Annotated in this window: 107 protein-coding genes, 5 tRNA genes and 1 pseudogene; 43 read left to right on the top strand and 70 right to left on the bottom strand. The window is 66.4% G+C overall.

The features are described from left to right. Positions 1 to 47: 47 nt before the first annotated feature. From E9229_RS13700 to mtrA, 4 genes are all read right to left on the bottom strand, one after another. Complete coding sequence (locus tag E9229_RS13700) at positions 48 to 896, bottom strand: ComF family protein (RefSeq protein ID WP_183512163.1); 849 nt, start codon at positions 894 to 896, stop codon at positions 48 to 50. 75 nt (positions 897 to 971) lie between these two features. Continuing rightward, complete coding sequence (locus E9229_RS13695; RefSeq protein WP_183512161.1) at positions 972 to 2,684, bottom strand: LpqB family beta-propeller domain-containing protein; 1,713 nt, start codon at positions 2,682 to 2,684, stop codon at positions 972 to 974. After that, positions 2,677 to 4,512 (bottom strand): MtrAB system histidine kinase MtrB, encoded by a 1,836-nt coding sequence (gene mtrB, locus E9229_RS13690; protein WP_407671368.1) that lies wholly within the window; start codon positions 4,510 to 4,512, stop codon positions 2,677 to 2,679. Before mtrB ends, E9229_RS13695 begins: the two co-directional genes overlap by 8 nt. 2 nt (positions 4,513 to 4,514) lie before the next feature. Next, positions 4,515 to 5,192 carry an MtrAB system response regulator MtrA gene (gene mtrA, locus E9229_RS13685; RefSeq protein ID WP_183512160.1) on the bottom strand — a complete coding sequence of 226 codons (678 nt, stop codon included), beginning with the start codon at positions 5,190 to 5,192 and terminating at the stop codon, positions 4,515 to 4,517. A gap of 190 nt (positions 5,193 to 5,382) precedes the next feature. Here mtrA and E9229_RS19710 point away from each other — a divergent pair, with 190 nt between their 5' ends. Genes E9229_RS19710 through E9229_RS13660 form a run of 5 tightly spaced genes read left to right on the top strand, consistent with a single transcriptional unit; the run spans position 5,383 to position 10,769 of the window. After that, positions 5,383 to 6,591, top strand: a complete 1,209-nt coding sequence (locus E9229_RS19710; RefSeq protein WP_183512159.1) for a glycerophosphoryl diester phosphodiesterase membrane domain-containing protein — start codon at positions 5,383 to 5,385, stop codon at positions 6,589 to 6,591. Then, positions 6,588 to 7,274 (top strand): DUF4129 domain-containing protein, encoded by a 687-nt coding sequence (locus tag E9229_RS13675; RefSeq protein ID WP_183512158.1) that lies wholly within the window; start codon positions 6,588 to 6,590, stop codon positions 7,272 to 7,274. Before E9229_RS19710 ends, E9229_RS13675 begins: the two co-directional genes overlap by 4 nt. After that, positions 7,271 to 8,437 carry a DUF4350 domain-containing protein gene (locus E9229_RS13670; protein ID WP_183512157.1) on the top strand — a complete coding sequence of 389 codons (1,167 nt, stop codon included), beginning with the start codon at positions 7,271 to 7,273 and terminating at the stop codon, positions 8,435 to 8,437. The genes E9229_RS13675 and E9229_RS13670 overlap by 4 nt, the downstream gene beginning before the upstream one ends. A gap of 26 nt (positions 8,438 to 8,463) precedes the next feature. Then, positions 8,464 to 9,459 carry an AAA family ATPase gene (locus E9229_RS13665; protein WP_221184706.1) on the top strand — a complete coding sequence of 332 codons (996 nt, stop codon included), beginning with the start codon at positions 8,464 to 8,466 and terminating at the stop codon, positions 9,457 to 9,459. A 2-nt stretch (positions 9,460 to 9,461) separates the two neighbouring features. Beyond that, positions 9,462 to 10,769 (top strand): DUF58 domain-containing protein, encoded by a 1,308-nt coding sequence (locus tag E9229_RS13660; RefSeq protein ID WP_183512154.1) that lies wholly within the window; start codon positions 9,462 to 9,464, stop codon positions 10,767 to 10,769. A 91-nt stretch (positions 10,770 to 10,860) separates the two neighbouring features. Here the strand turns inward: E9229_RS13660 and E9229_RS13655 are convergent, their stop codons facing one another. Both E9229_RS13655 and E9229_RS13650 read right to left on the bottom strand, forming a co-directional pair. Beyond that, the gene (locus E9229_RS13655; RefSeq protein ID WP_183512153.1) at positions 10,861 to 11,853 is read right to left on the bottom strand and encodes a uroporphyrinogen decarboxylase/cobalamine-independent methonine synthase family protein; all 993 of its coding nucleotides are present in this window, start codon (positions 11,851 to 11,853) and stop codon (positions 10,861 to 10,863) included. A 29-nt stretch (positions 11,854 to 11,882) separates the two neighbouring features. Beyond that, entirely contained in the window at positions 11,883 to 12,269 is a 387-nt protein-coding gene (locus E9229_RS13650) for a chorismate mutase (protein ID WP_183512151.1), read from the bottom strand. Between the two features lie 329 nt (positions 12,270 to 12,598). Here E9229_RS13650 and E9229_RS13645 point away from each other — a divergent pair, with 329 nt between their 5' ends. Next, complete coding sequence (locus tag E9229_RS13645; protein ID WP_183512150.1) at positions 12,599 to 12,961, top strand: hypothetical protein; 363 nt, start codon at positions 12,599 to 12,601, stop codon at positions 12,959 to 12,961. 220 nt (positions 12,962 to 13,181) lie between these two features. On the opposite strand, the gene E9229_RS13640 is transcribed toward E9229_RS13645, so the two are convergent. From E9229_RS13640 to E9229_RS13620, 5 genes are all read right to left on the bottom strand, one after another. Continuing rightward, a complete protein-coding gene (locus E9229_RS13640; RefSeq protein WP_183512149.1) occupies positions 13,182 to 13,562 on the bottom strand; it encodes a hypothetical protein in 381 nt (126 codons plus the stop codon). Between the two features lie 374 nt (positions 13,563 to 13,936). Then, positions 13,937 to 14,587 (bottom strand): hypothetical protein, encoded by a 651-nt coding sequence (locus tag E9229_RS13635; RefSeq protein WP_183512148.1) that lies wholly within the window; start codon positions 14,585 to 14,587, stop codon positions 13,937 to 13,939. Between the two features lie 48 nt (positions 14,588 to 14,635). Next, entirely contained in the window at positions 14,636 to 15,772 is a 1,137-nt protein-coding gene (mnmA, locus tag E9229_RS13630; RefSeq protein ID WP_183512146.1) for a tRNA 2-thiouridine(34) synthase MnmA, read from the bottom strand. Beyond that, complete coding sequence (locus E9229_RS13625; RefSeq protein ID WP_312855711.1) at positions 15,769 to 17,004, bottom strand: cysteine desulfurase family protein; 1,236 nt, start codon at positions 17,002 to 17,004, stop codon at positions 15,769 to 15,771. The genes mnmA and E9229_RS13625 overlap by 4 nt, the downstream gene beginning before the upstream one ends. 62 nt (positions 17,005 to 17,066) lie before the next feature. Further along, on the bottom strand, positions 17,067 to 17,921 hold the full coding sequence (locus E9229_RS13620) for a hypothetical protein (protein ID WP_183512145.1): 855 nt from the start codon (positions 17,919 to 17,921) through the stop codon (positions 17,067 to 17,069). An 86-nt stretch (positions 17,922 to 18,007) separates the two neighbouring features. On the opposite strand from E9229_RS13620, the gene folP reads away from it, so the two are divergent. From folP to E9229_RS13585, 7 genes are all read left to right on the top strand, one after another. Beyond that, positions 18,008 to 18,946, top strand: a complete 939-nt coding sequence (gene folP, locus E9229_RS13615; RefSeq protein WP_183513057.1) for a dihydropteroate synthase — start codon at positions 18,008 to 18,010, stop codon at positions 18,944 to 18,946. Beyond that, complete coding sequence (locus E9229_RS13610) at positions 18,940 to 19,692, top strand: pyrimidine reductase family protein (RefSeq protein ID WP_183512144.1); 753 nt, start codon at positions 18,940 to 18,942, stop codon at positions 19,690 to 19,692. The genes folP and E9229_RS13610 overlap by 7 nt, the downstream gene beginning before the upstream one ends. A 131-nt stretch (positions 19,693 to 19,823) precedes the next feature. Next, positions 19,824 to 20,744, top strand: a complete 921-nt coding sequence (locus tag E9229_RS13605) for a J domain-containing protein (RefSeq protein ID WP_312855710.1) — start codon at positions 19,824 to 19,826, stop codon at positions 20,742 to 20,744. Positions 20,745 to 20,791: 47 nt separating this feature from the next. Continuing rightward, entirely contained in the window at positions 20,792 to 21,262 is a 471-nt protein-coding gene (locus tag E9229_RS13600; protein ID WP_183512142.1) for a tRNA (cytidine(34)-2'-O)-methyltransferase, read from the top strand. 88 nt (positions 21,263 to 21,350) lie between these two features. Then, positions 21,351 to 21,902: an anti-sigma factor gene (locus E9229_RS13595; RefSeq protein WP_183512140.1), complete on the top strand. Its 552-nt coding sequence runs from the start codon at positions 21,351 to 21,353 to the stop codon at positions 21,900 to 21,902. Positions 21,903 to 21,983: 81 nt separating this feature from the next. Continuing rightward, positions 21,984 to 22,757: a MerR family transcriptional regulator gene (locus E9229_RS13590; RefSeq protein ID WP_183512139.1), complete on the top strand. Its 774-nt coding sequence runs from the start codon at positions 21,984 to 21,986 to the stop codon at positions 22,755 to 22,757. An 88-nt stretch (positions 22,758 to 22,845) separates the two neighbouring features. Further along, positions 22,846 to 23,016, top strand: coding sequence for a hypothetical protein (locus E9229_RS13585; RefSeq protein ID WP_183512138.1), 171 nt, complete (start codon positions 22,846 to 22,848; stop codon positions 23,014 to 23,016). Between the two features lie 134 nt (positions 23,017 to 23,150). Here E9229_RS13585 and map read toward each other — a convergent pair whose 3' ends face one another. Beyond that, positions 23,151 to 23,915, bottom strand: coding sequence for a type I methionyl aminopeptidase (gene map / locus E9229_RS13580; RefSeq protein ID WP_183512137.1), 765 nt, complete (start codon positions 23,913 to 23,915; stop codon positions 23,151 to 23,153). 62 nt (positions 23,916 to 23,977) lie between these two features. On the opposite strand from map, the gene E9229_RS13575 reads away from it, so the two are divergent. After that, complete coding sequence (locus E9229_RS13575) at positions 23,978 to 24,247, top strand: helix-turn-helix transcriptional regulator (RefSeq protein WP_183512136.1); 270 nt, start codon at positions 23,978 to 23,980, stop codon at positions 24,245 to 24,247. A gap of 143 nt (positions 24,248 to 24,390) precedes the next feature. Here E9229_RS13575 and E9229_RS13570 read toward each other — a convergent pair whose 3' ends face one another. The 4 genes from E9229_RS13570 to E9229_RS13555 all read right to left on the bottom strand — a co-directional run bounded on the left by E9229_RS13570 (position 24,391) and on the right by E9229_RS13555 (position 28,634). Continuing rightward, complete coding sequence (locus E9229_RS13570; RefSeq protein WP_183512134.1) at positions 24,391 to 25,146, bottom strand: PIG-L deacetylase family protein; 756 nt, start codon at positions 25,144 to 25,146, stop codon at positions 24,391 to 24,393. A 1-nt stretch (position 25,147) separates the two neighbouring features. Then, positions 25,148 to 26,092 carry an electron transfer flavoprotein subunit alpha/FixB family protein gene (locus E9229_RS13565; protein ID WP_183512133.1) on the bottom strand — a complete coding sequence of 315 codons (945 nt, stop codon included), beginning with the start codon at positions 26,090 to 26,092 and terminating at the stop codon, positions 25,148 to 25,150. 14 nt (positions 26,093 to 26,106) lie between these two features. Further along, the gene (locus tag E9229_RS13560) at positions 26,107 to 26,922 is read right to left on the bottom strand and encodes an electron transfer flavoprotein subunit beta/FixA family protein (protein ID WP_183512132.1); all 816 of its coding nucleotides are present in this window, start codon (positions 26,920 to 26,922) and stop codon (positions 26,107 to 26,109) included. Positions 26,923 to 27,056: 134 nt separating this feature from the next. After that, entirely contained in the window at positions 27,057 to 28,634 is a 1,578-nt protein-coding gene (locus E9229_RS13555; RefSeq protein ID WP_183512131.1) for a S1C family serine protease, read from the bottom strand. 248 nt (positions 28,635 to 28,882) lie between these two features. Here E9229_RS13555 and E9229_RS13550 point away from each other — a divergent pair, with 248 nt between their 5' ends. Both E9229_RS13550 and E9229_RS13545 read left to right on the top strand, forming a co-directional pair. Next, the gene (locus E9229_RS13550) at positions 28,883 to 30,871 is read left to right on the top strand and encodes a TPM domain-containing protein (RefSeq protein WP_183512129.1); all 1,989 of its coding nucleotides are present in this window, start codon (positions 28,883 to 28,885) and stop codon (positions 30,869 to 30,871) included. A gap of 97 nt (positions 30,872 to 30,968) precedes the next feature. Beyond that, the gene (locus E9229_RS13545) at positions 30,969 to 31,712 is read left to right on the top strand and encodes a PspA/IM30 family protein (protein WP_183512128.1); all 744 of its coding nucleotides are present in this window, start codon (positions 30,969 to 30,971) and stop codon (positions 31,710 to 31,712) included. 211 nt (positions 31,713 to 31,923) lie between these two features. On the opposite strand, the gene E9229_RS13540 is transcribed toward E9229_RS13545, so the two are convergent. The 5 genes from E9229_RS13540 to E9229_RS19035 form a co-directional block, all read right to left on the bottom strand. After that, positions 31,924 to 31,997, bottom strand: a tRNA-Met gene (locus E9229_RS13540). 85 nt (positions 31,998 to 32,082) lie between these two features. Then, positions 32,083 to 32,262, bottom strand: a complete 180-nt coding sequence (locus E9229_RS19050) for a hypothetical protein (RefSeq protein WP_221184659.1) — start codon at positions 32,260 to 32,262, stop codon at positions 32,083 to 32,085. Beyond that, entirely contained in the window at positions 32,259 to 32,462 is a 204-nt protein-coding gene (locus E9229_RS19045) for a hypothetical protein (RefSeq protein ID WP_221184658.1), read from the bottom strand. Before E9229_RS19045 ends, E9229_RS19050 begins: the two co-directional genes overlap by 4 nt. Before the next feature lie 226 nt (positions 32,463 to 32,688). Then, complete coding sequence (locus tag E9229_RS19040) at positions 32,689 to 33,141, bottom strand: NAD(P)/FAD-dependent oxidoreductase (RefSeq protein ID WP_221184657.1); 453 nt, start codon at positions 33,139 to 33,141, stop codon at positions 32,689 to 32,691. A gap of 102 nt (positions 33,142 to 33,243) precedes the next feature. Then, positions 33,244 to 33,603, bottom strand: coding sequence for a hypothetical protein (locus tag E9229_RS19035; protein WP_221184656.1), 360 nt, complete (start codon positions 33,601 to 33,603; stop codon positions 33,244 to 33,246). A 400-nt stretch (positions 33,604 to 34,003) separates the two neighbouring features. Here E9229_RS19035 and E9229_RS13530 point away from each other — a divergent pair, with 400 nt between their 5' ends. Beyond that, the gene (locus E9229_RS13530) at positions 34,004 to 34,555 is read left to right on the top strand and encodes a dihydrofolate reductase family protein (protein ID WP_312855709.1); all 552 of its coding nucleotides are present in this window, start codon (positions 34,004 to 34,006) and stop codon (positions 34,553 to 34,555) included. A 104-nt stretch (positions 34,556 to 34,659) separates the two neighbouring features. On the opposite strand, the gene E9229_RS13525 is transcribed toward E9229_RS13530, so the two are convergent. The 8 genes from E9229_RS13525 to E9229_RS19875 form a co-directional block, all read right to left on the bottom strand. After that, positions 34,660 to 34,736 (bottom strand) — tRNA-Pro (locus tag E9229_RS13525). A gap of 79 nt (positions 34,737 to 34,815) precedes the next feature. Next, a tRNA-Met gene (locus E9229_RS13520) sits at positions 34,816 to 34,889 on the bottom strand. Between the two features lie 215 nt (positions 34,890 to 35,104). Further along, positions 35,105 to 35,686 carry a hypothetical protein gene (locus E9229_RS13515; RefSeq protein WP_183512127.1) on the bottom strand — a complete coding sequence of 194 codons (582 nt, stop codon included), beginning with the start codon at positions 35,684 to 35,686 and terminating at the stop codon, positions 35,105 to 35,107. Positions 35,687 to 35,912: 226 nt separating this feature from the next. Continuing rightward, a complete protein-coding gene (locus E9229_RS13510; RefSeq protein WP_221184655.1) occupies positions 35,913 to 36,089 on the bottom strand; it encodes a hypothetical protein in 177 nt (58 codons plus the stop codon). A gap of 181 nt (positions 36,090 to 36,270) precedes the next feature. After that, positions 36,271 to 36,347: transfer RNA gene (locus E9229_RS13505), tRNA-Pro, on the bottom strand. Positions 36,348 to 36,427: 80 nt separating this feature from the next. Continuing rightward, positions 36,428 to 36,501, bottom strand: a tRNA-Met gene (locus E9229_RS13500). 186 nt (positions 36,502 to 36,687) lie between these two features. Next, positions 36,688 to 39,627 carry a UPF0182 family membrane protein gene (locus tag E9229_RS13495; RefSeq protein WP_183513056.1) on the bottom strand — a complete coding sequence of 980 codons (2,940 nt, stop codon included), beginning with the start codon at positions 39,625 to 39,627 and terminating at the stop codon, positions 36,688 to 36,690. A gap of 261 nt (positions 39,628 to 39,888) precedes the next feature. After that, positions 39,889 to 41,022, bottom strand: a complete 1,134-nt coding sequence (locus tag E9229_RS19875) for a YlbL family protein (protein WP_183512125.1) — start codon at positions 41,020 to 41,022, stop codon at positions 39,889 to 39,891. Between the two features lie 205 nt (positions 41,023 to 41,227). Here E9229_RS19875 and E9229_RS13485 point away from each other — a divergent pair, with 205 nt between their 5' ends. After that, entirely contained in the window at positions 41,228 to 42,658 is a 1,431-nt protein-coding gene (locus E9229_RS13485; protein ID WP_183512123.1) for a zinc-dependent metalloprotease, read from the top strand. An 88-nt stretch (positions 42,659 to 42,746) separates the two neighbouring features. Here E9229_RS13485 and E9229_RS13480 read toward each other — a convergent pair whose 3' ends face one another. Continuing rightward, on the bottom strand, positions 42,747 to 43,391 hold the full coding sequence (locus E9229_RS13480; protein ID WP_246380777.1) for a M48 metallopeptidase family protein: 645 nt from the start codon (positions 43,389 to 43,391) through the stop codon (positions 42,747 to 42,749). Positions 43,392 to 43,531: 140 nt separating this feature from the next. Here E9229_RS13480 and E9229_RS13475 point away from each other — a divergent pair, with 140 nt between their 5' ends. Continuing rightward, complete coding sequence (locus E9229_RS13475; protein WP_183512122.1) at positions 43,532 to 44,500, top strand: hypothetical protein; 969 nt, start codon at positions 43,532 to 43,534, stop codon at positions 44,498 to 44,500. A gap of 8 nt (positions 44,501 to 44,508) precedes the next feature. On the opposite strand, the gene E9229_RS13470 is transcribed toward E9229_RS13475, so the two are convergent. After that, on the bottom strand, positions 44,509 to 46,626 hold the full coding sequence (locus tag E9229_RS13470; protein WP_183512121.1) for an ATP-dependent DNA helicase UvrD2: 2,118 nt from the start codon (positions 46,624 to 46,626) through the stop codon (positions 44,509 to 44,511). A gap of 3 nt (positions 46,627 to 46,629) precedes the next feature. Further along, positions 46,630 to 47,571, bottom strand: coding sequence for an NAD(+) diphosphatase (nudC, locus tag E9229_RS13465; protein WP_183512120.1), 942 nt, complete (start codon positions 47,569 to 47,571; stop codon positions 46,630 to 46,632). A gap of 208 nt (positions 47,572 to 47,779) precedes the next feature. Between nudC and E9229_RS13460 the strand changes: the two genes are divergently transcribed. Beyond that, entirely contained in the window at positions 47,780 to 49,060 is a 1,281-nt protein-coding gene (locus E9229_RS13460; RefSeq protein WP_183512119.1) for a phosphotransferase, read from the top strand. Positions 49,061 to 49,214: 154 nt separating this feature from the next. Here E9229_RS13460 and E9229_RS13455 read toward each other — a convergent pair whose 3' ends face one another. The 3 genes from E9229_RS13455 to E9229_RS13445 are packed head-to-tail and all read right to left on the bottom strand — an operon-like array spanning position 49,215 to position 56,315. Further along, the gene (locus E9229_RS13455) at positions 49,215 to 52,637 is read right to left on the bottom strand and encodes an ATP-dependent helicase (RefSeq protein ID WP_312855708.1); all 3,423 of its coding nucleotides are present in this window, start codon (positions 52,635 to 52,637) and stop codon (positions 49,215 to 49,217) included. Further along, positions 52,634 to 55,888, bottom strand: coding sequence for an ATP-dependent helicase (locus E9229_RS13450; protein WP_246380776.1), 3,255 nt, complete (start codon positions 55,886 to 55,888; stop codon positions 52,634 to 52,636). Before E9229_RS13450 ends, E9229_RS13455 begins: the two co-directional genes overlap by 4 nt. 13 nt (positions 55,889 to 55,901) lie before the next feature. Then, positions 55,902 to 56,315 (bottom strand): MGMT family protein, encoded by a 414-nt coding sequence (locus E9229_RS13445; RefSeq protein WP_183512118.1) that lies wholly within the window; start codon positions 56,313 to 56,315, stop codon positions 55,902 to 55,904. Positions 56,316 to 56,412: 97 nt separating this feature from the next. On the opposite strand from E9229_RS13445, the gene E9229_RS13440 reads away from it, so the two are divergent. From E9229_RS13440 to E9229_RS13425, 4 genes are all read left to right on the top strand, one after another. Continuing rightward, entirely contained in the window at positions 56,413 to 57,099 is a 687-nt protein-coding gene (locus E9229_RS13440) for a 3'-5' exonuclease (protein ID WP_183512117.1), read from the top strand. Between the two features lie 265 nt (positions 57,100 to 57,364). Beyond that, positions 57,365 to 58,354 carry a methionine ABC transporter ATP-binding protein gene (locus tag E9229_RS13435; protein ID WP_183512116.1) on the top strand — a complete coding sequence of 330 codons (990 nt, stop codon included), beginning with the start codon at positions 57,365 to 57,367 and terminating at the stop codon, positions 58,352 to 58,354. Between the two features lie 4 nt (positions 58,355 to 58,358). Next, complete coding sequence (locus E9229_RS13430; protein WP_183512115.1) at positions 58,359 to 59,039, top strand: methionine ABC transporter permease; 681 nt, start codon at positions 58,359 to 58,361, stop codon at positions 59,037 to 59,039. Between the two features lie 110 nt (positions 59,040 to 59,149). Next, positions 59,150 to 59,977 (top strand): MetQ/NlpA family ABC transporter substrate-binding protein, encoded by an 828-nt coding sequence (locus tag E9229_RS13425; RefSeq protein WP_183512113.1) that lies wholly within the window; start codon positions 59,150 to 59,152, stop codon positions 59,975 to 59,977. Positions 59,978 to 60,473: 496 nt separating this feature from the next. On the opposite strand, the gene E9229_RS19465 is transcribed toward E9229_RS13425, so the two are convergent. From E9229_RS19465 to E9229_RS13410, 3 genes are all read right to left on the bottom strand, one after another. Next, on the bottom strand, positions 60,474 to 60,752 hold the full coding sequence (locus tag E9229_RS19465; protein WP_246380775.1) for a hypothetical protein: 279 nt from the start codon (positions 60,750 to 60,752) through the stop codon (positions 60,474 to 60,476). A 400-nt stretch (positions 60,753 to 61,152) separates the two neighbouring features. After that, positions 61,153 to 61,815 (bottom strand): response regulator, encoded by a 663-nt coding sequence (locus E9229_RS13415; RefSeq protein WP_183512112.1) that lies wholly within the window; start codon positions 61,813 to 61,815, stop codon positions 61,153 to 61,155. Next, a complete protein-coding gene (locus E9229_RS13410) occupies positions 61,812 to 62,960 on the bottom strand; it encodes a sensor histidine kinase (protein WP_221184653.1) in 1,149 nt (382 codons plus the stop codon). The genes E9229_RS13415 and E9229_RS13410 overlap by 4 nt, the downstream gene beginning before the upstream one ends. A gap of 198 nt (positions 62,961 to 63,158) precedes the next feature. Here E9229_RS13410 and E9229_RS13405 point away from each other — a divergent pair, with 198 nt between their 5' ends. Further along, entirely contained in the window at positions 63,159 to 63,842 is a 684-nt protein-coding gene (locus E9229_RS13405) for a hypothetical protein (protein ID WP_183512110.1), read from the top strand. Positions 63,843 to 63,919: 77 nt separating this feature from the next. Here the strand turns inward: E9229_RS13405 and E9229_RS13400 are convergent, their stop codons facing one another. The 9 genes from E9229_RS13400 to hemE all read right to left on the bottom strand — a co-directional run bounded on the left by E9229_RS13400 (position 63,920) and on the right by hemE (position 74,805). After that, entirely contained in the window at positions 63,920 to 65,437 is a 1,518-nt protein-coding gene (locus tag E9229_RS13400) for an amino acid permease (RefSeq protein WP_183512108.1), read from the bottom strand. Between the two features lie 380 nt (positions 65,438 to 65,817). Then, positions 65,818 to 67,125, bottom strand: a complete 1,308-nt coding sequence (hemL, locus tag E9229_RS13395) for a glutamate-1-semialdehyde 2,1-aminomutase (protein ID WP_183512107.1) — start codon at positions 67,123 to 67,125, stop codon at positions 65,818 to 65,820. Positions 67,126 to 67,128: 3 nt separating this feature from the next. Further along, complete coding sequence (gene hemB, locus E9229_RS13390) at positions 67,129 to 68,112, bottom strand: porphobilinogen synthase (protein WP_183512106.1); 984 nt, start codon at positions 68,110 to 68,112, stop codon at positions 67,129 to 67,131. A 63-nt stretch (positions 68,113 to 68,175) separates the two neighbouring features. Beyond that, a complete protein-coding gene (locus E9229_RS13385) occupies positions 68,176 to 69,048 on the bottom strand; it encodes a uroporphyrinogen-III synthase (protein ID WP_183512105.1) in 873 nt (290 codons plus the stop codon). Positions 69,049 to 69,052: 4 nt separating this feature from the next. Continuing rightward, positions 69,053 to 70,018, bottom strand: coding sequence for a hydroxymethylbilane synthase (gene hemC, locus E9229_RS13380; protein ID WP_183513052.1), 966 nt, complete (start codon positions 70,016 to 70,018; stop codon positions 69,053 to 69,055). A 5-nt stretch (positions 70,019 to 70,023) separates the two neighbouring features. Further along, positions 70,024 to 71,232, bottom strand: coding sequence for a ferrochelatase (locus E9229_RS13375; RefSeq protein ID WP_183512104.1), 1,209 nt, complete (start codon positions 71,230 to 71,232; stop codon positions 70,024 to 70,026). Beyond that, positions 71,229 to 71,939, bottom strand: coding sequence for a hydrogen peroxide-dependent heme synthase (gene hemQ / locus E9229_RS13370; protein ID WP_183512103.1), 711 nt, complete (start codon positions 71,937 to 71,939; stop codon positions 71,229 to 71,231). Before hemQ ends, E9229_RS13375 begins: the two co-directional genes overlap by 4 nt. Before the next feature lie 84 nt (positions 71,940 to 72,023). Further along, positions 72,024 to 73,658 carry a protoporphyrinogen/coproporphyrinogen oxidase gene (locus E9229_RS13365; protein WP_183512102.1) on the bottom strand — a complete coding sequence of 545 codons (1,635 nt, stop codon included), beginning with the start codon at positions 73,656 to 73,658 and terminating at the stop codon, positions 72,024 to 72,026. Between the two features lie 82 nt (positions 73,659 to 73,740). Further along, on the bottom strand, positions 73,741 to 74,805 hold the full coding sequence (gene hemE, locus E9229_RS13360; protein WP_183512100.1) for a uroporphyrinogen decarboxylase: 1,065 nt from the start codon (positions 74,803 to 74,805) through the stop codon (positions 73,741 to 73,743). Between the two features lie 135 nt (positions 74,806 to 74,940). On the opposite strand from hemE, the gene E9229_RS13355 reads away from it, so the two are divergent. Then, positions 74,941 to 76,269, top strand: a complete 1,329-nt coding sequence (locus E9229_RS13355) for a glutamyl-tRNA reductase (RefSeq protein WP_183512099.1) — start codon at positions 74,941 to 74,943, stop codon at positions 76,267 to 76,269. Positions 76,270 to 76,764: 495 nt separating this feature from the next. Here E9229_RS13355 and E9229_RS13350 read toward each other — a convergent pair whose 3' ends face one another. Both E9229_RS13350 and moeB read right to left on the bottom strand, forming a co-directional pair. Beyond that, entirely contained in the window at positions 76,765 to 77,808 is a 1,044-nt protein-coding gene (locus tag E9229_RS13350) for a hypothetical protein (RefSeq protein WP_183512098.1), read from the bottom strand. A 338-nt stretch (positions 77,809 to 78,146) separates the two neighbouring features. Beyond that, entirely contained in the window at positions 78,147 to 79,310 is a 1,164-nt protein-coding gene (gene moeB, locus E9229_RS13345) for a molybdopterin-synthase adenylyltransferase MoeB (protein WP_183513051.1), read from the bottom strand. Positions 79,311 to 79,515: 205 nt separating this feature from the next. Between moeB and E9229_RS13340 the strand changes: the two genes are divergently transcribed. Next, positions 79,516 to 80,115, top strand: a complete 600-nt coding sequence (locus E9229_RS13340) for a TetR/AcrR family transcriptional regulator (RefSeq protein ID WP_246380858.1) — start codon at positions 79,516 to 79,518, stop codon at positions 80,113 to 80,115. Positions 80,116 to 80,192: 77 nt separating this feature from the next. Beyond that, positions 80,193 to 80,414: a DUF3107 domain-containing protein gene (locus tag E9229_RS13335; protein ID WP_183512097.1), complete on the top strand. Its 222-nt coding sequence runs from the start codon at positions 80,193 to 80,195 to the stop codon at positions 80,412 to 80,414. A 47-nt stretch (positions 80,415 to 80,461) separates the two neighbouring features. On the opposite strand, the gene E9229_RS13330 is transcribed toward E9229_RS13335, so the two are convergent. The 3 genes from E9229_RS13330 to E9229_RS13320 all read right to left on the bottom strand — a co-directional run bounded on the left by E9229_RS13330 (position 80,462) and on the right by E9229_RS13320 (position 82,962). Next, positions 80,462 to 81,133, bottom strand: coding sequence for a 4a-hydroxytetrahydrobiopterin dehydratase (locus tag E9229_RS13330; protein ID WP_183512096.1), 672 nt, complete (start codon positions 81,131 to 81,133; stop codon positions 80,462 to 80,464). A 142-nt stretch (positions 81,134 to 81,275) separates the two neighbouring features. Continuing rightward, positions 81,276 to 82,205: an IS982 family transposase gene (locus E9229_RS13325; RefSeq protein ID WP_183509723.1), complete on the bottom strand. Its 930-nt coding sequence runs from the start codon at positions 82,203 to 82,205 to the stop codon at positions 81,276 to 81,278. 85 nt (positions 82,206 to 82,290) lie between these two features. Then, positions 82,291 to 82,962, bottom strand: coding sequence for a ferritin-like fold-containing protein (locus tag E9229_RS13320; protein WP_183512094.1), 672 nt, complete (start codon positions 82,960 to 82,962; stop codon positions 82,291 to 82,293). A gap of 60 nt (positions 82,963 to 83,022) precedes the next feature. On the opposite strand from E9229_RS13320, the gene E9229_RS13315 reads away from it, so the two are divergent. From E9229_RS13315 to E9229_RS13305, 3 genes are all read left to right on the top strand, one after another. Next, positions 83,023 to 84,489 carry an RNB domain-containing ribonuclease gene (locus E9229_RS13315; protein WP_183512093.1) on the top strand — a complete coding sequence of 489 codons (1,467 nt, stop codon included), beginning with the start codon at positions 83,023 to 83,025 and terminating at the stop codon, positions 84,487 to 84,489. A 272-nt stretch (positions 84,490 to 84,761) separates the two neighbouring features. After that, positions 84,762 to 86,402, top strand: a complete 1,641-nt coding sequence (locus tag E9229_RS13310) for a DEAD/DEAH box helicase (RefSeq protein WP_183512092.1) — start codon at positions 84,762 to 84,764, stop codon at positions 86,400 to 86,402. Between the two features lie 115 nt (positions 86,403 to 86,517). Beyond that, positions 86,518 to 87,351: a DNA-methyltransferase gene (locus E9229_RS13305; RefSeq protein ID WP_246380856.1), complete on the top strand. Its 834-nt coding sequence runs from the start codon at positions 86,518 to 86,520 to the stop codon at positions 87,349 to 87,351. A gap of 97 nt (positions 87,352 to 87,448) precedes the next feature. Here the strand turns inward: E9229_RS13305 and E9229_RS13300 are convergent, their stop codons facing one another. Further along, a complete protein-coding gene (locus E9229_RS13300) occupies positions 87,449 to 88,306 on the bottom strand; it encodes a PHP domain-containing protein (protein WP_183512089.1) in 858 nt (285 codons plus the stop codon). A 333-nt stretch (positions 88,307 to 88,639) separates the two neighbouring features. Beyond that, positions 88,640 to 89,101: a hypothetical protein gene (locus tag E9229_RS13295; RefSeq protein WP_183512088.1), complete on the bottom strand. Its 462-nt coding sequence runs from the start codon at positions 89,099 to 89,101 to the stop codon at positions 88,640 to 88,642. A 203-nt stretch (positions 89,102 to 89,304) separates the two neighbouring features. Here E9229_RS13295 and E9229_RS13290 point away from each other — a divergent pair, with 203 nt between their 5' ends. Next, entirely contained in the window at positions 89,305 to 90,864 is a 1,560-nt protein-coding gene (locus E9229_RS13290) for an aminopeptidase P family protein (protein WP_183512087.1), read from the top strand. 306 nt (positions 90,865 to 91,170) lie between these two features. Here the strand turns inward: E9229_RS13290 and E9229_RS13285 are convergent, their stop codons facing one another. Then, positions 91,171 to 91,629, bottom strand: coding sequence for a hypothetical protein (locus E9229_RS13285; RefSeq protein WP_221184648.1), 459 nt, complete (start codon positions 91,627 to 91,629; stop codon positions 91,171 to 91,173). An 801-nt stretch (positions 91,630 to 92,430) separates the two neighbouring features. Then, complete coding sequence (locus E9229_RS13280) at positions 92,431 to 93,237, bottom strand: general stress protein (protein WP_183512084.1); 807 nt, start codon at positions 93,235 to 93,237, stop codon at positions 92,431 to 92,433. Between the two features lie 154 nt (positions 93,238 to 93,391). Between E9229_RS13280 and E9229_RS13275 the strand changes: the two genes are divergently transcribed. The 3 genes from E9229_RS13275 to E9229_RS13265 are packed head-to-tail and all read left to right on the top strand — an operon-like array spanning position 93,392 to position 96,426. Further along, positions 93,392 to 94,684: a magnesium transporter MgtE N-terminal domain-containing protein gene (locus E9229_RS13275; protein ID WP_183512083.1), complete on the top strand. Its 1,293-nt coding sequence runs from the start codon at positions 93,392 to 93,394 to the stop codon at positions 94,682 to 94,684. Next, a complete protein-coding gene (locus E9229_RS13270) occupies positions 94,677 to 95,321 on the top strand; it encodes a DUF1003 domain-containing protein (protein WP_183512081.1) in 645 nt (214 codons plus the stop codon). Before E9229_RS13275 ends, E9229_RS13270 begins: the two co-directional genes overlap by 8 nt. After that, positions 95,311 to 96,426: an Mrp/NBP35 family ATP-binding protein gene (locus tag E9229_RS13265; protein WP_183512080.1), complete on the top strand. Its 1,116-nt coding sequence runs from the start codon at positions 95,311 to 95,313 to the stop codon at positions 96,424 to 96,426. The genes E9229_RS13270 and E9229_RS13265 overlap by 11 nt, the downstream gene beginning before the upstream one ends. Before the next feature lie 30 nt (positions 96,427 to 96,456). On the opposite strand, the gene E9229_RS13260 is transcribed toward E9229_RS13265, so the two are convergent. The 3 genes from E9229_RS13260 to sigE are packed head-to-tail and all read right to left on the bottom strand — an operon-like array spanning position 96,457 to position 98,427. Next, positions 96,457 to 96,828, bottom strand: coding sequence for a sec-independent translocase (locus E9229_RS13260; RefSeq protein ID WP_183512079.1), 372 nt, complete (start codon positions 96,826 to 96,828; stop codon positions 96,457 to 96,459). Between the two features lie 39 nt (positions 96,829 to 96,867). After that, positions 96,868 to 97,794: an anti-sigma factor family protein gene (locus E9229_RS13255; protein WP_183512077.1), complete on the bottom strand. Its 927-nt coding sequence runs from the start codon at positions 97,792 to 97,794 to the stop codon at positions 96,868 to 96,870. Between the two features lie 3 nt (positions 97,795 to 97,797). After that, a complete protein-coding gene (gene sigE, locus E9229_RS13250) occupies positions 97,798 to 98,427 on the bottom strand; it encodes an RNA polymerase sigma factor SigE (RefSeq protein WP_312855707.1) in 630 nt (209 codons plus the stop codon). A 172-nt stretch (positions 98,428 to 98,599) separates the two neighbouring features. Here sigE and E9229_RS13245 point away from each other — a divergent pair, with 172 nt between their 5' ends. Beyond that, positions 98,600 to 99,235 carry an O-methyltransferase gene (locus E9229_RS13245; RefSeq protein ID WP_183512076.1) on the top strand — a complete coding sequence of 212 codons (636 nt, stop codon included), beginning with the start codon at positions 98,600 to 98,602 and terminating at the stop codon, positions 99,233 to 99,235. Between the two features lie 88 nt (positions 99,236 to 99,323). Here E9229_RS13245 and E9229_RS13240 read toward each other — a convergent pair whose 3' ends face one another. The 3 genes from E9229_RS13240 to E9229_RS13230 all read right to left on the bottom strand — a co-directional run bounded on the left by E9229_RS13240 (position 99,324) and on the right by E9229_RS13230 (position 100,740). After that, positions 99,324 to 99,491, bottom strand: a complete 168-nt coding sequence (locus tag E9229_RS13240; protein ID WP_183512075.1) for a DUF3117 domain-containing protein — start codon at positions 99,489 to 99,491, stop codon at positions 99,324 to 99,326. 104 nt (positions 99,492 to 99,595) lie between these two features. Then, positions 99,596 to 99,946: a DivIVA domain-containing protein gene (locus E9229_RS13235; RefSeq protein ID WP_183512074.1), complete on the bottom strand. Its 351-nt coding sequence runs from the start codon at positions 99,944 to 99,946 to the stop codon at positions 99,596 to 99,598. A gap of 8 nt (positions 99,947 to 99,954) precedes the next feature. Then, entirely contained in the window at positions 99,955 to 100,740 is a 786-nt protein-coding gene (locus E9229_RS13230; protein ID WP_221184647.1) for an LOG family protein, read from the bottom strand. A gap of 135 nt (positions 100,741 to 100,875) precedes the next feature. Between E9229_RS13230 and E9229_RS13225 the strand changes: the two genes are divergently transcribed. The 4 genes from E9229_RS13225 (at position 100,876) to E9229_RS13210 (ending at position 104,179) form a co-directional block, all read left to right on the top strand. Next, positions 100,876 to 101,652, top strand: a complete 777-nt coding sequence (locus E9229_RS13225; protein ID WP_221184646.1) for an amino acid ABC transporter ATP-binding protein — start codon at positions 100,876 to 100,878, stop codon at positions 101,650 to 101,652. A 57-nt stretch (positions 101,653 to 101,709) separates the two neighbouring features. Next, the gene (locus E9229_RS13220) at positions 101,710 to 102,531 is read left to right on the top strand and encodes a glutamate ABC transporter substrate-binding protein (RefSeq protein WP_183512073.1); all 822 of its coding nucleotides are present in this window, start codon (positions 101,710 to 101,712) and stop codon (positions 102,529 to 102,531) included. A gap of 83 nt (positions 102,532 to 102,614) precedes the next feature. Beyond that, positions 102,615 to 103,295: an amino acid ABC transporter permease gene (locus E9229_RS13215; protein WP_183512071.1), complete on the top strand. Its 681-nt coding sequence runs from the start codon at positions 102,615 to 102,617 to the stop codon at positions 103,293 to 103,295. Continuing rightward, complete coding sequence (locus E9229_RS13210; RefSeq protein ID WP_183512070.1) at positions 103,292 to 104,179, top strand: amino acid ABC transporter permease; 888 nt, start codon at positions 103,292 to 103,294, stop codon at positions 104,177 to 104,179. The genes E9229_RS13215 and E9229_RS13210 overlap by 4 nt, the downstream gene beginning before the upstream one ends. Positions 104,180 to 104,263: 84 nt before the next feature. Here E9229_RS13210 and dapE read toward each other — a convergent pair whose 3' ends face one another. Next, complete coding sequence (gene dapE / locus E9229_RS13205; RefSeq protein WP_246380852.1) at positions 104,264 to 105,361, bottom strand: succinyl-diaminopimelate desuccinylase; 1,098 nt, start codon at positions 105,359 to 105,361, stop codon at positions 104,264 to 104,266. Positions 105,362 to 105,447: 86 nt separating this feature from the next. Between dapE and dapD the strand changes: the two genes are divergently transcribed. Beyond that, the gene (gene dapD / locus E9229_RS13200; protein WP_183512068.1) at positions 105,448 to 106,410 is read left to right on the top strand and encodes a 2,3,4,5-tetrahydropyridine-2,6-dicarboxylate N-succinyltransferase; all 963 of its coding nucleotides are present in this window, start codon (positions 105,448 to 105,450) and stop codon (positions 106,408 to 106,410) included. Between the two features lie 64 nt (positions 106,411 to 106,474). On the opposite strand, the gene E9229_RS13195 is transcribed toward dapD, so the two are convergent. The 4 genes from E9229_RS13195 to fdxA form a co-directional block, all read right to left on the bottom strand. Then, positions 106,475 to 107,077 carry a hypothetical protein gene (locus tag E9229_RS13195; RefSeq protein WP_183512067.1) on the bottom strand — a complete coding sequence of 201 codons (603 nt, stop codon included), beginning with the start codon at positions 107,075 to 107,077 and terminating at the stop codon, positions 106,475 to 106,477. Positions 107,078 to 107,278: 201 nt separating this feature from the next. Then, a complete protein-coding gene (locus tag E9229_RS13190; protein WP_183512065.1) occupies positions 107,279 to 108,562 on the bottom strand; it encodes a citrate synthase in 1,284 nt (427 codons plus the stop codon). Positions 108,563 to 108,666: 104 nt separating this feature from the next. Beyond that, positions 108,667 to 109,776: a succinyldiaminopimelate transaminase gene (gene dapC, locus E9229_RS13185; protein WP_183509153.1), complete on the bottom strand. Its 1,110-nt coding sequence runs from the start codon at positions 109,774 to 109,776 to the stop codon at positions 108,667 to 108,669. A gap of 9 nt (positions 109,777 to 109,785) precedes the next feature. Then, positions 109,786 to 110,109: a ferredoxin gene (gene fdxA / locus E9229_RS13180; RefSeq protein ID WP_183509155.1), complete on the bottom strand. Its 324-nt coding sequence runs from the start codon at positions 110,107 to 110,109 to the stop codon at positions 109,786 to 109,788. Positions 110,110 to 110,250: 141 nt separating this feature from the next. Here fdxA and E9229_RS20185 point away from each other — a divergent pair, with 141 nt between their 5' ends. Further along, positions 110,251 to 110,511 carry a putative acetyltransferase gene (locus E9229_RS20185; protein WP_425570102.1) on the top strand — a complete coding sequence of 87 codons (261 nt, stop codon included), beginning with the start codon at positions 110,251 to 110,253 and terminating at the stop codon, positions 110,509 to 110,511. Here E9229_RS20185 and E9229_RS13175 read toward each other — a convergent pair. After that, complete coding sequence (locus E9229_RS13175) at positions 110,496 to 111,833, bottom strand: MFS transporter (protein ID WP_246380271.1); 1,338 nt, start codon at positions 111,831 to 111,833, stop codon at positions 110,496 to 110,498. The two genes, E9229_RS20185 and E9229_RS13175, sit on opposite strands and share 16 nt — an antisense overlap. A 131-nt stretch (positions 111,834 to 111,964) precedes the next feature. Between E9229_RS13175 and E9229_RS13170 the strand changes: the two genes are divergently transcribed. Then, positions 111,965 to 112,459 (top strand): ArsR/SmtB family transcription factor, encoded by a 495-nt coding sequence (locus tag E9229_RS13170; protein WP_183509156.1) that lies wholly within the window; start codon positions 111,965 to 111,967, stop codon positions 112,457 to 112,459. Positions 112,460 to 112,549: 90 nt separating this feature from the next. Here E9229_RS13170 and E9229_RS13165 read toward each other — a convergent pair whose 3' ends face one another. Together E9229_RS13165 and E9229_RS13160 are read right to left on the bottom strand one after the other, a co-directional pair. Next, a complete protein-coding gene (locus E9229_RS13165) occupies positions 112,550 to 112,990 on the bottom strand; it encodes a hypothetical protein (protein ID WP_183509157.1) in 441 nt (146 codons plus the stop codon). After that, positions 112,971 to 113,207 (bottom strand): annotated as a pseudogene (locus E9229_RS13160) (translational GTPase TypA); the annotation flags it as partial. The gene E9229_RS13165 and the pseudogene E9229_RS13160, both read right to left, overlap by 20 nt.

Here is a 113,207-nt window from a genome sequence, read left to right as displayed (position 1 = left end):
CTCCATCGAGGTGCCCATACTTCACCGTAGTTCACGAATCCAGATAATCAAGCGTGTTGCGTGCTTAAGTCGATCGCGCTTGGCTTAATTTCCGCGGCGCCCTCCCGCGGGGCAGCCGTGGCCGCAACCACCACCGCCCCGCAGACCACCCATCCGCGGGCCGACAGCACACGGTGGCATTCTGCCAGGGTGGCTCCGGTGGTCAGTACGTCATCGACAAGCAGCACCCGGATCCGCGGATCCGGACGGGAACCGCGGAGCACGCGCAGCGAGCCTCGGATCGAGGCTCGTCCCCGCCGCCCCTGGCCCTTTTGTTCGTGGACCTTCTGCCCACCGGAACGGTGGACCAGCAACGGCGCTGTGGCCATCCCGGCGGGCAGCAGCCGACGCGCCTCGACCCAGGCCAACAGCATCCCCACCGGCCAGTACCCGCGCCGCAGCCTGGCCCGCAGCCGGCTGGGAACAGGGACCAGCAGAATCCGCCGATCGGAGGCGTCGGGCAGCTGCGCCGCCGCGGCCTGGATCGCACCGGCCAGCGCCGGCCCAAGCGTATGTCTGAGCCCCACCCGTTGCCGGTTCTTGAAGGCCAGCAGGGCAGCCGCGAGTCCGAGTTCGTAGCGGCCCGCGGCCAGCACCGGCAGCGGAGCCCCGCCCTCGGTCAGCGGCAGCGCCTCGGCATCCTGCTCCACGCGCAGCGGCCGAACGGTTGCCGCTCGCAGGGCGGCGCGGCAAGGTGGGCAGAGACCGGTATCAGGGCGTTGGCAGCAGGCGCAGTCGGCGGGCAGCACCAGCGCCCAGGCCCCGCTCACCGAGCGGCGCACGGCGGTCATGCCGGGGCCAGCCCAGAGTCCATCAAGCCAGGCGGCGGGGCCGGCGATCCGGCACAGGGGGTTCATGTCCGCCAGTCTGGGGTCCTCGGCCACCGGCTGGAAGGCGGCCGCGCAGCGGTGTGGAACCGCCGATGGAGCAGACTACCCGGGGTAGGACAGGTACCGGGCCTTGCCGTCTTGCTCATGCCAGGTATTGCCGGTGCGTGAGTAGATGCCATCGGGCGTCTCGGCATAGACCCAGCGCCGTTCCCCAGCGCCGGCGGAGAGTCCCGTCATGCCCAGCAGCGGCAGGAACTCCTTGGAGCCGCCGGATAAGGTGATCCGCTCCGCTGTCACCGGCGCGTCGGCATCGGCCTGCATCACGATCACCGAGGAGTCCGAGTCCCAGACGGCCCGGGACACCGGGACCGAGGGGTAGAGCCGCATGGGCTTGGCGAAACCGCGCGGGAAGCCCTCTGAATCACGCAGGATTCCGGAGATGTTCACCGAGACGGTGTCCCCGTGTTTGGCCACGATGACGGCGCGGGTCCCGTCGCGCGAGACGCGCAGCGAGGAAACGTGGGAGTCCTTGAGCCACTCGGCGGCGATCGGACGGACCCGTCCGTCCTTGGCAATGTCGGCCGGCACGGCGAGCACCTGGGTGGGGGCCCCATGGTCCACCGTCCAGGTCCAGCCGCTGGCATCCAGGCTCGGTGGGACCAGGTCGGTGCCGGTCGCCACCACTTGGGCGTTGCCCTTGTCGTTCACCGCGACCAGCTTGCTCCGGGAGGCGTTGAGGAACGCGTACCTGTTTCCCGAGGGCGACATCGCCGGGTAGATCGGCCCGTAGGCGGAGATGTCCTGCACGCCGCCGACCGGGACCACGCTATTGCCTTGGTAGTAGACCAGCATGTTGTTGGAGATGGCAATCTGGGTATCGGGGACCGAGGGGTTGATCTCAGCCGGGACGAATCCGGCCCCGGGCACGCCGAGCTTCACCTCGCGCTGGTCCTCGGTCATCACCACGTCGCGGACGGCTCCGACCTGGGTCAAGGTGAGTTCGAGCTGCTGCTGCATCAGGTGCCGGGTGGTGTCCGAGGCATCGCTGAAGCTCAGTGGCGTCAGGTCCACCACCGCCTTGTTTGATTCCACCGGGACCGAGGAGCGCACCAGCGAGCTGCCCTCGGAGAACGCGCTGACGACGGCGTTCTTCAAATAGGGAGCCGGTCCGGCCAAGATCGCCTCGACCATCGAGGCCGGCAGCCCGGCGCGCTTGGGGAACCAGCGGATATCCGGGACGGCATAGTGGAATCCCGGATCGTAGAAGTAGATCGAATGGGCGGAGAACTGCACGGAGAAGTTGCTCTGCTCCAGCAGCGTGCCGTCCGGGACCCGGGAAATCCGCCATTCGTTGTCCACCTTGAGAAGGCTCAGGGGTAGCGCCTGGCTGGTATTGGCCGGCTGGCGGGTCATCACGCCGTGCTCGTCGACGGTGGACAGCATCTCGAACTGGATGCTGTAATCCCCCGTCTTGGAGCCGGTCACGACGGAGGGCGCCGCATCGTAGACCCGGGTACTGACCGAGCCCTTCCAGGTTCCGGCCGCCTCCGGGGTCAGGAACTCGCGGGCCACCTTGAAGTCGTCCTGCGCAGCAATGCCGGCCTGGTAGAAGCCCTCGATGACTTCCTGCGGCGAGGCTCCGGCCCGGGGGCCAATGGCATCGAAGGTGTAGGTGTTGCTTTCCTCGTTCTGCCCATCGGGGGCGATGGACCCGACCGGGCCACTATGCGGGATCGACGCGCAGGATCCCAGGACCGCCACGGTGCCTAGGAAGAGGGCCAGAAGCACCAATGCCCGGCGGCGAAGATCAGTCATGGTGGGGTCCCTTCACATCGGGGGCGTCGGGTGCCGAATCGGCTCCGGGCGCCGCGTCGGACTGACCCTGTTCGGCCATCTTGTTCTTCTCGATCAGCGGCATCGCCGGTTTCCAGCCGATGGCCGGCATCTCGCCGGTCAGCGGGAAGTCCATGAGCGTGTCCCGGTCCAGCACCATGCCTGCGAGCACTATGGGTTCCAGCGGTAACGGGGAGGCCTCGATGGCCTCCCCCTGGTGGATCGGAAGCGTCAGCCGGAAGCAGGAACCGACGCCCTTTTCACCCCAGGCCTCCAGGCGCCCGCCGTGCAGGCGGGTGTCCTCCATGGCGATGGACAGGCCCAGCCCGGAGCCGCCGGTGGTTCGTGCGCGGGCGGGGTCGGCGCGCCAGAAACGGTCGAAGACCCGGGTCGCCGATTCCGGGCTCATGCCGATGCCGCGGTCGCGCACCGTCACGGCGACGGCTCCGGCATTCTCGCCGACGGTGATGTCGATCGGCTTGCCCTCGGAGTGTTCGATGGCGTTCATGACCAGGTTGCGCAGCACGCGCTCGATCCGGCGCGAGTCCATCTCGGCCACGCAACCTCCGGCCGGGGCCACCATGCGCAGGGCCGAGCCCATCGCATCGGCGTGTGGGCGGGCGAAGTCGACCACGCGCCGGGCCACCGCGACGAGGTCGGTGGGATCGGCATCCAGAACGGCGACGCCGGCGTCGAAGCGCGAGACCTCGAGCAGGTCATTGAGCAGGTTCTCAAAGCGGTCAACCTGGTTGTAGAGCAGTTCGGCCGAACGCTTGTTGATCGGGTCGAAGTCGCTCCGGGCCCCGTAGAGCACCTCGGCTGCCATCCGCACCGTGGTCAGCGGCGTGCGCAGCTCGTGGGAGACATCCGAGACGAAGCGCTGCTGCATCTGCGAGAGCGAGGCCAGCTGGGTGATCTGCTCCTGCAGCGACTGGGCCATGTGGTTGAAGGAATTGCCCAGCCGCGCTATCTCGTCCTCGCCGGAGACGCGCATCCGTTCCTGGAGCTCGCCGGCCGCCAGTTTTTCCGAGACCTCGGCCGCGTCGGCGACCGGGCGGACCACGGCGCGGGTCACGTACCAGGTGATGCCGCCCATGACCACGAGCAGGATGACCCCGCCCAGGGCCATCGTGCGGTTGATGAAGTCCAACGACTGCTGGACCGAGGAGAGGTCGTAGACCAGGTACAGCCCGTAGTCGCGGCCCGGTGGCAACGTGACCCTGGTGCCGAAGGCCAGGCCCGGGCTGCTGCGCGCGCCGCGGGTGATGTCGATGGACTGCCAGAAGATGGCGTTCGAGTCGCGGACCTTCTCCGAAAGCTGTTCGGGGATCACCCGGGAGGTTAATCCGCCGCTGGCAGTGGGGCCGACATACATGTTGTCGTCCCCGGGCAACGGCACCAGGACGAAGTCGCGCGGGACGGACGCCCCGTCGCCCTCGACGATCTTGAGCGTGTTCATCACCAGCGAGTGGGTACTGGCCCGGTCGGTGGTGGCCGCCGATTCGAAAATCGACTTCACCTCGGAGAGCCCGCGCACCGATTCGCTTTCGACCTGGCGGAAACGCTCGGCGAACAGGCCGCTGGCGATCTGGTTGGACAGGAACGCACCTGCCCCCAGCAGTGCCAGGGCAGAGAGCAGCACGGTCGATGCCACCGTGCGGAACAGCAGCGAGCGCCGCCAGCGGGTGGCCACCGAACGCATTCCGTGACGTATCTGGGAAAGCACGGCCCGCAGCCACGGCGCCCGCGGTGAATCCGAGGGGCGCCGGTCGGCCGACTCCGGAGCCGGCTGGTCCTTGGCCCCGCCCAAGCTCAGGCCTGGCCCGCTTTGTAGCCCACGCCGCGAACCGTCAGCACGACCTCGGGACTCTCCGGGTCCAGCTCGACCTTGGAGCGCAGGCGCTGGACATGCACGTTGACCAGGCGGGTATCAGCCGCATGGCGGTAGCCCCAGACCTGCTCGAGCAGCAGTTCACGGGTGAACACCTGCCACGGCTTGCGTGCCAGGGCGACGAGCAGGTCGAATTCCAGCGGGGTGAGTGAGATGGCCTTGGCGCCGCGGGTCACGCGGTGACCGGCAACATCGATGCTCAGATCGGCGATCTTCAGCGTTTCGGGGGCATGCTGCTCCCCGGTACGCAGCCGGGCGCGGACCCGTGCCACCAATTCGGCGGGCTTGAACGGCTTGGGTACATAGTCATCGGCGCCGGATTCCAGCCCGCGGACCACATCCGCAGTGTCCGACTTCGCCGTGAGCATCACTATCGGCACGTCATCCTCGGCCCGGATGAGCCGGCAGATCTCGATCCCGTCAATGCCCGGCAGCATCAGGTCCAGCAGCACGAGGTCCGGTTTCACATTGCGGAACGTGTCAAGCGCCTGAGCCCCATCGTGGCAGAACACCGGATCGAAGCCGTCGTTGCGTAACACGATGCCGATCATTTCGGCCAGCGCCTCGTCGTCGTCGACAACCAGGATGCGTGCCTTCATGTGCTCCCCAACTCCTCATACGCCCGCTTTGACGGGCATGATCACGGCCTTCTCACCAACACTACAGGAGCAATTGTGCGGTAGATGCGCGCGCTGTGCGCGGGTCGCAACTAGGCTGGTAAACAATCGTCCATTCCCGGCTGTAATACACCGGCCCGCCAGCATTGACCCAGCAGGAGGCAACAAGCCCATGACTCAGCCCCCGGATGCGCCGCCCCCCGGGCCTGCAGGACAGGCCCCGCCCCCGGCGTGGGGCGCTCCGCCCCCTCAGGGCTGGGGGCAGCCCCGGCAACCATGGGGCCCCGGACCGCTGCAGCCCAGCCCAGCCGGCTACGCGCTTCCACCCAAACCGGGCGTGGTTCCGTTGCGCCCACTGGGCCTGAGCGATGTGTTCGACGGCTCCTTCCGGACGATGCGCCGCAATCCGGCGGCCACCATCGGCCAAGCCGTGCTGCTGCAACTCATCGTGGGCGCCGTCACGCTACTGGCCATGGGCCCGGCCCGCGGCCTCATCCTCGACCCGACGCTGCTGGCCAACGAGGCGAACCTCGACATGTTTGCCGAATCGGGGATCTGGCTGGGCATTTCGGCCCTGATCGGCAGCGTACTGGCCACCTTCGCGTTCCTGCTGACCCAGCTGCTGTGCACGGCACCGACGCTGCGCGCCATCGTGAACCTGCATACCCCCCTGCCACTGGCCTGGCGGCTGTCCAAGAGCCGGATCGGCCAACTGCTACTGCTCTGCCTGCTGTTCATGGCCATGTGGGTCGCCGGGATCGGCCTGTGGGCCGGCGGGACCTATCTGCTCTTCGTGACCGTTTCCGGATTCGCCGCCACGATCTTCGCGCTGCTCGGCGGGCTGGTGTTCACCGCGGGGGCGACGTTCCTCTCGGTCAGGCTCCTCTTCGCCCCGGCGGCCATCGTGGCCGAGGCCGTTGGCGCATTCGCCTCACTGAAGCGCTCCTGGGTGCTCACCCGAGGCAGCTGGTGGCGGTTGTTCGGCATCGTGCTGCTGTGCGGCCTCGTTGTCGGCGTCGCCGTCAGCGTGCTGACCACTCCGCTCTCGCTCGCCGGCGGGCTGGCCATCCCGCTCATGTCACCGGGCAATTCAGGCGAGATGGGCCCGGCGGTGCAGGCGGTCCTGCTGCTCACCTACACCGCTTCCTATTTGAGTACCGGCCTCGGCTCCGGGTACTTGGCGGTGGTCGCCTCACTGCTCTACGCCGATCTGCGGATCCGCCGCGAGGGCCTGGACGTGGTATTGATGGCCGAATCCGATGCCGGTTTCAGCGAGGGCATCCCCGGTAACACCCCGCTGCCGGCGCAGGCTCCCTCCCCCGGCACAGGCCCACACACCCCGGGTCCGGTCCCGCCACCCTGGGACACCCGGCCCCGATGATCCCGTTCCCCTTCCTGTCCGACCCCCTGAACCCGGACGGCTTCCGCCCCAACGGGCAGGAGGCCGACCGCCTGCTGCAGGAGGAACTCATGCGCGCCGAGTACGCCAGCGGCGTGCCGCAGCTTCTGCGGGACTTCCTCGAGGCCCGTCTGCGCGAGCTGCTCGACTTCCTCCACGAGTTCGACGCCATGACATCGACCCCCGGAAAAATCATGCTGCTGGTGCTGGCAATGATCCTGGCCGTGCTTTGCGCCGTGTTCGTCAGGGTGCGTCGATCCCACCGGATCGAGGAACCCGGGTACGACCTGGGCCTGGTTCCCGAACTCACCTGCGCCGGCTACCGGGCCCGCGCCACTGCCGCTGCGGCGGCAGGCAACAACGCCCTGGCCTGTCTCGAGTCGTTCCGCGCCATGGTGCGCCTGGCCGAGGAACGCACCGTTCTGGGCACCCAGCCCGGACGCACCGCCTTCGAGGCCGCCACGGCGCTGATGCCGGCTTTCCCCGCGCAGGCGCAGCGGCTTTGCGCCGCTGCGGCGTTCTTCAACGAGTTGCGCTACGGGCAGCACGAGGCATCCACCGCCGACTACGCCCGGCTGCGCGATCTGGATGCGGCCCTCGAGTCTGCCATCCCGCACATCGCCGCACTGCCCGCGCCCGCCGCCACCCCGGCGGCACCCCGATGAGCGCTCCGCAGACCCCGGCCACGGCCCCGGCGAAGCCCGTTCCCGCCCGACAGCGGCTCCGCCGACCGGGCGGCCTGTTCTGGATCCTGCTTTTGGTGGCCATGCTGGCATCCGGGCTGCTCACCATGATCCTTTCCCCCGCATCCAGCGAGCGGAGCCTGAGCCCGGTGAACCCCGCTCCGCGCGGTGCCCAGGCGGTGGCCCGGGTACTGGCGGACAAAGGAGTCGCGGTGGTGCAACCGGACTCGCTCAACACGGCCATCGCCGCGCTGGAAGCGGCCGACGGCCGGGCCACGCTGCTGCTGCACGATCCCGATGGCCTTTTGGGCCCCGAGCAGCTCAACCAGCTTGCCGCGGCGGCACCGCGCACCGTCCTGGTTGAACCGGGGGCAGCGGCCTTGGCTGCCTTTGCCCCCGGCGTCACCCCGGCCGACGGGACCAGAGATTCCCGGATCGTGTCCGCATCCTGTGCCATGCCGCTGGCCGAGGCGGCTCCGCTGCTCCAAGCCACGGGTCGGCTCTACACCGGTCCACTGGGCTGTTACCCGGTCCCCGGCACCTCCGGCCACCCTGTCGTCTTCTCCGCAACAGCCACTGTCCTGGGTTCCACCTCCTACCTGGCCAACCGCGACATCCGCGGCCAGGGCCACTCGGCCTTGGCCCTCTGGACGCTTGGCCAGGAGCCACAGCTCATCTGGTACCAGCCCGAGTTCGCAGAACTGACGGCAGATATGCCGGCACCGAATCCGTTCCTGCTGCTCCCGGGCTGGTTCGGCCCGGTGATGGCCTGGACGCTGTTGATGGGGCTGCTGGCGATGTTCTGGCGTGGGCGCCGGTTGGGACCCCTGGTCCCCGAAAGGCTGCCCGTGGTGGTGCCCGCGGCGGAACTCATCGACGGGCGGGCCCGGCTCTACGCCCACGGCAGGGCATTGGATGCCGTGGCGGCCAACCTGCGCTCCGGCGCGCTGACCCGCATGGCGCACCACTACCGCCTCGGCACCGGGGCCGGCGTCCATCAGATCATCGCCGCCGCCGAGCATGCCGGGGTCCGCACCGGCCCGGAACTCGACCTACTGCTCAACCCGGCCATCACCAGCGAACAGCACCTGGTGGCGTGGGCCAACGACCTCGCACAACTGGAAAAGGAAATCGGATCCCCGTGAGCCAACCCCGCAATGAAGCACCACCCCTGCCAGTGCCACCCCCCTCTCCCGCGGTCGCTGGCGACGAGAGCTCCGAACGGGCCCGGGACGCCCTACTGAAGGTGCGCCGCGAGGTTGCCAAGGCCGTCGTCGGGCAGGATGCCACCGTCACGGGCTTGCTGATCGCACTACTCACCCCCGGGCACGTGCTGCTCGAGGGCGTGCCCGGTGTGGCCAAGACCCTCCTGGTGCGCAGCCTCAGCGCCGCCCTGAGCCTGGACACCAAGCGCGTGCAGTTCACCCCGGACCTGATGCCCGGTGACGTGACCGGTTCGCTGGTCTACGACGCCAGCACCTCGGCCTTCAGCTTCCGCGAGGGCCCGGTCTTCACCAACCTGATGCTCGCCGACGAGATCAACCGCACCCCGCCCAAGACCCAGGCCTCGCTGCTTGAGGCCATGGAGGAGCGCCAGGTCTCCGTCGACGGCGTCACCCGGGCGCTGCCCGAACCGTTCATCGTCGCCGCCACGCAAAACCCGGTCGAATACGAGGGCACCTACCCGCTGCCCGAGGCCCAGCTGGACCGCTTCCTGCTGAAGCTGACCATGGACCTGCCCGAACGAAAGGACGAGATTGAGATCATCCGCCGGCACGCGCTCGGCTTCGACCCGCGCAATCTCGCGGCCGCCGGGGTACGGGCCGTGGCGTCCGCCGCCGATCTGGCCGATGCCCGGGTCGCCGTATCGAAGGTGAGCATCGCCCCGGAGGTGCTGGCCTACATCGTCGACATCGTGCGGGCCACCCGTTCGGCCCCGAGCTTCCAAATGGGCGTCTCCCCGCGTGGTGCCACGGCGCTGCTGAACACCTCGCGGGCCTGGGCCTGGCTCAGCGGCCGGGACTTCGTGACGCCCGACGACGTGAAGGTGCTGGCCCCGCCGTGCCTTCGCCACCGGGTGGCGTTGCGGCCCGAGGCGCAGATGGACGGCGTGAATGCCGACGACGTGCTGGCGTCGATCCTGGCCACCGTCCCGGTTCCGCGCTGAGCATGTTCCTGACCCGTCGCGGATTCCTGCTCGCCTGCGCCTTGGTGGTGGTGCCGCTGTCCTTCCCCGGTTGGGCCTCCTTCTGGGTGGCACTGGGACTGTTGGCCACGCTGCTGCTGGCCGACCTGCTGCTGGCTCCGTCGCCGAAGTCGGTGCTGGTGGAGCGCCAACTGCCGCGGACGGCCCGGCTGGGCGAGGAAGCCACGGCGACCGTGCTGCTGCGCAACCCGACGCCCCGGGCCATGCGCGGGTTGCTGTCCGACGGCTGGCCGCCGGCGGCCGGGCTCCCCTGGACCGGGTCGGAGGCCACCGGGATGCTGGTGGAGCTTCCTGCCGGGCAGCGCCGGGCCTTCGCCTCGGTGCTGCGCCCGACCCGGCGCGGGGACATCTCCACCGCGCACCTGACCCTGCGCCTGGGTGGTCCGCTCGGGCTCGCGGCACGGCAGGCGACGCTGCCGGCACCTGGTACGCTCACGGTCCTTCCACCGTTTAATGCGCGCCGCCAGCTGGCCTCGAAACTGCAGAAGCTGCGCGAGCTCGACGGCAGGGCAGCCGTGCAGATCCGCGGCGCCGGTACCGAGTTCGATTCGCTGCGCGACTACGTGCGCGGCGATGACGTACGCTCCATCGACTGGCGCGCCACGGCACGGCAGCAGAACGTGGCGGTGCGCACCTGGCGCCCCGAACGCGACCGCAGGGTCGTGCTGGTCCTTGACACCTCCCGCACCTCGGCGGCCCGGATCGAGGACGAGCCGCGCCTGGACACCGGCATGGAGGCCTGCCTGCTGCTGGCGGTGCTGGCCGAGCGCGGCGGGGACCGGGTCGAGTTCCTGGCCTACGACCGCCGCCCGCGGGCCCGGGTCAGTTCCACCGCCAAGGGCAACTTGCTCGGGCACCTGGTGGAGGCCATGGCCACGCTGGAACCCGAACTCATCGAGGCCGACTTTTCGCGCCTTCCCGCCCAGGTCCGCCAGCTCTGCGGGCAGCATTCGCTGCTGGTACTGGTGACGGCGCTGGATCCCGGGTCCGTCGAGGAGGGACTGCTCCCGGTGCTTCCGGCGTTGGCATCCCGGCATACGGTGGTGATTGCCGCCGTGCGGGATCCGGAGCTCGAACGCTGGCGCCATCGGCGCGACGGCGCCGAGCAGGTCTATCGGGCCGGTGCGGTGGAACGCTCGCTGCAGGTGCGCGAGGCGCTGAAGAACGAACTGCGCTCCCTGGGCGCCGAAGTGGTCGATGCCACCCCGCACGAGCTGCCCGGAGCGCTGGCCGATTGCTACATCCGGCTCAAGGCCACCGGCAGGTTGTAGCGGAGCTGCTGCGGCGGCCGCGCTGCGCACCTCGACGCTGCGGGGATGCAGCCGGGCCAGCTACCGCCGTAGCCGCCAGCCGGGTCCGGGCTCAGGATTCGAGCCGGACCTGGTCCAGCGCGTCGGCGATCTGCGTGAGCCGGGACAGGACGCCACGCACGGTTTCCGGAGAGTGGTCGGCCAGGCCCTGGGTCGGCAACAGCCCGAGTGAGCCGAGCGATGCATTGCCCAGCCCGACCTGGTTCCACGGGCGCAGCACCCGGTTGACGGCCTCGGTCACCTTCGGCGGGGTCAGCCCGGGTGTCAGCAACCCCAGCCAGAGCGAGTGTCCGGCCTCCACGGCCGCCGCGCAGTGCTCCCAGCCGAGCGTGGTCAGGTCCGCGACCGGCACGCAGATGCCCTGGGCGCCGGCACCGAAGACTGCATCGAACACCTTGCCGGGCTCGTCGCCCGCCAGGGTTGGAGCATAAACGACCTCGGTGGCCCCGGCCTCCAGCAGTGCCGCCGTCATCGTGGCCCACCAGCCGGTGACCTCGGTGCGCGGGATGGAGCGGATGGTCCGGTACCCGCTGGCGGTGGGGATGGTTCCGGCCAGGACGTCGCCCAGGGCCGGCTCGTCGACCTGTACGGTGATGTCCCTCAGCCCGCTGGTGCGGAGCGCATCGCGCACATGTCCGGCGGCACCGGCCGCCAGCGAATCCGCTATGTCGCGCCGTGCACCGTAATCGGACAGGGCACGCTCCCCGGCGGGGAGGTACAGGCCCGCTGCCATCGTGGCCGGGCCCATGATGCGCAGCTTCAGCGAGTTGCCGGGCTGCTCCTCCTCACCGACGATGTCGGCTAGGACGTTGATGTCGGTGCGCAGGGCTGAGACCGCGCGGCGGTGATCGATGCCCGGGCGGTCCACCAGGCGCCAGCCGTGCGGCTGCACGTCGACGTGCAGGTCAAGTAGCATGCCGGCGGTGCGGCCCAGCTGATCCGAACCGACGCCGCGGTCGGGCAGCTCAACCAGGTGCGGGAGGTTGGGTTCGCCCAGTTCCCCGCGGATGATCCGGGCTGCTTCGATGGGGTCGTTACCCGGCATCGGGCCGTGGGCACTGGCCCGGACGTTGCCTAGGATGTTTCGCCCCCGGTGGAGTGGAATGCGGAGATCGCCTGGTGGTGCAGGATGACTTCGCTGATGATGAAGTTCAGGAACTTCTCGGCGAATTCGGGATCGAGGTGGGCCTCGTCGGCCAGGGTCCGCAGGCGCTTGATCTGCGAGGCCTCCCGGCCCGGGTCACCTGCCGGCAGGTTGTATTGGGCCTTGAGATGGCCGACGCGCTGTGTGGCCTTGAAGCGTTCGGCCAGCAGGTAAACCAACGTCGCATCGAAGTTGTCGATGCTGCTGCGGATCGCCAGGAGCTCCTCGAGGACTCCCTGGTCGACCTGGCCGGTCAGGGAGCTGGCGGCCGGGTCGTAGTCGATGCCATCGGTCCGTGGTTCCGTCTGCTCTGTCATGAGGACAATTCTAGGGCGCTGGCGGCGGTGCCCTCCAACCCGTGACTTCAGTGAGTCGCCCCACGACAGGCGGGGTAGAAACGGAGCAGCGGATCGAGGAGCGGCGTATCCACCGTCGCCGGGGTCCCGCCCTTCCCCGTGGTCCGAATGCGGGTGCCACGCTCATCTGCACGGCCACCCCGGGGTCCGGTCCGGGCGGACCGGGTAGATGAGAATGGCACAGCATGGCGGCTTTCGACGCTGGCAGGGAAGGTGCCGTGGGCGGGGAGCGGGATCTCACAAGTGCCCGGCGGGCAACGCGTGCCCGCGATGGCCTAGGCTTAACGGCAATGATGAATAGACGAGAAGCCGCCATTGCCCTGGATATTTCCATGGAGATGGCCAAAAAGCACGGCATCCCCGCGCGCCTGAGCGAAGCCGAATTCGCCGCGATCCAGGCTACCCCCCCGGGGTGGCTGGTCCAGTCCATGGCCAACCGCCAGGGCAAGCGCCCGGTCTGGGTCCACCTGACCTGTGCCGTCTGTGGATACTCCGAGGCTGCCCGCCCGAAGAAGTGGTGGCCGGAGTTCAGCTTCGTGCACTGTTACGACCACTCCCCGGAGGACCTGCCGGCATTGGAGCCGGGCATGGTCCGCGCCGAATACCAGGAAATCGGCACCCGGATGTTCGGCATCGTCGACGAACCGGCCTAACCCCCCCTGAGCATTGGAAGAGGACCTCGGAACACGATATTCCGAGGTCCTCTTCGTCTCGGCACGAGGGCGTGCGAGACGATTGGCGTCGTCAAGACCGCGCTGTCGTTCCCGGCCGTCCAGCCCACCCGGTCCACCACGCTGATGGCCGGACTCGCCTTCATCGCCCTGCTTCCGTTGACTCAGCGCGGACGATCCTGCCCCGGCTGGGGAGCGGGGATCAGTTTTCGCGCGCCAACGGCCGGCTCGACTCCGTCGGGCTCACGGCCACCGGGTTTGTTGGTCCTCCGCTGGGAGTGATGGTGGCGGCCACCGGCATCCTCGCCGCCTTGCCATGCCAGCAGCCTTGTGGTTCGTCGCCTGCTGCGTCCGGTTCCTGCTCCCGGGCCTCTTCCGGATCGAGAAGATCCTGCGCATACTCACCGTGATGACCGGGGTGTTCAACTTCGCTTCCAGCGCCGCCTTTCATGCTCATCGCACCCTTGCCGTGGTCCCGGCCGCTGCCATGGCGCTGCCCCTTGTGAGGTTCGGCCCGCTGCTGACGGACACCGCTGGGTGCCTTCGTCCACGCACCTGACCTGACCACGAGCCCGTTGATCATGGGCCCGGTCCTCGTCGTGAGCGGCAGGTGTTGAGTGCCGTGGCACGTCATCTCCGTGGCCCTGCGCCAATGCTTGTTCCCCCACTATCTGTTGGGCAGTGCCACCAGCCCCTCTCGCATGCTGGCCTGGGGCACCCACGATGCCAAGTCCGGCATCATGGGTGCGCTGACGCTTGCTCTGCTCGGCTTGATGCCCGCCCTGAGGGACAAGGCAATTGCACAGGCCGATGTCGAGGCCTGGATGACACGGCCCGTTCGGCGAGCGGATGGGCGCAGCAGGTCACCTCGAATGACTGGTTCGCTGCGACGTCCACACGGCGTCTGCGCGAAGGAAACGATTCCCCGGTGGACGGCGGGACCGACCACTACTCGGATCATCGTGAAACCTGCACGATGATGACCTGCACTTTCTTCCGACCGTCGTAGCGGAGGTCGTAGCTGACGTAGAACCCCAGTGTGTTGCCCTCGCCCACGACAAATGAGGCATCGCCGCCATGATCCCGGCTCGTCTGCTCGATCCAGGCCTCGACCGGGACCGGGTCAAACCCATAGTCCACCACAGCGTCGCGAATCAGCCGCACGTAGTCTTCATAGGATTCCGTGGTGAGGAAGTAGGTGATGATTGTCAAAACCGGGAAGTCGTCAGTCGTGACAAACCGGACATGGTCTGTTTCCGCTTCGAGCGTTCCCGCGCTGCCCTTAATGGACAGCCGGAACTTCTCACCGGTGTTTGCGACGACGTCGGGGGCATAGGCCGAGTCCGGCAAACCGACATCCGATTTGGCGATGGAACCGGCGCAGAAGTCGAACCGCAGGGAGTTGGAAGCCTTCGCCCTGGCGACTCCCAGCTCGTCGAGTGTGGAAAACTCCGCGGTGTCCTCCAGCTCCTCCGGGGAAAACGAGGGCGGACCACTACTCCTGCGAATCACGAAACCGCAGCCACCCAGCATCGAACCAAGCAGCACGGCCGCGCCGGACAAAGCCGCCCTGCGGTTGAATCGATTGATCGTGGAATCGGGCATCATGAGTCCTTTCGAAAGCGGGCCGGACAAAGCCGGCCCTCCTTGCCGGCGTTAGGAAACGGCGCTCGGATCCCAGGCGGTGCTGCGTGCGGTGTCCAGCGTCGCCTGGCCCAGCACGCGGGTGCCCTGGTAGACGACCATGGTCTGGCCCGGCGCCACGCCGCGCATCGGCTCGAGCAGGCTGGCCACCATTTCGGGCTTCCCGTCTTCGCCGATGAGAACGCGCGCCCGGGCGTCCACCGGATCGCCGTGCGCGCGGACCTGCACCATGCAGTCGAACTCCTCGCCAGTTCCGGCTTCGGCGATGGGCAGCCCGGCCCAGGAGACCTTGATTCCGCGCAACAGGTCCACCGCCAGCAGTGCCTCGGGGCCCACGATGACCTTGTTTTCCTTCGGCCGGATTTCCAATACGAAGCGCGGCTTGCCGTCCGCCGCGGGGGTGCCGAGCTTCAGGCCGCGGCGCTGGCCGACGGTGAAGGCATTGGCCCCGGGGTGGGTACCCATCTTGTTGCCCTCTGGATCGACGATGTCGCCCTCGGTCATCTCGATGCGCTCTTCGAGCCAACCGCGGGTGTCCCCGTCGGGGATGAAACAGATGTCGTGGCTGTCGGGCTTGTTCGCCACGGACAAGCCGCGGCTCTCGGCCTCGGCACGAACCTCCGCCTTGGAGGGGGTGTCGGCCAGCGGGAACATCGAGTGGCTCAGCTGTTCATGGGTAAGCACTCCCAGCACGTAGGACTGGTCCTTGGCCCAGTCCGCGGCGCGGTGCAGCTCGGGGTTGCCCTCGGCATCGGTGATGACCTTGGCGTAGTGCCCGGTGCAGACCGCGTCGAAGCCCAGCGCTATCGCCTTTTCCAGCAGCGCGGCGAACTTGATCCGCTCGTTACAGCGCATGCACGGGTTCGGTGTGCGCCCGGCGGCGTACTCGGAGACGAAGTCATCGACGACCTCTTCCTTGAACCGCTCGGAGAAGTCCCACACGTAATACGGGATCCCCAGCACGTCGCAGGCGCGCCAGGCATCGTTGGAGTCCTCGACCGTACAGCAGCCGCGCGAACCGGTGCGCAGCGTGCCGGGCATCCGGGACAGGGCCAGGTGCACGCCGACCACCTCGTGGCCGGCATCGACGGCGCGCGCCGCCGCGACGGCGGAGTCGACCCCGCCACTCATTGCTGCCAATACCTTCATCGTGAAAACCCTGTTCCTGCCGTTTGGATGCTGCTCATTTGCCCTGCCATGCCGGCCTTCCTGGCCCGCGCATATGCTTCGGGAAGTGCCGCAGCGAGTGTGTCTATGTCTTCCGCAGTGGTGCTATGCCCCAGGCTGAAGCGTTGCGAACCGCGGGCCGTCTCCTCGTCCCTGCCCATGGCCAGCAGCACGTGCGAGGGCCGCGGGACCCCGGCAGTGCAGGCCGAGCCGGTGGACGAATGGACACCGAGCATGTCAAGTACGAAGAGCAGCGAATCGCCCTCGCACCCGGGGAAGGTGAAGTGCGCGTTGCCCGGAAGGCGCAGCCCTGCATGCTCGGGATCCGGGGTGCCGTTCAGGACTGCCTCGGGGACCAGCGCGGTGACAGCGGAAATCAACGTATCGCGCAATCTGGAAAGGCGTTCGGCCTCGACGGAAAGGTGCGTGGCCGCCTCCCGGGCCGCCGTGGCGAAGCCGGTGGCCGCCGCCGCGTTCAGGGTGCCAGAGCGCAGTGCGCGCTCGTGGCCGCCCCCGTGGTTGACCGGTGTCAACACCACATTGCGGCGCACTAAAAGCGCGCCGATGCCCACCGGCCCGCCGATCTTGTGTCCGCTGACCGCCATGGTGGCCAGCCCGGAATCGGAGAAGGAGAGCGGGACGGCGGTGAAGGCCTGGACGGCGTCCGAATGCACCGGGATGCCGTGGGGTTCGGCGAGCGCGACGACCCGCTCGATCGGCTGGATGCTGCCGACCTCGTTGTTGGCCCACATGCAGGTCACCAGCGCGACGCTACCGGGGTCGGCTGCTATCTCGCGGGCCAGGACCTCCAGGTTGATGACCCCGTTCGCGTCGACCGGCAGCCAAGTGACCTCGGCTCCCTGTGCGGAGACGAGCCATTCGACGGTGTCGAGCACCGCGTGGTGTTCGATGGTGCAGCACAGGATACGGGTGCGGGCGGGGTCCTCCGTCCGGCGGTTCCAGTACAGGCCCTTGATCGCCAGGTTGTCGGACTCGGTGCCACCGGAGGTGAAGATGACCTCGGAGGGGTGGGCGCCCGCGGCCGCGGCGAGCTGTTCGCGGGCCTCTTCCATGACGCGGTGGGCGCGCCGCCCGGCACCGTGCAGCGATGACGGGTTGCCGGTGGCCGCAAGTTCCCGGGTCATCGCCGCCAGCGCCGTCGACGCCATCGGCGTGGTCGCGGCGTGGTCCAGGTAAATGGGGGTCGTTGGCACCCGTCAATTCTAGCCGTTGACAGCGGTTTCCGGGGCAGAGACGTTCCACACAGCTATGCCGGTCAGTATCCCGCCTGGTCCGGTGAGGAGTTGAGCGTGTCTCCGTGGACGTCGAGGCGCGAGTCGGCGTTCACCGCGTGGGCCTCAAGCTCCGGGCAGGCCACCAGGGCCCGGACCAGCTCGATGCTGCCGCCGACAATGGTGGAATCCTCATAGATTTCTGAGGAGAGCATCCAGGCCTTGTCCCACGGCCAGGCCAGGTTCGGGGACCGGCGTTCGTCGCCGAGGCTGCCGCTGGCCCACGCCGGCGCCGCCAGGTCAGCGGCATCGCCCTCGAAGAGGTAGAAGGCCCGGTAGGCATCGCCGAGTTCGAGCAGGGCGCCGTGGCGGATGGCGTCGGCGAAGCCGGGACGCTTGGCCTCGGCGTTCTGGCGCGCCTCCTCGGCCGCCTGCTCCTCCACACTGAGGTCCGGATCCCTGTCCACCAGGACGGTGACGGCATCCCCGCCGTGGATGAATGCGAAGCCGTTCCACAGGCCCAGATGGATCCTTTCCGGCGTGGCCGTATGCGTGGCGAGGATCCGGGCGGCCGCTGCAAGTTCCGGAGCCGGCAGGCCCTCGGACGTGGGGTTGTCCCCGTCCCAGGCGTCCTCGACCAGTGCGCTGCCGTCGTCGGAGATGCCGGAAATCGAGGCGAATTGGGCCTCGCCGTGCATCAGGGTGCCTCGCTCCCGGGCGATGGCCGCCCAGGGAACCAGGGTCCCGTCCAGATCCAGTGCCGGGTGGAAGATCCTGGCGTAGGCCTCGAAGCCGCGCGGCACCTGCCCGGCAACGAGGTCCCGTCCGGCAGGACCCTCGGCGTCAAGGGCGTCTACGATCCATTGTCCGGGTTCGGGTCCGGTGAAATACAAAGCCATGGAACCAGCGTATCGGCTGCTGCTGCGGACACCGCACGGGGCCTGCTGGTATGAATGTGTTATCGACCCAAGGAGTCAACGTGAGCATGTATCTTCCCGAGCTGCACTCCCCGGTGCATCGCTTTGCCCATCGCACCCTGGATTTCCGCCGGCAGGTCGCGTTGATGGCGATCATCAACCGCACACCGGACAGCTTCTACGACGGCGGTGCGACGTTTTCGCTGCAGGCGGCCGTGGGTGCCTCGATGCGGGCGGTCCAGGACGGTGCGGACTGGCTGGACATCGGCGGCGTGCCCTTCTCCCCCGGGCCAGCACTGTCCTGGGAGGAGGAGGCGGAGCGGGTCGTGCCGGTCATCGAGGCCGTACGCCGGCGCTCGGACGTGATCATCTCGGCCGACACGTTCCTGCCCGATGTCGCCGCCGCCGCGATTGCCGCCGGAGCCGACGTCATCAACGACACCACCGGCCTGAGCCATCCGGAGTTGGGCCGGGTCGTCGCCGATGCCGGGGTCCACCTGGTGCTCACCCATTCACTGGCGGCCCCGCGCACCACCTACCCGCGCCCTCAATACGACGACGTGGTCACCGACGTGGCGGACTACCTGCGCCGCAAGGCCGAGCTCGCCAGGGGCCTGGGCATCGGGGCGGACAAACTGATCATCGACCCGGGCCACGACCTGAATAAGAACACCCTGCACACCCTGGAGATCACCGCCCGCTTCCAGGAGATCGCCGCACTGGGCTTCCCTGCCCTAGCCGCCGTCTCCAACAAGGACTTCATCGGCGAGACGCTGAACCTGCCCAAGCACGAACGGGTTGCCGGCTCGCTCGCCGCAGCCACCATGTGCATCATGAACGGGGCCCGGATCGTGAGGATGCATAACATCCCGGAGGCCAACTCGGCGGTCCGGCTGCTGGAGGCGGCCATGGGCTGGCGCGAACCGGCCTACCTGAAGCACAACATGGGCGAGGCCAACGAGCCGGCACACCCGTTGACCGCCGGGAAGGGCACCGGCGGATGCTGAACCGGCTCTACCCGGCCACGGCCACGGCCACGGCCGTCGACGATGAGACACTTCTCCACTGGTATGCGCCGCCAGCGGGATCGGATCCGTTCGTGCGTTTCAACTTCGTTTCGTCCCTGGACGGATCCGCTACCCACGCCGGGCTCTCCGGCGCCCTGGGCGGGCCGGGTGACAAACGGGTCTTTTCCCTGCTGCGCCGCCATGCCGAGGTGATCCTGGTGGGCGCCGGGACCATCCGTGCCGAGGGCTATGCCGGGGAACTGCTCGATGCCCCCGGGCAGGCGTGGCGCGCCTCCCAGGGGATGGCGGCCCACCCGCGCCTGGCCGTGGTGTCCGGCTCGCTGGACCTGGATCCGGACGGCGAACTCTTTTCAGCTTCCCCTCACCGGGTGCTGGTGCTCGGCTCCCCCGGTGCGGCGGCTGCGCGCCGCAGGGCCCTATCGCGGGTTGCCGAAGTCATCGACTGTCCCACGGACGGGGACGAGTTGACCCCCGCGGGGATCGTTGCCGTGCTGTCCGGACTCGGGCTGCGCATGATCCACTCGGAGGGCGGACCGCGGCTCTTCGCCTCGTTCCAGGGCGCCGGCCTCGTGGACAGCCTCTGCCTGAGCCTCGCCCCGAAACTCGCCGGCGGATCCGGTCGGCGCATCGCTTCCGGCCCTTCCAGGCCGGAGCTGATCCCCCTGTCCCTGCGGCTCCTGCTTGAACAGGACGGTGAACTCCTCGCCGAGTACCGTCGTCCCTGATGGGTTTGGGATTCAGCCCTGCGCGCACCGACAGCGCAGCGCCGCGTCCTCACCGGTAGGATTTCCCCATGCGGGGTAGCCGGTTCCGAACCGGCTACCTGTTTGTACATGAAGGCGATGGAAGGCAGCGCGTGGCACGGGTTCGAACCCACTATGAGGTACTTGGCCTCACCCCCTCGGCAACCACCGCAGAGGTGAAGACCGCCTTCCGGCGCGCTGCCCGGCTCACCCATCCAGACCATGGCGGGGACCCGGAGGAGTTCCGGCAGGTCTCGCTGGCCTACGAGACACTGATCCACCCCGATGCCCGGGCTCGCTACGACAGGAGTTATGCCACGGCATCCGCCTACAACCTCCCCGGCCAGCCCTCCACGCCACGCTCCGGCGCCGGCTTCACCACCTCGGCCTCCGGCAAGCGCCCCACGGCCGCGGACCCGAGCATCTACGTACCGCCCTTCGGCTCCGCCGATTCCCCGGCGCTCGGCCCCGAGACCGCCGCCCAGACGATCCATGGCGCCCCGCGCAAACGCGGGATCTTCGGCGCCCAGGCCCGGATGGCCCGCGAGGCGAAGACCATTTCGCTGTTGTCCGGCCAGGTACTCTCCGCCCTGCCCTCGGCGCGGATGGTCAACGGGTTGCATTCACCCGACGGCCGCGGCTACATCGACCATGCCGTGCTCGCCGGGTACCGCCTGGCCCTGGTGGATTCGATGATGCTGCCCAACGGCGTGTACCGCTGGGACGGGGCGACGCTGCTCCGCGACGGCAAGCGCATCGAACCGCCCCAGATTGCCCCCGCGGTGTTCAGGATGCAATCGCTCTTTCCTGAACTGAACGTGACCGGGTGGACTGTCATCCATTCCCCGAACGGAAACCTGCACGAGCCGGTCATCGATTACGCCCGCGGTGCCGATCCTGCCAGCAGCGCCGGGATCAACGTGGTCAACCCGGCGAACCTGGTCCGTGAGCTGAAGATGTTCCTGGGCAGCGGCCCCTCGCCGAACGTCGTGGACGTGACCGTCCTGTCCCGGCTCATCTCCGGCATGCACTGATCTGCCCGGTTCCCCACACCGGTGCGCCGCGCCCTAAGATAGGGGGCGTGTTCCGCATACTTTTCCATAGCCCAGAGATTCCCGGTAATACGGGTAACGCCATCCGCCTCGCCGCAGTCACCGGCGCCGAACTTCACCTGGTCGAGCCCTTGGGCTTCGACTTCGAGGATTCCAAGTTGCGCCGGGCCGGCCTCGACTACCACGATCTCGCCGTAGTGACCGTGCACAAGAACCTCCAGGACGCCTGGGCCGCCCTGGCCCCGGAACGCGTCTTCGCCTTCACCTCCGAGGGCGAGGAACTCTACACGGACATCGAATACCGAACCGGTGACGTCTTGATGTTCGGCCCGGAATCCGTTGGCCTCTCTGCCGAGGTCAAGGCGGATTCCCGGGTGACGGCCAGGGTGCGTCTGCCCATGCTGCCCTCGCGTCGGTCACTGAACCTGGCCAATGCGGCATCCATCGTGTTGTACGAAGCCTGGCGCCAGCAGGGCTTCGCGGGTTCCACAGGCCACTGAGTGCCGGCTGAAAGCCGAGCCCGGGGCGTTCGCCTATGCTTAAAGTGAAGCCGCGAGGTTTTCCTGAGCTACCTAAGGATGGATATATATGAGCGGCACCGATCCCTTCCACGCCGGCGATGCGTATGAGCCCGACGAGGATCTGGGGATGGACCTGGTTGACCAGGTCGCCGAGCATGGGGACGGTTCCCGTCCGCGACCGTTGAAGAAGTGGATGCTCGTCGTCGCTGCGTTGGCCATCGTGCTGATCGGCGGGGCCATCCTGCTGACGAACCTCCTACCCAAGGACTTCACCTCGATGACCGAGGGCGCCAAGGACAAGGCCGAACAGTCCCAGCCCGTCGAGGGCGGCGGAACGGCGACGCTGATGACTTCCGCCGCCAAGGATACGGGCACCGTCACCCTGGCCGGATTGCCGGTGCTGCCCAATAACGAGTCCTACGTGCTGTGGCTGACCGACGCCAAGACCGACGCCCCCAGCGTGCTCACCGAGATTCCGTCCGCCGGTCAGGGTGCCACAGCAGGGTTCAAGGGCAACAGCGCCATCGGTACGGTGATCCTCACCGTCGAACCGGCCGAGGGCTCCCAGACCCCTTCCGCCGAACCGCTGGTCACCTTCGAACTGAACGACGACCAATAGGCTCGTGCACCCTTCCCCATGCCCGACTGCCCGTCCCGCGGGTCTTGACCTTGACGCAGCGTCAACTTCTACGCTGGTTTCATGAGTCAGGACAACGTGGAATACGGCATCGGCGACCTGGCGCGGCATGCCGGAATCACTTCCCGTGCGCTGCGCCATTACCATTCGCTGGGTCTGCTGCTCCCCTCCCGCACGGCACCCAACGGCTACCGCTACTACGGCGGGAACGAGCTGTTGCGGTTGCAGCGGATCCTGCTCCTGCGGGACCTCGGGCTCGGCCTTGATGCCATCGCCGGGGTCCTGGACGGACAGACGGACACCGTGCCGGCACTTCGTGTGCATCGGAAGTGGCTGGACGCCGAACGCCGCCGCCTGGCCCAGATGAGCCGGACGGTGGATGCGACAATCGCGGCATTGGAACAGGGAGAAGCCATGAGCGCCAAGGACATGTACCGGGGATTCGAACCGAACCCCTATGAAGATGAGGCCCTCACCCGCTGGGGCGATGCAGCGGTGGAGGATTCGAACCGGCAGATCAACGCCCTGGGACCGGAAGGCCGCAGCTCGATGCTCGCCGAGCACGAGTCGATCGCCGCGGAACTGGCGGCCTGCCTCGATGCCGGGCTGCCGGTGGACGGCGCCCGGACCCAGGCCGCTGTGGCCCGGCACCACGCCTGGGTCTCGTTGAGCTGGACGCCAGGGCGGGATGCATACATCGGGCTCGGTGAAATGTACGTGTCGGATGGCCGCTTCACCGCCGCGTATGACAGGCCGAAGGGCCAATCGGCCCGCGATGGCGTGGCGGCCTATCTGTGTTCGGCCATGGCCGTCCATGCCCGGACTGACCTGTCCTAGCCGAGGCGGACCGGGCCACAGGTCAAGAACCCATAACTAAACCGGGAACCCGGGCCCTTTCCTCCGGGTTTCTGCTTGAGTGGGAGGCATGACGAACCTGATGGTCCTGGCCTCCTGCGCCCAAAGCACCACCGAATGCAAAGATTACGGAAGCAATATCGGGGCACTGCTGATCATCGGGGCAGTCCTGCTGGCGTCGCTGGTGGGGTTGGGCGTCTTCCCCTACCGCATCCGCCCCGGTGCGGACAGGAAGCGCTGAATCACCGCCCCTGCGGGTCCCATGTCCCACACCGGCGGCGGAGCCGCGCCGAAACCCGCCGTGAGGCCTTCCAGCGGGCCGACGGGCTCCCAGCTGCACGTCCCTATGCATCGGCCGGCGCTCTGGAAACCGGTTCAGGCGGTCAGGATCTCCGGATCGCCGGTGGTGATGGCAATCGTGTGTTCGGTGTGGGCGGTGCGCGCACCTGTCGCACTGCGCAGCGTCCACCCGTCGTCGTCCAGGACGAGGTTTGCCGTATCCGCCATGGCCCAGGGCTCGATGGCGAGCAGAAGCCCGGGGCGCAGCTCATAGCCCCGACCGGGTCGACCGATATTGGGAACATGGGGATCCTGGTGCATGGTCGAGCCGACACCATGCCCGCCGAATTCGGTGTTTACCTCATACCCCGCAGCTGTCAGCACTGTGCCGATGGCATGTGCCACATCGCCGATGCGGGCACCCGGCCGGGCCGCGGCAATCCCGGCGGCCAAGGCGGTCCGGGTCGCATCGATCAGGCGCTGGTCCTGGGGGTCGCGGGGCGTTCCGACGATGAAGCTCACTGCGGCGTCAGCGACGATCCCCTCCAAGGTGACGGCGAAATCGAGTGTCAGCAGGTCACCGTCGAGCAGCACATAGTCGTGGGGCAGTCCGTGCAGGACGGCATCGTTGACGGAGGTGCAGATGACATGCCCGAAGGGGCCCCGGCCGAAGGATGGCGCGTAATCGAGGTAGCAGGACTCCGCCCCGGCCTCGGTGATCATTTCCGCGGCCCAGGCATTGATCTCGAGCAGGTTCGTCCCGACGACGACCCGCTCCCTGAGTGTTTTGAGCACCAGGGCAACGAACCGCCCGCTTTTCCTGGCACGCTCGATTTCAGTCGGGGTGAGGATTTCGATCATGTGCTTCCTTCACGTCATGCCAATAGCTATCCCGGTATTACTATACCGGTAGGATGGGAGGCATGGTCCGATTGCCCCTGACACCCGAAGAAGTAATGCGCGGCAAGCTCCTGGGCGAACTGCTCCGCTGCGCGCGCGGCGAGCGACCCATGCTGGGCGTCGCCTTGGCAGCCGGAGTCTCGCCGGAGACGCTGCGCAAGATCGAAAGCGGCAGGGTTCCCACACCCTCGTTTTCCACCGTCGCAATGCTCGCAACGGCACTTGGCCTGTCGCTGGACACCGTCTGGGGTGCAATCCACGAAGATGCCGCCCTCAAGCACAAGGCTTCCTAGGCACCGTCCCCCGCCTGCCCGGCGCACCCGCGGCCTCACCGGAGCCCGCGACAGGTCGGCAACCCGCTCGGATCAACGCAAAAAAGCAGCGGCCCGGCATCTCCATGGAGATGCGGGGCCGCTGCTTCACGTGCCTGGGGGCTCTAGAACCCGGCAATGGTGTCGCTGGCGTTCACCGCAACGACGTGGAAGGCCTCGGCCAGGGATCCCGCCTCAAACCCGGCTTCGGCTCCCTTTTGCTCGCACTGCTTGCGCACGAAGCGCTCCATGCCACCCACATCGGGATGTTGGCTCAGGTGCTGGCGCAGCGCCTCGAGCTTCTGTTCAAACGTCGCAGTCACGTCCACCCAGTGGTTCTCGCGCTCGGCCGGGGCACCGTAGAGCCACAGCCACGGAAGCTTGTAGGCCTTCAGGCCTGCCGCCTCGAGCTCCGGGTACGAGTAGGGGTTCTCCACCGCCGGGTAGACGGCACGGGTCACCGCTTCGCCGCAGGCCATGTGGTCCGGGTGGGACTTCTGCAGCCTGTCCCAGTTGCGTTCCGGGTGCTGGGCCAGGACCACGTCGGGGCGCAGCTCACGGATCAGCTTCACGACCTGGGCCATCACCTCGTGGGTGGGCTCCAGGAAGCCGTCTCGTTCACCGAGGAAGTGCACAGTTTCCACGCCCACTTGGCGTGCAGCGGCACGCTGCTCCTCATGGCGCATATCGGTGATCGAGCCGCGGTGATCCGGGTCGAATCCGCCGGCGTCCCCGTCGGTCATGATGCAGTACTGCACCTCGACCCCGGCAGCGGTCCACGCCGCAACAGTGCCCGAGGCGCCGAAGTCCAGGTCATCGGGGTGCGCACCGAAGCACATCACGCGTTTGACCGTCTGGGTTTCGGGATTGAACGTCGTCATGTCAGCTCTTCCGGCGATTGATTTCGGCTGCCGCCTGCGGCAGCACCTTGGCCAGGTCCCCGACGATACCGAAGTCGGCGATCTCGAAGACCAGCGCATCGGGGTCGTTGTTCACTGCGACGATGACCTTGGCCGTCTGCATGCCCGCCTTTTGCTGGATCGCCCCGGAAATGCCCGCTGAGATGTACAGCTGCGGGGAGACCGTCTTGCCGGTTTGCCCGATCTGCGCCGAATGGTCGATCCAGCCGGCGTCAGTAGCGAAACGGGAGGCGCCGATGGCAGCTCCCAGCGCGTCTGCCAGGACCTCCACGGGGGTGAAGTCCCCGTCCACTCCGCGTCCTCCGGCCACCACGATACTGGCGTCCTGCAGGTCCGGGCGCCCGGTGGCCGGGCTCTCGACGCTGCCGGTGATCTGCGCGCCGGGGCCGGTGTCACCGAGCTCCAGCTCCTCGAGGTCCACCTCGGCGGGGATCGGGGTTCCGACCTCGATGCTGTTGGGCTTCAGCGCGAGCACGGGGATGCCGCGGGTCACCCGGGCCGTGACCGTGAAGCTGCCCGCGAGCACGGGCTTGGTGGCGGTGAAGTCGGCAGCCACGTCGATCACGTCGGTGATGACACCCGAATCCAGCTTGATGGCGGCGCGGGCCGCGATTTCCCTGCCGTCCGCGGTGTTCGGCAGCAGGACCGCTGCTGCTTCCACGTGCCGTGCCGCAGCGGCGACCAACGCGGCCTGTGGCGCAATGAGCACCGAGCCCAGGGCCGGGGCCCCGGTGCCGAGAACGGCAGTTGCGCCATGGGTACCGAGCGCGGCAATTGCCGTGGCATCGGCCACTGTTCCGAGCACCGCCACGGGTTCTCCGAGCCGAGCCGCAAGGGTGAGCAGTTCACGCTGGGCGGCGGTCGGTTCTGCCGCCGGGGCGTCAATGTAAACCAGAATCTTTGCCATGTTCTTCCCTAGCCTTAGATCATTCGCTGGGCGGCCAGGAAATCGACAAGCTGAATTCCGGCGTCCCCCTGATCGGTGATGATGGTGCCTGTACCGCGGGCGGGCCGTTCGGCCGCATCAAGCACACGGGTGGCGGAGCCTGCCTCGCCGACCTGCGCGGGGTCCAGACCGAGGTCGGCCAGGTTCAGGGTCGTGATCTTCTTCTTCTTGGCGGCCATGATGCCCTTGAAGTTGGGGTAGCGCGGCTCATTGGCCTGGTCGGTGACGGAGACCAGGGCCGGCAGTTCGGCGCGCAGCGTCAGCGCCGCGTGGTCACCGTCGCGGCGGGCGGTTAGCACGGAACCCTCCAGTTTCAGGTCGGCGACCATGGTCAGCTGGGCCAGGCCCAGGCGTTCGGCCAGCTGCGCCGGCACCAGCGAGGTTTCGGCGTCGGTGGACGCCATCCCCGTGATCACCAGGTCGTAGCCGCACAGGTGCCTGATGGCTGCGGCCAGGGCCAGCGAGGTGGCGTAGGCATCCGAACCCTCAAGCGACGTATCGCACAGGTGCACGCCATCGGTGGCTCCCATCTGCAGGGATTTCTTGACGGCGTTCACTGCGGCTGCAGGCCCCATGCTCAGTGCCGTGACGGTGTTCCCGGCGCTGGCTCCCCCGCGCGCCTCGGCCAGGAGAAGCCCGGCTTCCAGCGCGTACTCGTCGAGTTCGGAGAGGATGGAGTCGCTGCGGTCGACTCGGTGGGTTGGTTCCTCGAGCCGCCTGTCGAACTGTGCGTCCGGGACGTGCTTGACCAGGACCAGGATCCTCAATGGCGTTCCTGCTGGGTCGCTCATCGCTGCCTTTCCTTATGCGGTGTGGTGGCCGGTATGGCCAGCATCCATGTTATCGGGGCTTGGCACACATGACACATTGGCGGGAACGATTTGCATCGTTCCCGCCAATGTGCGCACTTTCCCTTGCTTCGACCCTAGGAAGCCGGAGTCGAACCCACCGTGACATCGACCGACGACTGCTGGCCGTTGCGCATGTAGGTGACCGAGATGGTGGAGCCAGCCGGGGCCTGACGGACCGTGGCGGTCAGCGACTGGCTATCGCTGATGGGCGTGCCGTTGACGCCGGTGATGACGTCGCCAGCCTTGAGCCCGGCCTTGGCTGCAGGTGAACCTGCCGGAGCCGTCTGGATCTCGGCCCCGACGGTGAAGGACGAATTCACGCCTTTCACCGAGGCGGGCTTGGCCTGAACCGTGACACCGAGCAGGCCGTGCGTCGCCACGCCGTTGGAGATCAGGTCCTGGGCGATGCGTTGGGCGTAGTCGATCGGGATGGCGAAGCCGACACCGATGCTGCCGCTGGAATCGGAAGATGAGCTGCTCGAGGAGTCCGCCGAGGCGATGGCGACGTTGACGCCGATGATCCGTCCTTCGCTGTCCACCAGTGCGCCACCGGAATTGCCATGGTTGATGGCGGCATCGGTCTGCAACACATTGAGGTAGATCGACCCCTGGTTAGCGCTGCTACCCTGGCTGGGTGTGCCAGGGAACTGGAAGTTGTACTGGTCGCCACCGTTCCCATTGGACTGGCCGTCGGTGTTCCCCTTCGGCGCGGCGGAGGAAGCCACGGCGATGGTGCGGTTCAGCGTAGAGATGATGCCGTCAGTGACCGTACCGCTCAGGCCCAGCGGGGCGCCGATGGCGATCGCCGTGTCACCGACGTTCACCTTGTTCGAATCACCCAGGCTCGCCGGAACCAGTCCCGGCGCATCGATCTTGATGATGGCGAGGTCCGAGAGCGGATCGGTACCGACCAATGTCGCCTCACGGACGACGCCGTCACTTGTCTGCACTGCAATGCTCGGATCGGCAGTGGTTCCACCCAGCGTCACCACGTGGGTATTGGTCAGGATGTGCCCCTCGGTGTCCAAGATGATGCCCGAGCCGGATCCCGATGAGCTCTTGCCCGTCACATCGATGGTGACCACGCTGGGGCTGGCCTTGGCCGCGGCGGCTGTCACTGCCGTGACGCTGGAGGTGTTGTTGACGATGATCGAACTGCTTGGCGTCTGGACCGAGGAGCTCTGCAGCTGCGGATTAATGAGGTAGCTGGCACCTACTGCACTTGCCCCGCCAACCAGCGCGGCGGCAACCATCCCGATCACCATCGTTGAGGCGGTGAAGCGACGCACGGCGGAGGCCGGCTTGGCCGGGGCCGAGAACGAACTTCCCGCAACGTGCTGGCCATGCGAGTCGGCCGGAGCGCCGGAGGGGCCAGGTGCCGGGGCACCAAACGCCTCCGGGTTCTGAGCGACGTGCTGCGGAAGAACTGGCTGCGTTTGGACACCGTTGGCGTTGCGGGTTTCGGGAGCCGGAGGCGGAACCGAAGCACTTGCCGGAGGGACCGGCACGGAATCTGCGGAGCGTTCGATGGGCTGGGTTGCGTCCCAGCTCGTGAATGGAGCCGGCGGCGTGGCCTCGGCCTTCGCCGGAATGTTCGTCGTGGGTTCGCTGCCCGTAGGGGCATCGCTGGGGGCTTGCTCGTTCTCGCTCATCGCTGACCTTCTTCTAGTAGCTTCCGTTGGTCTCAACTATGCCAAGACGTGCTGTGCTGGGCAGAAGCAAAAGCTGAGCGTCAGCTGTGCAACTTCCGAATTCCTAGTGGGCCCATTCTTTCACTCATTGCTGTGGACGGCCTAGTTCACGGGCCATAGAATCGATCTGACGGTGTTGTTGAATACGCCTGATGACCACATGAAACGTGTTCAAGATTCATACCGCCCAGCAAATTGAAGGGTTTTCAATGCGATCTACGCTCAGGCGCTTGGCATATGCCGCCGCCGCAGCAACATTGTCCGTCTTCCTTCTGGCGCCCGCGGCGTCCGCCGAGCCCCCGGTGACTATTCCACCGGGCCAGTTCGTCGTGGACCAGGCCGGGGTTCTCGGCAGCGATGCCACCGAGGTGGAAAAAGCCATCAATGACATGCGGGCCAAGACGAGTCAGAACCTCTTCGTCATCTACGTCGACTCATTCACCGACCCCACAGATCCCGACGCCTGGGTCGAGGAAGTTGCCACGAAAAAGGGCATGGGCACCAACGACTCGATTCTTGCCGTTGCGGTAGACAGCCGACTGGTCCGGTTCACCCCCAATAGCGCCGGCCCCATTGCCGCAAGCCAGCAGAAGATCCTGGATTCATTGCTGCCCCAGCTTGCCAAGGAGCAGTGGGCCGATGCTGCGCTGACCGCTGTCAAGGGGATCGAAAGGGCATCCGGCGGCGGATCAGCTGCACCCTGGATCATCGGTGGCGTGGTCGTCGTCGGCGGTGGTGCCGCCGCATGGGCCCTGACCCGGCGCAAGAAACTGGGCACGGACGCCCCCCGTCCGGCAGCCGGCCCCGATGGCAAGCCCATCGACCCGCTGGATTCCATGAGCATTCCCGACCTGCGCAGCAAGGCCGGAAGCTTGCTGATTGCGGCGGACGATGCCATCCGCTCCAGCCAGCAGGAAGTCGGCTTCGCCCAGGCCCAGTACGGGGATGAGGCCGTCAAACCGTTCACTGCCGATATTGAGGCGGCAAAGACCCATATGAACGAATCCTTCAAGCTCCAGCAGCAGCTTGATGACGATATCCCCGACACCGAAGAACAGCAGCGAACCTGGCTGACGGAGATCATTCGCCGCTGCGAGGCCGTCAACGAAACCCTGGAACAGCACACCGCTGAATTCGAGTCGCTGCGAGAGCTTGAGGCCAACGCCCCTGCCGCAATCGCCGATCTCAAAGCACGCGCCCCACAACTGCGTGCGCGGCTATCGGCTGATCAGGCATCCATGGATGCACTTGCCGCCCAGTACTCCACATCGGCCCTCTCCCAAGTCCGGGAGAACATAGCAGAGGCCGGCGAACGGCTGGACTTCGTGGACAACGCGGTGACGACCTCCGAGGCGAAGCTGGCCGGGGGAATCACCAGCGAAGCCGCGGTAGCGCTTCGCGCCGGGGAAGACGCGCTGGACCAAGCCACAGTGCTGCTCGATGCAATTGGCAAGACCGGTACCGACTTGGCAACTGCCCGGCGTGACATGGAGGCCGCCATATCCGCCGGCGCACAGGACCTGGCCCAGGCCAGGGCCCTGATCAGCAACGGCAGCAATCCGGAGCTCGCCGGACCGGCCGCGGCCCTTGAACAGGCTCTGGGACAGGTCCAGCAACAGGTTCAATCCGGGCTCATCGACCCGGTTGCGCTACTCTCCACCGTAAACGAGGCACGCCGTGACCTTGATGCCCCGCTCGACTCGATCCGGGACGCCCAAGCGCAGGCTCAGCGTGCGGCGGAGCAGCTCCAAGCCATGATTCGTCAAGCCCAAGGCAAGATCCAGGGCACCGATGACTTCATCCGAGCCCGCCGCGGTGGCGTGGGTGCCACCGCCCGCACCCGCTTGGCCGAAGCCCAACGGAACCTGGATGAGGCACTGCGGTTGGGCTCCAGCGACCCGGTATCGGCCTTGGCCTATGCAAGTCGCGCCGCGTCTCTTGCCGACCAAGCGGCGCGCCAGGCGGAGAACGACGTCAACGGTTTTGGCGGCGGCATGGGCGGAGGCCGGGGAAACAACGGTCTCGGTGGGGCCATCCTCGGCGGCATCCTCATTGATTCCATCCTGCGCGGCGGCTCCGGAGGTCATTCTTCCGGTGGCGGCATCTTCGGCGGGGGCGGTTTCGGCGGCTTCGGCGGGGGCGGTGGAGGCGGCTTCGGCGGCGGAGGATTCGGTGGAGGTGCCGGCGGCAGCTTCTAGACCCCAGCACCTCCCACAAAGTGTTTAAATCCCCGACAGCACGTGTTGGGGATGTCATTACAACCAGGCAAGCAATGCATTACTGAAAGGTGTCATCGTGGCAAAGCAGTCAATTTTTGGTCGGGTAGCCCAACTGGCCAAGGCAAACATCAATTCCCTTCTGGACCAGGCCGAGGACCCGCAGAAGATGCTCGACCAGATGGTCCGTGACTACACGGATAATATCGCCGAGGCAGAGACGGCTGTGGCCCAGACCATCGGCAACCTGCGCATGGCCCAGGAAGACTACGCGGAGGATGTGAAGGCCGCAACCGATTGGGGGAACAAGGCGCTTGCCGCCTCTGCCAAAGCCGACCAGTTGCGTGCCGCGGGAAACTCTGCCGACGCCGACAAGTTCGACGCCCTCGCCAAGGTGGCCATCCAGCGCCAGATGCAGTCCGAAGGCGAGGCCAAGTCCGCCGCACCGTCGATTGCCTCCCAAGAGGACGTCGTCGAGAAACTTAAGTCCGGTCTGACCCAGATGAAGTCCAAGCGCCAGGAGCTGGTCGCCAAGCGCGACGAGCTCAATGCCCGCGCTAAGTCTGCCCAGGCCCAGACCCAGGTTCAGGATGCACTGAAGAGCATCGACATCATGGATCCGTCCAGCGAGGTCAACCGCTTCGAGGAAAAGATCCGCCGCGAAGAGGCCCGTGTGCGCGGCGCAAGCGAGCTTGCCGCATCCAGCCTCGACGCCCAGTTCGAATCCCTCGAGGATCTGGGCGAACAGACCGAGGTCGAGGCCCGACTTGCCGCGTTGAAGGCCGGTGTTGCAACACCGGCCATTGAAGGCGCCGGCCAGTAACCCCACCAGGAATCAGGAAACAGGTTCGCTCACCTCGCGGTGAGCGAACCTGTTTTGGTGCGTTTGCTCATACCGAGGAATTGAGTAGCTGGCCAGCCGGAGCTTTCGAGGTCTCCATGCCCGGACTGGGCACCGACGAATCCGGGCCCTTTGGGTTAAAGCGAAAATCCCCTGTCTTGAATTTATCCAAGTCAGAGGATTCTCTCATCTGTGGCGGGGACAGGATTTGAACCTGTGACCTCCGGGTTATGAGCCCGGCGAGCTACCGAACTGCTCCACCCCGCGTTGCGTAGATAACTCTAGCAGTCATAGTGCAGATCCACAAAACGAGGGGCCGGTGCGCTCCACCAGAGTCCCTACGGCTCCCGGCTCAGTGCCTCAGGGCCAGGCATTGGTGCATGAAAGCGATGGCTATGCCGCCCTTACCCACGCCGGCAGCCACTCGCTTGGCCGAGCCGGAGCGAACATCTCCGAGGGCGAAGACACCGTGCGTGCTCGCCTCCAGGGCGAACGGGCGGCCCAGGGGCTCCCACCGTGATGTGGAAGTCACGTCGCCCCGGTGAGGATGAAACCATGGGCGTCGCGCGCGGCCTCGGGCGGAAGCCAGACGGTCACCGCATCTGCCCCGATCATCACGAAAACGGCAGCGAAGGGATTCAGTGTGCTCTTCCCCGCTACCGTCTCGAGCACTTCGGCCGCCTCCAGCGTGGTTTGACCATGCAGTGCCGCGATCTGCGAGCTGACCCACACCCCGGTCGCGTCATTCGCTTCGGTCTGCTCGATCAGTTAGCGCGACATACGCGATTCGAGAGAGGGCACGAACCCAGGACCGTGACCGACCGGGCATGGCGGGAGAAGAAGATGGCAGCCTGACCGGCCGAGTTTCCCACCCCCCCGGTGTAGATGTCCTGCCCCTGAGCCAATCCCGCATCGCTGCGAGCAGCCCCGTAGTAGAGCCCACTACCGGGGAAGCGTTCTACCGAGGGGAGCGGCAGTGTCCGCCATTCGACCTCCGTGGCGATGATGGCAGCCGCGGCCCACACCCTGTCTCCCCGGCAAGGACGAGCGAGTGGCTTCGGGTGTCGATCATCCGCGCCGTCCGGGTGACCATGCTTTCCGCTCCGAGGTGTCTGGCCTGAGTCAGCGCCCGGCCTGCCAAGTCGTCCCCGGATATTCCATAGCGGAAGCCGGTCCAGTTCTCGATCCGGGCCGATGTTCCCGTCTGCCCGCCGGAATCCAGGCACACGATGACCACGCTGCGCAGCCCCTCTGCCGCACCATTGACCGCGGCCGGCAGCCGGGCCGGCCCACAGCCCAGGATCACGAGATCGTAGTCAAGGTCCGCGGGGTCCACCTCGAGCCCTGCGGCCCGCGCCACGTCCCGCATTACCGGTTCCGCGAAGCGGGATCCGGCGAGCAGTTCCAGCACCGGTTACTTTCCGCCCGCTATCGGCGCATCAATGGTCACCCGGTCAAACGGCACGTGTTCTAGGGTCAGGAACGTCGAGAGCTCTCGGACTTTCGCATCGAGTCACGGGCCGAACACGCGGGTCTCCACCTCCGGCCGTTCGGAGGCCAGCACCTGCATCGAAGCGAGGTTGCCATGGCCGCCAGCGTGTAATACGCAGTCACATCCAGCTTGATCACGCGAGCCTCCCCCGCCGCGCATCCGCTGGCCGGGAAGTTGAGGCTCGGCGTCATCGGCACTTCGCCGAAGAACTGCCCCGCCTTGCGGGTCCCGATCACCGGTTCCTCGCCACTGACCACCCTGGGTGACTTCCACCAAGCCCTCGATCACGACGAACAGGACGCATCCATTCCCCTCGCGCAGGAAGTACTCTCCGGGCAGCAGTCGGATGTCCTCCACGGTACCGGCCAGATAGCCCAGCACGGCCGGGACAGCGGGGCGAAGGTCTTGATCTCCCTCAGTTCTTCGATGCTGATCACGACGATGTCCCTCGTGCCCGGGCACGAAACACCGGGCCCCGCATCGGATACCGCATCGGATACCGCATCGGATACCGCATCGGATACCGCATCATGTGCAGAATCCAGGCCCGCCCGATGTCCCCGCCGATGGCGGCACCGACGATGAAGGGCCCGTAGCCGCACCCGCGCTCCTTCGTTGGAGTTGCAGCCCCAGAACTGCTTGCCACTCCCCCGAGAGCAGGTCGTCCCATGCCCATGGTCCGCGTCCACAATTGTTCCACCTCATTCGACGGGTTCGCCACCGGCGAGGGGATCGGCTTCGATGCCCCTTCGGATATGCCGGCCAGCGCCTGCACGAATGGATGTTCGCCACCCGCCGGGGGCGCTCCTTGCTCGGCCAGGACGGCGGCGGCATCGGCGTCGATAACCTGTTTTCCGACTGGTACCACGAAGGCATCGGTACAGAGATCATGGGCCGAGGCAAATTCAGCCCACATTCCGGGCCCTGGACCAAGGTGGGAACGGAGGATGAATGGCGCGGCTGGTGGGGACCCCACCCGCCCTTTCATACCCCGGTCTTCGCGCTGACCCACCATCTGCGGCCGGCCCTCTACAAGGAGGGTGGAACGGTCTTCCACTTCCTCAACGCCACACCGCAAAAGGCGCTCGAAGCGGCTCTGGAGGCGGCCTATGGCCTGGACGTCCGTATCAGCGGAGGCCCCACCGTGGTTCGTGGCTTCCTCGCAACTGGCCTGGTCGACCTGCTCCACGTGGTGCAGGTGCCGATCCTTCTGGGCCGGGCGTGCGGTTATGGGGACGGGCTGGAGGGCCACGAGGAGCAATACGAGCTCGAGGCGATCTCATCCCCCAGCGGCGTCATACACCTGACATTCACGCGAATAAAGTCCGGGTAGCACTTGCTGCCGACGAGCCCCGCAGTCAGCCGTGAGGGCATCGCGACAACAACCGTATCCGGAAGCGGCAAAGGCCCGACCGGACTCTCGTCCGGTCGGGCCTTTGGTCGGGCTAGCGGGATTCGAACCCACGACCTCCTGACCCCCAGTCAGGCGCGCTACCAAGCTGCGCCATAGCCCGTGTTACGCAACGACACTTCCCACCGTGTAAAAAGAATGGGCCCGATGTGGATTTCTCCTGATCAGGCCCATTCATACAGTGGCGGGGACAGGATTTGAACCTGTGACCTCCGGGTTATGAGCCCGGCGAGCTACCGAACTGCTCCACCCCGCGTTGCGTAGACCATCCTACGCAAGCACGGGCAGATCCACAAATCGGGGTTCCCTCCACCCTGGTCATCACCCGCCCTAAGGGCTGGATCCCGTGGTTCTCCGGGACGTACCGGCCGACGCCTTGACGCCTTCACGGTGGCTCCTGCCCCGAAAACAACGTCAGGCTGATGCCCGGGACCGTGTTCCCCCCAGTCTCACGATTGCACCCGTCGTCCTTCAGCATTGTGCGAAGCACGAAGAGGACGAATCACGACCAAAGTACGCCCTACCCATCCAGGAAGTCCCGGACATCGCGCTGTTCGGTCGGACGACGGCAGCGTTCATTCTCCTCGTGCCTACGGTGCCGATAGCCTCCCGTTGGTTAACGGAGAGGGGCGCATGCTTGCGTTTGGGATTGAGGCCAAGGCCGTTCCCTGTATTGCGGAGCGCTGCCGCGTCCTTCGGGGAGGCGGATGAAGCCCCACCTACTTCCACATTCACACCCCTCCAACTGTTTTCATTCGCGGTGAGTCCCTTGGCCACCGTCGTCATGTATCCGGGCGTGGCATACGTTGAGTTCGTGACATTCGGCTGGAAGCCGGCCTCGCTTCCATTTGCTTCGCGGCCCCTCAGCGTGCCCGGCCGTGGTGCGAGCGCTGAATTGGCGATCTTGACACCGCTGCCCGATGCATTCTCAGTGAAGCTCGGATTTTCGGCGGTGACGGGCGCGCCTGCCGCATCGTAGCTGAATCTGTCAAGGCCGGCGTTTGCCACCTGAACTCCATGGAGTACAACATCGACATGCGATTTGTTCGCCACGGCGATGCCGCCTCCGTCGGCGCACACGATCCGCAGCTTCGAGGCGTTGAGCGTCCCACCCCGCGGAATCGAGCCAGGTGAAACCGGGCCATTGCCAGCCGCCGTAGAACGTGGCGAACGGTATCCCATCGTCCTCAACCCGGCCCTCGATGCTGAGGCGTTGAGCACCACTTACCCTGAACCCAAAGCCGGTAGATAGGCACTAAACGCAATGGCTCTCAACCCGCTACTCGTAATGGCCGAGGACGTTACCGCCGGCCTCCGGTGCCGCATTCATGGCCGCGATCGCATCGGTGAGACCCGGCTCATGGGAAACACTGCGCACCCGTGGCGTACCGCCGAGGGCAACGGCGGCGAGCGGCATGGCGTCCACTCCGGCCCCGCCAAGTGCGTGGCCGGGCACCGGACACCGATGCGCTTTAAATGTCGAAATGTCATGGGTTGGCTTCTCCATTCGACGTGAGCCAAACCTCATAATTTTTCAACTAGCCGCGGGTCAGATAAGCGCGCCAGCCCCCTGCCTGCCGGGAAAACAAAAAGCCGCTCAAACGCTGGTTGATTCCCAGTGTTTGAGCGGCTTACCTTGGTCGGGCTAGCGGGATTCGAACCCACGGCCTCCTGACCCCCAGTCAGGCGCGCTACCAAGCTGCGCCATAGCCCGTCTTCCATACGCCGCCATTCCCCCTGTGTAAAAAGAATGGGCCTGATGTGGATTTCTCCTGATCAGGCCCATTCATACAGTGGCGGGGACAGGATTTGAACCTGTGACCTCCGGGTTATGAGCCCGGCGAGCTACCGAACTGCTCCACCCCGCGGCGTATGACTCAATCATGACCGAGTTCCCGGGAAACGGCAAATCGAGAAGACCCTTTCCGGCCAAAAGTGATGGAGCACACCCCGACGGGCCCCTTGGCTCGACTTTGCCTCAAAAACGAGGACCCACGCCATGCAGTGCCGGAGCAATGTGTGGCGGGGGTCCTCGTCTAACGGTCCGGCAACTGCTAACCGTTGCCGCCGACCGGTGGTGCCGGGGTCTCCGACGGAGCCGGAGTCTCCGTGGGCGCCGGGGCTGGTTCTAGCACCTTGCCCGTGATCGCGTCCTGCGCCTCGGTGGCGCGGGTCAGCGCTCCCTCGAGCTTCTTCTGCTCGGTGCCATACGTGGCGAAGTCGCCCTTGGCCAAGGCAGCCTGCCCGGCCTGGATGGCCGCGTTCGCGTCCTCCAGTGCCTGGCTGAGCTTTTGCGCCTCGGTCTGGGTGGCGCCGGGTTTCGTCGGCTTCGTGGTTTCGCCGGTGCCCGAACCACCATCACTGGTCACGGCCCCGGAATCGCCCTGGAATATCTGGTTCAGGGCCTCCGAGAGCGTATCGGCGAATCCAACCTTGTCACCGAAGGACACCAGGACCTTGCGCAGTGTCGGGTAGGCCGTCTGGCCGGTCGACTGGATGTAGACCGGCTGCACGTAGAGGATGCCGCCACCGACCGGCAATGAAAGCAGGTTGCCGTTCTTCAGCTGCGAGGCTCCCTGACGCAACAGGTTCAGCTGCGTGGACACCGTGGTGTTGGAGTCGAAGTTCTGCTGGGCCTGGCCCGGGCCTGGAATCGACGTATTGCGCGGCAAGTCAAGCAGGCGCAGCTTGCCGTAGCTATCGGCCTTCTTCCCGGCTTCTGGACCGGCGTCAGCATCCGCTGCAAGGAATCCGAAGAGCACGTTGCGCTGCTGTCCACCGGCCGAAGTCTGCGGAATGAAGGTCGAGGTCAGCGAGAACGCTTCCTTCACCTGGCCCGGCATCTTCAGCGACAGGTAGTATGGCGGCTGCTTCGGGGCATTCGCCGCCTGCTGCGTCGTCGGGTCGTTCGGAACGGCCCAGGCATCGTTCGAGTCATAGAAACTGTCCGGCGAGGTCACGTGGTACTTACCGAGCAGCTCTCGCTGGACCTTGAAGAGGTCCTCGGGATAGCGCACGTGGCTCATCAGTTCGCCCGACATCTGCGAATACGGCTTGATGGTGCTCGGGAAGATCTTCTGCCAGGCCTGCAGCTGCGGCTCATCGGGCTCCCAGGCATAGAGGTCGACTGATCCGTCGTAGGCATCCACTGTGGCCTTCACCGAGTTGCGAATGTAATTGACCTGCCCGGAGAGGGCATTGGTGCGGGTGCCGCCGGTCAGCGAGTCGGTGACAGCCGTTTCCAACTGCTGGGCAGTGGAATACGGGTAGTTGGCGCTAGTGGTGTAGGCGTCGACTATCCACTTTACTCGGCCGTCGATGATGGCCGGGTAGGCGTTCGAGTCAACCGTCAGATACGGTGCGACCTTCTGTACGCGCTCCTTCGGAGTGCGGTCGTAGAGGATCTGGGATTTGGCGTTGATGGCGTCCGAGAGCAGAAGGTCGGTGGAACCGAACTTCAGCGCGTAGACCAGCCGGTTGAAGTAGTTGCCCACGTTCGGGCCGCCATTGCCGGAGAAGGTGTTGCGGGTGTCCGCAGAGTCCGATCCGGACTGCGGACGGTCCAGCTCTCGCGGATCCCAGCCGTCGGGGCCGCCAACAACCGAGTAGTCCGGAGACAGCTCGCCGAAGTAGATGCGCGGCTCGTAGGTCTTGTCGCTGCCCAGCACACCCTCTGTGGGGATGCCCTCGAGCATGAAGTCGGGTCGGCCTCCGGAGGCAACCTTGTTCCCGTAGGCAGCCACGATGCCGTAGCCGTGGGTGTAGGTGATGTGCTGGTTGACCCAGGAATCGGTGGTGTCCACGCTCAGTTCGCGCACGGCGATCACCGTGTCCTCGACCTTGCCGTCGATGGCGTAGCGGTCGACGTTCAGCGTCGGGGCGAACTTGTAATAGGTACGGAACTGCTGCAGCTGGGCGAACGCCGAAGAGACCAGGTTCGGATCCAGCAGGCGGATGTTCGTGGTTGTCGCACTGTCCTTGGCCAATGCATCCTTGACGGCGTTCACCTTGGCCGGGTACGACGTCACCTCGATGTCGGACAGACCGTATGCTTGGCGCGTCATCGAGATGTTATCGGCGATGTACTCGCGTTCCAGGTTCTTTTCCGAGGGAACGACCTGGTACTTCTGGATGATGAACGGGTAGATCCCGCCGGCGACCACGACGGTGACCAGCAGCATCGCGGTACCGATGATCGGCAGCTTCCAGCGGCCCATGAAGGCAGCCACGATGAACAGTATGGCAACCAGCACCGCGGCGATGGCCAGGATCGCCTTGGTGGGGATTACCGCGTGGACGTCGGTGTAGAGCGCGCCGGCGACGCGGCCATCCTGCGAAAGCAGCGTCGAGAAGCGGCCGAGCCAGAAGTTGCCGGCCTGCAGCAGCAGGAAGAGCGCTGCGAAGACGCCGGTGTGGATGCGGGCGGCCTTGCCGATGACGATGCCGCCGCGTTCCTCGATGCGGATTCCGCCATAGAGGTAGTGGGTGAGCAGACCGGCGATGCCGGCGATGAGCACCACGGAGATGAGATAGCCGATGACCAGGCCGAGGAACGGCAACGTGTTGACGTAGAAACCGAGGTCCATACCGAAACGCGGGTCGACGTCACCGAAGGGGACCTGGTTGATGAACAGCAGGACCTCCTTCCACTGCGAGGTCACTGCCGCCGCGGCGAAGCCGCCGACAACCACCGGCACGCCGATCATCAGCAGGCGGCGCATCGGCTCCAGCTGGGACTGGTAGCGCTGGAGGTTGTCCTGGCGTGCGTTGTCCGGCGCGTAGACCGGGCGTGCCTTGTAGGCGATCCGCAGGGAGATCCACAGCGCACCACCCATCAGCAGGAAGGCCGCCAGGAAGATCGCGGCCTTGGTCAGGTACTCGGTCCAGAAGACCTGAGCGAAACCGAGCTGGGAGAACCACAGCACATCGGCGTAGATGCTCGCGAAGAAGACGAACGCCGCCACCAGGACACCGATGGCGATGATCGTCGGCATCAGCGCCGAGGGGCGTCGAGGCCCCTCGTGTTTCTCCCGCGGGGGCTGCTCATCGGGGCCGCCCGGTGGCCGACCGAAGGGACTATCAGCACCAAAACTCAATTTTTACCTCACCGTTCAACGGAAACCGTCATGGGTTGCGCACTAAAAATGCTCGTTGTGATCCATTCTGCCCTGACCGGCGCCCTCGTGGCGCCACCGCTACACCACTTAAGCTGACCGTGAAGTAATCGTGATCCAGGTCCCCGGAACCGATACCCCCTAACCGCAGCTGGGGAACGAGGCGGGATCCTTGCCCCCGGCGATGCCTTCAACGGTGGTGCGGGCTTCCTGCAGGGTCTCCACCTTGATGACATCGAGCCCGGAGGGGACCCGGCCGATGACATCTGAACAGTTATCGGCTGGCGCCAGGAAGTACTCGGCTCCGGCATCCCTTGCCCCCACCAGCTTCTGCGCGATCCCTCCGATCGGTCCGACGGTGCCGTCGACGGCGATGGTACCGGTGCCGGCAAAGTCCTTTCCGCCGGTCATGGCACCGGGGGTCAGCTTGTCCATGATGCCCAGTGCGAACATCATGCCAGCCGAGGGACCGCCCACGTTTTCCAAGCCGAACTTCACCGTCAACGGGAATTTGAAGGTATTGCCCAGGTAGATGCCTATCTGGCGCTGCCCCTCGGCACCGGCGGTCGTGGTCACCGTGACCGTTTGCTTCTTCCCCTTACGCTCAATCTCCAGCTCGCTGGGCTTGTCCCCGGCGGCCTTCAGCGCGGCTCTCAGATCCGGCATTCCGACGATCGGCTTGCCGTTGATGCCCAGCAGCACGTCCCCGACCTCCACCTGCTGGGAATTCTGGTCGGTGGCGAAACCAGCCACCGTGAGTGACTGCCGGAAGGGGATCTGCAGTTCGGTCAGGGCCGCGGCCGTGGACAGCTGTTGCGAGTCGTCCATGGCAACGGTGTTTTGTTCGCTGGTTTCTTCGGAGGTGGTTCCCCGCGGGATCACCAATTCCTCGGGAATCACGTCCTGGTGAGGGCTGACCCAGCCCTCCAACACGCTCAGGAACGGCAGCCGTTTCTGGCCGCCACCCTGGACGTACACCGTGGTCATGTCCAGCGTGCCGGAGGTGGGGTAGGTTTTCTCTCCGCTGATGCTCAGCAGTCTGGTCCCTTCCACCTCGCCGATGGTGTTGAACGCCGGGCCCGGCGATTCGACGACGAAGCGCGTGGGAAGCACCAGCGCACTCAAGCCCAGGACCACGGCAAGGATGCCCGAGGCGCGCAGCGTCCGGCTCCTACGCACATCGCGCGGATCCGGCTCGGGGATGCCGAAGGGCTGCTGGGCTCCTGCTGGAAGCGGAGTGGCTCCCGGATTCTGCGGCTGCTGTTCTTCGGACACCGTTCCTCTTTCATTAGTACGCCCGCCGCGCCGTGCCGGCACGGGCGGGTTCCCATCCCCCCAAGGCTACAAGGCGGACTAGGGAGCGCGTGTACTCGAGCAGGGTTTCGTTCCTCTTCTTCCACGGGTTGCCGTGCTGTGCCGACAGCGAACTGACAGGCGCGAACGTGGGTCACTCCCAGCTTGCGGGGGTACCGTTATTTGCATGGCTGAAAACCCACCAAGCAACCGTCCCGACGGCTCCGACGACCCAGACGAGACCCCGAAGGATCCCCTATCTGAGATGCTCGGATCGCTCTTCGGCGCCGCGGGCGCGGGCGGATTCGACCCCAAGAACCTTCCTGAGGGCTTCGGCGAGGCCATGGGCCTGCCGTCCGACCCGAACGCGATGGCCGAAATGATGCGCCAGGCACAGGCCATGATGAGCGCGATGTCCACCGGCGATTCCGGGCCCGTGAACTGGAAGATGGCCTCCGACGCCGCACGCCAGGCCGTGGCCGGGGAGGATCCCTCGATCTCGGCGCACCGCGCCGGCGCCATCGTCGACGCGGCCCGGCTGGCCAACCTCTGGTTGGATGCGGCCACGGCGTTCGAGGGCGACGGCTCCGATTGCCGCGCCCTCTCCCGCGCCGAATGGGTGGAAAAGACCATGCCGGTTTGGAAGAGCCTCACCGAACCGGTCGCCATCAGCGTCGGCAAGGCCATCACCTCGGCCCTGACCGAGCAGATCCCGGAGCAGATGCGCCCGATGCTCGGCGGCGCGCAGGGAATGCTGCAGAATATGGGCGGTGCGATGTTCGGCATGCAACTCGGTGCCGCCGTCGGCGGTCTGGCCAAGGACGTGCTCGGGGCCACCGACATCGGCCTGCCGCTGGCAGGAATCGTTCCGGCCCTCGTCCCGACCAACGTCGGCCACTTCGGCGAGGGACTCGATGTCCCCGAGCAGGAAGTCCTGCTCTTTGCCGCGCTGCGCGAATGCGCCCACTCCCGGCTCTTCCACCGCGTCCCGTGGCTGCGCTCCATGGTCCTGGGCTCCATCGAGGAGTATGCCCGCGGCATCCACATCGACATGTCCCGGATCGAGGAGGCGGTGCGGGACATCGACCCGTCGAATCCCGAATCGTTCCAGAGCCTGATGGGCGAAGGGCTGTTCACGCCCCAGCGCACGCCGGTCCAGGAGGCCGCTCTGGCCCGGCTTGAACTCGTGCTGGCCCTCATCGAGGGCTGGGTCGACGAGGTCGTGGCAGTCGCCGCACACAACCTGCCCATGGGTGTGCGGTTGCGCGAAACCATTCGCCGCCGCCGAGCCAGCGGCGGGCCGGCCGAACAGGCCTTCGCCTCGCTGGTCGGTTTGGAACTCCGACCACGCCGGTTGCGCGAGGCGGCCGCCCTCTGGGCGCACCTTCTCGAGGATCGTGGCATCGAGGGCCGAGACGCCGTCTGGGCCCACCCCGATCTGATGCCCACGGCAGAAGACCTGGACGATCCCACCGGATTCGGTCAGCGCCGCGAGCTGGCTGCCGCCGAGATGGACGAGATGGATCTCGCCCTGGACAAGCTGCTGTCCGGCGGTTTCGACACGGACGAGGGTCCGACGGATACCGACGAAGAACCGCAGGACCCCGAAAAGGCCTGATTCCACGCAGATCCAGCAATGCCGCCCGGACCACGTGGTCCGGGCGGCATCGTCGTTTCGACCGGTCGACCCGGGCCCGTCCGTAGGCTCAGGCCAGCGACCCCGCATCGGCCCCGGATTCATCGAAGTCCCCGCCCAAATCCGATTCCTCCAGGGCCTCGAGCCAGTCGGGGTCGGGCTCCTGTTCGGCGTGCCCGGCGAACGACACCCCCGCCAAGAATGCCGAGGCCTCGGCGCCCCGCGGATAGCAGGCCAGCCAGGCCTTGAACCGCTGACCGTGCCCGTCCAGGGGCTCGACCAGGTGTGCCAGCTCGTGCACCAGCACGTAGTCCTGTACATAGGCGGGCATCTTCATCAGCCGGTGTGAGAGCCTGATCGTCTTCTCGCGCAGGGACGCGGAGCCCCACCGCGAGTTCTGGTTCCGCACCCACCGGACCGATGTCGGGTCGGCTAGTCCACGCAAGTATCTGCGGTTCAGCTCAGTGGCGCGGGCCATGAGTTGTTCATCGGGAATCGGGCCGCTGACCGCGGTCCGCTTGCGCTGGATCTTACGAACCATGTCCTCTACATACACAGCCTCCTCGCCCGACGAGAGCCGGGCCGGGATGGAGACCACGACCATACCCCCGCGCCAGGCGGCGGAGACGGTCCGGGTCCGTCTCGGCGACCGGACCACGCGTACCCGCAATCCGTCGCGGTGCATGAATTCGCGTTCAGTGCTGGTGTTTGCCATGGCGAGTTCCTTGGGTTGAGAGCAGATTCAGGAGTGGGGGGCCACTGTCCCGCACCGTCTTGTGGAAACCGGAACCCCGCTCCCCCCTGCGTGCCACGCTGGGTGCTCCCAGTGGATACGCAGCAAGGGACGAGAAGGACATGAGAATCAATCCGGGGTTTCAGGTTCATAGCCTAGTTGACGGGAGCCTGCAGATCGGCAGCGGAAGCAACGCGCTGTGGATATCCGGCCTCAGCGCCGATGAGCACCTGTTCGTCCGTTCCCTGTGCAGGGAACAGGAGGAGGCGCCGGTCCCCGGGGGTCCACGCCGGGCCGAGATCCTGCACCTGCTGCGCAGCGTCCTGGTCGAGGATGCCGCCCTCGCGCTCCCCGGATTGGCCGGCTCACTACTCTCCGCCGATATCGCCCAATGGTCGGCCGCCTATGGGCTGGATGCCCGGACGCCGCTGGGGCGCCGCGCCGAGGCGACGGTCTGCATCCGCGGCTTGGACCGCTCAGGTCAGCTGCTCGCGTGGATCCTCGCCGCTGCCGGGATTGGCGGGCTGATTCTCGAGGATCAGACGCCACTGCGTCTGGGAGATCTGGGCAGCACGCCGATGCGGATCGGAGACGTGGGACGCCCGCGGGCCGCAGCCGTGCGCCGGGCCCTGCTGCGCGTCCACCCGCGGCTCCGGATCGCCGACCTGGCAGTCCAGGGACCGGGGCTGCAGCCGGGCATCCTCGAAGTGGTCTTCGGATCAGGCGCGCGGTCCATGCTGCCGGCCGCTCCGGCATGTCTGGGCCTGCTGCCTGTGGTCCTGCTCGAATCCGGGGCGCGCATCGGCCCGCTGCTGCTTCCCGGTCTGGGGCTGTGCCCGGAATGCTTCACAGCCCAGGCCGGAGCCGTTCACCCGCCGGGAGGACCGGTGATCCATCCCGAGCTCTCGCTGGCGGCGACCATCGCCGGGATCGCCTCCACCCAGTGCCTGATGCTCATCGACCAGGTGAATATCCCCTCCTGCGCCGACACCGTAGTGGAGATCGATCTGGCATCGGGGGCCGTGGTTCATGTCCCGGCCGAAGCCCGCGCCGGATGTTCCTGTCTCGAGGCGCTGGAAGAAGCCGCCTGAACCGCGGTTCAGGCGGGGCCGTCGCCCTGCCCCAGGATCCCCAGTACGTCTTCGCCGTATTTCTCCAGCTTGGAGCGGCCCACACCCGAGATCTGGGCCAGGGCGTTGATGTCCGCCGGATTGGCCTCGGCGATGGCCATCAGGGTGGCGTCGGTGAAGATCACGAACGCGGGGATCGAATTCTCCTGGGCGATGTTCAGCCGCCAAGACCGCAGCCCCTCGAAGACCGCCTCGTCGTATCCCGCCGGACAGTTCCTGCAACGGTTGAGCTTGCGCTCGGCAGCGGCCGACAGCGTCGTGCCGCAGACCCTGCAGGTCGCCGGGGCAGCGAGCTTCCTGCGCGCCGTCACGGGTTTGGCCTGGGTCCGGCCCGATCCCGGTGGACGCAGCCCGTCCAGGTAGCGCGAGGGGCGCCGGTGGGCCCGGCCGCCGGCGGTCCGGGCCAGCGACCAGCTCAGCGACAGGTGTTTGCGTGCCCGGGTGATGCCCACATAGAGCAGGCGCCGTTCCTCGTCGTAGCCGGCCTGGTCATCGGCGAAGGAGATCGGCATCAGGCCCTCGGAGAGCCCGACTAGGAACACTGCGTCCCATTCCAGACCCTTGGCCGAGTGCAATGAGGCCAGCGTGACGCCCTGGACCGTGGGCGCATGCTGCGAGGCGGACCGCTCCTCCAGCTCGGAGACGAAGTCACGCAGCGTAAAGGGGGTCTCACCGCCGGAGCGAGCCTCGCTCAGTTCCTCGGCCAGCGCCACCAACGCCGCCAGCGACTCCCACTTCTCGCGGACGGCTCCGCCGCCACTGGGAGCCGCCGAGGTGTAGCCCAGCGAGGCGAGGATGTCGCGGGTCAGCTGCGGGACCGATTCCTCGGCCGGGGTGCGGGAGGCAGCACGCAATTGCAGGATGCCGTCGCGGACTTCGCGACGCTGGAAGAAGCGTTCGCCGCCGCGCAACAGGTAGCCGATGCCCAGCGCCGATAGTGCCTGCTCGTAAGCCTCGGACTGGCCGTTGGTGCGATACAGCACCGCTATCTCGGCGGCCGGGACACCGGAGGCGATCAGGTCGCGGATGCGCGCCGCCACATGTGCGGCCTCGGCATCGTCGTCCTTGCATTCGGTGTATTCGGGGGCCGGACCGTTATCGCGCTGGGCGATGAGCTCCAGCGGGGTCGGCCAGGACACGTTGCGGTCCGGGACGCCCGGTTCGGGGCGTCGGGCGGCGAGCAGGCGGTTGGCCAATGAAACGACCTGCGGAGTGGAGCGGTAGTCGCGCACCAGCTTGACTACCTGCGCCTGCGGGTGTCGGGTGGTGAATTCGAGCAGGTGGCGCGGGGTAGCCCCGGTGAAGGAGTAGATGGTCTGGCTGGAGTCGCCGACCACGCAGAGCTCCTCGCGCCCGCCCAGCCACAGGTCAAGAATCCGCTGCTGGAGCGGGGAAACATCCTGGTACTCATCCACCACGAAGTGGCGGTATTGGTCGCGGACCGAAGCCGCGACGCGCGGGTCGTCGTCGAGGATGCCCACCGTCAGCAGCAGCACGTCTTCGAAGTCGATGTAGCGGCGGTCGGTCTTCACATCCTCGTAAGCCTGGAAAAGCCGGGAGATGGTGATCGGGTCCAGCCCACCGGGTTCCCCTCGGTCCGCCGCCGTGGCGGCGGCCACGTACCCTTCGGGGGTGAGCATGGAGACCTTGGCCCATTCGATCTCCGAGGCAAGGTCCCGGATGCTGGCGCGGTCGGTGTTCAGCCGGAGGCGGCGGGCCGCCTCGGTGAGCAGGGGTGCCTTGTAGTCCACGATGCCCGGCAGTTCCCCGCCGATGGCCTGGGGCCAGAAGTACTGCAGTTGGCGCAGCGCGGCGGCGTGGAAGGTGCGGGCCTGAACGCCGCCGGCACCCAAGTCGCGCAGGCGCGAACGCATTTCTCCGGCCGCGCGGGCGGTGAAGGTGACGGCCAGGACCTGACCGGGCTGGTAGACCCCGGAGTGCACGCCATAGGCGATGCGATGGGTGATGGCCCGGGTCTTGCCGGTCCCGGCGCCGGCCAGCACGCACAGCGGTCCGGTCAGCGTCGTGGCAACCTGACGCTGTTCGTCGTCCAGGCCCGCCAGGATCCGTTCCTCAATGGACTCCATGGGCTAGTTCTCCAGCGTTTCGGGTTCCGGTAGCGTCCCGCCGTACCAGTTTTCTATCAGCGCGCTGGAGATGGAGACGCCCATGGGCACCCCGATCTGCCCCGTGCGGACCTCCTCCGCGAGTTCCTCGCGGGTGAACCAGCGCAGGTCAATGATCTCCTCGCCGTCCGGGACCAGATCGGTGCTGGTGGCGCGGGCCGTGAAGCCGAGCATCAGCGAGCAGGGGAAGGGCCATGGCTGGGAACCCATGTAACGCGGGTCGGTCACGGCGACGCCGGATTCCTCGGCCACCTCGCGGATGACCGCCGCCTCCAGCGATTCACCGGGTTCAACGAAGCCAGCGAGCGTCGAATATCGCTTTCCACCCCATTGGGCGTTGGCCCCTAGCAGCAACCTGTCGGATTCATCGGTGATGGCCACGATGATCGCTGGATCGGTCCGCGGGAAGTGCAGGGATCCGTCGGCTGGGCACCTGCGGACCCAGCCGCTCTGGACCACCTCCAGTGCCGCGCCGCAGCGCGGGCAGTGCTTGTGTCCCGTGTGCCAGTTGGCGATGGCCACGGCCTCGACGAAGAGTCCCGCATCGCGCGCAGAGAGACCTGCCGCGACGTCGCGCAGGCCCAGCCATTGAACCGAAGTGGCCAGGCCCGCTGGCGCCTCGTGGAAGGCCGCCAGAACCATTTCGGTTCCGCCTGCGGAGCCCAGGTAGACATACAGCGCACCATCCGGCACGTCGGCAGCGTCCACGAAGACCAGCGTTCCGTCGTGGACGTGTGCGCGCCCCGCAACCAGGATGAGGATGCGGGTGCCGGGAGCCACCAGCAGGGAGGGCAGCCAGCCCTCGTCCGTGCGCCGTTCGCATCCGCGGTCCACCTCGGTCCGGGACAGTGGCAGGTCACCGAGTGCCGGGTAGTTGCTGTCGGGCTGGGGCTTCGCAAAGATCATGGTACTAACCGTACGCACCGGCGCACTTTCGCGCACACCGGCCACGCATCATGTGTGGAAAGGGAGCCCCCGGGCTCCCCCGGAGCGGTACAGTGCACGCCAAGGTGGGCTCTGGCTGGATGTTCCGGCTGAATCTGCTGATTCGGCGCGCCACGGGTACCCGGAAGCACTGTTGACGATTACGGTGGGGGATGTGAAACGCTCTCCCATGGAACTTGCTGCCATCGCGACCGCTGCGGTCCCCGGTTTGGCACCTACGGGCGTTGCCGGTGTCCCCGACGGCGGGGACGATTTTGATTCGGTCCTCATCGTGGACGCCCAGAAGAACCGCTGGCGCGTCCGTTCGCCACGCCACGAGGAAGCCAGCATGCGGCTAGAAGCCGAGCTGACCGCGCTGCGTACCTTCTCCCCGAACCTGCGCGCCTCCCTGCCCTTCCAGCTTCCCTCGGTCGCCGGAACTGTGCGCCAGGGTTCGCTGCGCACGTTCGTCTACCACCATTTGCCCGGCGGATACTACGATCTTGATTCGCTCGTCGGGCTGGGCTCCAAGACGGCCGCAGACATCGGCACCGTCATGGCCGCGATCCATGCACTGCCCGATACGGTGGTGGAACGCTCGGACCTTCCCACCTACACGGCCGACCTGATCCGCCAACGCAGGCTGAACGAACTCGACCAGTCGGCCACCACCGGCATGATCCCCTCACGGCTGCTTCGTCGCTGGGAACATGCGCTGGAGGACGTGGCGCTGTGGCGTTTCAACACCACAGTGGTCCATGGGGACCTGCATGAGGACCAGCTGCTGCTCGAAGACGGCAAGGTCGTTGCCGTCACCGGGTGGACCGACCTGCACGTGGGCGACCCGGCCGATGACTTCGCCTGGCTCGCCGCCGTCTCTGACCAGTCGTTCGCAGACACCGCATTGGAGGCCTACGTCCGCGTCCGCGGCGACAAGGCGGACCCGCACATCATGCGTCGCGCAGCGCTGGCGGCCGAGTTCGCGCTCGCCCAGTGGTTGGCCAAGGCCATTGGCTCCGGTGATCCGGCGCGCATTGCGGAGGCCAAGGGCATGCTGACCGACTTGGACGAGGACATTGCCGAGCACGGCGGCCAGCCGATCAGCGTCGTCGAACCCCCGCGTCCGCCGCGCACTGAGGCACCGACGATGCGCGCTGCCGAGCCTGCCGCCGCTCCTCAGCCTGCCTTGGAGCCGCAAGACGAAGACGAGCCCGAGGACGAGGCCGACGAGCCGACGCCGCAGCCGGTCCCGGTCAAGCCCGTAGCGCTGGTTGATCCGGGACCCGCCACCGATGCGATCCCGCTGATTCGGCGGGCACTACAGTCCGAATCCACAGCCGATGACCGGGACACTGCCGTTGATGCCGAGCCGTCGACCTCGGCCATTCCGTTGCTCGAGGCCAAGCGGCTGGCCGAGGAACCGCCGGAGGCGAAGGGCACCGACTCCGACGAAGGTCCGCAGCCGGCCTAGGGCCAAGGAAAAAGCCGGTCGCCCGGTGGGTGACCGACTTTTCCCTTGGCGCATGCCGCAGAAATTACGCCGCATAGGCGCGGTACCCGAGAACGATGCCGCTTCCCAGCCCCGGAATCATACGGCTTCCGGAAGCGGCTTCGTGGATCGGGATTTAAGCTCCGGCGTCAGGCATCCCGGCCAGCTGGCCCATGGATGTCCTGACCAACTCTTCGAGGTCCGCTTCGTCCGCGAGGTCATGCGGGCGGATCGTCTTGCCCTGGGCGACATAGTAGAACGCCGCCTTCACGTCCTGGACGTCGATGCCCTTCAATCTGGCCCAGCCCAGCCGGTACACCGCCAGCTGCAGCGACTTGATCCGCAGCGCTTCCCCACTGGGCACCCGTCCGGTCTTCCAGTCCACCAGCAGCCAGGACCCGTCGGGGTCCCGGAACACCGCATCGATGCGCCCGCGCACAGATACCGGGCCGATGCGGGTCTCGATGGCGACCTCCACGATCTCCGGTTGACGGTCGGCCCATTCGGAGGCGAGGAATGCCGCCTTCATGTCTTCGAGTCCCAGCGCATCCTCGATGTAGGCATCCGCGGCACCCATGAAATCTCCCAGGTCCAGCATCCCGGTGGAGTCGAAGTATTCCTCCAGCCACGCGTGGAAGGCGGTTCCGCGGCGCGCTGCCGTACCCGGTCGGCGCGGTACCGGACGGCGGATCTCATCAACCACAGACTTGGCGTCCGTCGCCAGGTCCACGAACACCGAGGCCCGCACGTGCTGCGGCATCGCCGCCTGGCGTTGGGCCTTCTGGTCGGTCTCCGCCCGGCGCACCAGTAGTTCGGCCTCATTCGCCCATTGGTTGCCCTGTTCCGTGGCGGGGACAATGCCGGCTTCCGGTTCCTCGCGCAATGCGGCGGTGGCCTCGATGACTGAGCGCGCGGCGGTTTCCAGCGCCGCGCGGCGGCCCGGGCGGCGTGGCCGGACCGTTCCCCCACCGACGATAATCGGGCCCTCGAGTGGATCATAGGGCCAGCGTGATTCAAGCGGTTCCTCCCGGAACGGGTTCTCCTCCGGCGCCTGGTCGTCCTCGACCCAGTCGGCGATGTGCGCGCTGGGGCGCTGCCCCTCGGCCAGCGGCAGCAGGTCGCTCATGAACCTCGAGGGGGCAGTCATCTTGGTCCGGGTCCCGGTCCAAGCCGTGGCCGAGCACAATAGCAGTGTCCGGGCACGGGTCAGAGCCACATACGCCAACCGGCGTTCCTCGTCCTCGCCATGGGCCAGCACTTCGGATTTGAAGACCCCCTCCGCCTTGAGGGCCTCGAAGAGGCTCGGCTGGTCGGTGTCCCATTGCGGCAGGTCGTGCCGGTCACCACGCAGCGGCCAGGGCAGTGAGGAGTCCCCGCTGGTCCAGCGCGAGTCCCGCGCCGTGGGGAAAATGCCCTCGTTCAGGCCGGTCACCGCCACCACGTCCCATTCCAGGCCCTTGGAGGCGTGGATGGTCAGCAGCTGTACGGTGTCGGGGCTGGCTTCGGGCTGAATCACTGCCAGTCCCCCCTCCTGTTCGGCAGCGGCATCCAGCCAGGTGAGGAAGCCCAACAGGTCCACGCGCAGCCCGCTGCGCGCGTAGTCGTCAGCCACGTCGGCAAACGCGTCAAGGTGCCGGCGGGCCTCGTGGATGCCCACGCCCGGCTTGGCAGCCACTTCGATGTCCAGCAGCATGGACCGTTCGGCCTCACGCAGCAGCGAATCAAGGTCGTCGTCGACGAACCCGCGCAGGTAGCGAATTTCATCGCGCAGCCGAGTCAGACGAGACAGGCCCTCGGTGCTCAGCGAGCGTCCGTCCGAGCTGACCCAGTCGGCATGCGGCAGCCAGTCCAGGGCCTCGATGAGGCTTGCAGCGTCGTTAAGTTCGGCTCTGGCCTCGGCAACGCGGGCGCCTTCGGCACTGTCGGCCGTTTCCACGTCGGTTGCCGCTCCGGACCGGATGGCATGGTCGCGGCGCCGGGCCAGGAAGCGGGACCAGTCGGCAAAAGCCATCAGGTCTGCCGGGCCCAGCCGCCACCGGGCACCGGAGATCAGACGCAGTAGCGCATCTGAGCGGCCGGGTTCGACCAGGACCCTCAGGGTGGAGACCAGGTCGGTGATTTCGGGCATTCCGAGCAACCCTCCCAGGCCCACAATCTCATACGGGATCCCGGCCTCGGCCAGTCCCTGCGCGATCGGGGCCAACTGGCCGCGGGTGCGGCAGAGTACCGACATGGTCGGGGTGCGCCCGTGTTCAGCTAGGAAGCGCTGGCGTTCGGCGATGAAGCGGGCAGCCAGCGCCGAGGCCTCGGTCCCGGTGGTGGGGTGGCGGCAAAGTTCCACCACGCCGTCCCCGGCAAAGGGGCTGGGCACCAACGGAGGAACGGTGACACGGGCGCTGCCGTGGTTCGGGTCCACCATGTTCAGCGGCGCCGAGATCGCGTTGGCGGCCTCGAGCACGTTCTTCGAGTTGCGCCAGGCCGTGGTCAGGAACGCGACGGCCGCAGGGGCCCGATTCTCACCGCGGACCGCTGGGAATTCCTCGGGGAAGCGGAAGAGCTGGCCCGCCGATGCGCCGCGGAAGCCGTAGATGGATTGGTTCGGGTCCCCTACCGCGGTCACCGCGTGGCCCTGCGCATACAGGCAGGAGAAGAGCACCATCTGTGCGTGGGAGGTGTCCTGGAATTCGTCGAGCAGGACCACCTTGAAGCGGGAACGTTCGGCATCCGCCGCGGCGGGAACGGTCCGGGCGATCCGGGCCGCCAGGGCCACCAGATCGCCGTAGTCCAACACCCCGCGCTCGGCCTTGGCAGTGGCGTAGGCGGTGGCCAATTCGGAGATGGTCACCCGAGTGCGCAGCTTGTCCAGCAACTTGCGGGCCTCCTGCGAGGGAGCTGCCTTCTTATCGGTGCGGTATGGGAGGGATTCGAGGTGCGCGACCAGGTCCCGCGTCCATTCCTTGGCGGTCAGCGGGTCGACCAGATGCTCGGCGCATTCGGAGGCGAACGTCACCACCGAGTCGATCAGCGTCGACTTGGAGGAGACCAGATGCTCATAGTCACCGGTGTAGGCGTCGACCACCTCCGCCGCCAGCTGCCAGGCCTGGGCCGAGCCGAGCAGCACCGTATCGGGTTCCACGCCGATGCGCAGCCCGTGATCTTGGACCAGGGTGTTGGCATATGAATGGTAGGTGGATACCGAGGGGTCAAGCAGCACCTCGTTGTCCTCGAGCTGCAACAGTCCCGAGCGGGCGAGCTTCTCCAGCTGTCCGCGGATGCGCTGGGCCAGCTCACCGGCCGCCTTGCGGGTGAATGTCACGCCGAGGATCTGTTCCGGTTTCACCTGTCCGTTGGCTACCAGCCACACCACCCGGTCGGCCATGGTCGCCGTCTTGCCCGATCCGGCGCCAGCGACCACCAGCAGCGGTTCCAACGGCGAGGAGATGATCGACGACTGCTCCTTGGTGGGCTGGTGCTGTCCCAGCAGCGTGGCAAGTTCCTCCGGGGTGAAACGGGGGGTGGGCTGGGTTTCGGCGTCCTGGCTCACGATGTTCTGGCTCACGGCTCGGTGACCTGCTTTCCTTCACTACACAAGGGACAGACCGAGGGCAGCCTGCAATTACTTCCGGAGCGTCCGCCCCGGGCCGGATCATGCCGGGTGAGGAAATCGGCGTCACCCATGAGCGCCGCGGCCGCCAGGACCATGGGCGTGGCCCAGTCCTCGGCTTCGATCGCCGGTTGCGCCTGTTCGCGCGGGGTCTTGGTGGTGGTTCCCAGCTGGACCAGCGAGGCGCCGATAGGCTGGTCCGAACCCAGACCCGGGACCTGGTCGTGTAGTCCGCCGGCCAAGACTGCCGCCTGGTAGGCACCGAGCTGCGGGTGACGCTCCACGTCCTTGCCCGCGGGCTGGGACTTTCCGGTCTTCAGGTCGACGATCCAGGGGTTCCCGTTGGCATCCAGCTCCACCCGGTCCATCACCCCGCGCAGACGCGCACTGCCCTGCGGCCCGGTGATCTCCACATCGAAGGCGATTTCTCGTCCGGCCAAGGACCTGCCTTCCTGGCGCATCATCACGGCGTATTGGGCCAGCTTGTTCAACATGGATTCGGCCCGGTCCCGGTCGCGGGCGCCCTCCCAGTTATTCGGCATTTCCAGTTCCGGCCAGCGCACCGCCAGCTCGGCCAGATAGTCGGTGGTGGTGGCGTCGGGCAGGTCCTCCGCAATGGAGTGGACCAGCGTGCCCAGGGATCGGGCGAAGTCGGTGGCTGCTTCTCCCCCTGCCGCCTGCACGAACCAGTTCAACGGCGATTCGAGCACCGATTCGACCTTGGAGGGCGAGACCTTGACCGGCACCCCTGCCGGGGTGGTGGGACCCGAGGTGGTGACATCGGCCAATCCCCACCAGGAGCGCGGGTCGGCTCCCCGCACCGGACGCCTGGCTCCGGCGAGCTTGGCCAGCACCGTTGCCGCATCCCGGTGGATCTGTTGGTTTTCCGCGTCCAGGGCGGTGGCCTCGGCCGCTTGGCGCAGCTCCGCAACCAGCGCGGACAGCGTGTGCGGGCGCGGCACCGGGCTCACCCGGCGCCCGTTGACGGCGCCTTCCGGATCAACCAGGTCAAGGAACGAGGAGGGCTGTTGGTCCTCGGAGGCGACGGCCAGGCAGATGAGCTTGGTCCTGGCCCGTGAGCAGGCGGTGGCGAAGGTCCGCAGTTCATCGGCACGGGTTTCCTTCAGCCGTGCCGCTACGTCGCGCTGGCCGTAGATATTCTCTCCGTGTTCGATGACGTCGTTGAGCAGGGCACCGCCCAGCAGTTCGCCACGCAGCCGGGTATTAGGCCAAATCCCTTCCTGCAGGCCCGGGATCAGCACGTAGTCCCATTCGTTTCCGGCCGCCGCGGCGGCAGTGAGCACCTGTACCGCGTGGGCGGCGCCGCCGCGGTTGGCCAGCGTATCCATGGGCAGGTCCTGGCCCAGGACGTAGTCCACGAATTGGCGCACGCTGGAACCGGGCAGCTGGTCCACGAAACGTTCGGCTGCCTGGAAGATCGCCATCACGGCATCCAGATCGCCGTCGGCACGGGCGCCGAGACTGCCGCCATCCAGTGCGGCGGCAACCCACTTGTCGTTCATTCCACCGGCTGCCCACAACGCCCACAAAGCCGTCTCGGCGTTGGCCTCTGGCTTGGCCAGTTCCTCGGCAAGCGCCTGGTACATGCGTGCCAGCCGGCGGGCACCGGCAGCCTCGCGGCCCAACGGTTCGAAGAGCTGCGTTTCAGTGAAAATCACCGTCAGCAGTTCGGCGCTTGAACGGTGTCCACCGTTGCCCAGTTCGCGTTGGCGCAGGCCCTGGCGCAACCGGCGGATGTCCAGCGCGGTGGACGTGGCATACCGGGAGCCGAGCAGCGCCTCGATGAGGGCTGGGTCCACCGGTGCCTCCGGATCCAGTCCCAATTGGAGCAGGTCAAGCAGTGGGCGGACGGCCGGCTCCTCCTTCAGCGGCGTCTCGGCCGGGGGCGTGTGAATGGGAACGCCCTGGCCGTTGAGGTAGCGGGCGATCGAGCGCACCTGACCGCCGTTGCGCACGATGACGGCCATCGATTCCAGCGGCCGGCCCCGCATCAGGTGTTCGCTCAGGATCCGCTGGGCCAGCAGGCGCAGCTCATGGACATCGGAATCAACCAGATGGACCTCGACGGCGTCCGCCGTCTTGTCGGGGGCCAGGGTCTCGTCGACGGCCGCGGCGTCGCCGATCCCGTCGAATTCCAGCCTGCGTCCGACTCCACCGGCGGCCACGGGGATCCGGCGGGCAATGAGCGACCAGGCGGCTGCTATGCCGGGGGTCATGCGCCTAGAGGCCGTCAGTTCCATGGCCCGTGCCGGGGCCCGGGCGGTTCCGTGGAACGAGTCGAAGGAGGAGAGCAGGTCCGGGCGGGCACCGCGGAAACCCTGGACGGCGTTGTCGGGGGCGGCGAAGGCCAGCAGGTCGCGTCCGCGGGCGAGGGTCGCCAGCAGGCGGTGCTGGCCGGGGTTGGCCTCCTGCAGGTCATCGACCACGAGCAGCGGCAGCAGGGCCTGTTCCTCTGCGAGGAATTCGGGGTTGGCCTCCAGGATCTCGGCCGCGGCCGTGATCAGTCCCGAGGGGTCGAAGGCCTCGGCGCTGCCGAGGTCCAGCAGGTCGCGGTATTCCTGGTAGAGCCCGGCCGCGGCCACCCACTCCTCCAGGCCCAGGCGTTCGCCCAGGTCCTGCAGGTCGCCGGCGTCCAGCCCGTGTTCGGAGATCCGGTCGAAGAGTTCACGCAGTTCCTTGCGGAAACCGCGGGTCGATACCGCCTCGCCCAGGGATTCGGGCCACTGCGGGCCGGGCGTGAAGCCAAGCCGGTGCCCCTCGAGCAGCTGTCCGATCAGGGTGTCCTGCTCGGGGCCGGAGAGCAGACGCGGTGGCTGGGTGAGTTCCGGCAGCAGTCCCTTGAGCCGGGCCCTGCGGATCAGGTCGAAGGCGTAGGAGGACCAGGTGCGCACGGCGGGTTCGGAGAACGTCTGGCTCGCCCGCTGCGAAAGCTGGTTGCGCAATGCGGCGGCACCGGCACGGGTGGGTGCGAGCACCAGCAGCTGCTGCGGATCCAGTCCACCATCCAACCGGTGCGTGATGGCCGCCAGCAAGGTGGTTGTTTTCCCGGTTCCCGGCGCCCCGAGAATCAGGACCGGGCCGTGGCCGCGTTCCAGCGCCACGACGCGGGCCTGTTCGTCATCCAATGCCGGCCCGCACTTCCAGGCGGTGGCCGGCCCCTGCCCGATGCCTTGCTGTGCTTCCATGTCATCCATCAAATCACCGGCCGCCGATGTTTTGCCCGCGCAGGGCCGCACCCAGCGCGTCGATGACATTGAACTGCGCCTCGGTGGGCTGCCACCGCGCGTCGACCATGCGCACCTTGCCGTTCCTGGTGCGCGTGCCCTCACTGCCCCACTTCGGGCGGGCAACGGCCGCCAGGTCTTCGGGAAGCGAACCGTCGGACCTGATGATCCGCCACCAGCACACGCCAGAACCGTAGTGGGACATCACCGACCCCACCTGCCGCGGGCCGCCGGCGCCCAGGAGTTCGGCCACGTCGCCGTAGCTGAGCGCGCTTCCCTCGGGCACCAGCGCCGCCACCGCCAGGACGGCCTCGGCGAACGCCGCACGCCGGGCAGCAGCTGATGCTGGGCCGTCGGGAAGCACTGGGGGAAGTATCGGTTCTGGCATGGCATCCAGCCTACGGTCCGGGCGCGTGCGGATGAGCTTTTCCACATCGGCGGGGCGCACTGCCCGCTTTGGACGCGGGGCCGGTAGCTTTAAAGCCATGAGCAATTGGCACACACTCCCCCGCGCATCCTTTGATCTGGAGACCACAGGTCCCGAACCGACCGAGGCCCGTATCGTCACCGCCTCGGTCGTGGTGGTCAACGGCCGCCAGGAAATCGTCCAGAGCCGCGAATGGCTTGTGAATCCCGGCATCGAAATCCCCGAGGGTGCCATCGAGATCCACGGTGTGACCAACGAGAAGGTCCGAGCCGAGGGCCTGGACGCCGCCACGGCCGTCGCCGACATCACCGCGTACCTCTCGGATCTGTTCCAGACCATGCCGGTGATGGCCTTCAACGCCAGCTACGACTTCACCGTGCTGGACCGCGAATGCCGCCGCTACGGCATCGCCCCGCTGACCCCGGCTCCGGTCATCGATCCCTACATCCTGGACAAGCAGGTGGACAAGTACCGCCGTGGCAAGCGCACGCTGACCGCCGTCTCGGAATTCTACGGGGTGCCGCTGGTGAATGCGCACACCTCGCTGGCCGATGCCGCGGCGACGGTCGGTGTAGCCGACATCATGGCCGAGCGTTACCCGAAGGAACTGCAGGTCGACCCGCTGCTGCTGCACGGTTCCCAGGTAGCTTGGGCCGCCGCCCAGGCAGCCAGCCTGCAGGAATTCTTCCGCCGCAAGAACCCCGAGGCGATTGTTGACGGCAGCTGGCCGGTGCGCCCGGCCTGATTTCCGCCGCCGCCAGCTGGGCCGCACCGCAGACTGTGGTGCGGCCCACAGTGGAATGAGTCCCGGACCACACCCCAAACCCGGACCCAATTCAGTCGGTTATTCGAAATAATCCCGTGATCCGGAGAAAAGTTTCACAACTTGGCCACGAACTCCGCTTCACATGCCACAAAATGGCATTCATCCTCTTGATTCGTGCGCTTTCATTCGATAATGGTTCAATGGACGGTACCCCCTTTTGCTTTCGTCCTAGAGGAACCCCCTTTTGATCACTGTCACCGACCTGCGCAAGGTCTACCGCCAAGGAGAGCGTGAAGTCATCGCACTCGATGGCGTGACCTTGTCCGTTCCCACGGGATCGATCCATGGAATCATCGGACATTCCGGCGCAGGCAAGTCGACACTGGTCCGCTGCCTGACCCTGCTGGACCGCCCGACTTCCGGCACAGTAGCCATCGGCGACAAAGAACTTTCCAGCGTCTCGGACGCCGAACTGCTCAACGCCCGCCGCAGCATCGGCATGGTCTTCCAGCACGCAAACCTCTTTGACTCACGCACGACGTTCCAGAACGTGGCCTTCCCGCTGGAACTCACCGGCACCCCCAAGGCAGCCATCGCCGTCAAGGTCAACGACCTGTTGAACCTCGTCGGCCTGGGCGCCTTCGCCGACGCATACCCGGCCCAGCTCTCTGGTGGACAAAAGCAGCGCGTGGGCATCGCGCGCGCGCTGGCCACCGATCCTGACGTGCTGCTCTGCGACGAACCGACCTCGGCGCTGGACCCGAAAACCACCGATGAGATCCTGGATCTGGTCAAGGACCTGCGTGACCGCTTGGGCATCACCGTCCTGGTGATCACCCACGAGATGGACGTCGTGAAGCGGATCTGCAATTCGGTTTCCCTGCTCGAGGCCGGGCGCATCGTCGAGCACGGCGCATTGGCAGAGGTCGTGGCCCGCCCCGGCGGACGCCTCTCCGCCGCCCTGCTCCCGCTGCCGGGCATCATGCCCGAAGAGCTTCCCGCAGGGCTGGTCCTTGACCTGCTCTACTCTGGCGACCAGGCCGCCGCGCCGGTCATCAGCGATATCACCCGCCGCTTCGACGTCGACGTGAACGTGCTTGCCGGGTCCGTCGAATCCCTGGGCGGCGCCCAGTTCGCACACCTGCGCATCCTGCTTCCGGTCGGTTCCGACGTGCCGGCCATCAAGGCGCATCTCAGCGCCAACGGCATCGCCGTGACCTCGAAGGAGGCTTAGGACCGTGGATTTCCTGAACGACGTCTTCACCAACCCCGCGCTGTCCAAGGCATTGCCAGGGGCCATCGTTGAAACGCTGATCATGACCGGATTCTCCGGGTTGCTCGTGCTGATCATCGGCCTCCCGCTGGGCGTGTTCCTGCATACCGGGCAGAAGAACGGGCTCACCCCGCTGCCGTGGCTGCACTGGTTCCTCTCCTCGATCGTCGTGAACATCACCCGTTCGATCCCCTACGCGATCCTCATGGTCTCGTTGATCCCGTTCACCCGCATCATCGTGGGCACCGGCATCGGCCCGATGGCAGCCTCGGTCTCGCTGACCATCGGCACCGTGCCGTTCTTCGCCCGCCTGGTCGAGAGCGCGCTGCGCGATGTCTCGTCCGGCAAGATCGATGCGGCACTTGTCATGGGTTCGACGAAGATGCAGGTCATCCGTAAGATGCTGCTGCCCGAAGCGCTTCCGGCACTGGTCTCGGCCTTCACCACGACGCTGGTCGTCATCGTCGGGTACTCCGCGATGGCCGGGTTGATCGGCGGTGGCGGCCTGGGCCGCCTGGCCTACAACTACGGCTACCAGCGCTTCGACACCACGGTCATGATAGTGACCATCATCGTGATGGTGATCCTGGTCCAGCTGATCCAGTTCATCGGCGATTGGCTCAGCCGCAAGGTCGACCACCGCTAAACCCACCCGTTTTCCGCCGTTTCAACGGCGGGTGGCAGCCAGTAGCCGCTAGCTGCCTACCTAGCCGGTATCCGTTGTACGGCCGGCCCAAAAGATAAGGAACGCAGATCATGCGTAAGAAACTTGTATTGGCCCTGTCCGGCGTCGCCGCCCTGTTCGCACTGACCGCCTGCGGTGGCGCCTCGGCCGCTCCCGAGGCCGGCGCCGCCCTGGATCCGGCAAACCCGGTGGAACTGAAGATCGGTGCCAGCCCGGTTCCGCAGGCCCAGATCCTCGAGTACGTCAACGAGAACCTGGCCAAGGATGCCGGCATCAAGCTGAACATCGTCGAGTTCGACGACTACATCCTGCCGAACCAGCAGCTGGCTGCCGGCGAACTGGATGCCAACTACTTCCAGCACCTGCCGTACCTCGAAGACCAGATCAAGACCCAGGGCTACGAGTTCTCGCACGGAACCGGAATCCACCTGGAGCCGTACCGCGCCTACTCGAACAAGCACAAGGACCTCGCCTCCATCCCGGACGGCGCCACCGTGGTCATCACCAGCGACGTCTCCAACCAGACCCGTGCCCTGCAGCTGCTTGCAGACAACGGCCTGCTCAAAGACGTTCCGGCGGATGCATCCGTCGTTTCGCTGACCGATGAGCAGAACCCCAAGGGCCTGAAGTTCGAGGAAACCGACCCGGCGATCGTGGTCAACCAGCTCAAGGACCCGAAGGCCGATCTTGCGATCATCAACGGCAACTTCGCCATCCAGGCCGGTCTGAAGCCGGCGGATGCGCTGTTCTCCGAGAAGATCGAGGGCAACCCGTACGCCAACCTGCTGGTCTGGAACACCAAGGACGACGGCAACAAGGCCATCGCCAAGCTCGAGGAGCTGTTGCACTCGCAGCAGGTTCAGGACTACATCAAGAAGACCTGGCCGGAACTGAGCTAGTCTCTGCCGCCTCACCGGAGCCGCCGCGGAATGGATCAATTGATCCGCACCGCGGCGGTTTCGTCCTTTAAATCGGTCCCGCTCCCGATGAATGTCCCCTCGCCAGTTGCCGGCTCCGCAGAAGGCTAATGGCTCTCTCCCGATGGCACCGATGAGCATGTTGCCCGTCTCGTGGACCAAGGCATCCGGAGATCATCGCCACGGCCAGCAAGATGGCCATCGTGCTCGTCGTGATGTCCATGCGGCTCAGCGGGCGCAGGGCCCGGCGCTGTCTGGAGGAAGGCTCAGAGCGGGCCGAGCTGGCTTGCATCCGGTACCGCAAACCGGGCCTCCGGACATCGGTTCGATGCCTTGCCGCACAACAGCAACGGCGGGTGGCTACCGAAGCCGTCCCGGGAGCCGTTGCCTCGGGTCACACCGTCGACCGGGATTCTTGCGGGCCGGACATGCCGGCGAACACGGCCGGTGATACCCCTGGGCGGCGGTCGGTCCGAACTCAGGCGCCACGCATCGAGGGACGGCGCAGACGCAGCGCTTCTGCTGCCCCGCGCATCGCGTTGACGGCTTCGGCCACCGGTAGCGCCTCGACCTCCGGGTAGTCTCTACCGCCGCAGGACCGACCACATACAGCAGGCGCTCCCGCTCCAGGTCGGCGAAAGATGACGCCCTGAGGTTTTGCCGCGGAATCGAGGTTGGCCCAGCGGCCGTCCACGCGCACCGCGCTGAGCCCGTGGATGGCGTGCCCATCCGCAGTGGCCAGCCTCTGATAACACAAGCCCGGTGGGAATGTCCCGGCTCCGCAGGAGGGCGGTCAGCAGATGCGATTTCGCATAGCAGAGGCCCACGCGTTCGTTCAGGACCTGGCTCGCAGTGAGGGTGATGCGCCCCCCCGGCATCGTAGGAATGGACGAACTCGTCACGGGTCCAGGCGAAGGCCATGGCGGATGGATTGGACGTCACCGGAGACCCACGTGCCCAGACCGGGGCGAGTTCAACAACCTCCGGCGCGGTGCTTTGGATGAACATGTCACCGTGCAGGTACGGTTCCAGATCGGTGGTTTGTGGTTGATTCCAGGTCAGGGACTCCGTTCTCCACCGTTGGGCTTCCCGCCGGCCCCTCGCTTCGAGGAGCAAGCCGCCCGGCCAACAGGTCGATGCAGTCATGAATTCCGGATTCACCTGCCTGAGGGACGGATCAGCCCCAGCTCATAGGCCGATACAACGGCCTGGACACGGTCACGCACTCCCAATTTCGCCAGGACGTGTGCCACATGGGTCTTCACCGTCGTCTCGGCAAGGAAGAGTTCCTTGCCGATTTCTGCATTGCTGGCTCCCTGGGCCAGCCGCCGGAACACGTCGAGCTCACGGTCGGTGAGGCTGCTGAACGCCTTGGGCACGCCGTCCTCATGCGGTGCCGGCGAATTCACGAAGGCCGCGATCAATCGACGGGTGATCACAGGGGAAAGCATCGCCTCTCCCGACATCACCTCGCGGACGGCCTGAATGAGCCGTTCCGGGGAGGTGTCCTTGAGCAGGAAGCCTGCGGCACCTGCCCGCAGCGACTGGTAGACATGTTCGTCGGCGTCGAAGGTCGTGAGCACGATGATGCGTGGTGGAGTCGGCGAACGCATCAAATCCCGGGTGGCTCCCAGGCCGTCGAGCACAGGCATCCGCAGGTCCATCAAGACCACATCGACTGCAGAAGCGGCAGCAAGATCCAGCGCTTCGCGCCCGTTGCCGGCCTCGCCGACCACCTCGAAATCCGGCTGTTTCTCCAGAATCGAGCGGAACCCGGCACGGACCAGCCCCTGGTCGTCGACGAGCAGGATGCGGATCATGAACGCTGCTCCGAGGGGATCGTCGCCCTGACGGCGAAACCCTTCCGCTCGGGACCGGCAACCAGCTGACCGCCGAACATTTCCACGCGTTCCCTCATACCTACCAACCCGTGGCCACCCCCGCCCGGGTAGGTGGACGCCGAACCGGCGTTGGAATCGATCACCTCGATGTGCAGCTCATCGGGGCCGGTGACACGGACCAGCACCCTTCCGGCTCCCGAATGCCGCAGCGCGTTAGTCAAGGCCTCCTGAATCACCCGGTATGCGGCCAAGTTACGACCGGGGTCCAGATCCGGGAGGTCATCCACCTCCAGGCAGACGTCTAGTCCGGCGGCCTTCATCGACTGCACGAGAGCCGGCAGCGCATCCAGATCGGGACTGGGATCAGGATCATCGGCACGTTCGTGGTTGCGCAGCAGACCCACTGTATGGCGGAGCTCGGTAAGCACATCGCGTCCAGTCTGTTCGACGATTAGCAGCGACTCGCGTGCCTTCTCGGCGTCCGATGCCAATTCAAGCCGGGCGGATCCGGCCTGTACTACCATCACGCTGATCCCGTGTGCCATCACATCGTGCATCTCGCGGGCAATGCGGGCGCGTTCATCGGCCAGTCCCTGAAATCTCCGATCCCGCTCTTGTTCGCGCAACCGGACCATTGCCGCGTCAAGTGCCAGCCGTTGCCTGGTCAGTTGTGAAATCACCGTGCCTGCCAGAGTTGCCGTCCCCAGCATGACGCACCCGAAGGCATAGCCCTCCACCTCGGCGAATGTCGTGGTGTGGATGCCGTAGGTGGCCAGCAACAAGATGGCCATTCCAAGCGCCAAAACCGGAGCACGCCTGTGATTGGACCAGCGAGCCGCCGAATAGCAGAGCACGGCCAGCGGCACCCCCATGCCCCAGAAAGTCATGGCGTGCGCTGTGAAAAGTGAGGCAACGACCTGCGGGCTCATGCCCGCCATCAGCGCCGCGAGCGGCCGCCACCGTCGGATGATCAACGAAGCTGCACAGAGGAAAGCCAAGACGGTATTGAGTGCTAGCGACCCGTCCTGGTATCCGGACTCCGGAAGAAACCGCAGCTCGAACTGGCCGATCATGACGAATACCGCGGCCAATACCGCATCGAAGCACCACTTGCGAAGGCTCAACGTCCTCATGGGGCCAATGATAGCGCCACACCCGATGCCTCAGGCTCGTCCGCTGGTAGCTGGCGCGCACTTCCCAAGGATGATGCGCAGGCTCCGGTTTGACGACGCGACGGCGGGCACCGGTTCCCTAGTCTTGCCGGAGGAGCACACCTGAGACAAGAGGAGAAGACAATGCGCGAAAAGGGAAGGTCCACATCGATGGCTGAGGTACGCGGATTCCCCGCGGACCGGTTGGCAGCAATGGGCATCGGCGGGGCCTGGATCGCCCTGGCAACGGCCGAGACGTTGCTGCTCAAAGGGCAGGACGCACTCGATGACGTGAGCATGATCGGCGATAATTACTGGCTCATCGCCGCTGCAGGGTTCTTGCATGCCTGTGCCAGTGTCCTGCTTGTCGTGGGGTTGGCGGGTGTTGCCCCACTACTCTGGGCGAGTGCTTCCGCCCGGGTCGGCTGGTTCTTCACGGCAGCGATGGCCACCGGGCTCGGTTCGTTCGCGATGGTGCACATATTGGCACTGGAGACGGCGGCAGCCGGTCTGGACGGCCCGGCGATGAACCGCTTCCTGGTCGAACGGCTCGGTGAGGGTACTGGACCGTGGACCATCCCGGTCCTGTTCGTGGCCCTGCTCGGGCCGTGGTCGGTGGTCCTCCTGCTGTTTGGACTCACCCGTGTCCGGCGCATCCACTGGATTTCACCGGCGTTGTTCGCTGGCGGAGCCGTGGCCCACATGCTGATTCCCGGAGAAATCCCCGAATCGACCAGTCTTTGGGTGATGGCTGTCGGCGGCATTCTGGCCGCCAACGGCATCCTCCGTTCCCGGACCCACCCGGTTGGCGACGTCGGCGTTGGCAAGTTCCCGCCGGTCCCGGCCGAGGGCTGAGCCTGGCCCCCAAACGCCAAATGGCGGGCACCGGTCATGATGGCCGGGGCCCGCCGTTTGGGGGTTGCCGCAGGGGATTACGAGCCGACCTTCTCGGGGGCCTTCATGGCCTCGATCTGGAGGGCGAACTTCTCGTTCAGCCGGGAGTGGCTGCGTCCGTAGGCGAAGTAGATGATCACGCCGACGACGAGCCAGAGCGCGAAGTAGATCCAGGTCTCCACCGCCAGATTCAGCATCAGGTAGGTACACAGCACGGCGGAGATGATCGGGATGACGATGCCGAAGGGAACCTGGAAAGCGGGCTTGAGGTCCGGGCGTTTGCGGCGCAGCACGATGATGCCCAGGCTCACGACGACGAAGGCGGACAACGTGCCGATATTAATCATTTCCTCCAGCACCTCCACCTTTGTGAAGCCGGCGGCAAGGGCCACCAGCGAGCCGCAGATGATCTGCAGCAGGGCAGGAGTGGAGCGCTTCTCGCTGGTCTTGGACAGGGCACGGGGAAGCAGTCCGTCGCGGCTCATGGCAAGCACCACGCGGGCCAGGCCCATCAGCAGCACCATGATTACTGTGGTCAGGCCAATCAGCGAGCCGACGGCGATGACCGAAGCGGCGCCGTCGTTGCCGACCAAAGTAAACGCGGTGGCCAGATTTGGATTATCCACCGATGCAAGGTCCTTGTAGGAGACCATGCCGGTCAGTGCCAACGAGACGCCGACGTAGAGCACCGTGGTGACTGCCAGGCCGGCGAAGATGCCGCGCGGCAGCGTCTTGTTCGGGTTCTTCACTTCCTCGGCGGAAGTGGCAACCACGTCGAAGCCGACGAAGGCGAAGAACACCAGTGCGGCACCGGCGAAGACGCCCCTGAGCCCGTACTGGGACGGGGCGGCCCCGGTCATGAACGCGAACAGGGACTGTTTGAGCACCTCGGTGCCGCCCTGGTCCGCGGCAGGAACGGAATCGGGGATGAACGGCAGGAAGTTCTCGGCCTTGAGATAGAACAGGCCGGCGATGATCACAAAGAGCACCACGGCGATCTTGATGATGGTGAAGATGTTGCCCACGGTGGCGGAGAGCTTGGTGCCCAGCACCAGCAGGATGGTGAAGAGCGCGACGATCAGCAGCGGTCCCCAGCTCATGGTGACCGGGCCCAGCTGGACCGTCGGGGAGAGCTCGACGCCGACCAGCGCAAAGACCTCGGTGAGGTAGATGCCCCAGTACTTCGCGATGACGGCGGCGGCTGTGAACAGCTCGAGGATCAGGTTCCAGCCGATGATCCAGGCAATGAACTCGCCCATGGTGGCATAGCTGAAGACGTAGGCGGATCCGGCAACGGGGATCGCCGTGGCGAACTCGGCATAGCACATGATGGCCATGGCGCAGGTGATGGCCGCGACGAGGAAGGAGACGGTGACGGCAGGCCCGGAGAACTCTGCCGCGGCGCGGGCCCCGACGGAGAAGATGCCCGCGCCGACGGAGACGGCGACGCCCATGATCATCAGGTCCCAAGCGGTCAGGGATCGTTTGAGCCGGTGTCCGGGCTCATCGGCGTCGGCTATGAAGCTCTCGACGGGCTTGGTGCGAAACAGGCTCACTGTGGTCCTCGGCAAATATTACGTGGAAACTAACCGATCAAGCGTAGCCGCGGCCACCCAAACGGATTTTTCCGGGTCGCTTTGAACCCCGGCTGCATTCGTCGGTCCATTTGGTCGAACGATAGGTCAGATACGCGGCAATCCATTCAAAAATATCGACTCTCACCTGAATTAATGTGTATTTTTCTGGTTTCTTTGAGACAGTGCACGCCGTTCCCGAAGATAACTCCTGGCCTCGGCGGGAACGGGGCCCCTGTGGCGGACGACTCCCCCACCGAGGCCGATTGCGCATCGGTCCGGACCGGAATTCCTTCCGACGGCAAAAGGACGGGGTCCCTTCCGCCATGGAAGGGACCCCGTCCGATGCGGGGGTGCCGGGCTTAGCCCTGGGCCTGCGCGGCGGCTCGTGCGGCCGCCGGAAGGGCTTCGAAGATCCGGTTCATTGCCGCATCGTCGTGTGCTGCGGAGAGGAACCATGCCTCGAAGACGCTTGGCGGCAGGTAGATGCCAGAGGAAAGCATCGAGTGGAAGAACGGCGCGTAGCGGTAAGCCTGCTGGGCTTGGGCCTGCGCGTAGTTGTGCACGCCGTGCTCCGATGTACCGAAGGAAACGGAGAAGAGGTTGCCCGCGCTCTGGATCGAGTGGTCGACACCGGCCTCGTTCAACGCGGCGGCGACGGCATCCTGCAGTTTCAGGCTGGCGGCGTCCACGTGGGCGTACACCTCGGCGGTGGCATGGGTCAACGTCGCGACACCGGCGGCCATGGCCACCGGGTTGCCCGAGAGCGTGCCGGCCTGGTAGACCGGGCCCAGCGGGGCCAGGTAGTCCATGACCTCGGCGCGGCCGCCCAACGCGGCGGTGGGCAGCCCGCCGCCGATGACCTTCCCGAAGGTGAACAGGTCCGGGGTCCAGCCTTCGTGGGCGCCGGTCAGGCCCCAGTAGCCGGCGTAGCCGGTGCGGAAGCCGGTGAGCACCTCGTCGAGGATCAGCAGCGCTCCGTGGGCGGCGGTGATGCGCGAGAGCGCCGCGTTGAAGCCCTCGCCCGGGGTAACCACGCCCATGTTGGCCGGTGCCGCCTCGGTGATGACGGCAGCGATGCGCTCCCCGTGCTCGGCGAAGGCTGCTTCGACGGCGGCGACGTCGTTGTACGGAAGGACCAGTGTCTCGGCAGCCGTGGCGGCTGTCACGCCGGCCGAACCGGGCATGGCCAGAGTGGCCAGGCCGGAGCCGGCGGCAGCGAGCAGCCCATCCAGGTGGCCGTGGTAGCAGCCGGCGAACTTCACGATCAGGTCACGTCCGGTGAAGCCGCGGGCCAGGCGCACCGCGGTCATGGTGGCCTCGGTGCCGGTGGAGACCATGCGGATGCGTTCGACGCCGGGGATCCGGTCCATGACCAGGGCGGCGAGCTTGCCCTCATCCGGGGTCGAAGCACCGAAGGACAGTCCGTTGTCCACCGCTGCGTGAACGGCGGCCAGGACGGCCGGGTGGGCGTGGCCGAGCAAGGCCGGGCCCCAGGAGCAGACCAGGTCGACGTACTGGTTGCCGTCGGCATCGATCAGGTGGGGACCGGAGGCCTTGACCATGAACGGGGGCACGCCGCCGACGGAGCCGAAGGCACGCACCGGTGAATTCACCCCGCCGGGCATGAGCTTGCGGGCGGTGGCGAAGAGTTCTGCTGAGCTGGTCATGATTTACTTTCCTTCTTTCAGCCAAAGCGCGAGTTCGCTGGCCCAATAGGTGAGGACGGTGTCGGCCCCGGCGCGGCGGATGCCCAGCACGGATTCCATGATGGCGGAGCGGCGGTCGATCCAGCCATTAGCGGCGGCGGCCTCGATCATCGCGTATTCGCCGGAGATCTGGTAGGCGGAGACCGGAACAGGGGACATCGCGGCGACATCGGCGACGATGTCCAGGTAGCTCATGGCCGGCTTGACCATGACCATGTCCGCGCCCTCGGCCAGGTCCAGTTCGACCTCGATCAGCGCTTCGCGGCGGTTGGAGGCATCCATCTGGTAGGTGCGCCGGTCCCCGGCCAGCTGCGAGTCCACGGCCTCGCGGAACGGGCCGTAGAACGCCGAGGCGTACTTCGCGGCGTAGGCCAGCACCGCGGTGTCCTGCAGCCCGGCGGCGTCCAGCGCCTGCCGGACGACGGCGACCTGGCCGTCCATCATGCCCGAGGGCCCGAGCATGTGGGCGCCGGACTGGGCCTGGATGACTGCCATCTGCGCGTAGATTTCCAGCGTGGCGTCGTTGTCCACGCGCCCCGAGGCATCGAGCACCCCGCAGTGCCCATGGTCGGTGAATTCATCCAGGCAGAGATCGGACATGATCACCAGTTCGTCTCCGACCTCGGCGCGGACGTCGCCGATGGCCTTGTTCAGCACGCCGTTCGGGTCGATGCCGGCGCTGCCGGTCGCGTCGCGCTGCTCGGGGATGCCGAAGAGCATGATGCCTCCCAGGCCCAGCTCGACGGCCTGCGCTGCGGCTGCCTTCAGCGAGTCGGTGGTGTGCTGCACGACGCCGGGCATCGAGCTGATCGGGTGCGGTTCGCTTAGTCCCTCGCGGATGAACGCGGGAAGGATCAGCTGCTGGGCGGCGAGCGTCGTCTCGGCTGTGAGGCGGCGCATGGCGGGGCTGGTGCGCAGGCGGCGCGGGCGGCGGTTCGGGAAACTCACGATGTGCTCCTGGGTGGAAGGGCTGTGAAGGGGGCTAAGGGGGGCGTGTATCAAGAGGCGGGGTCAGCCGGTGTTCCGGGCCGTGGCGTGCGCCGCTTCCCAGGCATCGGCCAGCCCCTCGGGGGTGGGGTAGGCGGCCGTCGCCGCGGCCGGCCAGCCGCGCTCCCGAAGCTCCCCGGCAGTTGACCGGCCGATGGCGATGGCCAGCAGCCCGGGCGCCGGCACGGGGACCAGCTCCAGGAACCGGCGCACGATGCTCGGGGAGGTGAACAGCACTGCATCGACACCGGCGGGGGCGCCCGCCGCAGCGATGAGTGCCGCCGCGTCGACCACCGGCGCGGACGGAGGCGCGGCAGCAGTGTTCCCGGGCATGTTCAGCACAGCGGTCAGCCGGAGTTCCGGGCGGGCCGGCGCGTCGACGGTCCGGTAGGCCACCACGACGTCGGCCTCCCAGCCACGGGAGCCGAGCCCCGCCTCCAGGGTTCCGGAGGCAAGGTCGGCCTGTGGCATGAAGGCCGTGGCAGGGCTGGCCAGATCCTGCCAGTCGGCGAGCATGCCCGCCGCCGAGTGGTCCGAATGCGGCATGAAGTCAATGGACATGCCTTCTGCCACGGCGGCGCGGGCGGTGGCGTCGCCGACTACCGCCAGCTTCGTGCCGGCGGGCAGCACCAGCTCAAGGCCGAGCGCCTCGGCGCGCTGCTTCAGCGCGCGGACCGTGGTGATCGAGGTCAGCACCAGCCATCGGTAGGAGCCACCGAGCAGCCGGAGCAGCCCGGCATCCAGGGCGGTGGTGTCGGCGGGAAGTTCGAAGTCGATCAGCGGGCAGAGCACCGTGCCGGCGCCGCGGTCCGCCAGTGCCGACACCGTGGCAGCCGAGCGGTCGGCGCTGCGCAGGAGCAGTGCCGACTTCCCGGCCACCACGGAAGGATGCGCCATCGGGTTAGAGCCCCGCCAGTTCGGCAGCGCCCTCGGAGAGCAGCTGTTCGGCCAGGGCGATGCCCAGCCGCGCGGCGCCTTGGACTGTCAGTTCCCGGGTGGCGGCGCTGCGGCGCATGGTGTCCGAGCCATCGGGGGCGCACGCCACCGAGTCCAGGGTCAGCGTGCCCTGCTGAATCCGGCCCAGCGCGCCGATGGGTGCGGCACAGCCGGCCTCGAGCCGGGCCAGCAGCGCGCGTTCTGCCGTGACGGCGAGCCGGGTGGCCGCGTCGTCGAGTTCCTCGAGCGCCGCATCGACGGCGGCGTTTCCGGCTCCCGCGCTGCGCACCTCCACGGCGAGCGAACCCTGCCCGGGGGCGGGGAGCATGATCGCCGGGTCCAGGTACTCGGTGATGTGCTCGGCCAGACCCAGGCGTTCCAGGCCCGCTGCGGCGAGTACCACTGCGTCCAGGTCGCCCTGCGCGGTGCGTCCCACTCCTCCGTCGTCGGCCTGTGCCGGGGAACCGGCGACGCGGCCAAGCCGGGTGCCCACGTTGCCGCGGATGTCCACGATGACCAGATCCGGTCGCGCTGCGCGCAGTTGCGCCGAACGCCGCGGGGATCCGGTGCCCACGCTGGCGCCGAGCGGCAGCGTGGCCAGGGTCAGCCCGTCGCGGGCGCACAGCGCGTCGCGTACGTCGGCCCGCACCGGGGTTGCTGCAATGACCAGGCCTTCGGGCTGCGTGGTGGGCAGGTCCTTGAGCGAGTGCACGGCAACATCGCAGCCGCCCTGGAGCAGGGACAGTCGCAACGCGGCGGCGAAGACGCCGGTGCCGCCGAGCTGGGACAGGGGTCCGGTGGTCACATCGCCCTCGGTCTTGACCTTGATCATCTCGTAGCCGGTATTGCTGGCGGCGGCCAGGTCCTTGGCCACTGTGGTGCTCTGGGTCAGGGCCAGGGCCGAACCGCGGGTGCCCAGGCGGAAGCCGATGGCTCTCATGGTGCGGGCACCCCGACCTCGGAGTCGACGGCGGCGATGGTCGGCTTGATGGTTCCGTCGCGCATCACCTTGGCGCAGCAATTCGGGCGGCAGACATCGAACCAGGGACCAAGATCGGCCGCCGAGGCGCGTCCCGGGATCAGGGGGGCGCCGTCGGGCCCGGCCAGTCGTTCGGAGATCAGGTCCACGATCCCGGAGACGAACTTCGCATGCGTGCCCGGGGTCGGGGCGCGGTGGAATGCCAGCCCAAGCTCGGCGCAGGTTTCCCTGGCCTCGGTGTCCAAGTCCCAGAGGACCTCCATGTGGTCCGAGACGAATCCGAGCGGCACCACCACGACGCCGGCCACGCCGGCTTCCCGGTCGATGGCCAGGGCGTCGTTGATGTCCGGCTCCAACCACGGGGTATGCGGTGAACCGGAGCGGGACTGGAAGACCAGCGACCAGTCGAGGCCAGAGGCCTCGGGGATCGCATCCAGGATGGCGCGGGCCACCGAGAGGTGCTGGGCCGAGTAGACGTCGGTTTCCAGGGTGGCAGCCAGGTCGCGGGGCCCGGCGGCCTGCGCATCTGAGGTCGGGATCGAATGGGTGGCGAAGACGATCTTGATCCGCCCCTCCGGGTTTCCTGCGGCAGCGAGCTGTTCGCGGACCCGGGCCAGGGAGTCCGAGACGCCCTGGACGAACGGCTCGACGAACCCGGGGTGGTCGAAGTACTGACGCACCTTGTCTACCTCGAGCAGACCCTCCAGGCCGGTCTCGCGCAGGGCCACGCCCAGATCCTCGCGGTACTGCCGGCAGCTGGAATAGCTGGAGTACGCGCTGGTGGAGAACATCAGCACCTTGCGGTGGCCCGCCGCATAGAGCTCCTGGAGCGTCTGCGGGATGTACGGGGCCCAGTTGCGGTTGCCCCAGAACACCGGCACGGTGATCCCGCGCTCGGCAAGGGCCGCCTCCATCGAGGCCTTCAGCGCCCGGTTCTGCGCGTTGATCGGCGAAATGCCGCCGTTGGCCCGGTAGTGCGTGGCGACCTCTTCGAGCCGCTCGTCGGGGATGCCGCGGCCAGCGGTGACATTGCGCAGGAACGGCAGGACGTCGTCCTGGCCCTCCGGCCCGCCGAAGGAGGCCAGCAGGATCGCGTCGTAGGCCTTGGGTGCCATGACCCCGCGCGCGTCGTATCCCTCGCGCGGGTCGAATGCCTGTGGGCTCATCGAAGCACCTCGGCGACCTCGGCAGCGGAGATCCGGCGTCCGGTGTAGAAGGGGGTCTCCTCGCGCACGTGGTTCCGGGCCTCGGTGTAGCGCAGGTGGCGCATCATGTCGACGAGGTCGATCATGTCCGGAGCCTCGAGGCAGATCTGCCATTCATAGTCGCTGAAGGAGAACGCGGCAACGGTGTTGGCCAGCACCGACGGGAAGTCCCGGCCCAGCACTCCGTGGTCGCGCAGCATCTTGCCGCGGTCCTTCGGGTCCAGCAGGTACCAGTCGTTGGTGCGTACGAACGGGTAGACGGTCATCCAGGTCTCCGGGGCGACACCGCGGGCGAAGGCTGGCGAGTGGTCCTTGGCAAACTCGGCTTCGCGGTGCACGCCCATGGTCGAGTAGACGATGGAGGTCTCGGCGAAGAGGAAGCTGCGGCGGATCTTGCGCACCGCGGCCTGCAGGCCTTCGGCGCTGGGGCCGTGCAGCCAGACCATGACGTCGGCTTCCTCGCGCATAGCGGAGCAGTCATAGGTGCCGCGCAGGGTGACGGAATCGGCCGCGAGCTCGGAGATCAGGGCCTCGAACGCTTCGACGCCCTCGGTGCGGTCCAGGTCGGAGTCGCGCTTGAAAACGGTCCACAGCGTGTAGTACATGGTCGCGTCGCCGGCTGCTTCGCGGTCCCGGATCACCGGGCTGTTATGCGTCAATTCGCTCATTGGGTTCCTGCTTTCATCTTTACTGCCTACTGAATAAACCATGGAAACTTGGGTGTTTGCCCGATCAATGCGGGCAGGGAGGGCTCAGGCTGCGCCGACACGCAGCCGCGAGCGGGTATCGGCGACCACTGCAGCCAGCCCGGTGCCGGAAATCCAGGCACCGACCACGTCCAGGCCGCCGAACCCCGAGGCCAGCTCGTTGAACGCGGCGACCCGGGCCTTGTGCCCGGTGGTGGCGAACGGCAGCGCGCCGATGTAGCGGACCACGTCCCAGCCGACCACGTCGTCACCGGTCAGCGGCACGGCCAACAACCGCGCCGCGTCCCTGACGGCGTTTTCGTACAGCGTCGCGTCATCGGCGTCGGCCAGTTCCGCGTCGACTTCCGAGAGCCTGCCGTAAGAGAGGCGCAGAACGTGGCTGCCGGGGCCCGAATCATCGGCCAGCCATTCCCATTTGGCCGTGGCATGGGTCAGTGCCTTTGCGCCGATGCCCTGCACGTCGGGCGCGACCAGTACGCCGGTGCCGCGCGGCGCCTCATCCAGCTCGGGGCGGTCCACGACCAGCGTGACCAGGCTGACGCCGGTGCCGCGGGCTGGTCGGTGGGCCGCGAAGCCAGCATCCAGCGAACCGAGCAGGTCCACGGCGCCGGGGCCGTCGATGGCCACCACCAGGCGCGCTCCGGTCAGGGCGCCCGCGGGTACGGCCACGGTGCGGTCGGCCTTCGCCGGCTTCTCGCGCTGGGCCTCGGGCTCGGCCGAACGGGCAGCCAGTTCGATCCGCCAGGGGGCATCGGCGGCACCATCGCGGTACAGCGCCACCACTTCGCGGTTCAGGTGCAGGCCCACATCGCGGGCCTTCAGGTCGGCGACGAGCGCCTCGGCAAGCCGGTACATGCCGCCGGTGATTCCGCCGACGGCCGAGCCGGCCGGTGCGGCGGCGCGCATCGCGGCCACGGCTTTGGCCAGCGATCCGTGTTCCAACACCTTGGCGCGCAGCCCGGGGGCCACGGCGTCAAGGTCCAGGGTGTCCGGATCAGCGGAATGCACGCCGGAGACGATCGGGGTGACCAGGTGGTCAAGCACCGCGCGGCCCATGCGGGCCCGCACCAGCGCGCCCAGGCTCAGCGGGCTCTCGAGCATCTTCTTGGACAGCGGGGTGATCAGGTCGGCCGCGGCACGCAGCGCACCGGTGCGGCCGATCGCCGCCTTCACGTCATCGGCCCAGGGGTCCCCGGGGATGCCCAGGATCCCCGTCGCCGGAAGGGGCAGCGCCACGTCGGTTCCGCCGCGCTGCAGCTGCAGCCAGGCTCCGCCGGGCCGCGGATAAGTGATGTCGCCGCCGAGCCCGAGCTCCGCCGCGAGGTCGGCGACGGCCGTAGAACGGGTGGCAAACGATTCGGCGCCGGCGTCCAGCCGCAGCCCAGCCACCTCGTGCATGCCGACCGCCCCGCCAAACACGGCGGAGGCCTCGAACAGGTTGACCTGGTGTCCGGTGATCGCCAGTTCGCGGGCAGCGATCAGCCCGGAGATGCCGCCGCCGATGACTATCGCCGCCGGACCCCGGGGTGCAGCCTCGGGCGTAGTGCGCGGAAGGTGCAGCAGGCGCAGGGCATGGGCCGCGGCCGTGGAGGTGGCCGCTCCCACGCGGGACTTCTCCACCGTTGCCGGGCGCTCCTGGCGGGCTGCCGGTTCCTGGTCACCTGCGGGCCTCTGCTGCATTGCGGTCCTTCCTTGGGATCAATCCGTGGTGGGCGGGGGCCGGTTTGATACCCGGTTCTCCCCCCGCCCGGTGCGTGCCGTCTTAGACGACGGGTACCGAATGGATGAGCTCGACCACACGGGTCAGGATCTCCGGGTCGGTGTCCGGCGGAACACCGTGGCCCAGGTTGACCACGTGGGCGGGGGCGCTGTCGCCGGCGGCGAGGACCTCGCGGACGTGGGCCTCGAGCACCTCCCACGGGGCGTTCAGCAGGGCCGGGTCGATGTTGCCCTGCAGCGGGACCTTTCCGCCCAGGCGGCGGTTCGCCTCGTCCAACGGCAGGCGGTAGTCGACGCCCATGACGTCCACTCCCACCTCCAGCATGGCCGGGAGCAGTTCGGAGGTACCGGTGCCGAAGTGCACCAGCGGGACCCCGAGGTCGCGCACGTGGTCCAGGGCGCGGGCCGAGGACGGGGCGACGTGGTTGGTGTAGTCGGCCAGCGACAGCGATCCGGCCCAGGAGTCGAAGAGCTGTCCGGCGGAGGCGCCGGCCTCGATCTGCGCACGCAGGAACGCGCCAGAGGCATCCGCAGCCCATTCGGCCAGGGTGGCCCAGGTCTCCGGGTCCGAGTGCATCATCGTGCGCGGGCCCAGGTGGTCGCGGGACGGGCGTCCCTCGACCATGTAGGCCGCCACGGTGAACGGGGCACCGGCGAAACCGATCAGCGGGGTGGCACCGAGCTCGGCGACGGTGATGGCCACCGCCTCGCGAATCGGGTCCAGTGCCTGGTCATCAAGCTTTGGCAGGGCGCGCACGTCGGCGGCCGAGCGGACCGGGTTGGCCAGCACCGGACCGACTCCGGGGACGATGTCCACGTCGACGCCCGCGAGCTTGAGCGGGATCACGATGTCGGAGAAGAAGATCCCGGCATCGACATTGTGCCGCCGGACCGGCTGCAGGGTGATTTCGGCGGCGAGGTCCGGGCGCAGGCACGAATCAAGCATCGCGATGCCCTCCCGCAGCTTGCGGTATTCGGGTAGCGAACGGCCTGCCTGGCGCATGAACCACACGGGTCGATGCGAGGGCTTCTGGCCTCGGTAGGCGGAAATAAGCGGGGAATGGGTGGTTCGACCGTCCATTAGCGGGTGGCTGGCGCTCAACGTCATACCCATGATTCTGCCAACATGTTGGCCCGAAAAGTAATCCGGGTGCCCAAGGACACTAATCTCGGGCAGGATCGGCCGGATTCGTGGCCCGCGGGTGTCCGCCGGATGGGAGTTCGGGATAGTATGGGAAGCACTGTGGTTTTCTTATCGCTTGTTGCGTCCCATTCAGATATTGACCTCGAGACCGTCGCCCAACTCAGCGCCGGAGCCTCCCAGGTCGCTTCCTCCGTACTCGAAACCAGCGCCCCGTTGAACGGGATAGTGGTGCTCTCGACCTGCAACAGGTACGAGGTGTACTGCGAGGCCTCCGGCCCCGGCGAGATCGAGGCGGCCAGGTCGGCCGTGATCAGCCAGATCAGCTCGGCCTCCGGCCTGAGCGAACACGTCGTCGGATGCGCGCTGGCCACCAAGACCGGTCAGGACACCGTCGAACACCTCTTCAACGTGGGCGCCGGACTGGACTCCGCTGTGATCGGTGAGCGCGAGATCGCCGGCCAGCTCCGCCGGGCCCTGATCGAAGCCCAGGAGAAGCGCACCGCCTCCGGCTCGCTGGTCCGCCTTTTCCAGACGGCCTCGCGCACAGCCAAGGAAGTGGGAACCCGCACCGAGCTCGGCTCGCGCGGACTCTCCATCGTCTCCGTCGCCCTGGATCTGGCTTCCGACCTGTCGGTCAGTGCCGGCTGGGCCGAAAAGAACATTGTCGTCTTCGGCACCGGCGCCTATGCCGGGGCCACCATGGCGCTGCTGCGCGAACGCGGCGCACACCGGGTGGGCGTTTATTCCTCCTCCGGCCGCGCCGAAACCTTCGTTTCCACCCGCGGCGGCTCGGCCGTGGACGAGGAACAGCTGCAGGACGCGCTGAGCCACGCCGATGTCATCATCGGCTGCAGCGGCGGCGACAGGCGCCTGATGGCCGCCGACGTCGCCTCGCTCGACCGCGCCGGTCGTCCGCTGATTGCAGTGGACCTAGCCCTGACCCACGACTTCGACCCGGCCTTCGAGGACCTGGACAACGTCGACCTGATCACCCTGGAATCCGTACGCATGGCGGCACCGGTCGAGCAGGCCATGGCCCTTCGCCAAGCCCGCCAGATCGTGCAGGACGCGGCCACGGACTTCGCCCAAGAACAGCGCCAGCGATCGGCCGACGCCGCCATCGTGGCATTGCGCAAACATACCCAGTCGGTCCTCGAGTCCGAGGTCGAGAAGGTCCGTGCCCAGCACGGCTGCACCGCCGCGGCCGACGAGGTCGAGTTCGCCATGCGTCGGATGATGCGCCAACTGCTGCACGTTCCCACCGTGCGCGGACGCGAACTGGCTGCCGAAGGCCGCACCGACGACTACGTCGCGGCGCTGGAAACCCTGTACGGCATCCAGGTCCAGGCCCCCAGGGCCGTACCCGCGCAGACGCCTCCCGCGTGCCCCGTCGGCGAGCCTGCCGCGCCGCTGCGCGAAGTCGGTTAGTCCCCCTTCCCGCAGGCGGCCGCGACCGCTGGGCACGATGCCCGGCAACACGCCTGCATTCGGTCTCGGACCGGTGAAACCTCCACCCTGCTCGAACCCGGCATCGCGTTCCTGGACGATTTCGCGGAGCACCCGCGGGCGCTGTGATGGAATCGGACGATGAGCCGGCTTTCGGAACGGCGAGCCCAAATGCTGATGTGCTCCGCCGTGGGCTCGTCCTCGGCTGGAGAAACCCCCAGGCGGAAGGGCCGGCCATCACGGCAGTTCCGTGCCTACGACTCACCGGTGCCATCTCGACCGGCGGCGGCAACCTGATCGTGGGGCTGCTCATCGCAATGGCCATGGCTGCCGGAGGGCTCTGTTCCATTGCATCACCCGTGGTCAAACGGCGCCGCTGGAGCAGCAGCCGCGAACAAGAACCGCTTCGGCAGGTCCTGGCAGCCTTTCTCCTGCACCCGGTCCCCCGGGCGATCGTGCTGCTTCGAGCCTTCGGGCTCAACCACCCACCGGCTTCTTGCCGTTGAGCAGCGCCTTGGCCGCTGCCTTCTGCGTGGAGGTGCAGGTTCCGCCATAGCCGGAACGGTACATGGATCCGTCGGCCAGGGAACCTGTGCGCTTGGCTCCCATCTGATCACTCATGCAGTCGGTCAGGTGCTCGATGCCGCGGCCGTCTCGACTCGGGTTGATGGCCTCGGCACGGTCCGTCAAATTCTTGAACCCACTGGGATAGACCTTGAACTGCTTGATGTGGGCGCATTCGTGGGGCCCGGTCGCCTTGATATCCGGGGCAAGGGGATCGTTTTTCCCCTTGCGTCCGATGGGGATGCGCAGCGGGATCGACTCGGCGTAGTACTCCCCCGCATTTTTGGTGACCCGCAGGTTCACTCCCGGACACCACTTCGCAACGTGTCCCCGCAGCACCGAGGCATAGGCACTGTCCGAGTAGGAGGAGGCACCCGGTCCGGCGGGGGTCTGCAGCGAAGCGGATTTCAGGTCCCGGGTGGCCAGCCACCCGGTGGTGTTGCGGTATTGCACCTTGACCCGGCTTCCGGAAAGGGCCTTGGTGTTGGTGGTCGTCCTGATGACGTACGCCTTCGGGACAGCGGCAAGAACCTTGCCCGAACCGGCCGAAGACCTCAGCTTGGTGACCTGCTTCGTGGCGTAGTTTGCCATGCTGATCCGCTTCAGGCCGCCGGAGGGAACCCAGCCGGCGTAGCCGAACAACTGGACTTGGACATAGCCCGACTTGGCCTTGCCGGTTCCCCACATCGTGTAGCCCTTGGGTGCGGTGGCGATGACCCGCCCGGATTTGATGCCAGCCCGCGGGGCGATGGCCTTGGTGCTGATGAAGCGCGGGGTGCCGGGCTGGGAGGGCTTCGAGGAAGGAATCCAGCCTCGTTTTCCTTCGCTCTGGACTTTGGCCCAGCCGGAGCCCTTGGTATCGGGGACCATGACCAGGGTCTTCGCGGCGAAGGTGGCCGCCTTGCCTGCGGTGGTGGACGCCGAGCGGTGGACGGAGGCCTTCTTGACCACCATCATGGTTGAATTCCTGGTGATTTTTACAATGGGCGATGTGGCCGGCCCCGGCGTCAACGGCAGGGCGGATAGGCGGCGCCGTGGAATCCGGCGAAGCGGATGAAACCGGCGGTGGGATAGTCCAGAGCGCTGGGCTCACGATGAGGGCTGCGCTAATCGCGAGTACAGCGGTTTTCATGAATGAGCGTTGACGTCAGCGCCCTCCCCACAGAGCAACACGTCAGTATTGGCACAGGCAACGCTAGATGATCCTTGGGAATTTTCGGTTACCGGACCCGGCTCCCACTGCATGTCTACCATCAACAGCCGGCATGAGGAACATCCCCTCGCTCGGGAAGCCGTCAGTAGATCGGAAATTCCGGTTCGACCTGCCGGATCCATTCGAGAATTCCGCCCCGCAAGTTTCGCACATCGGTAAATCCTTGCCCCACCAGTGCGTTCAGGACCTCGGCCGAGCGAACCCCGCTCTTGCAATGCACGATGATCGGCCGATCGCGCGGCAGCTCGATGTCCCCGGAGAGGATCTGTCCGCGCGGTGCCAGCTCGGACCCGGCAATGGAGACGATTTCCGCCTCGCCGGGCTCGCGCACGTCAACGAGCAGGAAATCATCGTGTCCGGCAGCACGGGCCACCAGCATCGAGGCCAATTCGATAGCGGTCACCTCGGGTACGCTTCCGCTGTGGTCCGGCATGCCGCAAAACGCCGCGTAGTCGTCCAGCAGGTCGGCCACGGGTTCCACTGCGGGATCCGGGCGCAGCCTGATCTCCTGCCAGCGCATGGCCAGTGAATCCAGGACCAGCACCCGGCCCAGCAGGCTCTCTCCGGCGCCGGTGATCAGCTTGATGGCCTCGGCGACCATCACGGAGCCGATCTGCGCGCAGAGCACCCCGAAAACCCCTCCCTCCGCGCAGGAGGGGACCGTCCCGGCCGGCGGCGCCACCGGATACAGGTCCCGGTAGCTGGGACCATGCTTGGCCCAGAACACGCTGACCTGACCGTCGAAGCGCAGGATCGAGCCCCAAACATACGGCTTGCCCAGGATCGCTGCCGCGTCGTTGACCAGATAGCGGGTCGCGAAGTTGTCCGTCCCGTCCAGGATCAGGTCGTAGCCGGCAAACAGCTCAAGCACGTTCTCCCGGTCCAGCCGCCGCTCATGCACTTGCACGCGTACCAGCGGGTTGACCTCGGCGATGGCATCGCGCGCCGAGTCGACCTTGGTCCGTCCCACATCGGATACGCCGTGGATCACCTGGCGCTGCAGGTTCGATTCGTCGACCACGTCATCATCGACGATGCCCAGGGTGCCCACGCCCGCGGCTGCCAGGTAGAGAAGCGCCGGGGACCCCAGGCCCCCGGCACCGATCACCAGGACCTTGGCGTTCTTCAGCCGACGCTGTCCGGCCAGGCCCACCTCCGGGATGATCAGCTGGCGCGAATAGCGCAGCAGCTCCCCTTGCGTCAGCGCTTCGCCGGGTTCCACCAGGGCCGGCAGGTGCGGTGGCATCCAGGGGCCGGGCGGGGGCGTACCTGGACGTGGTGGGACCGATGCTCCTGGGTGATCGTTCATGCCCCGATTCTAGTGCGATGGCCGATGGGCCGGGGGCATGACGCAACACGTTACCGGATAGTAGACTGGTCAAGTCGGTATCGTCCAAGTTCGGTGTCGGCCAGCTCTCGAAAGGCCCGACGTGACAAGTTCACCCGCGCGCATGCCACGCACCCGGCGGATGCCCCGCGAGGCACGGCGCAAGCAACTGCTGCTCGCCGCCCACCAGGTGTTCGTCGCCCATGGCTACCACGGTGCGGCGATGGACGAGATCGCCGAGGTCGCCGAGGTCTCCAAACCGGTGCTCTACCAGCATTTCCCGGGCAAGCGCGAACTCTACATCGCCCTGCTCGACGTGCATCTGGAGGAGTTCACCGGGTTGCTGCAGGCAGCCATCAACTCCACCTCCAAGAACAAGCAGCGCGTCACCGCCACCATCCGCGCCTATTACGAGTTCATTTCCCGCGATTCGCAGGCCTTCAGGCTCATCTTCGAATCCGACCTGATGAACGACCCGGAGATCGGCGCGCGGCTGGAGGAGTTCAACTCGACGTTCGCCTCGTCCATTGCGGGGGTCATCGCCGATGACACCGGATTGGGCCGCGCCCAGTCGCTGCTTCTGGGCCGCGCCATGGCCGGCATGGCCCAGGTTTCGGCCCGCTACTGGCTGGATCTGAGCGACGAGGTGCCGATGGAAGAGGCCAGCGAACTGGTTGCCCGTTTAGCTTGGCGCGGAATCGGTCGCTTCCCCATGGAATCCTGAGTAAATTCGAAACGGATCATTGTCGGGCCCTGCCCGTCGTTACCGGTCCCGCCAGCCACTTTTGAGGAGACACCACGATGGAAATTCGCATCGGCATCCAGAACGTTACCCGTGAGATCGTCATCGACTCCACCGAGACAGCAGAGTCCCTGACGACGAAGGTCACCGCGGCCATCGCAGACGGCGGTCAGCTGCTGCTCACCGATGCCAAGGGCCGTACCATTCTGGTTCCGGCAGCAACCATCGGCTACGTCGAAATCGGTGCCGAGGAAGTGCGCAAGGTCGGCTTCGCCCACTAACCCGGCGAACACCCCGCTCGAGGGGGCCGCGGCGCGCAGCTGGTGGATCATTCCTCCAGATCCGGGCCGTGGCCCTCTTCCGTGCACAGGCAGATGCGGTTTCCCTGCGCGTCGGTGTAGATCCTGAACCGGGGATGGCTTTGACCGTCGCCCTCCCCCGCCGCTTCGCGCAACCGCGCGCGTTCCTCCTCCAGGGAGCTCAGCGGCACATGCCGGTCAAGGTGGATCCGATTGTCGCTCGGTGTCGCGGTTTCCTGGAACCAGAGCCCCGGATTCCGGCGCCACGGATCGGCCAGGTCCCCGAACCGCGACTCCCCGTAGCCCAGCACCGCCTTCCAGAAGCCGGCGATCTCGGGCCCGTCGGCCGTATCGATGGCCAGCTCGACGCTCTGGTGCCGTTCGGGCACGGCCTCGGCACCCGCGGCATCGGCCGCCTGCGACACCAGCAGTGCCAGGTCCAGATCCCGCGAGGTCACCTCCATCCCCACATCGTGGGAGGAACTGGTAATGAAGACGGTGTCGTAGCGCCAGTCGACGTCGGGATGGTGCCGGGTCCGTTCGGCGAGCGCGCCGAGGGTGCCCAGGAAGCTGATGGCAGCGGCGGAGGAATCAAACGCATAGGCCGTCACCAGCGCACCGAGCCGATAGCGCCAATGCGGCAGCTCCGCCAGGGCCACGTCCACTTCGTTGCGGGTCAGGACGTTCTTGTTCGTACTCATGGCTTACCCCGTTTCCGTGTCGACCGGCGCCGGGCGGCGGCGGCCATGGGCGAATCCGCGTACCCCGCGGTTTCGTCCACTACCACCGTGCCCCCGCACCGGGCCTCTGGTCCAGACCGGTAACGGAAACGGAGGCCGCCGCCTAGATGATTGATTCCAAGGGTTCATGGTCATAGGCGGTCAGCGACCGCAGTGGATGGGAACCGGTGTTCAGGTTGTGCCAGATGGCCACGGTCAGCGCGAGGATGCGTTGCAGGACCCGCACGGTGACCCCGGCGATGGTCCTCCCGCCATGGGCCTCCAGGTCCAGCTGGCCCTTGAGGGTGTCGTTGATTGACTCGATGACCTGACGCAGTGGCTTGAGCAGACTCTTTCCGGGACGGGGTTTCTCACCTTGACGGGTCGGACGGACCAGGGTGATCCCGGCCTCGGAGAGGTCCTGCTCGAAGGCCTTCCCGTAGTAGTTCTTGTCCGCGATGATGATCTGTCCCGGCTCCACCGGGGTGGGCAGGTTTTCCAGGATGCCCAGCAGGGTCTCACGCTCATCGGCCTTCGCCCCGGTCAGCGCGTAGCCGACCGGCAGTCCGGTCGGGGTGCACAGCAGGTGCAGGCGCAGCCCCCAGAACCACCGTGAATGCGAGGCGCAGTACCCGTATTCGGCCCAGCCGGCCAGTTCGGAGCGGTGGGCCGTGGTGTGGGAGCGCCCGCATTCCACAGGGGTGGAATCGGCGAGCCACAGCTCATCGGACCAGAGCCCGGTGGTGTGGGCCAGGTGTTCGTTGAGAGCCTGCAGGGTCCCGCCCAGCTTCCGCAGCCGTTTGTTGTATCCGGGTTGTTGGGGCAGGTCCGGGAACCATCGGCGCAGGTCGTTATGGGATTGGCGGAGCCAGCGGCGTTCGGAGGTGAAGCCGAGCAGGGCCTGGAGGACCGCGATGGTGACCAGTTCGGCGTCGCTGATCCGGGGCCCGAAGCCGATGGCCGGACGCCACGGGAGCAGGTGCGGATTGGCCTTCAGAAAGTCGTCCGCGCAGGCGTACAGTGCTGTTGCAAGGGTGTCCAGATCGGGAGCCATCGGAACTCTCCAGGTTCGAATGTTGGGTATTACATCTCGATTCTGGACACCCTTGCCCGCGCTGTCACCCCTTGGAATCAATCATCTAGGCGGTCAGGCCCAGTGCGCTCATGCGGCGCGAGTGGTTTTCCACCAGGTGCGCGAAGAGCGCCGTCATGGGCTGCGTCGAATCGTTGTGGGCCACCGCATCCGCAGCACCCCAGTAGTCGTATTGTTCGCCGATGCTGCGGGCCTGGGTCAGCGCCTCGCCGAGCAGCCGCCGTCCCCACAGCGCCAGCCGCGAAGCCAGGCGCGGATCATCGCAGAGCGAGAGGCGCAACCGTTCACGCAGCCACCCGGTCTGCTGCTCGGAGGTCTGCACCGAGGCGACCAGGGTGCGGGCCTCATCGCCAAGCTGCTGGGAGATCGCCCGGTAGAAGTCGGCCGATACCTCGTCGATGACATAGGCCTTGATCAGCGACTCGTACCAGTCCCCCGGCTTGGTGCGCTCATGCAGCGCGTCGATGGATTCGATGAACGGCTCCATCGTCTCTTGGATGTCCAGCCCCTTGGCCGCTATGTGCTCGCGGACCAGCTCATAGTGGCCGAATTCGGCGACGGCCAGCCGGGCCAGGGATTCGCGGTCGACCAGTGTCGGAGAGAACCGGGCATCGGAGGAAAGCCGCTCAAAGGCGCTGAGTTCGCGGTAGGCAACCAACCCCAGCAGGGCCGTCTCGTAGCGGTCCTGGGGTTTTTTGGAAGCGGGGGCTTGGCGCATGCGCCCCAGCCTACTCCGGGACCACGGGACGGGGACAAACCATTTCGTTATGCTGGGCCCGTGAGCTACCAACACTGTGACCTACGCCGCGATGCACGACAGACGAGGCTGGCGACCACGTTGGCCGGACTGGAAAGCGAATTCGAACTGCCCGATGCCTTCCCGCAGGCGGTGCTGGATGAGGCGCTTGCCGCTGTGCGCGGCTTCGATCCCCCGCCGGCGGACCGCACGAGCATCGAGCTGGTGACCATCGACCCGGCATCCTCCACCGACCTGGACCAGGCTGTCCACCTGGCCCGGGACGGTCAGGGCTATCTAGTGCACTATGCCATTGCCGACGTGCCCGGCTTCGTGGCACCGGGCGGCGCGCTGGATGCCGAGACCCGGCTGCGCGGGCAGACCGTCTACCTGCCGCACCGCCGGATCTCGCTGCACCCCGAATCGATCAGCGAGGACGCCGGTTCGCTGCTGCCGGGCGTCGATCGCAGCGCCTACCTGTGGACCATTGCGCTGGACGGGAAAGGTTCCGTGGTTTCTACCACCCTGGAACGGGCACTGGTGCGTAGCCGGGAGAAGCTCAGCTATGCCGGGGCACAGGCCGCATTGGATGCCGGCACCGCATCGGAGCTGTTGTGCCTGTTGCGCGAGGTCGGGCTCAAGCGCTCCATCCTGGAGGCGGAACGCGGAGGCGCCTCGCTGCGGATTCCCGAGCAGGAGGTGGAACTGGTCGATGGCGCCTACCTGCTTTCGCTGCGCGCCCCGCTGCCGGTTGAGGAGTGGAACGCGCAGATCTCCCTGCTCACCGGCATGGAGGCGGCCCGGATCATGATCTCCGGCGGCGTGGGGATCCTGCGCACGCTGCCCGAGCCGGACACCAAATCCATCACCACCTTCCGCCGGCAGGCGGCGGCGCTGGGCCGGCCCTGGGACGAGGAGGTCCGGTACGGTGATTTCCTGCGCACGCTGGACGTCAACGAACCGGCACAGCTTGCCCTGATGCACCAGGCCGCCTCCCTGTTCCGTGGGGCCGGCTACACAGCCTTCGACGGCAGCGCCCCGGCCGATACCCGGCAGGCGGCGCTCGGCGCACCGTATTCCCACGCCACCGCACCGCTGCGCCGGCTGGTGGACCGCTTCGTGCTGGTGGTCTGCGCGCACCTGGTGGCCGGTTCGCCGGTGCCCGAACCGATCCGGGCTGCCCTGCCGGCCTTACCGGCGCTGATGCAGGCGTCTAACCAGCGAACCGGGCGGGTGGAGCGCGCCGCGATGGACGCGATCGAGGCCGCGCTGCTGCTGCACCGGGTGGGCGAACATTTCGACGCAGTGACCATTGAGGGGCCCGATGCCGCCGAGCTGGCCCGCTCCGTTGCGGCCGGCCGGGTCCCCTCCGGCATCGTGCAGCTGCGTGATCCGGGCATCACGGCGCGCTACCAGGGGGCGGCCGAGGCCGGCCGCGAGGTCACCGTCGAGCTGGTGCGGGCCGATCTGGTGGCGCGGAAGGTGCTGTTCAGGATCGTTGGGCCCTGAGCTGGCGCCCCCGCCACCCTCCGCTGCCAAGGCTTCGGCCCGGGCAGGTTAGACTGAAAGGTGTAGACAAGGATGCCCGGTCGCGTTACTTTTCCAAATTTCCCCCGCAGGTATTCCCAGCGAACCTGCACACGCACGTAGTTTCAGTGCTGTTTAGCCTGCGATCGGCTCCGCTGGAAGCGCCGCCATGTGGTGGACTCCGTTCAATCCGGTATTTTCCGCAGGACGTCGAGCACCCCAAGCCACGGCACCTAACCGAATGAGAATGAACTTTGAATACTGACCACCAGCTCATCGCGGAACACGAGTCGATCGAGGTCGAGGAGACCCTGGTTTCCGACGAGGCACCGCACGAGATCGAGCAGCAGACCTTCGCCGACTTCGGCGTCCGCCAGGACATCGTCGACTCGCTGACAGCCGCTGGCATCACCCACCCCTTCCCGATCCAGTCGATGACGTTGCCCGTTGCGCTGGCCGGCCATGACATCATCGGCCAGGCCAAGACCGGCACCGGCAAGACCTTCGGCTTCGGCATCCCTGCCCTGCACCGCGTGATCGGCCGCGAGGACGCCGGCTTCGAGAAGCTGCCGGTTCCCGGTGCCCCACAGGCACTGATCGTCGCGCCGACCCGCGAGCTCGCCGTCCAGGTCGCAGCCGACCTGAACAAGGCCTCGACCTACCGCAACGCGCGCATCGCCACCATCTACGGCGGCCGTGCCTACGAACCGCAGATCGAGCAGCTGCAGAACGGCGTCGAAATCGTCGTTGGCACCCCCGGGCGCCTGATCGACCTGTACAAGCAGAAGCACCTGAAACTGAACAACATCCGCATCGTGATCCTCGACGAGGCAGACGAAATGCTTGACCTGGGCTTCCTGCCCGACGTCGAGACGCTGCTGGCAGCCACCCCGGCGACCCGCCAGATGATGCTGTTCTCCGCGACCATGCCCGGCGCCGTCGTGGCCATGGCCCGGCGCTACATGACCAAGCCGACGCACATCCGCGCCGCTGATCCCGATGATGACTCGATCACCAAGAAGGACATCCGCCAGGTCATCTACCGTGCGCACCAGCTGGATAAGGACGAGGTCGTGGCGCGCATCCTGCAGGCCGAGGGCCGCGGACGCACCATCATCTTCACCAAGACCAAGCGCTCGGCGGCCAAGCTCTCCGACGAACTGGTCGACCGCGGCTTCGCCGCCGGTTCCATCCACGGCGATCTGGGCCAGGGCGCCCGCGAACAGGCGCTGCGCGCCTTCCGCAACGGCAAGGTCGACGTGCTGGTGGCCACCGACGTCGCAGCGCGTGGCATCGACGTGGACGATGTCACCCACGTGATCAACCTGCAGTGCCCCGAGGATGAGAAGACCTACCTCCACCGCGTGGGCCGCACCGGCCGTGCCGGCAACAAGGGCACCGCCGTCACGTTCGTCGACTGGGAAGACGTCCCGCGCTGGGGCCTGATCAACAAGGCCCTGGGCCTTGATGTCACCGTCCCGGTGGAAACCTACTCCTCCTCGCCGCACCTGTTCTCCGACCTGCACATCCCGGCTGGCACCAAGGGCCGGCTGCCGCGCCACAAGCGCACGCTCGAGGGCCTGTCCGGCGAGACGCTCGAGGACCTGGGCGAGACCGGCAAGAAGAACGCGCCGTCCCGTGGCGACCGCGATTCCAACCGCCGTAGCTCCGAGCGCGGCGGCGAGCGTGCTGCCAAGGGCGCCCGCACCGAGCGCCCGGCCCGCGACGGCGAATCGCGCCGCCGCTCGGCGGCACCGAAGCTGACCGAGTCCGCCGCACCGGTGGCCGAGACGGCTGCACCGGCAGCCGATCAGGGCGCCGAGGCTCCGCGCCGCAACCGTTCACGGACCCGTCGCCGCAATGGCGAGGTCACGCCGCGGACCGACGCCGAGTAGCAACGTGAGCCAAGGCAATGCCAACGCCGGATCCCTCGGCAGCGACCTCGCTGTCGCCGACGAGGGGTCCGGTGCGGTACCGGCCGTTGACGCCTGGAGCGCCGATGGTCCCAACCTGATAGTCCACGCCGACAACGCGGCTTTCCTGCCCACGCTGCCGGATGGTTCGTTCACCCTGATCTATGTGGATCCCCCGTTCAATACCGGGCGGACGCAGAAGCGCCAGTCCACCACCATGGTGCGCGCGGTAGAGGGCGACGGGGACCGGGTCGGCTTCAAGGGCAAGAGCTATGCGACGCTGCGTGGTGACCTGCACAGCTACGACGACGCGTTCGACGACTACTGGGGCTTCCTGGAACCTCGACTGCGCGAGGCCTGGCGCCTGTTGGCCGACGACGGCACCTTGTATGTGCATCTGGACTACCGCGAGGTGCACTACGCCAAGGTGATGCTCGATGCGATTTTCGGGCGCGAATGCTTCCTGAACGAGATCATCTGGGCCTACGACTACGGGGCACGGGCCACGTCCCGCTGGCCCGCCAAGCACGACAACATCCTGGTCTACGTCAAGGATCCGCGCGGCTACCACTTCGATAATGCCGAGGTGGACCGCGAGCCGTACATGGCTCCCGGCCTGGTCACCCCAGAGAAGCGGGAACGCGGGAAGCTGCCCACCGATGTCTGGTGGCACACCATCGTCTCGCCCACGGGCAAGGAGAAGACCGGCTACCCGACGCAGAAGCCCGAGGGCATCCTGCGCCGCATCGTGAACGCCAGTTCACGTGAGGGCGACTGGGTGCTGGACTTCTTCGCCGGTTCCGGTACCACCGGCGCCGTGGCTTCGGCCCTGGGCCGGCGCTATGTATGCGTCGACCAGAACCCGCAGTCGATCAGCGTCATGGGCGCACGCCTGCCCCAGGCTTCGCTCTTGGAGCACGGACCGGCCTGACCGGGCCGGTGCATCGCACCACGGAGGAAGGCCTGGTCCGGCATCATGATGCCGGACCAGGCCTTCCTTATGCGTTGTAGGGCCCGGCCCGGGCGGCCTAGTGCCCGGGGATGCCCACCGGCGCGCTTCCGGTCCCTGCGGCCAGGATGCGTTCGAGCATCTCGGGCGAGGTGGTGTTCTCCCCCAGCTGGTTCGGCTTGCCGGTGCCGTGGTAATCGGATGAACCGGTCACTATCAGGTCATGCCGGGTGGCGAGCTCCCGCAGAAAGGCCTTGCCCTCGTCGGTGTTGTCACGGTGGTCGATCTCGACCCCGAGCAGGCCGGCCTCGATCATCGCCTCAAAGGTTTCGACGCCGACCACACGTCCACGGGCCGCTGCCATCGGGTGCGCGAAGACCGGCACGCCCCCGGCCCCCCGGACCAAGCGCACGGCACTAACCGGGTCCACTGCATAATGGCCGACATAGTATTTTGAGCGGGCAGTCAGGACCTGGGCGAAGGCCTCGGTACGGGTGCGCACCACACCGGCGGTGACCAGCGCGTCTGCAATATGGGGCCGCCCGATGGTGCCGCCGGGAATCGAATGGCGGTTCACCATTTCCCAGTCCACGGGGAAATCCTCGGAGAGCAGGTCGACCATGCGCCTGGCCCGGGTGATCCGGGCGTCGCGGGCCTTGCCGATTTCCTCCAACAGCTCCGGATGCTCGGGATCGTGCAGGTAGCTGAGCAGGTGGACGCTGACGCCATGATCGGTCTTGCAGGATATTTCCATGCCGGGGACCAGTCCCACGCCCCAGTGAAGCGCAGCCAGTGAGGCCTCTTCCCATCCAGCAGTCTGATCGTGGTCGGTGAGGGCCACGACGTCAAGGCCCGCCGCCGCCGCGGCGGCCATCAGGACGGCTGGCTCTTCGGTGCCGTCGGAAACATGTGAGTGCGCGTGGAGGTCTATCCGCATAAGATTCAGCCTAGTCCTTTTGGCTGTGGGCATCGTGGCGGCACGGCGCCCGGAACACCGTTGTCGCCCTCTGCTTTCAGGTTCCGGCTGAACCGGTGCTCTCCACGCGTTCCGATAGCGCCTTGAACACCCGCACTGCCGGCTCCCCTGCCACCCGTCCGGCAGCGAAAAACCTCACCCGGGGCGAGCCCAGGGTTCCCATCGCCGGGTCCCGGCCGCTGACCCTGAATGAACAGTCGGCCTTCTACACCTCACCGAGCACCGTCAACCGCGTGCACAGCTGGAGCCCCTTGTCGAGCTACAGCACTGTAACGCTCGGGTACCCGCCTTCGGTCAGGCCTTGATGAGCCCGTTCTCAGCCGACCATGCCCGAACTCCCAGAACCGCCATCCCGATTCCAAGAGCACCATCGCCAGATGACCAGGCCAAGGAACGGCAATGCGGAATTCCATCCGGGCAGGACGCTGCCCGGGCCAACGGGGAGGCCGCCAGCATCACGGCGCCCAGGCGCCACATCAGGTTCTCGTGTCCACGCCAGCCCAGGATCACCAGCCCAAGCCCCAACACGAAGGCGGGGCCAGCCAGGACACCGTATCCCTCGCGTCCAACACCGACGCCGCTGACAGCTGCCCGAATCCTGATGACAAGCCATAGCATCAGGAGCGTCAGCGCGGGGAGGAAGCTCGACAGCGTTGAGAGCGGATCTGGTGCACCAAAGAGGAGGGTCAAGGCGCCCGTGCCGAGGCCAAGCACCAGGAACCGGATGGACCGTCGCCGGTGCATCGCTTCAGCCATGAGCCCGGACCGCATTCCCACGTGTCACGACGGAATCCCGTGAGGCGCGTTCAGTGCAGTCAAACACGGACCCCAGGTAACACTGTGGGTTCCCTCAAGAGTCGCGGCACGGGGCCCGGGTGTCCGATGCCACCTTGCGCCGAGCGTGAACCACTCGCCTTTACCTTGGCGGAAAGCCCGCCCTTTGAGACGATGGAACGGTGATGACTGACTCTTCCCAGACCCCCGGCAGCGACCAGCCCCTGGAGGACCGCGTGAACAACCGTTCACAGCGTCCGACCTCGGCGGCCTTCAAATCCTTCATGGCCTCCCAGTGGGCCCCCGACCTGTCCGAGCTTCCCGAAGCCGATGCGGTGGCGCCGTTCGCCGCCAAGCGTCGGCTCGCGCTCTCGCAGAAGTTCGCCGGCGAGCGCCTGGTGATCCCCGCCGGACCGCTCAAGGTTCGCTCGAATGACACCGATTACCGCTTCCGCCCGCACTCGGGCTTCGCACACCTGACCGGTCTGGGACTGGACCACGAGCCCGAGGCCGTGTTGGTGCTCGAACCGACTGATGCCGGCGACGGCGACGATGGCGGAAACCACGTCGCCACCCTGTACTTCAGCCCGATGGCCGGCCGCGACTCGGAGGAGTTCTACTCCAATGCACGCACCGGTGAATTCTGGATCGGCTCGCGACCGACCCTGGGCCAGCTTTCGGCCCGACTCGGCCTGCCCACCGCCGACCTTTTGCAGCTCGAGATGGCCATTACCAAGGACGCCGGCGTCGTCGAGTTCGGTGGCATGCGCATCCGCCTGCTGCGCGAGGTCGACATGAACTGCGATGCGCTGGTCGACACCTCCCGCATCAACACCGGTGTTGACCTGGAACGCTCGGATGAGCTGGACGGCGACCTCAGCGAAGCGCTCTCGGAGTTGCGTCTGGTCAAGGACGCCTGGGAAATCAACGAAATGCGTTCCTCAGTGGCCGCGACGATCAACGGCTTCCACGACGTGGTCCGTGCACTGCCCCGAGCCCTCGCCCACACCCGCGGTGAGCGCGTCATCGAAGGCGCGTTCTTCGCCCGGGCCCGCGAGGAGGGCAACGACCTCGGATACGACACCATTGCCGCCGCCGGCAACAACGCCACGGTGCTGCACTGGATCCGCAACAACGGCACGGTCAACGAGGGTGATCTGGTCCTGGTCGATGCCGGCGTCGAAGCCGAATCGCTCTACACCGCCGACATCACCCGCACCCTGCCGGCGAACGGGCACTTCAACGACATCCAGCGCAAGCTCTATCATGCCGTGTTGGACGCCGCCGATGCGGCCTTCGCCGTGGCCAAGCCGGGCACCCGCTTCCGCGACCTGCACACCGCAGCCATCCAGGTCCTGGCCGAACGCCTGGATTTCTGGGGCCTGCTCCCGGTCTCGCTCGAAGTGGCGCTGTCCACCGAGGGCCAGCAGCACCGCCGCTGGATGCCCCACGGCACCAGCCACCACCTGGGCCTGGACGTGCACGACTGCGCGCAGGCCAAGGCCGACCTCTACCTGGACGGCATCCTGGAGGAGGGCATGGTCTTCACCATCGAACCCGGCCTCTATTTCAAGGCTGAGGACCTCGCCGTACCCCAGGAGTTCCGCGGCATCGGCATCCGCATCGAGGACGACGTCCTGGTGACCGCCGACGGCTGCGAGAACCTCAGCGCGGCACTTCCGCGCACCGCCCAGGACGTCGAGGCATGGATGGCTTCGGTGCAGGCCGGAACGGACAACGCCTAACCCGGGGTTTCCACCCCGAGGGTGCGCCGCTTCCCGCCATATGGCGGGAAGCGGCGCACCTTTTTTGAGTGCCCGCCGATGGCCCTACAGGCGCTCCCCGGTGGCGGAGATCTTCATCGTGTTGCCGCAAACCAGCTCATGAGACCCTTTCCTTCCAACCAGCGCAGGGGCCCGAAAACCCCCGGCCGAAATCCGTTGCCCCGGCGGTCCTGCTATCGGCGGGCCGTGGAGGCCGACGGTTTTGAGCAGTCGTGAGGAGGGATGCGAAAATGGGCAATGGCTTATCGAGGCATCATCGATTCACCGTCAGTTGTAGGGATATGTCGTGTCCAGGGATTCGAACTTTGCTCGTGGGAACACAGCGGCGTAGACGCAGGCCGCCGTGGTGAACAAGAGCAAGAAGCCAAACAGCCCGATGCCTACCGAATTTCCCGGTACCGGCTCCGGGTCAACGCCGACGGTAGTGATGATGGTTGCCAGGGCCACACCGATCGCACCGTATCCCAGTGCCATGATTCCGACGGCGATGGATTTCTGGATCTGGAACCAATGGCCGGCCTTGGAGAATTCCCTGGTGGTGGCCGCTCCGATCACGAAGGCGGCTGCGGCAATGACGCACGCACCGGCGATCATCAGTAATGACGAGCCGTAGCCCACACCATCCGGGTCCACATGGATCGCTATGCGGCTCGGTATCAAGGGGCTGAGCCACAGGTAGATGACCGCGACCAGCAGGATCGAACAAGCGGGGGCGATCATCAGCAAGGGAAGTGCCCTGGTGTTGGTCTCGGTTCTGGCCGGTTCTGGCATCTTGGAAATGTTGGGCAAGCTGTCCCCGTCGATTCGCTGCAAACCGTGACAACAGGGCGGCCGGGACTCCTTGTCCACCCCGGCGATTGCCCCCAGGCCCTGATTCAATGACGGGACCTGGCACCGGCCCCGTCTCATCCGTTATGCCCAGTTGCCCGGATTCTCGTCAGCTGCCCTCAAACGACCGGCCGGGCTGCACGTTCATTGACGAGTTTTTCGTTGACGTGATGCGGCTTCGCGCTCTTGGTGACGGTCTTGGCCGAGCTGGCGCCAAGAGAACGAAGACGCCGAACATCTGCGAAGGCGTGAATGCATCCCCGGGGCATCCAACTCAGCCACCGGCAGCGCCATTTTCCGGATGGCCGAGGTCTGGCGTGAATCCGTCACCGACGGAAAGCGAATCCGAGAAGTGAGATCAAAACCCGTGATGGGCCGGATCCACCACCGTGTGCTTACCGTCACCGGCACGATCGCATTCCACCGCCGTGGCGGCTCGCAGCCGGGCACTGGCTGCATCACTGAGCCTGCCGGAGGTGCCGTGCGTCGAGGGGATCCCGATCTCGGGGTTGGGCAGCGGCCAGAACCGGACGGACCGGCATATCACCCTCGGGTACTCAGGGAATCGCACTCAGTGAGCATCGAAGGTTCATCAGCTGGATCAAACCACGCTTTCACGGTGTCGGTAGGACCCGGGTTCCTTAAAACACAATGCGTGACAGCGGTCCGAGCCGTTGCCACGCATTCCGATTCGAGGCGCTACTTTGCCTCGGTTTCCTGCTGGGATTCCCGGTGCTGTTCATCGTGGGTGTCGGGGTCGGCAGGTGCCGGTTCATCCTGCTGCGCCGGAGCGGGATATGCCACCGGAGCGTCCGGAGCAACCTGCGGGGCCGGGTGCTCGGCATCGACGCGGACCCCGAACTGCGGACGCCCATCGGGCAGGTCGGCCCAGCCGGACGGCGGAGCCTCAGCCTGCGCAGCCGGTGCAGCGGCATTGCCGCTGCCTTGCACGGGGCCAAGGCCCTGCACCGGGCCCGCTGCCACATGCGGGGTGATTCCCGCGTCCGCCGCATGCTGGTTCATCGGCAACTTGCCGGCCAGCGCGCGGGCGGCATTGATGTGGGCGAAGTCCACCACCACGTCGTAGCAGGTGGCCATGACGTGGCTGGAGGAGGCGAAGTCGCGCTTGCCGCGTTTGAACGAGTAGCCGACCACTCCCACGATCATCCACATCGCCATGCCCAGGCCCATGGCCGAAAGGATCTGCACCATCCAGTTGTCGCCGCCATTGAAGAAGGCCAGCAGCAGGCCGATGAAGATGCCGAAACTGGCACCCTGCATGGCGCCGGCGGCCGCCACCCGCGGGTAGCTGAGCTTGGAGGTCACCCGCTCGACGCTCTTGAGGTCGTTGCCGATGATGCTCACGTTCACGACCGGGAAGTCGTTGTCGGCCAGAAAATCCACGACCTTCTGGGCATCGAGGTAGGACTCGTAGCGACCGAGGACCTCACCACGGGGCAGACCGGTTGCCGGGTTCTGCGGGGCTGTGCCGAAAGGAGTAGACATATATCCATTCTGCCTGTTCGCGCCCCGAAAGACGCCTGATGATCGCTGCTGGTGAAAAACCGCGCCCATCTGTGCCGACGGGCGGGCGTCCGCACCCCTCCCGGTGCCGTCACCCTGGCGGCATCGGGGACCCCCAGGCAGTAGCCTAGAGAGCGTGAGCAGCAATTCTACGAAGGTCTTCATTGCCCGCCTGCTCGGCCTGGACGTTTTTGACCCGCTGGGTGACCGCCTGGGCCGGCTGCGGGACGTCGTGGTGCTCAGCCGCGACCCGTCCAAACCCGCCCAGTGCGTCGGCATCGTCATCGAGGTCCCCGGCAAGCGCCGCGTGTTCGTCCCGATGACCCGGATCCAGGCCATGGAATCGCGTCAGATCATCTGCACCGGATTGGTGAACCTGCGCCGCTTCCAGCAACGTGGGGCCGAAACCCTGGCCGCCGGCGAGCTCTTCGACCGCAAGGTGACCTTCCGCGACGGCAGCGGGAACGGTGTGGTGGAGGACATCGGCCTGGAACGCCAACGAAGCGGCGACTGGGTCATCGCCGAATACTTCGTGCGCCGCGGCGAAAACGCCACCGGGCTGCGCGCGCTGCGCCGCGGACGTGGCGAACGCCTGCTGGTGGCGTGGGACGCGCTGGTCCATTCCCCGCTGCACGAACCGCAGGCAGCCAGCTCCTTCGTCGCGGCGAACGACGAGCTCAAGCCCGCCGACTTCGCCGAGGCCCTGCACGAGATGAGCGACAAGCGCCGGCTCGAGGTGGCCACCGAATTGCAGGACGACAGGCTCGCCGACGTGCTCCAGGAGATGCCCGACGACGAGCAGGTGAAGATCCTCTCGTCACTGGACATGGAACGCGCCGCCGATGTGCTCGAGGAAATGGACCCGGACGACGCGGCCGACCTGTTGGCCGAGCTCAGCCTCGAGCAGCAGCATGCGCTGCTCGAACTGATGGAGCCCGACGGTGCCGACGACGTGCGCCGCCTGCTCGAATACGCTGAAAACACCGCAGGGTCGATGATGACTCCGGTGCCGATCATCCTGCCCCCCGAGGCGACCGTCGCCGAGGCGCTGGCCTCGGTGCGCCGCGAGGAGCTGAGCCCGGCACTGGCCTCCACCGTCTTCGTCTGCCGCCCCCCGCTCGAAACCCCCACCGGCCGCTACCTGGGCGCCGTGCACATCCAGGCGTTGCTGCGCTGTCCTCCCCCGGAGGCGCTGGGCAACATTCTGGACACCGACCTCGAACCGGTCTTGGACCTGGCCGATGTCAGCGAGGTGGCCCGCACCCTGGCGACCTACAACCTCACCTCGATGGCCGTGGTGAACTCCGACGGACGGCTCGTCGGCGCGGTCACCGTCGATGACGTGCTGGACCATATCCTGCCCGAGGACTGGCGCACGCACGACGACGGTCCCACCCACACGCTGAAGGAAGGGATCCTCGATGGCTGAGAACCGCACCGGCTCTTCCGGGCTCGATACGCCGCTGGGCGCCCGCAAGCGCTTCTGGCCCAAGTTCTCCCCCGACCCGGACGCGTTCGGCAGCTCGACGGAGAAGTTCGCCCGTTTCATGGGCACCCCGGCCTTCCTGCTCTACATGACGGTCTTCTGCGTATTGTGGCTCTCCTGGAACACCTGGGGACCCGAGAGCCTGCGCTTCGACTCGATCTCGCTGGGCTTCACGCTGCTCACGCTGATGCTCTCGCTGCAGGCCTCCTACGCCGCCCCGCTGCTGCTGCTGGCGCAGAACCGCCAGGATGACCGAGACCGCGTCTCGCTCTCCGAGGACCGCGGCCAGGCAGAACGCAACCTGCACGACACCGAGTACCTCACCCGCGAACTCGCGGCGCTGCGCATCGCCCTGCGCGACGTGGCGACCCGCGACTACGTGCGCTCCGAGCTGCGTTCGGTGCTCGAGGAAATGCTCGAGACGGCCGACGGCGAGGAGATCAGGTTGCGCGGGCGCTCACCCAAGCGCCGAGACCGCGGCGGACCGTCCACCAATATGATCCCCCGGGTCCCCACCGCTGGGCCCCAGCCGAAACACGTGCAAAAGAATCAAACGGAGCTCCCCGACGATGACAGCTGAGACCCCAGATCCGCTGCTGCTGGCGGCCCTGGCAACGGTTCAGGACCCCGAACTTCGCCGCCCGATCACCGAACTGGGCATGGTCGAATCCGCTCGGATCATCGGTTCGGTGGCCCGGGTGAAAGTGCTCCTGACCATTGCCGCCTGCCCGCTGCGCAGCACCATCGTGGCCGATGTTACCGCGGCGGCCTCCACGGTGCCCGCCGTGGACTCCGTTCAGGTCGAGGTGGGCGCTATGTCCCCACAACAGCGCGCCACCCTCCGTGCGGGACTCAAACACCGCTCAGTGCCCTTCGGTGACCCCGGGTCGCTCACCCGGGTCATTGCCGTGGCCTCCGGCAAGGGCGGCGTGGGCAAGTCGTCGCTGACGGCCAACCTGGCCTGCGCCATGGCTGCCGACGGTTTGCGCGTGGGAATCATCGACGCCGACGTGCACGGCTTCTCCATCCCCGGGCTGATGGGCATCACCCAGGCCCCGACCCGGGTGGACGAGATGATCCTGCCACCGGTGGCGCACGGCGTGAAGGTCATCTCCATCGGCATGTTCGTGAAGGGCAACGTCCCGGTGATCTGGCGCGGGCCGATGCTGCACCGCGCCCTTGAACAGTTCCTCACCGACGTGCATTTCGGCGACCTGGACGTGTTGCTGCTGGACCTGCCTCCCGGTACGGGGGACATCGCGATCTCCGTCGCCCAGCTGCTGCCAGGCTCCGAGCTGCTGGTCATCACCACCCCGCAGTCGGCTGCCGCGCAGGTCGCCGAGCGGGCCGGTTCCATCGCTGCGCAGACCGGGCAGAAGGTGCTTGGCGTGGTGGAGAACATGTCCTGGCTTCAGCTGCCCGATGGCACCCGGATGGAACCCTTCGGCTCCGGCGGCGGGGCCGAACTCTCGGCGAGGCTGAGCACGACGTTGGGCACCGAGGTTCGGCTGCTGGGGTCGATCGCCCTGGATCCGGTGCTGCGTGAGGGCGGGGACAGCGGGCTTCCCGTGGTGCTCGGCCATCCGCAGGCTCCGGCAGCGCAGGAAATCGTCCGTATTGCGCGGGGGTTGGCCCGGCGTCCGCGGGGGCTGTCCGGGCTGAAGCTGCCCGTCACCCCGGTCTGAGCCGGACCACGCGGGAAACGGTTTTCGCCGCTACGTGGCTTCGGTGTCGAACGGAGCGGATTGACCGGTCGGCAGGCGTTCGGCATTGGTCACGAGGGAGACCTGGCGGGCGACAGGCTTTTCCTTGACGGCGGCAATGGCGTCGTCGAAGTCGTCGAGCAGGGCTTCCTTGATGATCTTGCGCGGGTCGTACTGGCGCGGGTCCAGCTTCTTCCAGTCCATGTCGACGATCTCGTCGCCGATTTCCTCGCGCAGCTGCTCCTTGGCCCCGGTGGCCATGCGGCGCAGCTCCTTCACGAGGCGCGCCAGTTGCTGGGCATACTCGGGGAGCTTCTCGGGCCCCAAGACCAGGACCGCTAACACGACAAGGACGACTAATTCGCCACCATTGATTCCGAACACCCTAGTAGGTTACCCGGTTCGGCAAGGACTTGCGGCCATTCATGGCTTCACATCCAGCACTACCAGTCGGCCCAGGCCGCGGATCAGCCGATCAAGGGTGCCGTGGCCGGTGTCCGGTACGCTCATGATCCGGCTGTGTTCCGTCACCAGGATGCGGCGCAGTATCCGTTCGGTCTCGGCCGGCGTCAGCTCAGATTCGACGCTGTAGGTGGCGTTGGCCAGTGTCAACGTCGCCTTGCCCTTGGAGACCTCGACCCTGGTTGCCGCGTCGGCCCCCAGCCGGGCGCCGAGCTCGGCCAGCATGCCCAGGGGTCCCTGGGTCCCCGAGCCGGCGTCCCCAGCTGCTCTCGCATGTGCTGACGCTGGTGTGACCGGTGTCGCCGATCTCCGTTCGGTCAGCAGCACCGGCGTGGAATCGTCGGAGAGTTCCAGGTGCAGCTCGGGTTCACCGTTGCGCATCATTCCGGTCGCCGCGACCAGGCTCAACCCCGACGTGTCGAAATCGGGACAGTTCCAGCCCTCCTCGCGCAATTCTTCCAGCCCTTCCTGGTCCAGGGCCACGGGTGTATCGGTCCAGCTGCTTGCCGTTCCCGTGGTTGTCTTGGCCACCGCCGTGTCGGCTCCGACAAACCAGGCCACCGACAACACTCCGGCCACGAGACTGAGGACGGCTACGACGCTGACGGCGGGCAACCAGAAGCCCCAGCGCGGGGTCCGGGGATCGAACGATGCCGAGTCGGCGGCGCTGTGGCCGGGCTGGTCCAGGATTCGCTGCACGAAGTCGCGTTCCGGGGCATCACCGCCGGACTTCGAGAATCCGCTGAGCCGCAGCTGCAGTCGGCGGCGCTCGGCCAGCAGTGCGGTGCAGGCACGGCAGCCCTGCAGGTGCTTTTCCAGTTTGCGTGCCGTCGATGGCGGGAGCTCGCCGTCCAGGTAGTCGTCCATCCAGCGCTGATAGCGATGCATGGGCTACCGCACGCTCGGAAGGGTGCGACGGACCTGGGGCAGGGCCATCGTGGCCGGTGGCCGGATCGAGGGGTTACGGTGGGCAAGCTTCTCGCGCAATAGTGCCCTGCCGCGGTGGATCCGCGAGCGGACGGTGCCCAGCTTCACGTCCAGCGCCGCCGATACCTCTTCATAGGAGAGTCCCTCGAGGTCGCACAGCACCACCGCGGCGCGGAATTCGGGCGGCAGCGCATCGAGCGCCGCCTGCACGTCCACATCGAGGTTGTTGTGCTCGAAGCTGCGCTCCGGGCCGGGTTCGCGACCCGGAACCCGCTCCTCGGCATCGTCGGTGAAACCGTCGAAGCGGATGCGGGTCTTGCGGCGGGCCTGGTCAAGGAACAAGTTGGTGGTAATGCGGTGCAGCCAGCCGCCGATGGTGCCCGGGGTGAAATTATGCAGGGACCTGAACACCCGCACGAAGGTTTCCTGGGTCAGGTCCTCGGCATCCTGGCGGTTTCCGCTGAGCCGGTAGGCCAGCCGGTAGACCCGCGGCGAATGCACCCGCACGATTTCTTCCCAGCTGGGGATCACGGAATCCTCGACGTCGGGGCTCGAGGCCTTGTCGATGACTGCGCTTGAAGATGTACCGTTCACATCAGCAATCTTGGCCCACCTATCTGGGCAGAACCTGTAGATACACTGGGCGACCGCCCCGCGGCCGGGCTTCCGTGCCTTCCATGCAACGGAACACATAGGATGGAACGGCACCGCCATGGTGTCCAGGGTGCCCCGCGGCACCACCGATTCACCGGAGGTCCATTTTCCCATGAGCGCCGACATCTACAGCAGCTGGTCCTACGCCGAGGCCCTGTCCGAAGAGGACGAGGTCCTGTTGCGTGCCCGCGAGCGCGGCTACGAGCTTGGTGTCTCCCCCGTCGGCACCGGGTCGGCTTCCCTGCTGACCACGATGGCGGCCTGCAGCGGTGCGCGCACCGTGGTGGAAATCGGATCAGGCGTCGGGGTATCGGGAGTCAGCATCCTGCGCGGACTGGGCCCCCAGTCCGTCATGACGACGATAGACATCGACCTTGACCACCTTGATGCGGCCCGCGAGGCCTTCTCCGAGGCCGGCTTCAAGCAGAACCGCACGCGCACCATCAGCGGCCGGGCCCAGGATGTGCTGCCCCGGCTCACCGACGGCGCCTATGACCTGATCTTCATCGATGCGGACAAACTGAACCTGCCGCTCTACGTGGAGCAGGGGGCCCGGCTGTTGCGCCGCGGGGGCACCTTGATCGTCAACGACGCGCTGGACCAGCACCGGGTGCCCCAGCCCGCGGACCGCCGCCCCACCACCACGGCCACCCGCCGGGCCGGCCGCTACCTGCGCGAACGCGAGGACTTCGTGACATCCACTGTTCCCACTGGAAGCGGCATGCTGCTGGCGGTCAAGGTCGGCTGAACCACCCCCGCCCCCCGGTCCCGGGCGTTAAAAGCGGCGGCCCGGTGGCTGTTGCCACCGGGCCGCCGCCTGAGATTTTTGCTTGATGCTACTCGGTCACCCCGACGAGGCACTCGCGCAACTGCGCTGCCTCCTCGGCATTGAGTTCCACCACCAGGCGTCCACCACCATCGATCGGCACTCGCATGATGAGGCTACGGCCTTCCTTGGTGACCTCCATGGGGCCATCCCCGGTACGCGGTTTCATCGCAGCCATTGGCGCTGTTCCCTTCCCTCAGTGGTGCGGGGGCCGGCCCCCGCGATGTCGGTGACGAGCGAGGTCAGTCGCTCGTGTCACCGCTTTTCAACTTACACTTCACATTATTCCGAAGAATCGTCCGTGGCGCTAATCACATGACTTTGAGCACCATTGCGGATGACTTGTTGCAGCCGCTCGAGCTCCGCAGCCATGACGTCCAGAACCTCGTCGACCTGGTCCATCCGGTACCCGCGCAGGCCCAGCGAAAAGCGCACCGCCCGCACGTCGGCGCCCAGCGGCCGCTCCGGCAGCAGCACCGGGGGCAACGTGGCAACCGGTTCCACCAGACCCTCGATCACACCGGCAGCGCGGATCGCCCCCGCATCGGCAGGGCGTTTCCGGGACTCCCCGACACCGACGAAGACGGCAGCCCCGGCAATCACGACGGCAATGAATAGCAGGAGATAGACCATCGGGGTTCCTAATCGACCGGGCGGACCGGTTTGCCGCACTGGGAGACGGCGATGCGCACGGCTTCCTCCGGGTCGTCGGTGATTTGTATCAGGTCCAGGTCGGACTCCGACACGGCCCCCTCCTCGGCCACCGTATGACGCAGCCAGTCGAGCAGCGGACCCCAGTAGCCGGTGCCCAGGAGCACGATCGGGAAGCTCGTGACCTTCTCGGTCTGAACCAGGGTGACGGCCTCAAAAAGCTCATCCAGCGTGCCGTAGCCGCCGGGCAGCACGATGAAGCCCTGCGAATACTTCACGAACATGGTCTTGCGGGCAAAGAAGTACCTGAAGTTGATGCCCAGGTCCACGTATTCGTTCATGCCTGACTCGAAGGGCAATTCGATGCCCAGCCCCACGGAGATGCCGCCCCCGGCGCAGGCGCCCTTGTTGGCGGCCTCCATGGCCCCGGGGCCGCCGCCGGTGATCACGGCCAGCCCGGCCTCGGCCAGCAACTGGCCTACCCGCTCGGCCTGCAGGTAGCGCGGGGAATCGCGTTTGGTCCGGGCCGATCCGAAGACGCTGACCGCCGGCCCCAGCCCGGAGAGGGTGCCGAAGCCCTCGACGAATTCGCTTTGGATGCGCAGGACCCGCCATGGGTCGGTATGGGTGAAGTCCTCGCCTCCACCGCTATCCAGCAGGGCCCGGTCGGCCTGGGGGATCCGAGCTTGGTCGCCGCGCAGAATGACCGCACCCTTGCGCCGGGCCGGGTCATGCATCGGCTCGAAGCCGGAGGAATGGGGATCGTGACTAGCCATCCACCCAGACTATCGTCATTGGGTGGCGGCCGGACCTCAGCAACACGGCACCCGGCGGGCCGGTCGATGGGCCGCTCGGATCAACAATCCCCTCCGACCTGTTGTGATGCCAGCCACATCGACTACGCTCGATACATGAGCACTGAATCACAGCCCGGCACCACACCGGCCAGCACCGCGCCGGTGGTTCGCCTTGTGGGCGTCAACAAGCACTATGGCGCGCTCCACGTCCTGAAGGACATCGAACTCGAAGTCACCAAGGGCGAAGTAGTCGTGGTGCTCGGTCCCTCGGGCTCCGGCAAATCGACCCTCTGCCGCACCATCAACAGGCTGGAAACCATCGACGAGGGGAGCATCTTCATCGATGGCAACCAGCTACCCGAGGAAGGCAAGGAGCTGGCCCGGCTCAGGGCCGACGTGGGGATGGTGTTCCAGTCCTTCAACCTCTTCGCACACAAATCGATCCTGGAGAACGTGACGCTGGGACCGATCAAGGTCAAGGGGATGAAAAAGTCGGAGGCCGAGAAGCTGGCACTGTCCCTGCTTGATCGGGTAGGCGTGGCAAACCAGAAGGACAAGCTCCCGGCTCAGCTCTCCGGTGGCCAGCAACAGCGAGTGGCCATTGCCCGGGCCCTGGCGATGCAACCGAAGGTCATGCTCTTTGACGAACCGACCTCGGCGCTCGACCCGGAAATGATCAACGAGGTGCTCGACACCATGATCTCCCTGGCCAAGGAGGGCATGACCATGATCGTGGTGACCCACGAAATGGGATTCGCCCGCAAGGCCGCCGACCGGGTGATCTTCATGGCCGACGGCCAAATCGTCGAGCAGGCTACCCCGGACCAGTTTTTCACCCATCCGCAAAGCTCCCGGGCCAAGGACTTCCTGGGCAAGCTCATCACCAACTGATTTCATCCGCAACCCATCGGGGACCGGCCTCCGGGCCAGATCACCAAGGAGAAACTCATGAGCAAGACGAAACTCGCACTCGTAGCCCTCGCCGCGGCGGCAGGCCTCGCATTGACCGCTTGCGGCGGCGGTGGTGGAGGCGGCGGGGCCTCAGACACCATCAACATCGGCATCAAGTTCGACCAGCCCGGCCTCGGGTTCAAGGACGGCGACAAGTACACCGGTTTCGACGTCGACGTCGCCACCTATGTCGCCAACGAACTGGGCTTCCCCGCCGACAAGATCAATTGGAAGGAAGCCCCCTCGGCCAACCGCGAATCACTGTTGGAGACCAATGCGGTGGACATGATATTTGCCACCTACTCAATCACCGATGCCCGCAAGGAACGCGTGAAGTTCGCCGGCCCCTACTTCATTGCCGGGCAGGATCTGCTGGTACGGGCCGATGACACCTCGATCACCGGCAAGGAATCCCTCGCCGGCAAGAAGTTGTGTTCGGTCACCGGTTCGACCTCGGCACAGAAGGTCAAGGACGACATCCCGGATGTGAACCTGGTCGAGCAGGGCGGCTATGCCGACTGCCTGGGCCTGTTGGAGAACTCGAAGATCGACGCCATCACCACCGATGACATCATCCTCGCCGGCTTGGCTGCCACACCGGCAAACAAGGGCAAGTTCAAGGTCGTGGGCAAACCCTTCTCCGAGGAAAAGTACGGCGTGGGCCTGAACAAGGATTCCACCCAGTGTCCCGCCATCAACACGGCCATCGAAAAGATGATCAAGGACGGCGACTGGGAAAAGGCCATCAAGGCCAACACCGAGGGCACCGGGTACACACCTTCGAAGCTGAACCCGCCGACTCCTGAGCCCTGCTCATAGGCCTGCAGCACCTGCTGGCGGGGACGGCTTCAGGGCCGTGCCCGCCAGCTTCATCAACGACTTACCGAGACGAGGAGTAGACCGTGCAGGGCTATATCTCCCTCTGGGAACAGTACGGCGACAAGATGATCTCCGCTTTCTGGGCCAACCTCCAGTTGACGTTCTGGGCGGGCATCGCCTCCCTGATCCTTGGCACGATCTTGGCCTTGCTGCGCATCTCACCGATTCCCAGCTTCCGACTGGTGGGCACCTCATACGTGAACATCTTCCGCAATACGCCGCTGACCATCATCATCACGTTCGGCGTCCTGGTGCTGTACGGGGTCTTTGGCCTGCAGCTGAGCCAGGACTTCAACCTCAACTTCTTCCGGATCGCCATTCTCGGCCTGGCCATCTACCACGCCGCATTCGTCTGCGAGGCGATCCGTTCCGGGGTCAATACTGTTCCGCTGGGTCAGGCGGAGGCCGCCCGTGCCATCGGGTTGGGGTTCCTCCCCGCGGCCCGATACGTCATCCTGCCGCAGGCCTTCCGCGGGGCCATCGTCCCGCTGGGCAACGTCCTCATAGCCCTGCTCAAGAACTCCACGGTGGCACTGGCCGGCTCCGTAGCCGAGATCTCCGGGCTGATGAAGACCATGATCGAGTTCAGGGCCGATGTCGGCATCCTGATCTTCATCACCGTTGCCCTCATGTTCGTCATCGTGGTGGTCCCGATCGGGCTGCTCATCACGTGGCTCTCCAAGAAGCTGGCGGTGGCACGATGAGTATCCAATCTGTCCTTTTCGACGCCCCCGGGCCCAAGGCCCGCGCCCGGATCCGGCTCATCAACGGCATTGGCGCCGTGCTGGCCATCGGGCTGCTGATCTATCTGGGCTTCGCCCTGTACGACGCTGGCCAGCTGTCGCCGGAGAAGTGGACGGTCTTCCTCAAGGCCGACATCTGGGCGTACTACCTGCTCCCGGGCCTGCTGGCCACGCTGAAGGCGGCAGCGCTGTCCATCATCACCGGCACCGTGTTCGGGCTCATCTTCGGCCTCGGCCGACTCTCGGAAAACAAGATCATCAACGGCATCAGCTCCGTGGTCGTCGAGTTCTTCCGCGCCGTCCCGGTGTTGCTGATGATGATTTTCTTCTGGCTCATCCTGGGCCGGGCCGATATCTTCGATCCTGCCCAGACGCCGTTCATCGCCGTGGTCCTGGGCCTGACCCTCTACAACGGTTCAGTCATCGCCGAGCTGATCCGCGCTGGCGTGCATGGACTGCCCAAGGGCCAGCGTGAGGCCGGCATCGCCATCGGGCTCACCCGGGGGCAGTGCCTGCGCCTGATCGAAATCCCGCAGGCCCTGGTGGCCATGCTGCCGGCGCTGATCAGCCAATTCGTCGTGGTGCTCAAGGATTCGGCACTCGGGTCGATCATCACCTACAGCGAGCTGCTGAACATGGCCAAGCTGGTCGGCACCGGCAACTCGAACGTCATGCAGGCGCTTGCCGTAGCGGCATTGATCTTCATCCTGATCAACTTCGGGCTATCGAAGCTCGCCACGCTTGCCTCGCACAGGCTCAGCAGCCGCGGCATTGCCACCGAAGGACCACTCATCCCGGGTATGCCCGAGGAGATGGACATAGACACCGAACCCGCCAAACCCTGATGGTTCGCAAAATGAGCCAAGGGGCTGGGTCCGGATCGAGCAAGGATCCGGGCCCAGCCCCTCTTTCTGCTGCCGCGGAGCCGGTCAGCTGCCGAGCTCCCCGCCCAGCCACCGGGTCAGCGCCGAGAGGCAGTCGCGGATGGCCTGGGCCTGCACATGCTCGTTATCGGAGTGGGCCAACAGAGCATCTCCCGGGCCGAAGTTGACAGCGGGGATCCCCAACGCGGAGAAGCGGGCCACGTCGGTCCAGCCGAACTTGGGTTTCGGGATGCCGCCGACGGCCTGGACGAAGGATGCCGCGGCAGGGTGCAGCAGCCCGGGCCGGGCGCCATTTGCGCCGTCAGTGCATTCGATCTCGAAGCCATCGAGCAGCTCACGCACATAGGCCTCGGCCTGGTCGACCGACTTATCCGGTGCAAAGCGGTAGTTGACCTCGACCTCGCAGAAGTCGGGGATCACGTTTCCGGCGATGCCTCCGTGGATGCTCACGGCATTGAGCGATTCACGGTAATCCAGTCCGTCGACGTTCACCGTTTCCGGCTCGTGCGCGGCCAGCCGGGCCAAGATCGGGGCTATCTTGTGGATGGCATTCTCCCCCATCCAGGCACGGGCCGAGTGGGCTGCAACGCCGCGGGTGCGCACGCGAAAGCGGCTGGTTCCGTTGCAGCCGCCTTCCACCGTCCCATCGGTGGGTTCGAGCAGGATGGCGAAGTCCCCGGCCAGCAGCTCGGGATTGTTGCGTTGCAACCTGCCCAGGCCGGACTTGGAGCCCTCCACTTCCTCGTGGTCATAGAAGATGAAGGTAATATCCCGGTTCGGTTCGGCCAGTCGCGCCGCGATGGCCAGCTGAACGGCCACCCCGCCCTTCATGTCAGTGGCACCACGACCATAGATCGTCTCGCCGTCCCAGACGGCCGGTACCGTCCCGCGGGAGCCCGCGGCGGTAGGCAGCGGCACGGTGTCCAGGTGCCCGGCCAGGATCACCCGTTCGGCCCGTCCCAATTGTGTCCGTGCCACGATCGCATCCCCGTCGCGGTGAACCACCAAACCTGGAATGGCCCAAAGTGCCGCCTCGACCAGGTCGGCTATCGCACCCTCGTTTCCGGAGACCGATTCGACGTTCATGAGCGCTGTGGTCAACACCGCAACGTCTCCCAGCAGATGAAGAGGGGCATGGGCCATCGAGGCCGCGGGCAGGACGTTCTTGTCAGTAGTCACATTTCCCAGCCTAGCGGCCGACGCCGCGCCACCGCCCCTAGGATGGAAAGATGACATCAGTGCACTCCCCCAACCCAGCTAAATCCCCCACCCCCGTCCGCATCGCAGCGGGCCATGGCCTGGCCACGATGAGCGCGACCGGTGCGGTGCTCGATGTCTGGTTCCCCGCACCCGTGCTTGGCTCATTGGACGATGCCCCGGCACTTGGTGGCCAGCTATCCGCCCTGGCCGCAGTCGATGCCGACCGCTCCACCACGCAGCAGGTCGTCTCGCTGGAAATCAACCTGGATGTGGCTCCGGCCGATGCCGTCGACGCCTGGCTGCGCCTGCACCTGTTCTCGCACCGGCTGGTGTTACCCAACGCGCAGAACCTCGAGGGGATCTTCGGCCTGCTGGCCAACGTGGTCTGGACGAACTTCGGCCCCTGTGCCGTGGAGGACTTTGAAACCACCCGGCTGAAGCTGCGCCGACGCGGAGCAGTCGCCGTCTACGGGGTGGACAAGTTCCCGCGCATGGTCGATTACGTCCTTCCCTCCGGCGTGCGCATCGCCGATGCCGACCGCGTCCGCCTCGGCGCCTACCTGGCCGAGGGCACTACGGTGATGCACGAGGGCTTCGTGAACTTCAACGCCGGCACCCTGGGCACCTCCATGGTCGAGGGCAGGATCTCCTCCTCGGTCATTGTCGGCGACGGCTCGGATGTCGGCGGCGGCGCCTCGATCATGGGCACGCTCTCGGGCGGCGGCAAGGAACGCATCGAGATCGGCCGCAGGGTGCTGCTCGGTGCCAACTCCGGCGTCGGCATTTCGGTGGGCGATGACTGCGTGGTGGAAGCCGGGCTGTACGTCACGGCAGGAACCCGGATCCAGCTCGGGGAGAAGCTGGTCAAGGCCGTCGAACTCTCCGGCGTTCCGGGGCTGCTCTTCCGCCGCAACTCGGCCACGGGAGCCGTCGAGGCACTGCCTCGCACCGGCCAGAAGGTCGAGCTGAACAGCGTGCTGCACACAAACTAGCACCGTATCGCCAAACGGCGGGCCCGGAATCCCCAGGAGCCGCCGTTTGGCATCTGCCGCGGATCTAGATCAGGAACTTGATCACGGGTTGCAGATAGCTGCGAAACAGCTCGGGGTCTTCGATCAGGTGCTGGCTCAGGATCACCAGGGACGGCTCCACGAACCAGGCCCGCGGTTCAGTCAGCGGCAATTCCACGAGGTTCAGGGTGAAGGCCCGGGGCTCGCGTTCCATTTCCATGATCTGTTCGTCGATTATCCGCTCCAGCAGGGCCCTGCGCCCGATGCTCGCATGCCGGCGCGAGAGCGCCTCGTATTCGGCGATCCGGTCCTCGGCCCAACTCATGGCGCTGCCATAGTGTGCGCGCATGAGCACCTGAAGCGTCGGCGAATCGTCGAAGCAGGAGAAGTCCGGTTCCTCGGAATCCTCCAGATCGGGGGTCCCTGCCAAAATCGCCTCCCACCAGCTCTGCCATTCCTGGCGAAGTTCGGCGGGCTCATGCCGCTCGGCCTCATATGCGGCGGAGGGCTTCACCTCGGGATTCAAAGGTGATATTTCCGGCATGCCCACCGGATGGATTCCGGCCAAGTCACGGATATACAGGGCCAAGAGCATTTCTCGGTGGGTATTGGCCGAAACCAGCCACCCATCGCCTTCAGTAAGATACATGGGAACACCTGACCGGACGAAGTGGTACTGCTCCTTCAAGGGTAGTCCCATTGCCTGATTAACCGCTCGGAATATGCTGTACTCGTCCGTGACCGTGGCTGTCCGGGGCCAGTGTCGTTACTGAGCGCCAACGCCGAACGGCGGCGCCAGGACCCTTGGGGTCCTGGCGCCGCCGTTCAGTTGGTGTTTCCGTGACCGGTATTAGCGGGTCGGGTAGTTGCGTTCCGGCTCGCCCACGTAGAGCTGGCGCGGACGGCCGATCTTCAGCTGCGGGTCCTGGATCATTTCGCGCCACTGCGCGATCCAGCCCGGGAGGCGTCCGATGGCGAAGAGGACGGTGAACATCTTCTCCGGGAAACCCATGGCCTTGTAGATCAGGCCGGTGTAGAAGTCCACGTTCGGGTAGAGCTTGCGCGAGATGAAGTAGTCATCCGAGAGCGCCCGCTCTTCCAGGGCCATCGCAATGTCCAGCAGTTCGTCGTTGCCGCCGAGCTTGGACAGGATGTCGTGGGCCGTCGCTTTGATGATCTTGGCACGCGGGTCGTAGTTCTTGTAGACCCGGTGTCCGAAGCCCATGAGGCGGACGCCGTCTTCCTTGTTCTTGACCTTCTCCATGAACGCCTCGGGCTTCATGCCCTCGGTCTGGATCTGGCGCAGCATCTTCAGCACCGCCTCGTTGGCGCCGCCGTGGGCGGGGCCGAAGAGGGCATTGATGCCTGCGGAAACCGATGCGAACATGTTGGCGTTGGAGGATCCAACCAGGCGCACGGTGGACGTGGAGCAGTTCTGCTCGTGGTCCGCGTGCAGGATCAGCAGCTGGTCAAGCGCCTTGACCAGGACCGGATCCATGTCGTAGGGCTCCGCTGCGATGCCGAAGCTCAGGCGCATGAAGTTCTCGACCAGGTTCATCGAGTTGTCGGGGTAGAGCAGCGCCTGCCCGATCGACTTCTTGTGTGCGTAGGCTGCCAGAACCGGCATCTTGGCCAACAGGCGGATGGTGGAAAGTTCCACCTGTTCCTCGTTGAACGGGTCCAGCGAATCCTGGTACCAGGTCGACAGCGCCGAAACGGCGGAGGACAGCACGGGCATCGGGTGCGCATCGCGCGGGAAGCCACCGAAGAAGCCCTTGAGCTCCTCGTGCAGCATGGTGTGGCGGCGGATCTTCTGGTCGAACTCTTCCAGCTCGGTGGCCGAGGGAAGGTTGCCGTAGATCAGCAGGTAGGAAGTCTCGAGGAAGCTGGACTTCTCGGCCAACTGCTCGATCGGGTAACCGCGGTAGCGCAGGATTCCAGCGTCGCCGTCGATGTAGGTAATGGCGGACTTGGTGGCCGCTGTGTTCATGAAGCCGGGGTCATACGTGACGCCGCCAGTGCTCTTGAGCAGCTGAGCTACGTCAAAGCCGTGGTTGCCTTCAACAACGGGAACGACTGGTAGTTCCAGTTCGTTGCCGCCAAAGCTTAGGCGTGCAGAATTGTTTTCCGTCATGGCCTCTCCTTAACCGGAGTACAGATAGATCCAGTGTGCAGTAATCAGGTGACACGCTACCGCCAAGTAGCTGTGGTTCGCTAATCCATGAGTCACCTCTGGTCTTAGTGTGCTGCGTTCAGGCGTTCAACCGCCGAGTCGATCCGCTCGTCGGTGGCGGTCAAGGCGATGCGGACAAAGCCGTCGCCTGCGGTGCCGTAGAGAGTTCCCGGTCCGGCAACGATACCCAGGTCCGCCAGACGCCCAATGGTCAGCCAGGTGTCTTCTCCCGCGGTGCACCACAGGTAGAGTCCGGCCTCCGAATGGTCAATGCGCAGCCCGAAGCCCTCAAGCGCCGGAATTAACCTGGCACGGCGCTCCCGATACAGGTCCTTCTGCGTCTGAACGTGTGAATCATCACCCAGGCCGATGCGCATGGCCTCCTGAACCGGGGCCGGGACGATCATGCCCGCGTGCTTGCGGTTGTTAATAAGTGCGGGCATCAAGTTCGGGGCGCCGGCAACGAATGCCGCTCGGTATCCGGCCAGATTGGACTGCTTGGACATGGAGTAGACGGCGAGCAGGTTCGTGAGGTCCCCGCCGGAAACTGCCGGTTCCAGGACGCCGGGCACGCCGTCTTCCCACTGTCCCCATCCCAGTTCGGCGTAGCATTCATCGGATGCGACCACGGCGCCCAGGGCGCGTGCCGCGTCAACCAGCCCGCGCAGCTCCTGGGTGCTGCGGACGATTCCGGTCGGGTTGCCTGGTGAATTTACCCACACCAGTTTGACCCGTGAAAGTTGTTCTTCGCTGAGTTCGCCTAGGGAATCGGCAGCCACTGATTCCGCACCGGCCAGACGGGCGCCGATGTCGTAGGTAGGGTAGGCGACGGTCGGTCGAACCACCAGGTCACCGGCTCCGATGCCCAGCAGCAGCGGTAGCCAGGCGACGAGTTCCTTGGAGCCGACCGTGGGCATGATGTCTTCGGGGTCGAGGCCCGGGGTGGCCCGGCGGCGCTCATACCAGGCGGAGATCGCGCGGCGAAGTTCCACCGTACCGTGGGTGGTCGGGTAGCCAGGCGCGTCGGTAGCGGCAGCCAGTGCGTTGCGCAGCAGTTCCGGAGTGGGGTCCACCGGGGTGCCGATGGAGAGGTTCACCACTCCCTGCGGGTGCGCGGCTGCCCGTTCCACGTAGGGCGCCATGGCATTCCAGGGGTAATCGGGAAGCGTCAGCATCGGTTCGGCTCAGTCCTGGTTTTGCGGGGGAAGGACGGCAATGATCGGGTGGTCGATGCCCATGTTGCCGAACTTCGCTGCTCCGCCCGGAGAGCCGATCTCATCGAAGAAGTCGACGTTGGCCTTGTAGTACTCGGCCCATTCTTCAGGGACGTCATCCTCGTAGTAGATGGCCTCCACCGGGCAGACTGGCTCGCAGGCACCGCAGTCGACGCACTCGTCGGGGTGGATGTAAAGCGCGCGTTCACCCTCGTAAATGCAGTCGACAGGGCATTCCTCGACACAGGCTTTGTCTTTTACGTCCACGCACGGCTGGGCGATGATGTAGGTCACGGTACCCGGGGCCTTCCTTAGCTACGGCAATGTTCTTGGTGTGCGGCAATCTACCGTCGCACCCCTCCAGCTTAGTACCTCCGACGGGGTGTGACGCCGTCCGTGTAGGGCCCGGTCCCGAGGTGACCGTAGGATTCTGGGATGGAATCCGATTTCTTTGACACCCTACCCACTGGCCGCCGTGTTGTGCTCAGGTACCGGTTGCCGGCATGCGAGGTGCCAGCGGGTGCGCCTCGGTACTCGGACGCTTTGGGGTCGTTCCTGGGATTCCAAGGCGCCTCCGTCCGGATCCTGACCCGCTCCGGCGAGGTACTGGTGCCTCTGGCCTCGGTAACCCTTGCCAAGGAGGTCCCGGAGGCCCCGGCACGCAGGCGCCCGCGGGAGCCCTACTCTGGAGCCTGAGCTCCGGCCCTCTCTTCGTCCGCCGGGATTTGCTGGCCTCCTTCGGATTCCGCGATCTCCTCCGATTCGTTGGGCAGAACGCGCAGCCTGGGTAGCGGCGAAAGCAATAGCGGGACCACGGCGAGGGTGCACCCGACCATGCCGATCCAGAACGTCGGGACCAATCCCAGGGAGGTTCCCAGCCACCCAGCGAACAGTGCGGCCCCGGGCATGACACCCCATACCAGGAAGCGGATCGAGGCATTCATCCGGCCCAACAGCCGGGGCGGACAAACCCGCTGGCGCATACTGACCTGGATGATGTTGAAGACAAGTACCCCTGCTGTCATCAGGAACATGGTCGCGGCGAGGATGGCGAAACTGCCCCCTCCGGTGGAAGCCCGGGTGGATAGCGGGAACCCTGCCATCGGTACCGCGATGGCCAGGCTGGACACAACGAGCGATGGGCCCTCCCCTAGAACCCTGGCAATCCAGGGGGTGACGGACGCTGCGGCCAACCCGCCGACTGCGCCAAAGGAATACATGAGCCCGAATTGGGTGGCATTCAGGGACAGCCGGTCCAGCACCAGGATCGGGAGCAGGGTGAAGATCAATGTACTGAAGAAGTTCATGATCATCGTGGCCCAAGTGATGCTGCCGATCAGCCGGTGCCGGACCACATAGCCAAGACCCTCGCTAATTTCGGCCAGCAGGTGCCGCTTGCGCGGTTGCGGTGCCGGCTCGTGGTCCTTCGTGGCCCAGATACAGATGACCGAGATCAGGAATCCCAGTCCCTGTCCCAGAAACAGCAAGGGGGCCGAGACCACGTGAAGCAGCGCGCCGCCAGCGGCCGGCCCGGCCAGCCGTGAAACCTGCCCGAGGCCCTCCAACTTCGCATTGGCCTCGGAAATCTGCTCGCGGCGCACCAGCGACGGAATGTAGGACTGGTATCCGACGTCGAAGAACACCGTGGCACAACCGACAATGGCGGCAATCACCCACAGGTGCCAGATCGCCAGGACGTCCAGGTACCAGAGAACAGGGATCGAGAACATGCAGGCCACCCGGAGCAGGTCGGCCCAGATCATCACCTGGCGCTTGCGCCAATGGTCAACCCATGCCCCGGCTGGAAGCCCCAGCAGCAGGAATGCCAGGTACTGGGAGGCGTTGAGCACTCCCAGATCCCACTCGGTGGCGGAGAGCAGCGCCACGGCGAGCACTGGCATCGCAATCGCGCCGAGCTGCACACCGAATTGGCTCAACGCCTGCCCCGCCCAGAACATCAGGAAGTTACGGTCCGAACGCAGCCCGGGCTGGGCAGCATGGTGCTCATTGACAGCCAAGCTTTTCCCCTCCCGGCATCTATGCAAGCTTCCACACTAAGCGTCAAACACTTGTTTCGGAAGAGCCCGCTCAACAGCCCATGCGATTCGAATGCATCAATCAGTCACTCTTTTTCCCGTATGCTGATTTCATGGCCACAGATGAAGAGGTTCAGGCACGCGCCCGAGCCCTGAGCTCCCCCATCCGGTTGCGCATCATGCGCCTTTGCCTCCACAAGTCGCGCACCAATAAGGAAATCGCCGACCTGCTGGATATCAACCCCGCAACTTCCCTCCACCATGTGCGCACACTGCTGGCAAACGGCTTCATCGAGGCCGAAGAGCCGCGCCGCGGCAACCGCGGTGCGAAGGAAGTCCCCTACCGCAGCACACGTATGTCCTGGGGCACCAAGCTGCCGGATGCGGCACCGGTCCTGGTCGATACATTTCTCCAGGAAATCGACGGGCTCTCACCCAATGAGATCCAGGTACTGCGTGTGGGCCTGAAGCTCAATGAGGCGGATCAGCGCGAGCTGCTCTCCCGGATCCATGCGGTCATCGAGGACTACGCCTTGCGCGCCCCCGACCCGGAGGGCGTTGCTACGTCCCTCTTCATGGCGCATCATCTTGACCTCGGTGCAGGCTGAGGCACTGAGCAGTTAAACGGCAAATGCGTGGGCCCGTTCATTCCACTTGGGATGAACGGGCCCACGCATTTGGCGTCGGCTCCACAATGCTCAGCTGCGCTGGGCCTTGGCTCCGGCCAGTGTCCGGGAAACAATCAGCAGTGCGACCACCGTGGCGACCACGATGCCGTATACCCAGATTGTTCCGGCAAGCGCCGGACCGGGAATCACATCAAAGTACGAGCTGCCCACGATCAGCTGGTTGTTCGAGTTGGTCGAGAACAGCGCCACCAGCACATAGGTGGAGATGCCAGCCAGCGCAGTTACCCAGATCTTTTTCGTCCAAGTACCAGTCCAGACCATCAGGGATCCAGCCAGCGCCAGTGCCAGCAGCGCACCCCAAGGCAGGGGCACGTTGCCGGCGTAGCTCAGCTGCGCCTGCAGGATGGTTCCGGGAACCGCCGCCAGCACCGCCGCGCCGAGGGCGCAGAGAATGCCGATGGCGGTCCCCCGGAACCGGGTTACCGGCTGATTAGGCTTTGGCGCGGGCACGGTTGGACTTCGCGCGCTCGTTGGCGGCCAGGATGACCTTGCGGATGCGGATCGCTTCCGGGGTAACCTCGACGCACTCGTCTTCGCGAGCGAATTCGAGGGACTCTTCCAGAGTCAGGTTGCGCGGCGGGGTCATGTTCTCGAAGGTGTCCGAGGAAGCTGCACGCATGTTGGTGAGCTTCTTTTCCTTCGTGATGTTCACGTCCATGTCATCGGA

The organism is Paeniglutamicibacter cryotolerans (assembly GCF_014190875.1).
Lineage (GTDB): Bacteria > Actinomycetota > Actinomycetes > Actinomycetales > Micrococcaceae > Paeniglutamicibacter > Paeniglutamicibacter cryotolerans.
Note: the sequence above shows the minus strand (reverse complement) of the source record. Positions and strands in the feature narration are given on the sequence as shown.

What these genes read in the sequence shown, in the direction of transcription:
- E9229_RS13700 (WP_183512163.1), bottom strand. Translation starts at nt 896, where the DNA reads ATGAACCCCCTGTGCCGGATCGCCGGCCCCGCCGCCTGGCTTGATGGA.
- E9229_RS13695 (WP_183512161.1), bottom strand. Translation starts at nt 2,684, where the DNA reads ATGACTGATCTTCGCCGCCGGGCATTGGTGCTTCTGGCCCTCTTCCTA.
- mtrA (WP_183512160.1), bottom strand. Translation starts at nt 5,192, where the DNA reads ATGAAGGCACGCATCCTGGTTGTCGACGACGACGAGGCGCTGGCCGAA.
- E9229_RS19710 (WP_183512159.1), top strand. Translation starts at nt 5,383, where the DNA reads ATGACTCAGCCCCCGGATGCGCCGCCCCCCGGGCCTGCAGGACAGGCC.
- E9229_RS13675 (WP_183512158.1), top strand. Translation starts at nt 6,588, where the DNA reads ATGATCCCGTTCCCCTTCCTGTCCGACCCCCTGAACCCGGACGGCTTC.
- E9229_RS13670 (WP_183512157.1), top strand. Translation starts at nt 7,271, where the DNA reads ATGAGCGCTCCGCAGACCCCGGCCACGGCCCCGGCGAAGCCCGTTCCC.
- E9229_RS13660 (WP_183512154.1), top strand. Translation starts at nt 9,462, where the DNA reads ATGTTCCTGACCCGTCGCGGATTCCTGCTCGCCTGCGCCTTGGTGGTG.
- E9229_RS13655 (WP_183512153.1), bottom strand. Translation starts at nt 11,853, where the DNA reads ATGCCGGGTAACGACCCCATCGAAGCAGCCCGGATCATCCGCGGGGAA.
- E9229_RS13650 (WP_183512151.1), bottom strand. Translation starts at nt 12,269, where the DNA reads ATGACAGAGCAGACGGAACCACGGACCGATGGCATCGACTACGACCCG.
- E9229_RS13645 (WP_183512150.1), top strand. Translation starts at nt 12,599, where the DNA reads ATGATGAATAGACGAGAAGCCGCCATTGCCCTGGATATTTCCATGGAG.
- E9229_RS13640 (WP_183512149.1), bottom strand. Translation starts at nt 13,562, where the DNA reads ATGATCAACGGGCTCGTGGTCAGGTCAGGTGCGTGGACGAAGGCACCC.
- E9229_RS13635 (WP_183512148.1), bottom strand. Translation starts at nt 14,587, where the DNA reads ATGATGCCCGATTCCACGATCAATCGATTCAACCGCAGGGCGGCTTTG.
- mnmA (WP_183512146.1), bottom strand. Translation starts at nt 15,772, where the DNA reads ATGAAGGTATTGGCAGCAATGAGTGGCGGGGTCGACTCCGCCGTCGCG.
- E9229_RS13620 (WP_183512145.1), bottom strand. Translation starts at nt 17,921, where the DNA reads ATGGCTTTGTATTTCACCGGACCCGAACCCGGACAATGGATCGTAGAC.
- folP (WP_183513057.1), top strand. Translation starts at nt 18,008, where the DNA reads ATGTATCTTCCCGAGCTGCACTCCCCGGTGCATCGCTTTGCCCATCGC.
- E9229_RS13610 (WP_183512144.1), top strand. Translation starts at nt 18,940, where the DNA reads ATGCTGAACCGGCTCTACCCGGCCACGGCCACGGCCACGGCCGTCGAC.
- E9229_RS13595 (WP_183512140.1), top strand. Translation starts at nt 21,351, where the DNA reads ATGAGCGGCACCGATCCCTTCCACGCCGGCGATGCGTATGAGCCCGAC.
- E9229_RS13590 (WP_183512139.1), top strand. Translation starts at nt 21,984, where the DNA reads ATGAGTCAGGACAACGTGGAATACGGCATCGGCGACCTGGCGCGGCAT.
- E9229_RS13585 (WP_183512138.1), top strand. Translation starts at nt 22,846, where the DNA reads ATGACGAACCTGATGGTCCTGGCCTCCTGCGCCCAAAGCACCACCGAA.
- map (WP_183512137.1), bottom strand. Translation starts at nt 23,915, where the DNA reads ATGATCGAAATCCTCACCCCGACTGAAATCGAGCGTGCCAGGAAAAGC.
- E9229_RS13575 (WP_183512136.1), top strand. Translation starts at nt 23,978, where the DNA reads ATGGTCCGATTGCCCCTGACACCCGAAGAAGTAATGCGCGGCAAGCTC.
- E9229_RS13570 (WP_183512134.1), bottom strand. Translation starts at nt 25,146, where the DNA reads ATGACGACGTTCAATCCCGAAACCCAGACGGTCAAACGCGTGATGTGC.
- E9229_RS13565 (WP_183512133.1), bottom strand. Translation starts at nt 26,092, where the DNA reads ATGGCAAAGATTCTGGTTTACATTGACGCCCCGGCGGCAGAACCGACC.
- E9229_RS13560 (WP_183512132.1), bottom strand. Translation starts at nt 26,922, where the DNA reads ATGAGCGACCCAGCAGGAACGCCATTGAGGATCCTGGTCCTGGTCAAG.
- E9229_RS13555 (WP_183512131.1), bottom strand. Translation starts at nt 28,634, where the DNA reads ATGAGCGAGAACGAGCAAGCCCCCAGCGATGCCCCTACGGGCAGCGAA.
- E9229_RS13550 (WP_183512129.1), top strand. Translation starts at nt 28,883, where the DNA reads ATGCGATCTACGCTCAGGCGCTTGGCATATGCCGCCGCCGCAGCAACA.
- E9229_RS13530 (WP_312855709.1), top strand. Translation starts at nt 34,004, where the DNA reads ATGTTCGCCACCCGCCGGGGGCGCTCCTTGCTCGGCCAGGACGGCGGC.
- E9229_RS13495 (WP_183513056.1), bottom strand. Translation starts at nt 39,627, where the DNA reads ATGCCGACGATCATCGCCATCGGTGTCCTGGTGGCGGCGTTCGTCTTC.
- E9229_RS13485 (WP_183512123.1), top strand. Translation starts at nt 41,228, where the DNA reads ATGGCTGAAAACCCACCAAGCAACCGTCCCGACGGCTCCGACGACCCA.
- E9229_RS13480 (WP_246380777.1), bottom strand. Translation starts at nt 43,391, where the DNA reads ATGGCAAACACCAGCACTGAACGCGAATTCATGCACCGCGACGGATTG.
- E9229_RS13475 (WP_183512122.1), top strand. Translation starts at nt 43,532, where the DNA reads ATGAGAATCAATCCGGGGTTTCAGGTTCATAGCCTAGTTGACGGGAGC.
- E9229_RS13470 (WP_183512121.1), bottom strand. Translation starts at nt 46,626, where the DNA reads ATGGAGTCCATTGAGGAACGGATCCTGGCGGGCCTGGACGACGAACAG.
- nudC (WP_183512120.1), bottom strand. Translation starts at nt 47,571, where the DNA reads ATGATCTTTGCGAAGCCCCAGCCCGACAGCAACTACCCGGCACTCGGT.
- E9229_RS13460 (WP_183512119.1), top strand. Translation starts at nt 47,780, where the DNA reads ATGGAACTTGCTGCCATCGCGACCGCTGCGGTCCCCGGTTTGGCACCT.
- E9229_RS13450 (WP_246380776.1), bottom strand. Translation starts at nt 55,888, where the DNA reads ATGGAAGCACAGCAAGGCATCGGGCAGGGGCCGGCCACCGCCTGGAAG.
- E9229_RS13445 (WP_183512118.1), bottom strand. Translation starts at nt 56,315, where the DNA reads ATGCCAGAACCGATACTTCCCCCAGTGCTTCCCGACGGCCCAGCATCA.
- E9229_RS13440 (WP_183512117.1), top strand. Translation starts at nt 56,413, where the DNA reads ATGAGCAATTGGCACACACTCCCCCGCGCATCCTTTGATCTGGAGACC.
- E9229_RS13425 (WP_183512113.1), top strand. Translation starts at nt 59,150, where the DNA reads ATGCGTAAGAAACTTGTATTGGCCCTGTCCGGCGTCGCCGCCCTGTTC.
- E9229_RS13415 (WP_183512112.1), bottom strand. Translation starts at nt 61,815, where the DNA reads ATGATCCGCATCCTGCTCGTCGACGACCAGGGGCTGGTCCGTGCCGGG.
- E9229_RS13405 (WP_183512110.1), top strand. Translation starts at nt 63,159, where the DNA reads ATGGCTGAGGTACGCGGATTCCCCGCGGACCGGTTGGCAGCAATGGGC.
- hemL (WP_183512107.1), bottom strand. Translation starts at nt 67,125, where the DNA reads ATGACCAGCTCAGCAGAACTCTTCGCCACCGCCCGCAAGCTCATGCCC.
- E9229_RS13385 (WP_183512105.1), bottom strand. Translation starts at nt 69,048, where the DNA reads ATGGCGCATCCTTCCGTGGTGGCCGGGAAGTCGGCACTGCTCCTGCGC.
- E9229_RS13375 (WP_183512104.1), bottom strand. Translation starts at nt 71,232, where the DNA reads ATGAGCCCACAGGCATTCGACCCGCGCGAGGGATACGACGCGCGCGGG.
- hemQ (WP_183512103.1), bottom strand. Translation starts at nt 71,939, where the DNA reads ATGAGCGAATTGACGCATAACAGCCCGGTGATCCGGGACCGCGAAGCA.
- E9229_RS13365 (WP_183512102.1), bottom strand. Translation starts at nt 73,658, where the DNA reads ATGCAGCAGAGGCCCGCAGGTGACCAGGAACCGGCAGCCCGCCAGGAG.
- hemE (WP_183512100.1), bottom strand. Translation starts at nt 74,805, where the DNA reads ATGACGTTGAGCGCCAGCCACCCGCTAATGGACGGTCGAACCACCCAT.
- E9229_RS13350 (WP_183512098.1), bottom strand. Translation starts at nt 77,808, where the DNA reads ATGATGGTGGTCAAGAAGGCCTCCGTCCACCGCTCGGCGTCCACCACC.
- moeB (WP_183513051.1), bottom strand. Translation starts at nt 79,310, where the DNA reads ATGCCACCGCACCTGCCGGCCCTGGTGGAACCCGGCGAAGCGCTGACG.
- E9229_RS13340 (WP_246380858.1), top strand. Translation starts at nt 79,516, where the DNA reads ATGCCACGCACCCGGCGGATGCCCCGCGAGGCACGGCGCAAGCAACTG.
- E9229_RS13335 (WP_183512097.1), top strand. Translation starts at nt 80,193, where the DNA reads ATGGAAATTCGCATCGGCATCCAGAACGTTACCCGTGAGATCGTCATC.
- E9229_RS13330 (WP_183512096.1), bottom strand. Translation starts at nt 81,133, where the DNA reads ATGAGTACGAACAAGAACGTCCTGACCCGCAACGAAGTGGACGTGGCC.
- E9229_RS13325 (WP_183509723.1), bottom strand. Translation starts at nt 82,205, where the DNA reads ATGGCTCCCGATCTGGACACCCTTGCAACAGCACTGTACGCCTGCGCG.
- E9229_RS13320 (WP_183512094.1), bottom strand. Translation starts at nt 82,962, where the DNA reads ATGCGCCAAGCCCCCGCTTCCAAAAAACCCCAGGACCGCTACGAGACG.
- E9229_RS13300 (WP_183512089.1), bottom strand. Translation starts at nt 88,306, where the DNA reads ATGCGGATAGACCTCCACGCGCACTCACATGTTTCCGACGGCACCGAA.
- E9229_RS13295 (WP_183512088.1), bottom strand. Translation starts at nt 89,101, where the DNA reads ATGGCTGAAGCGATGCACCGGCGACGGTCCATCCGGTTCCTGGTGCTT.
- E9229_RS13290 (WP_183512087.1), top strand. Translation starts at nt 89,305, where the DNA reads ATGACTGACTCTTCCCAGACCCCCGGCAGCGACCAGCCCCTGGAGGAC.
- E9229_RS13280 (WP_183512084.1), bottom strand. Translation starts at nt 93,237, where the DNA reads ATGTCTACTCCTTTCGGCACAGCCCCGCAGAACCCGGCAACCGGTCTG.
- E9229_RS13270 (WP_183512081.1), top strand. Translation starts at nt 94,677, where the DNA reads ATGGCTGAGAACCGCACCGGCTCTTCCGGGCTCGATACGCCGCTGGGC.
- E9229_RS13265 (WP_183512080.1), top strand. Translation starts at nt 95,311, where the DNA reads ATGACAGCTGAGACCCCAGATCCGCTGCTGCTGGCGGCCCTGGCAACG.
- E9229_RS13255 (WP_183512077.1), bottom strand. Translation starts at nt 97,794, where the DNA reads ATGCATCGCTATCAGCGCTGGATGGACGACTACCTGGACGGCGAGCTC.
- E9229_RS13245 (WP_183512076.1), top strand. Translation starts at nt 98,600, where the DNA reads ATGAGCGCCGACATCTACAGCAGCTGGTCCTACGCCGAGGCCCTGTCC.
- E9229_RS13240 (WP_183512075.1), bottom strand. Translation starts at nt 99,491, where the DNA reads ATGGCTGCGATGAAACCGCGTACCGGGGATGGCCCCATGGAGGTCACC.
- E9229_RS13235 (WP_183512074.1), bottom strand. Translation starts at nt 99,946, where the DNA reads ATGGTCTATCTCCTGCTATTCATTGCCGTCGTGATTGCCGGGGCTGCC.
- E9229_RS13230 (WP_221184647.1), bottom strand. Translation starts at nt 100,740, where the DNA reads ATGGCTAGTCACGATCCCCATTCCTCCGGCTTCGAGCCGATGCATGAC.
- E9229_RS13225 (WP_221184646.1), top strand. Translation starts at nt 100,876, where the DNA reads ATGAGCACTGAATCACAGCCCGGCACCACACCGGCCAGCACCGCGCCG.
- E9229_RS13220 (WP_183512073.1), top strand. Translation starts at nt 101,710, where the DNA reads ATGAGCAAGACGAAACTCGCACTCGTAGCCCTCGCCGCGGCGGCAGGC.
- E9229_RS13210 (WP_183512070.1), top strand. Translation starts at nt 103,292, where the DNA reads ATGAGTATCCAATCTGTCCTTTTCGACGCCCCCGGGCCCAAGGCCCGC.
- dapE (WP_246380852.1), bottom strand. Translation starts at nt 105,361, where the DNA reads ATGGCCCATGCCCCTCTTCATCTGCTGGGAGACGTTGCGGTGTTGACC.
- dapD (WP_183512068.1), top strand. Translation starts at nt 105,448, where the DNA reads ATGACATCAGTGCACTCCCCCAACCCAGCTAAATCCCCCACCCCCGTC.
- E9229_RS13195 (WP_183512067.1), bottom strand. Translation starts at nt 107,077, where the DNA reads ATGTATCTTACTGAAGGCGATGGGTGGCTGGTTTCGGCCAATACCCAC.
- E9229_RS13190 (WP_183512065.1), bottom strand. Translation starts at nt 108,562, where the DNA reads ATGACGGAAAACAATTCTGCACGCCTAAGCTTTGGCGGCAACGAACTG.
- dapC (WP_183509153.1), bottom strand. Translation starts at nt 109,776, where the DNA reads ATGCTGACGCTTCCCGATTACCCCTGGAATGCCATGGCGCCCTACGTG.
- E9229_RS20185 (WP_425570102.1), top strand. Translation starts at nt 110,251, where the DNA reads ATGGAATCCGATTTCTTTGACACCCTACCCACTGGCCGCCGTGTTGTG.
- E9229_RS13170 (WP_183509156.1), top strand. Translation starts at nt 111,965, where the DNA reads ATGGCCACAGATGAAGAGGTTCAGGCACGCGCCCGAGCCCTGAGCTCC.